We start from the raw sequence: 115,343 nt of genomic DNA on the forward strand, positions 1-115,343 counted from the left end.
CCTTAATCCAAGGCGGTATCGTCATTATCGGTGGTGGACAAGCAGGTGGTTGGGCGACAAAAACTTTACGCGATGAAGGTTACCAAGGCACAATCAGTGTGATCAGTGATGAAGACCATGATTTTTATGAGCGCCCACCTCTATCTAAAGCTGCACTCACCCAAGAGAGCTTTGCACTATCACGATTATTCAGTGAAGAAGCAACTCAGGCCTTAAATTTACAATGGTTTCGTCCAGTTCGCGCCACTAAAATTGATACGAAAACAAAATGGATTCACCTCAATGATGGCCGCATTGTGACATTTGAAAAACTGTTACTTGCCACTGGCGGGCGTCCCCGTTACCTCTCAAGTGATTGGCAGAAACACCCGCAAGTCTTTGCCTTGCGGTCATGGAACGATGCACAACAACTACGCTTGGCGCTGCTTGAGGCAAAAAAAGTGGCCATCATTGGCGGTGGGTGGATTGGCTTAGAAGTTGCCGCTTCTGCTCGAAAAATGGGGATTGATGTGGCCATTTTTGAGCGCCAAAGCCGTTTGTGCGAACGCAGCGTTCCACAAAATGTTTCTGAGGCATTAGCTCTACGCCATACGCAAGCTGGCGTACATGTCATTACAGATTGTGGCGATATCGAACTTGGTGCTTCTTCCATTAAGCTACAAATTGGCTGCCAAAAACAACCATTACAAACTTTCGACCTTGCCGTAATGGGCATTGGAGTAGAACTAAACCTAGAGCTCGCCAAACAAGCGGGGCTTGATGTCACTCATGGCATTGTCATCAATGACCAAGGACAAACTTCACACCCAGATATATACGCCGCTGGCGATGTCGCTTGCCATCCAACATTGTCTTTATGTTTACAATCATGGGCTTATGCACAGAACCAAGCGATCACGACCGCAAAAGCCATGCTTAATCCACATTCTGAAGGCTTCAATGAACTCGCTTGGTTATGGTCAGATCAATACAAAGACAATATCCAAATTTTAGGCGTCCCAACCTCACAAAAACTAAAACACATTCAACGTCATACTGCTAATTCTGAGGTGCATTTTTCATTAAGTGAAGCTAATGAATTAGTGCAAATGATTGCTTTTAATGATGCTCGGGCAATCAAGCTAGGTAAACGTTGGATGCAGAGCCACCGTAAATTGGATCCCTCACAACTTGCTGATCCCACATTTTCACTGATGTCACTGAAATAGTGGCCAGCAAGGAGAAATAACATGGCTAATCAGAGTATTACCCTAAAAAACTCAGAAAATACTCAAGCAGTGCAAGATGTGCCTGAGAAGATCAATTGGCTCATCCCAATCGGCTTATTTTCCTGTGTACTGCTGGCTTTCTTTGACAAAATTAGTATTGCCGCTCTGTTTTCTGATGAAAAGTTTCAACAAGCACTGGGGATCGACTTTGACCCAACCCGTTTAGGGCTACTGATGAGCGCCTTTTTATTCGCTTATGGCATTTCATCGATGCTATTAAGCGGTATTGGCGACAAATTTCATCCGACCAAAATGCTGTTATTTATGATCAGTAGCTGGTGTTTTCTCATGATTTTTATGGGCTTCACACACCACTACGGCACGATGATTTTTCTGCGAGTCTTATTGGGGATCGCTGAAGGGCCTTTGCTAGCAATCGCATACGCTATTGTGCGCCGTACTTTTCCGCCAAAAATGCAAGCTCGTGCCACTATGATGTGGTTATTAGGCACACCGTTAGGTGCAGCGCTAGGATTTCCTATCTCATTGTATTTACTTAATAACTTCGGTTGGCAAAGTACATTTTTTGTCATGGCGGCCTTTACCGTTCCCGTTTGGTGGTTAGTGGTCATAGGCATCCGTCACCCTAATTTAGTCAATCGCCAAGCACAAACGAAAAATACAACGGGTGAAACACTTCCAGCAGAGCAACTGGCCGCAATGAAAGCCCATAAAAAACGTTTATTCCAAAATAGCCATTTTTGGATTATCTGCATGTTTAATATCGCTTTTCTTGTTTATCTTTGGGGAATGAATGGCTGGTTACCAAGCTATTTAATTAAAGGGAAATCCATCCACTTAGAGCATGCAGGGATCTTATCTTCCCTTCCTTTTATCGCCATGTTATTTGGTGAAGCCATCGGTGCATGGCTATCTGATCGTTATGATCGTCGAGCTCTAGTGTGCTTCATCTCTCTGTTAGGTGCCGTACTGGGGCTAGCAATGGTGCTATTTCTTACCGAGACCTACAGCATCATTCTTATGATGGCATTTAGCATGTTTATGTGGGGAGCCGGTGCCCCGAATATCTTTGCCTTACTTGCCAAAGCCACACAAAAACAAGTGAGTGCATTAGCGGGAGGCATCTTCAACGGCCTCGGCAATCTCGCTGGCGCGGCCGCCCCTTTACTTATGGGCGTCCTGATCACTGTTACTCACACTATGGATAGCGGTCTGTTATTCATCGTAGTTATTGGTCTGGTTGGCAGCTTACTACTACTGCCTTTACTGAAGAAATATTAATCACTCTTTGTAGGAGATAATGCGATGTCACAACCTCAAATCAAACCACAAGATATGCCAATGGCACAATGGATTGAGTCACGAATTGCCCGCCTTGAAGGCCGTAAATACGACTGGAATGCCCTGAAATTCCAAGCAGATTACGACCCTAAATATCGTCGAGCCCAAATGCGTTATATCGGAACAGGAGCCACTGGCGTCTCTAACGATGTCAATACCGTTCCCGCAGAGAACTTCACCTTCTCCACCATGGTTCTTCCTGCCAAATGCGAAGGCCCATTACACCTACATCCCGATGTTGAAGAAGTGTTCTTTATGTTGAAAGGCACTATCACGTTGTTTGTAAAAGATGGCGATGAAGAATATGAAACCGTTCTTAAGGAACGTGACCTAATTTCAGTTCCAGCAGGGATTTATCGTGGCCTATTTAACCACGGGGAAGAAGAGGCCTTAATGTGCGTCATGATAGGCACACCAAAACCGGCGATCCCGACATATCCCGAAGATCACCCTTTATCAAAAGTTAAACGTAACTAACAGGAGTCGTCAGTGATGAATTTGCCAATCGAAAAACTCCCCGCACAGCAACTGGCTGATTTTGGCCAATATCGTCTCAATTGGCGCAGTTCTGGCCATGGAAATGCGGTGGTTTTACTGCATGGAATTAGCTCCGGCTCTGCCTCATGGGTAAGCCAATTGGCCTCTTCATCACTAACTGACCACTATCAGCTATTCAGTTGGGATGCCCCAGGTTATTCAGGTAGCTCAGCGCTAAATACACAAACCCCAACGGCTATTGACTATGCGAAGGCACTAAAAGCATTCATTGATGGGTTAGAACTACAACAGGTTGTTTTAGTTGGGCATTCACTCGGCGCATTGATGGCGAGTGCTTTCGCATCACAATATCCGCAACAAGTGAAAGGATTATTCTTAGCCAACCCAGCTCAAGGCTATGCCACTAAAAGCCCAGAACAACAAAATGCAGTGTATGAACAACGGCGTGACATTGTATTTAATTCAGGAATAGAGTCCTACGCCCAAAACCGAGCCGCTGCCCTGTTATCGCCAAGCGCAACCTCTGAAAAAATTGATTGGGTTAGACAGAATATGAAAAAACTCAATCCCCAAGGCTTTCTTGCCGCAGCTTGGATGTTAGCCCATGACGATATCTACTTGTATTTAAAGGATTATAACGGGCCAATCGAAATGCTGGTAGGGGCTGATGATACCATTACGCCACCTGCACAAGTAGAGCGACTCGCACAACAAAAAAATTGCCCTTATTTCCTAATTAACCAAGCGGGACACGCCAGTTATCTGGATGCACCAGACACCTTTAATCATCATTTACAACAATTTTTAGAGACGGTCTATTGCCAAGCTGAATAAAGGAAAACGCATGAATTTACAGTTAAATAACCGTGTTGCTGTCGTGACAGGAGGAAGCTCCGGTATAGGCTTTGCAACCGTCAAACTGCTACTCGAAGAAGGTTGTAAAGTCGCTTTTTGCGGCCGTGATAATGAAAAGCTGCAACAAACGCTTAAAACATTGCGCGAGCTTTACCCTCAAGGTGAATTTATCGCCCAGCAATGTAATGTCCTTGAAAAAGCACAGACAAAAGCCTTTGCTCAGCGGGTTTATCAACACTTTGGCCAAGTTGACTTACTGATTAACAACGCAGGGCAAGGGTATGTCGCCAGCTATAGCGATACTCCTGAAGAAGCGTGGTTACATGAGGCCCAACTCAAACTATTTGGAGTCATTAACCCGGTGAATGCGTTTTTACCATTCTTAGAGCAATCCAATATTGCATCAATTACCTGTGTTAACTCGCTATTAGCATTACAGCCTGAGCCGCATATGGTCGCCACCTCAGCAGCTCGGGCTGCATTACTAAACATGACGCTGAACTTGTCAAAAACACTGTTACCCAAAGGGATCCGCGTGAACTCTATTTTACTTGGCATGGTCGAATCTGACCAATGGCGACGCCGCTTCGAGAACCGGAGCGATAAAAGCTTAGATTGGCAGCAATGGATTGGCGATATCGCCAATAAACGAGGGATCCCGATGCAACGTTTGGGCAAACCGGAAGAACCCGCCCGTGCTTTAGTATTTTTAGCGTCGCCGATGGCTTCGTTTACCTCAGGTGCTGCTTTGGATGTTTCTGGCGGCTTTAGCCATCACATTTAAAGGATTGATAATGAAAACATTAATGTTGATTGGTTATGGAGCAATGGCACAAGAAGTGATTACTCGCTTACCTACTGAGATAGCACTGCGTTATATTGTTGCCCGGCCTCATCACCACCAAGCTATCTTGGAACGCTTTAAAGGAGCGGTCACACCTATAGATAGCCTCGATAATATTATCGAGCCGCCTGATTTAGTACTGGAGTGTGCAGGCCACCAAGCCGTTAAACAATATGCGCCAACGGTATTAGAAAGAGGCTGGACATTGGCGACTATCTCAACGGGAGCCCTTGCAGATACGGACTTTGAGCAATATTTGGTCACCTTAACCCAACGCCACCACAGCCAGTTGATCCCACTGACTGGCGCTGTTGCTGGCCTTGATGGCCTGCGAGCCGCAAAAGAAGCCAATATCACCCAAGTGACCTACCAGTCACGTAAAAGCCCAGCAAGTTGGCGCAATAGCGCGGCTGAACGTTATATCGATTTATCAAATGTCTCGGAAGCCACTGTATTTTTTAGTGGGAGCGCGCGTGAAGCGGCTCTGAATTTTCCCGCCAATGCCAATGTCGCTGCCACTGTCGCGCTGTATGGCATTGGGATGGATGCTACACAAGTTCAATTAGTTGTTGACCCAAACACCACACACAATTCACATCGCATTGATGTTACGGGTGATTTTGGCCATTTCCGTATTGAACTCAATGGAAACCCTCTGCCCTCAAACCCAAAAACATCGATGTTAGCGGCCTTAAGTGCTGTTGAAGTTTGTCGTCGTGTCGCTGGACATCAAGCTATTTAATAGGAGCCCAATAATGAACAAAATGGATATTTTTGTTGGCGGTAAATGGCAGCAAGGCCGCGGGCCTGAAATGCAGTCGCGTTTTCCGGGAGATAACCAAGTGATTGCCACCCTTAACAGTGCTAGCCTTGACGATGTTGAAGAGGCCGTTCTCGCAGCAGATAAAGCGTGGCGGGAGCCTACTTGGCGCAATATGCCTGCACATCAACGTGCCACTATCTTATATAAAGTTAGCACACTAATTGACGAACAGCGGGAAGCTTTAACGCAATTACAAACTTTGGATAACGGCAAACCGTGGGCAGAAGCGCGTGGTTTAGTCATGAGTGCAGCGGCCACCGCACGTTACTTTGCCGCTGTTTGTGAGATCTCCGGCGGGGAGCTTCCTCCTCGCCGCCAGCCCGACTTAATGACGATAAGTACTTACCAACCTATCGGGGTGATCGCTGCGATCACGCCATGGAACTCGCCCATCGCCAGTGATATGCAAAAAATTGCCCCGGCCCTTGCCGCAGGTAACGCAGTCATTTTAAAACCCGCTGAAGCCACTCCATTAATGTCATTAAAATTGGCTGAGCTCTTTGAGCAGGCGGGCTTGCCAAGCGGCTTACTTAGCGTACTACCAGGGAAAGGATCCATTGTAGGTGATGCACTGGTTCGCCACCCTCTGGTGAAAAAAATCTCCTTTACAGGTGGCACCAATACGGGACGACAACTGGCTCACATTGCGGCCGATAAACTGATCACCACATCATTGGAACTAGGTGGTAAATCCCCAACTATCGTGCTGTCAGACGCTGACCTTAATGTCGCCGCACATGGTGTTTGCTACGGTATTTTTAGCTCAATGGGGCAAGCCTGTATCGCGGGTTCACGCCTATTTGTGGCTAAAGATATCTACTCATCCTTTATGGAAAAATTAACCCAATTGACCCAAAACTTGATCATCGGCGACCCCAGACAAGAACGAGTCCACGTGGGGCCATTAATTTCCCCTTCGCACCGAGACAACGTCAAAAACTATGTCGAGCAAGCAGTCCAACAAGGGGGGCAGATCCGTATTGGTGGAACTGCACCTACTGACCCAGCGCTTCAAGATGGCAACTACTTTTTACCGACGATTATTGAAGGCTTAGATAACCAATCTGTTGTTTGCCAAGAGGAAATTTTCGGCCCAGTGCTCGTCGCCATGCCATTTGATGATGAAGAAGATTTAATTCAGCAAGCTAATGATTCTGTTTATGGACTGGCTGCGGGTATTTGGACTCGCGACTACACTCGAGCCTTTAAACTGGCGGATGCCCTTGATGTCGGAACCGTTTGGGTCAACACCTATAAAGTTTTTTCTATTTCAACGCCATTTGGCGGCTTTAAAGAAAGTGGCATTGGCCGCGAAAAAGGCCTTGAAAGCCTCAAAGCCTATATGCAACAAAAAAGCCTATTTCTGGCACTTAACCCACAACCAAACCGTTGGTGTGAATAGCAAATCCGTCACCGGATTATGGCTGCATTGAGGAAAACATAATGTCTGAAATGATTACAGTTGGCGAAGCTATCGCCAGAACACTCGAACAATACCAAGTCACAACGGTTTATGGGGTTATTTCAATTCATAATTTACCCATAGCAGATGCTATCGGGCGCCGAAAATTGATTGATTTTACGCCAAGTCGTGGAGAGGCAGGAGCCGTTACCATGGCGGATGCACATAGCCGTTTTAGTGGCTTAGGGGTAGCACTAACCAGTACAGGCGCAGGTGCTGGAAATGCTGTTGGCTCAATGATTGAAGCTATGAATGCATGCTCCCCCATGATCCATATTACTGGGCAAGTTGAAAAAGCGTATCTGGATATGGACGCAGGGTTTATTCATGAAACCCATGACCAACTCGGCTTTTTACGTTCGAGTTCTAAGCAAGCTTTTCGTGTTCATACACCCGAACAAGCCGTCGCCACTCTACATAAAGCCATTCAAGTTGCCCAAACAGTACCTTGCGGCCCTGTCTCTATCGAAATTCCAATTGATATTCAAAGTGCGCAAGTGCCATTATCTGTGCTCAGTGTGCCACTTCCCCCTTCTACGCTGCCTGACTGTTGTACATCGCTAGTCAATGCCATTTGGGATAAACTTCAACACGCTACACAGCCTCTATTATGGGTTGGCGCAGGTGCTCTACAAGCAAAAGATGCTGTGAAACGCCTTGCTGACCAAGGTATCGCCGTGATCAGCAGCACTCATGGTAGAGGCATTTTATCGGATGAGCATCCATTCAGTTTGCGCGCTTTTCATAACGCGGATTCGATTGATGCGTTAATGCGTGAGTGTGATTTAACTTTGGTCGCAGGTTCCCGCTTACGCAGTAATGAAACCAAAACCTGGTCATTACCATTACCTCAGCCAATTATTCAAATTGATATTAATCCGTTAGCGGCTAACCGTAATTACTTAGCTGACCTAAATATAACAGGAGATTGTAAAAGTTTACTTGAAGCGCTTGCCGATAAAATCGAACAGGCCAACCGCCCTATATCTGCTCAGTGGAAAAAACAGGTACAAGAAGCCGTAAGACTGGCTGAAGAACAACTCCGACAGCAATGTGGCCCTTATAGCCAACTCAGTGATGCCGTGGAGCAAGTCTTACCAAGTGACGGTATTTTTGTACGAGACATTACCGTATCAGGCAGTTTGTGGGGAAGTCGATTACTCAAAGCCACTCAGCCCATGCATAATATCCACTCATTAGCAGGAGCTATCGGGCTAGGTCTTGCTATGGCGATAGGTAGTGCCAAAGCCAACCCGAATACGCCAGTTATTGGCTTGGTGGGGGATGGCGGCTTAATGTTAGGCGTCGGTGAATTGGCCACTATGGCACAAGAGCAGCTGCCGATTGTACTGATTATTATGAATGACCAGGGCTATGGCGTAATGCGAGGTATTCAAGAAAAATATTTCTCAGGCCGCCAATACTATAATGAGTTACTCACCCCTTCATTTAGCCAACTAGCTCAATCTATGGGGATTCAGGCATTTACGATAGATAAAGCTACAGATTTCGAATCAACACTACGCCAAGCTGTCGATTTGAAGCAACCTGTTGTCATTGAAGTGTTAATGAATAGCATTGGCAAAATGAATTTCTCAGGCCCGCCACAGAAAAAATTATTTTAACTTTCAAACTAATACGGGTGGCACTAGCCACCCTACTTCATTGATAGATAATGATATAAATGATTAAAGCCATCTGCTTTTTAAATTATTATAGTTAGGGACTAGATCACCCGACTAAGGTTATAAATTTGGCTTAAAATATTGCGTATAAATAGAAATCGCTTGCTCTTTTAAGATGCCTTTAACCACTTCAGGTTTAAAGGGGCTTTTGGCAAAAATCTCATCACTCCCCAGCATGATATTAAAACCGGCAATCTCGGCAAGTTCATCATGAGAAAGGCTATAAACCATCCGACCTAATTGGCTCCATACCATTGCACCGGAACACATACAACACGGCTCACAACTGGTATACAGCGTATAATCGGATAAATCCATGACTTTATGTTCAGAACAATACTGGCGTATGAGGCCTAACTCCGCATGATAGGTTGGGTCACTTTCAGTATGAATATGATTTTCACCTGTCATAACGACTTGGTTGTTTTTAACTAATACCGCACCAAAGGGTTCATTGCCATTTTTCGCAGCATCCGTTGCTAAGGCTAAAGCCTGCGTCATAAACTGAATATCCAGCGCATTCTGTTGCTCATTGTTGTTAAGCTTATTTTCCATATACACCCCCTTATATGCATAAATTAATTTAATTTTAAAATAACCTAAATAGGTTATATCAAGCTTAGTGATGTATTAATACAAAATAACGAGATCCTGTTCAATTTTCTGGCACATTTGGGAGGTATAAAACATTTCACAATGTCTTGTTAACACTAGAGTTCTACAGACGTTATCAAGCTTAAAGATATAAAAATGATTTCAATTTTTAGGCCACAAAAGGATTACAACATCCCTCACATAATTTCAAAAAACCAGTAAATATGCGGATTAACAAGAAATCAGAAGCTGAGATGAATTACAAAAGTATTTTGGGGAGTCATTAGCGTGATATGTTTTAGAAAAACAAAAAAGCCACTTCGTTAAAAGTGGCTTAATGCGCTGATTTAACAGCTAAAATTTGGTGGCCCCTACTGGACTTGAACCAGTGACCAATCGATTATGAGTCGACTGCTCTAACCAACTGAGCTAAGGGGCCAAAGTGGAGAGGATTATACGTGTAGTTTTAGCTTAGGTCTAGTGTTTCGAAACCGTATGATGAAATTGTGTTCAACCTAGTTACCCTTCTTATAATTCAATGCGATAGCATGGGCAATTACTATCATTCGAGCGTCGTTTTTTGCAATTTTAATGAGCCCTACTATTTTTTATTTAAATCACGTTCTCGCACTTTATCTATATTTAACGCTTACCAATATCAAATTAACAATAAAAACAACATCATAATTGCAATCAATTTTATTAAAAATTCTTTATTCAAATAATTGATATAGAACAATATTTTTTACATTCAAATCTCACAATATGGTCTATAGATAATTCGCATATAGGACAATAATGATGAAAAAAGTACGTGCAGTTCAATATGGTTGCGGAAAAATGGGTAAATTTTTGATCCGTTACTTGCAAGAGCATGGTGCTGAAGTTGTGGCGGCTTTTGATATCAATGAAGCCGTTATTGGCAAAGATATAGGTGAAATTGCAGGAACGACGCCAACAGGGGTAAAAGTCCAGCCGCTACATGAAGCAGATAAAACTCTCGCGGCATTAAAACCTGATGTTGGCATCATCGCCACATTAAGTACCATGGCGGATTTAGAAGATGCATTCTCCCTATTTGCTCGTCATGGTGTAAACGCCATTTCAACCGGAGAAGAAGCCCTTTACCCATGGAATTCATCACCTGAAATTACACAAAAGCTTGATGCATTAGCCAAAGAAAATAACTGTACCCTGGCGGGCAGTGGTTACCCTGATATGTATTGGGGTGTCTTAATCGATACCTTAGCAGGCTCCATGCACAAATTGGTGAAAATTAAAGGTTCAAGCTGCTATAACGTTGAAGATTACGGTATTGCTTTAGCCATTGGCCATGGTGCAGGCTTAACCGTTGATGAATTCGATAAACAAATCGGCAACTATAATGATTTACCTTATGAAGTGATTTCACAAAAAATTGAAAGCGGTGAATATGCACCACCGTATATGTGGACCCAAAACGGCTGGCTATGTAGCCGCCTTGGGCTAACGATCACCAGCCAAACTCAGCGCTGTGTGCCACAAATTGCTCAGCAAGATATTTACTCCGAAACGCTCAAAATGACTGTTAAAAAAGGGGATGTCTTAGGCTTATCTGCAGTGGTGATCACCGAAACCGCAGAAGGGATTACCCTAGAAACAGAGTGTATTGGGAAAATCTTAACAGCGGATGAGTGTGATAAAAATAGCTGGCAGTTAATTGGCGAACCCGACACCTCAATTGAGGTGAATAACCCAGCAACCGTAGAATTAACTTGTGCAAATTTAGTGAACCGCATCCCTGCACTGATTAATAGCCCCGCAGGCTATATCACAACAGAGAAAATGCCTAATAATGTGTTTATGACCAAACCAATGCATGAGTATTTATAGCTAACATTGCCCACCTTTCGGTGGGCTTTTTGCCGACACCTAACTTTAGCGCGGCTTTACCATTTGCCATTCTAAATGGCGCTTAATCGCTGGCCATTCTGACTCGATGATACTGTAAATACAGCTATCACGCAGTTCACCCGTTTTAGTTTTCATATGATTGCGAAGGACACCATCGAGTTTTGCCCCTAAACGTTCAATGGCACGGCGACTTTGGCTATTTAAAAAATGCGTACGAAACTCCACTGCAACGCAGTCTAATTCCTCAAAGGCATGTTTTAACAGCAAATATTTAGCCTCTGTATTTAATGCGGTACGCTGCACCTCCACCCCATACCACGTGGCGCCAATTTCAACCCGTCTTACCGCATGGTCTACACGGTTATAAGACGTAATACCAACTGGTTTATCGCTTCGTTTATCGATCACAACAAAAGGTAAGCATTCCTTTTTCTGGAAATTTTCCAGGCGTTTTTCCACATCTTGTGAGAAATGTTCAGGCTCAGGCACTAAGGCATACCACAAATTATGCAGCCCATCTCGCCGAATAATATCTGCCAGTTCGACATCATATTGGTGAGATAGAGGTTCAAGGCGAACGTATTCACCTTCTAAAATAATAGGTTGGCAAATCTCTTTCATCATCGTTTCCCCATATCGTTCTTTATGCTGTATGCCTCTTTTTTAATCTCTTTTTATGACATAAAAACCAAAAAACACCTATTTTTTTATGACACTCAGCTATTTAACCGAAAACATATGATAAAAATCACAAAATTTTAACATCTTTACCAAATTATCCCTTCATTAGGCTACAGTTAACTCATCTGACCTGTTAATAAAATCCCGAATGGGAGTATAATAATGAGCAATTTCCCACACCTTTTTGCCCCACTTGATTTAGGCCATACCGTCCTAAAAAATCGCATATTGATGGGCTCAATGCATACTGGGCTTGAAGAGCACCCACAAGGCAGTGAGCGGCTAGCACATTTTTATCGCCTACGCGCTGAAAATGGTGTCAGCCTCATCATTACCGGTGGTATCGCCCCCAATCCAGAAGGGGCACTTACCGCTCATGGCGCGGTATTAAACGATAAAAACCAGCTTTCATTTCATCGACAAATCACAGATGCTGTCCATCAAGCAGATGGTAAAATCGCCTTACAAATCTTGCATGCAGGGCGTTATGGGCTGCACCCTAAATTAGTTGCGCCAAGCTCAATTCAAGCAGAAATTATTCCTTTCGCCCCCCGAGAGCTCTCAACTGGTGAAGTTGAAAAAACGATTGATGATTTCGTGACAACCGCCAAGCTAGCTCAGCAAGCTGGGTATGATGGTGTTGAAATTATGGGTTCCGAAGGTTATTTAATTAACCAATTCATTACCAAGCGCACCAACCATAGAACTGATGAATGGGGTGGGAGTTACATAAACCGAATTCGCTTTCCCATTGAAATCGTGCGACAAATACGGGAAGCCGTTGGGGAGAACTTTATCATTATTTATCGACTTTCCATGTTGGATTTAGTCGAAGAAGGCTCAACATGGGAAGAGGTTGAATTTCTTGCCAAACAAATTGAAAACGTAGGTGCCAGTATGATCAACACCGGTATTGGTTGGCACGAAGCTCGAGTACCGACGATAGCAACACAAGTTCCCCGTAGTGCATTTAGTTGGGTTACGCAAAAATTAATGGGAAAAGTGAATATTCCGCTGATAACCACAAATCGCATCAATGACCCCTTTGTTGCAGAACATATTATTGCCAATCATCAAGCAGATATGGTTTCAATGGCCCGGCCGTTTCTTGCCGATGAAGCGTTTGTTCGTAAAGCCGCAGAAAATCGAGCAGATGAAATCAACACCTGCATTGGCTGTAATCAAGCCTGTCTCGACCTTATCTTTAGTGGCAAGCTCGCCAGCTGTTTGGTTAACCCACAAGCCGTTAGGGAAATGGATTACCCCAATGAAAAAGCGCCACAGAGTAAATCTGTCGCAATTGTTGGCGCAGGGCCTGCTGGGTTATCTTGTGCAATTTACGCGGCAAAGCGTGGGCACCGAGTCACTTTGTTTGAAAAATCTAACCATATAGGTGGTCAATTTAACCTCGCTAAACAGATACCCGGCAAAGAAGAATTCCATGAAACCATCCGTTACTTTTGCCGCCAATTACAATTATTGAATGTTGATGTACGCCTTGAACAACAAGCTGATGTTGACTGTTTATCGGGATTTGATGAGGTCATTATTGCAACAGGCGTCGTCCCACGAAAAATCCAGCTCGAAGGGATTGACCATCATAAGGTCATTTCTTATATCGATGTCATCACCAAACAACGTTCAGTAGGGAAAAGTGCCGCCATTATTGGGGCTGGGGGGATTGGGTTTGATGTTGCTGAACTGCTAACCCAAGAAGGAAAAAGTAGCAGTTTAGATTCATCACTATTTAATAAAGAGTGGAATATTGATACCTCGATCCATTCAAAAGGTGGTGTATTTCCCCCACAAAAAACCCCGATAGCATCAGCTCGCCAATTGTATTTATTACAGCGGAAAAACAGTAAAGTGGGAGCAGGCCTCGGTAAAACAACCGGTTGGGTACATCGTTTATCACTAATGAAACGCGGTGTTCAAATGCTAAATGGCGTGGAATACATGCGAGTTGATGACGAAGGGCTCCATATTCGCTATCAAGATAAAACACAGTGCCTGCCCGTTGATAATGTCATTTTGTGTGCAGGGCAAGAGCCTTACTGCCCATTAAAAACACAACTAGCAGAACACGGGATCAACGCCCATGTGATTGGCGGTGCGGATGTTGCCGCAGAACTGGATGCACGCCGAGCAATTGAGCAAGGGATGAAAACCGCATATCAGATTTAGCCTCTTCATATCCCCCTAAGGTGAGCCTTTTATCTGAGGGGGAACTGCACTCCTTAACCTAACTGATATTTATACCTCTTTTTCTTCACCCTAAACAATTGTTATGTTATAACACAACCACTATTTGTAAATTAAGAATGGCTGAGGGGTTATGACAGTATCAACTGAATTACGTTGTTCATCTTTACCGGATGCGCAAAAGGAAAATGATATTTATAGCAATATCAAGCTAGACTGGGTCGGTATGACAGGGATTGCTTTACCTATTGAGATAGCGGGTCGTCCAATCAACGCACTTGTTGATGTCGGTACTGATTTACAAGGACAGAAAGGAATACACATGTCCCGGCTGTATCAGACCTTAGATGGACTCACACAGCATGAACTAACCCCCAATTTGATTCAACAGGCTCTAGAGCAGATTTTAATATCCCATAGCCATGTATCATCGAAGTCATCTCTTCGACTTTATGGCGATATTTTATTATCTCGCCCTTCTTTAGTTTCTCACCAGCATGGATGGAAAGCATATCCATTTGAAATAAATGCAAATTTCAACAAATCATTTATTATCTGTTTAAAAGTTGGGGTTCCTTATTCATCGACATGTCCTAGTGCCACGGCACTCAGTACCCAAGTGATTCAACAACAATTTGCTATTGAATTTGAGGACGAGACACAACCATTATATCCCACTCAAGTTTTCAACTGGCTAGCTAAAAATGGGTTACCCGCTACACCACATAGCCAACGCAGCTGGGCATGGGTAACCATAGCGTTGAAAGCTAATCATAAAATATTTCCCATCATTGAATTAATTAATCAAATTGAAAACGTGCTTTCAACACCTGTACAAACTGTTGTTAAACGTAATGATGAACAAGCTTTCGCTATCGCAAATGCCCAAAACCTGATGTTTTGTGAAGATGCAGCGAGAAAACTAGTCATGGCTTTTCGTCATCAATGTCACTATGACGAAGTGAACATTAATATAGAGCATCAAGAAAGTTTACATGCACATAATGCAGTTGTTCACACGCACTGGAAACGGAGTACTCATGCTGCGTAAAAATCCATCAGGACACTCCCCTGTTATTTCAGAAAAAGCCTATATCGACCCTACCGCAATTATTTGTGGCAAAGTCATTGTTGAAGATTACGTGTATATCGGCCCATATGCAGTCATCCGAGCTGATGAGCTCAATGAAGAGGGGGATATGTCACCGATAGTAATAGGCCCACATTCAAATATTCAAGATGGTGTTGTTATCCATTCTAAAAGTGGGGCTGGAGTACAAATTGGCTCACATACTTCAATAGCACATCGTGCCATTGTCCATGGCCCTTGTAATATTGCTACACGAGTATTTATTGGTTTTAATAGCGTTCTATTTAATTGCAAAATTGGGGAAAACTGTGTTGTTCGCTATAACGCTGTTGTTGATGGTTTAACGCTACCCCCTGCTTTATATATTCCATCCTGCGTACATGTAAATGCCCACAGTGATTTATCTCAGTTTAAGCAAGTTGACCGCGCCTCTTTGCAATTTTCAGAAGAAGTTGCCGCAACTAATGTGCAGTTAGTCGAAGGTTATCGCCGCTTACGTAATGAGTTTTAACTCAATAACCCACTAAAATAAGGGCAGAGTTCACTTTCGCTGTCTCTGCCCTTTCAAAATATATTTAATTAACAATTAATCACGATGAGATAGCCGCGCTTCCGCGTTAGCCAGTTTTTCGTCTTCCGCTAAGCACACAGCCGCAGTAAATAACACATCGGTTGAAGAGTTAAGCGCTGTCTCAGCTGAATCTTGTAATACGCCAATCATCACCCCAACCGCGACCACTTGCATCGCAATTTCATTTGAAATACCAAACATATTACAAGCCAATGGGATCAGCAACAGTGAGCCACCTGCAACCCCAGATGCCCCACAAGCGCATACTGCAGCAACCACGCTTAATAATAGTGCCGTTGGGATATCCACTGGTACACCTAAAGTGTGCACAGCGGCTAGCGTCAATACCGTAATTGTTACCGCAGCGCCTGCCATATTGATGGTTGCACCTAATGGAATAGAAACAGAATAGGTATCTTCGTGTAAATTCATACGACGACACATCCCCATATTTACAGGGATATTCGCTGCTGAACTACGTGTAAAGAATGCAGTTACCCCGCTTTCACGTAAGCAAGCTAAAACTAATGGATATGGGTTGCGTTTCATTTTCCAATAAACAATCAGTGGGTTAACAATAAAAGCAACGACTAACATACAGCCAATTAAAACAGCGAGAACGTGGATATAACCTTTTAAGGTTGAAAAACCTGTCGTTGCGATAGTAGAAGCAACTAAGCCAAAAATCCCTAAAGGCGCTAAACGGATCACAACACGTACCAGTTGTGTTACTGCATTAGAAAAATCATGAACTAAATTTTTTGTGGTTTCATTTGCATGGCGCAATGCAATACCCAACCCAATCGCCCACGCTAAAATACCAATATAATTGCCCTTAATCAGTGCATCGATAGGGTTCGAAAATATATTGATTAGCAAACCTTTTAACACTTCAGCAATATTTCCCGGTGGATTTAGCTGTGTATCACCGACCACTAACACTAAATTTGATGGAAATAGAAAAGAACCAATAACGGCGACAACCGCGGCAAAAAATGTTCCCAAAATATACAAGACCAGTATAGGTTTGATATTGGTTTTTTGCCCTTGACGGTGGTTAGCAATAGATGACATCACTAACACCCATACTAATACAGGCGCAACAGCCTTTAATGCACTAACGAATAAATCCCCTAACAACCCGACATTTTTTGCAGCAGATGGCCATAACCATGCAAGCAAAATACCTGCTATCAAGCCAACCAGTATCTGCTTGACTAGACTACCTTGGCTAATAACTCGCCATAACCCTGTTTTATTTGTATCCATAATAGACCTATATTATTTATCTTTATTAGGAATTAAATGTGTTTGCACAGCAAGTATAAGGAATAATAGTCGCCTGAAAAGGCAATTATTCAAAATATACACAATGATTGACTTTGTTTAACAAACATTTTACATAACTGTGATCTCAATAGAGTTTTGTTTCTTATAGTAGAATGGTATGACTAAAATGGTTGAGTGTTTTCAGAGGGTTAAAAAAAATCCCCTGCTTCACAGCAGAGGATTTAAAAAATGAAAAAGGTAAATTAATTTTTTGCTTCATTACGTTTATTAACAATGGCATTAATAACCAGCGTTATAACTAAGATTGACGCAATCACGCCCAATGAAATTGGTGTTGGGATGTGGAAAATATCAATCAATAGCATTTTTATACCGATAAAGCTTAAAATCACCGCTAAACCGTATTTTAACATTGAGAATTTCTCAGCAACTCCAGACAACAAGAAATACATGGCACGTAGGCCTAAAATAGCAAATAAATTCGATGTTAAAACAATGAATGGGTCAGTTGTTACCGCAAAAATAGCGGGTATGCTGTCCACTGCAAATATCACATCACTAATTTCAACTAAGATCAGGACTAAAATAAGTGGGGTCGCAAATAAAACGCCATTACGTTTAATGAAGAATTTTTCACCATGCAATTCATCTGTCATACGTAAATGAGAACGAACCCATTTGACTAACGGTTTATCGGTAATTGGCGAATCATCTTCTTTAGCAAAAGCCATTTTCAAACCCGTAAATAGCAAGAACAAGCCAAATACATATAAAATCCAGCTAAATTGCGTGACTAACCAACTACCTGCAAAAATCATAATCGTACGAAGTACGATAGCGCCTAATACTCCATAGACCAACACTCGACGTTGTAAATTGGCTGGGATCGCGAAATAACTAAATAACATTAACCAAACGAATACGTTATCAACAGCTAATGCTTTTTCCAATAAATAACCCGTTAAGAACGCCATGGTTTGGCTGTCGGCAAACTCACGCCCCACGTTCTCATTAAGATACCACCAAAAGCCTGCTGCAAAGAGCAGTGAAAGAGTTACCCACACAATACTCCAAGCCGCAGCTTGTTTCATCGACATTGCTTGGCCCTTGTGTTTCCCTTGCCAGAACAAATCAATGAGCAACATAAGTAAAATAATAACGGCAAAACTACCCCATAAAATCGGGTTACCAACTGAGTGCATTTTCCTTTCCCTTAAAAAACAAAAAACGGCTGATATCCAGAAGACATCAGCCGCTTAAAATTCGTTAACCACAAGTGATTTCTTTAGGTTGTAAATTATGAGCAAACCTCGCCTTCTGGCAAGGTCTCACTTACAACACAAACACCCAGAAAATAGGGAACTGTGGTGCTCGGCTACCGGGTGTAATGTGTACACCGTAATGACGATAAACCGACAAGAAGAAGTTACTCCCCTTTGCTATGGCGATAAGATACGGTAAATAGTCTTAAAATGCAATAATTAGCCGTTATTGTTTTATCGTTATTTTCTTACATTAAAAGATAAATTAACCAGTATATTTAGTATACCTTACGTAAAAAAACAGGTTAAATGCCGTTTTTAAGCACTTTACATCGTTACATACCACACGATAAATTGTAAAAATAAGCCAAAACTTAAATGAATTCTAAAAATAAGCTTAAAATTTGCTGTTTAGTTATTTTCTGTTTTGTTAAAGTGAGCGTGCTTTACACTAACAGCCTGAGGAAACACTACTTTCACTTTGGCATTCACTTAATCCATTTCTCCCTGCCCAACAACAAGTTTGTTGTTGTTATTGCCGTTTAGGAAACATTAATGGAATTAGTTAGAGAACTTTTTTTCGCCCTTTGGCACCAAGATTATGTCACCCTATCTAACCCTGCGTTAGTGTGGTCGATTTACTTCATGCTGTTTGCTATCTTGTTTCTTGAAAACGGGGTATTGCCTGCAGCGTTTTTACCTGGCGATAGCTTATTGATTTTAGTTGGTGTACTCATTGCTAAAGGCACATTAAGTTATCCGCTCACTATCGTAATTTTAACCGCTGGTGCTAGTTTAGGCTGCTGGGTAGGTTATATACAAGGCCGATGGCTGGGGAACACACGAATTGTTAAAGGCTGGCTTGAGCACCTACCTGAACACTACCACCAACGCGCTTATGGTTTATTCCACCGTCATGGCCTCGCTGCACTACTCATTGGCCGTTTTTTAGCGTTTGTCAGAACCCTACTTCCAACTATTGCAGGGCTTGCAGGCTTGCAAAATGGTCGTTTCCAAGTATTTAATTGGTTAAGTGGCTTACTGTGGGTGTTAATTTTGACTGCGATTGGTTATGGCTTTGGTAAAAGCCCGATTTTCCTACAATATGAACATCATATTATGAATATATTGATGTTGATCCCTGTAGGGCTACTGATCCTTGGCCTAATTGGTAGCATTGCCGTTGTCGTCAAGAAAAAGTTTTCAAGTAAAAAAGCAAATTAATCCTCCATGCGAGAACGCCCTGTTCTCGCATTTTCATTTTTACTTAATTTTACCTCTCAATGTTTCGGTTCATCACGATAAAGCTAATTCACTGAAAATAAAAATATTTACCTTAATACTATTTTTTACATTTTTTCTGAACCCACCATTTATTATTGAATAAGTCATTGCACTTAATGTAAAAACGGTTATTGTTAATACAGTAAAGTTTCTTTTCTATTGATAGGAGGTTCTATATGTCATCAAGTCATTCATCAGAAGACCTACGCGCAGAACTCAAAGCGTTAGCTGACTCTCTTGAAGCCGTATTGAATGATACGGGCGAGAAATCGAAAGAAGAGATTGAAAGCTTGAAATCCAAAGCGAAAGATGCACTTTGCTCATCTCGCGCTAAACTCGGTCAAACGACTGAAAGGATCACTGAACAAACAAAAGAAATTGCGGGTCGTGCAGACAACTATGTCAAAGAAAACCCATGGACTGGTATCGGTATCGGTGCTGCGGTTGGTGTGGTTCTTGGCGTACTTCTCGCGAAACGTTAATTGCTTATGGAACAAAATCAACAACGTCAGGGCCCCGGTAAAGGGGTCCTTGAAATACTGCAACGCATTGCCAGTATCACCGTTAATATCGTTGAAACTCGCCTTCAGCTCATTGCCGTTGAGCTCGAAGAAGAAAAAGTTAATTTTATCCAGTTGCTGTTGTTAGTTGGGCTAGCGCTTCTTTTTACTGCTTTTGGCCTAATGTGTCTAATTGGACTCATTTTTTGGTCTGTAGACCCTGTTTACCGCTATCAAGCACTGGCTATTACAACAGGGTGCTTGGTTCTACTCGCCATTGCCTTCGCCATTTGGGCTCTCAAAAAAGCGAAACAATCTACCTTATTGAGCTCCACGCGGGAGCAACTAAGCCAAGATGCAAGTGCATTAGCAGGTAAGGATAATGACCAAAAATAGACGCCAATTACTTGCCGCAAAAAAACAGCGATTACTCAACAGAATTGAGCAGCAACGGAACGACCTTGCTGCAAGTTCTGAAGATTGGCTTCATGTGACGGCCCCTTATGACCGTACATGGAAAACCTTGGTTACCTTCCGCCCTTTATTTATTGCGGCAACAGGCCTGCTTTCAATTTATTCACTGAAAAGACCACAGCGCATACTCCAATTAGGGAAAAAAGCCTTCACGATGTGGGGCATAGCAAGAACAATTCAAAGTACGATCAATGCAGGAAAGAAATAGTTTCAATTAAAATCAATATGTTAAATTAAACCTCTTCACTTTAGCTAGTTCCCTCTCCATCTACATTCAATTTTTTTGACCATCATTGTTAATAAGCTTTGCTTTTTATTGAATAAGCAAATGACTACTATAAGCCCATCAAATGTTTTCTTACCTATTTGTGCTGAAAACAACACTACAAATCGATATATATCACAAAAAAATTATATTTAATGGCTTATTAGTCTGGAGAATTTCAATGAAAAATTTAGAAAATGGTGCGATATTGTTAGCTCGCATTATGATGCCGGTTCTGTTCATTGTCGCTGGGTATGGAAAATTGGGAGATGCATACGCAGGAACACAACAATACATGCAAGCGATGGGTGTTCCAGGCTTTTTATTACCTTTAACCATTTTATTAGAATTTGGTGGCGGCTTAGCCATTCTATTTGGTTTCTTAACACGAACTGTAGCCCTATTTACTGCAGGCTTTACCGTATTAACGGCGCTACTGTTCCATATCGACTTTAGCGTTGCACCAAATAGTTTAATGTTTATGAAGAACTTTACTATCGCAGGCGGTTTCTTACTATTAGCAGTAACCGGCCCAGGGAAATTTAGTATTGACCATTTATTAAATAAAAAATGGTAACTCCGATTTCATTATCACCCTTATTGATTTAGTTTCATTTATCCGTCCAATTTATACCTCCTTCGGGAGGTATTTTTTTGTCTAAAATAAAGGTATTGAATCAGTTGAAGAGAAAATCACTTAGATGGGGCATTTTCAGTTATTGTTTTAGGAGCTGCATAATCAAACACACTCGTAAACTCTAAATAGTTTGAGTTGTAGGTAGGTGGCAAATTGAGTCATCCCGTGAGCATACATAAGTATGTGACTCGGGTGACTCAATGAAGCCAACACCCCTACCGCTCAAAATATAACGAGTTTACACTCTAAATAATTTTGGGATCTCTCGGAGACACCACGACTTAGCCTCCCCCATACTATCTCTACGCCACGCCATAATAATATTCGTCTCATGGCTATACTCTGCACCAACCACCTTCAAACGCCCTTCACGAATATCTTGTTCAACTATGGGGTACGGCATTGTCGCAACACCCAGGCCTGCCAATAACGCATTGTGTTTATCTTCAATCGTCGACACCGTTAATCGTTGCTGCTTATCCAACAACTGCACCGTTATCACGGGTCGCTCACGTGCGGTATCAGCCACGGCGATCCCACGGTACTTCACTCGAGTCGCATCAGATAACGGTTCAGGCTCTTGATGGATGGGATGATCTGGACTCGCTACGTAAATATGGTTAATGGTATATAACGATTTAGAGTTAATCTCTGAAGATGACCGGAAATGCATATCAGGGGCAATCACGATATCCGCTTTACCGCTTTCAAGTCGCTCCCATGCCCCCGCTAAGACCTCAGTAATCAAAGATAACTGGGTTTCTGACTTTTCCGCCAATCGTTCCACCAGCGGAAAAAGAGAATGAGCAGGAACTAGCGCTTCGCACACGATGGTTAAATGCGTTTCCCATCCTTTGGCAAGGGCCTCTGCGTCAGATGTTAGCTTATCAGCGGCTTCAAGTAGGATCCGACCTCTATCAAGTAGCATCCTACCGACATTAGTAAACTTAGTTCTATGCCCTGAACGGTCAAATAAAATGACATCAAGCTCTTCTTCTAATTTTTGCATGGTATAGCTCAGCGCAGAAGGGACTCTCCCCAACTCTTCAGCGGCTGCAGCAAAACTACCACGGCGATCGATTGCATCCATAACTCTTAATGATTCAAGCGTTAATGCTCTCTCTTTACTCATGAAGCTTCTCTTTCAGGAAATTTGAACAAGGGAAACAGATTAACTGGCTAACAATTCAACGTCCAGCTATTTATTATAACAATAGATTATTAACTTATTTATTTTTGATGGGGGGTAACCATTATGATGATACTGAGACCCGCTAATCATTGCGGCAAAGCTGATTATGGTTGGCTACAAGCGCGTTATTCCTTTTCATTTGGCCATTATTTTGACCCAGACTTTATGGGTTTTAAAACACTCAGAGTGCTAAATCAAGAAGTTATCGCGCCACAAAATGCATTACAGCCAAGAACCTACCCACATGTCGATATCTTAAATATCATATTAAAAGGGCATGCGGAGTATCGTGATAGCTCAGGTAATACTATCCAAGCGAATGAAGGGGAATGTGTGCGTTTTTCACCGCGCCCAGATCTCAGTTACAGTGAACAAAATGTGTGCCCAAAAACACCGCTAACACGTTTACAGCTCTGGCTCAATGCTTGCCCACAGCTAGAATCGTTACCTTTGCAAAAAATAACCATTAATGAAAATGAGAACAGACTGATCGCATCTCCTGACGGGGAGCAACAAAGTATTCAATTACGTCAACAAATTTGGATCACCCAAATTCATTTGGCAGCCAATGAATCATTAGTGATAACGCTAAAAGGAAGAAACTCATTCCTTCAATCTATACATGGTGGAGCTACATTGCGTACACCAAAAGGCGAGCAGTTAGGAATGAATTGCAATGACGGGGCGTTTATCCAAGACGATAATCAAGTCATTATTAGTGCAGATAAACCGTTTAGAGGTCTATTAATCGACCTTGGGGAATAAAAACCAGTCCCTTCCAGCTATAACAGCATGAAATTTGCGAACAGATCCGCAAATTTCATGATTTACATATCCTACATATTGACATGCTTGTGTTAGAGTCCTGCCATTAGCGAGCAAAAAATACGTGATTTTCTTGCTCAAATGCTTTTTTGTTTTGATTTTAAAGGTGTTTCCGTGGCTCTATTCACTCAACAGCGACATAATCAAATTTTTGCTCAAATTCTCAATGAGGTTGTACCTCAAGACGAATTAGCAAAAAACTTTTCGGTTTCTACTCGAACGATTCGTTCTGATATCAATGAAATCAATGAATTGATACAGCCATATAGTGCACATATTGTGTATGAGCGAGGTCGTGGTTACCGGTTGAAAATTGAAGATGAAGCCCTATTTGCCACTTTTACGCAACAAAATGATGAAGACAGCCATATTCCTCGCACGAGCAAAGAGCGCATTGATGCCCTGCTATTAAAACTCTTAATGCTATCACTCCCCGTAAAACTTGATGATATCGCTGAAGAGTGGTTTATCAGCCGCGGTACATTACAGCAAGATATGGGCGCGGTACGAGAACAGCTCCAAAAATACCAAATTGCGTTAGAAAGCATTCCTCATCAAGGCATTCGTTTAAACGGTAGCGAGTGGGCGGTTCGCGCTTGTATGACCGAAACTTTATGGCGTCGTTATTCCGCACAGATAACGCCTGATTTATCCACTTTCCGTCCAGATTGCCTTGATAATTTAGACCTGACATACATCGATAAAGTTTTGCATAACAGTATGAATCGCTTTGATATTCGCATTAGTAATGAAGGGCATTTGTACTTGGTTTTTAATTGTGCAGTCACTATTTTACGCATCACTCGCGGACATGAACTCACCACCGCTGTCAAAGATGATGACAGTGAAGAAGCGATCCGCAAAGCCTGTGGTGAAATATCTAAAGGGTTAATCTACTTCCTTGGCAATGACTTGTCAGGCGCAGAGCTTAGCTATTTACATGACCAAATTATCGCCCAACGCATTAGTCACCAAGACTCAAGCACGCAAAAAAATGGAACGCATAATGAGCTATGCGAATATATTTTAAGTTATATTAATGAATTATATAATTATGATTTGCGTAACGATGAAAAGCTCAAAAAAGATCTCAATACGCATCTCGCTGCGTTGATCACTCGCTTGCAATACCATATTTCCACACCAAACCCATTACTTTCTGATATTAAACAATATTATCCTTTTGCTTATGATGTCACACTGAGCGCGTTGACCAGTGCCAGCAAACAGTTACTCCCTCATCCTATTAGCGAGGACGAGTTAGGTTATTTAGCGGTGCATATCGGTGTCAGTCTTGAAAGAAATTATGGCGCTGGCTCTATTCGCCAAACGGAAGTACTGGTGGTAACGGATGCTGGAAACTCCACGTTTCGCGTGGTTGAATCTAAAATCATGCGTGAATTTCCACAACTCAAATTTAGCCGAGGGTTAACGCTACAAGAGTATGAGTCTTTGGATGAAGTCTCTGAAGATTTCGTCATTACCACGGTGCGAATTTCAGAGAAAAACAAACCTGTCATTAAAATCGCACCTTTTCCAACCCCCTATCAGCTAGAGCAAGTTGGCCGCCTAGCGATGGTTGACCAAACTCGCCCTTATATTATCGAGCGTTTTTTTGATGAACGGTTCTTCATGGTCATCAATGAAAAAATTAGCCAAGAAGAACTCTTTCAAATGGTTTGCCACAAATTACAGCAAGAAGGTTATGTCACACCCGATTTTTACCCTTCACTGCAAGAGCGTGAATCAATTGTGTCCACTTTGCTTGGGGAAGGCATTGCATTGCCCCACTCTTTAGGACTACTCGCCAATAAAACGGTAGTTGCAACCGTTGTCGCCCCCAAAGGCATTGAGTGGAATAAAGAAACCAAAGAGAACGCTTATGTCATTTTCTTACTGGCAATTAGCAAAACAGACTATGAAGAAGCAATGGCTATTTATGATTTATTCGTTACCTTTGTAAAAGAAAAAACGACTCGTCGCTTAGTCAGCGTCAAAAATTTCAATGAATTCCAAGTGATAGCTAAAGATAGCTTAGCGCGTATTCTTTAATTTGATAGCAACTTCCACTTTGTAGTGGAAAAGAGGGAGTTGCTAATTTTTACGTGATCCTAGCCACAACTCTCGCAAATATTTCCCTATCCTAAACGATCTGTTTTACACACAAAACGACTAAGTGGAAGCAATTACAACTAATATAAAATAATTTCCATTTATAATTTCCACTTTCTTTTCCAGTTCATTTTTTTGTTTCCATTTTGTAGTTAAAAAAATAATCAATTGATAAATAACATATTTTATTCACGCCATTGTTATTTTTATCCTTTTTAGAGAGTTGATTGATGTCAATTTTTCCACTTAACTTCCAAATAGAACAAAAAATACACCAAATATACACTCTTTAGCTTCCAAACAATTTCCACTTACAAGTGGAAATTCCCTGCCTGCAAAAAATACGAATAAGCGTCTAATGTATAAGACATGAAGGAACAGAGTAGTCTAACTTGCAATATTACTTTGGATTTTAAATAGTTATGAGTGAATCAGTTGTCGTTTTTAAAATGTTAGAACATAACCTTGATATTGATGAGGTGACACAAAAACTGCTAGCAGTGATTACTGACTGGCTCAAGCAGGAGGGCTGCTACACCACAGATGTACAACAACAAATGTTGGAGTCTCATTTACGTGCCATGGTTGGTAGAGCAAAAACGGGTGAAGCCTTACCAGAGGTCGATATCAGCTTATTCGATGAAATTTCTGAACATTCGATAGCGCTCGCACAACGGGTTGTTGACACACTTCCCGGTTTAGCACCTGAAGAGACCTATTTACTCTCTGTTCACTTTGAAGTCGCACGTTCAAATGATTAATTACTAATTTTGTAGGATTTGGAGAATATTTTATGAAACAGATCGTTGTTGTTATCGGTGACCGTTTAGGTAAAGGCCAAAAAGTAGCTGCAGGTGTTGAAGCTGCGGGTGGTAAAGCGGTTGTTGTTCCGGGTGTCGCTGCTGACATGAAACTCGGTGATGTGATGAACGCAGAGCAAGCCGATTTGGGTATCTCATTTTGTGGTAGTGGTGGCGCTGGCGCAATCACAGCACAAACTAAATATGGCTATAAAGCTCGCTATGGGATGCGCTCTATTGAAGAGGGAGAAACCGCGATTGCAGATGGTTGCAACGTACTAGGTTTCGGTTTTATGGACAAGGAAGAGTTAGGCGAGCGCTTGGTAAAAGCATTCAATAAAAAATACGGCAACGCTTAATGAAAAAATCTATCGAAACGGTTGTGCGGGTTACAGGGCAAGGCGACACTAAGCAAAAAGCGATAGCTGACGCCTTAAATTCAATTCAAAAAACCGTACTGAAAAACAGCACAGACATCATCCTACGGATAGAACCAAAGGATGTTGAAGTGATTAGTGCTCACTCTCATTCGCGGACAGAAAAATTTCTCTTTCTCTTTTTGCCACGCAAACGTGAACATTTTCGTGTTGTACTCGACGTTTCGCTGGATGTCACTTTACTTTCTGTCAACGAAATACCATTTACAGAACAATAATAGCAATCAGGTCTGGAGTTAATTCCATGAGTGAAACTGCATCTTTTTTAGAAATATTGGGTATGTCCCTGATTATCGGTGGGCTTTGCGGCTTTGGCTTAGGCGCAGGGGCTGCGCGTATGTTCCACGCACCAACCGTACAAGGTATGGGGGCATTCCGTACATTGGGTGAGCTGAACGCGTGCGAAGGCGACCCAGCTTCTCACTTTTCTTTCGGCTTAGGGTTCTTCTTTAACGCATGGGCGTCGTCAGTTGCCGCAGGGGCATTTACACAAGACGTTGACCACCGCATCATCCCAAACTGGGGGGCCGCAGCGCTACTAACCAAAAACCGTAGCGTTGCTGACACACTGCATAACCCGAAAAAAATGGCTATCGCTTGTGCCATCATCGGGGCATTAGTAGTCGCCTTCTTAAACACCACCGCTTCTGCTGTTCCGGCTGCTCTGCAAACAACAGCCATTAATGTACTAGTGCCTGCCGCAAACTTGCTCGTTAACACAGTGATGCCTGTTATCTTCTGGTTAGCCGCGATGGATGCAGGCCGTCGTTCAGGTTTCTGGGCAACGCTATTTGGTGGTTGCGCCCAATTAATCATGGGGAATGCCATCCCTGGTTTAGTTTTAGGTATCTTGATTGGTAAAGGCGTTGATGACAACGGCTGGAACCGTATCACTCGCACAATGATGGTAACCGTCGTTCTACTGTTCGTTCTTAGCGGCTTCTTCCGTGAATTCGATCTGAAGATGATCACCTCTTTCAACCTAGATAAACCATTGTGGCTTGAATACGTCCACGGTCTGCTGAGCGGGAAATAATCATGACAACTGAAATTAACAAACAAGATTTTTGGTATGCAGAGTGGTCCTTCCCGATTTTTGTCGGGCTGTTATCCGCAGGGATCTTCGCAGGTACCCACATGTATGTCGTCTACGGCTTTGGGGCATTTAACGAAGTGGCGTTCGTTGCCATGTTACGTGCAGGGCTAGATACCGGCGTATATGGTGCGGTTGCCGCATTTGGTGCGAGTTTCCTATTTGCTCGGATTATCGAAGGCTCACTGGTGGGTATTTTAGATATTGGTGGCGCACTACAAACTGGTATTGGCCTCGGTGTTCCTGCCTTATTTTTAGCCGCGGGTTGGGATTTTTTAGTCACTAACTTTTGGATGTCGTTACTAACTGGCTTATTCCTTGGCGTATTAATCGGCTTACTGATTGTATTTGCACGTAAATTCACCATTGCTCAGGCTAACTCAACCTTTGGTGCTGACGTCATGATGGGCGCGGGTAATACCTCCGGCCGTTTCTTAGGTCCATTGATTATTTTAGCTGCGATGGCCGCATCCATTCCAATCGGAATTGGCTCTTTAATTGGCGCATTGATTTTCTATGTATGGCAAAAACCCGTTGCCGGCGGGGCAATTTTAGGGGCGATGTTGTTCGGTTATTTCTTCCCAATCGTCGCCTAACTCGTATCCTCCCGGAGCATCAGCTCCGGGTTACTGAATAACATCATTAAAAGCAGGCTCGAAATAGTTCAAAGAGTAGCGTAAGAGTAACCAATAACGCTGCGGTTGACATCATTTAGAATACGCACTTAAGCATACTCTAAATAATTCAAATCGCAGCTAGGCGGCAAACGACGATATCCCTAGGAGCATACACTAGTATGTGACTAGGGTAGCGGAAGTGCTGCCAACAACGCTGCGGTTTGAAGTATGACGAGTATGACGAGCACCGAATATAAAGAGGGCAACTATGTACTATTCTCTAATCATCAAGCAAGCTAAGCGTATCGATGGCACCATTATCGATATTCTCATCAAAGATGGAAAAATCGAAGCGGCAGGTCCTGAATTAGCCTCCAACCAACAAGCTGACAAGATCATTGATCTCCAAGGCAAAACCTATGTCAGCGCCGGATGGATTGATTCTCACGCACACTGTTTTGTTGAGTCGCCTATCTACTTCGATGACCCTGATTTAGCAGGAGCCGCTGGCGGAGTTACCTCACTGGTTGATGCAGGTAGTGTCGGTGCTGATGATATAGATAAATTTTATCAGCTCACCCAGAAATCAAAAACGAATGTCTTTTCTCTACTGAATATTTCGCGTATTGGCATCATTGCACAAAATGAACTGTCCGATATGAACAACATCAATGAAACCTGCTTTCAAGACGCTATCGAACGCCACTCAGGCTTTGTCGTTGGTATGAAAGCCCGTATGAGTAAAAGCGTGGTGGGTGAAAATGGCATTGCCCCACTGGTTAAAGCCAAAGAAATGCAAAAAAAACATCACCTTCCACTCATGGTACACATTGGTAATAACCCACCTAATATCGATGAAGTCGCTGATTTACTGACACGCGGCGATATCATCACTCACTGCTTTAACGGTAAGCCCAATAAAATTTTAGGTGAAGATGGCTACCTAAAACCATCAATTGCTCGCGCCTTAGCACGCGGTGTCATATTAGATGTTGGCCACGGCGGTGAAAGTTTCAGCTTTAAAGTTGCCGAACAAGCCATGCGTATCGGCACTTATCCTGACATTATCAGTTCAGATATTTACCAGCGCAACCGCGTTAATGGCCCAGTTTATAGTCTCGCTTTTGTAATGACTAAATTCCTGTGTATGGGTTTTAGTGCGGAACAAGTGCTTCGCTGTGTGACCGAAAAAGCGGCCGATTTCTTATCTTTGCCAGCGAAAGGGTATTTAAGACCAGGCTTTGACGCCGATATTACCCTTTTTGACCTCAAAGAAGAGCAAACTGAGCTCACTGATGCAGAAGGCGAACAGCGTATAGGCACACACCGCTTCGTACCGTTGGCCGCTATCGTTGGTGGAAAACACATTATTCATGCACAAGGTGAATCCGAACATGCAATCGATTTATGATAAGTATCAGTTAAAACACGTTATTAATGCTTCTGGCCGCATGACAATTCTGGGTGTTTCAACACCAACGCCAGAAGTTGTCGAACGTGTTGCTTACGGTCTAAATAATTACTTTGAAATTAAAGATTTAGTTAACAAAACTGGCGAATATATTGCGAGTTTATTAAACGTTGAAGCGGCAGTTGTTGTTTCCTGTGCATCTGCCGGTATTGCACAAGCTGTTGCAGCAGTGATTATAAAAGATGATGATGATTTACTGCTCAATTTGCATTCATCCGACAAAGTTGTTCCACGTGAAATTATTTTACCTAAAGGCCATAACGTTAACTTTGGAGCCCCTGTCGACACAATGGTGAGCTTAGGTGGTGGTAAAGTGGTAGAAGCGGGTTTTGCTAATGAGTGCAACGCTGCTCAATTAGCGGCAAAAATCACCCCCAATACCGCTGCTATTCTGTATATCAAATCGCACCATACCGTACAAAAAAGCATGCTAACGGTTGAACAAGCCGCCAAAGTGGCTCATGACCACCAGCTCCCCCTGATTGTTGATGCGGCCGCTGAAGAAGAACTCACGGCTTACTACCAAGCTGGTGGCGATATTGTGATTTACAGTGGCGCAAAAGCGATTGAAGGCCCAACAAGCGGCCTTGTTATCGGTAAAAAGCAGTATGTTGAATGGGTCAAACGCCAAAGCCAAGGTATTGGCCGTGCGATGAAAGTGGGTAAAGAAGGTATTTTAGGTCTGACACTCGCTATCGAACAGTACCTGACTGCAACAAAAGAAACTGGCGCAGAGATGGTCAATCGAATGAGTAAATTCATCAGCGATTTGAATGCAATTAAAGGTATCTCCGCACAAGTTGTCTGGGATGCTGCAGGTCGTGATATCGCCCGCACCGAAATTAGCTTTGATGAAAAAACAATAGGCAAAACCACTTACCAAATTATGGCTGAATTAAAGCAAGGTGATACCGCGATTTACTTCCGCGAATACAAAGCCAACGAAGGAAAAGTGGAAGCTGACATTCGCAGTGTTAGCACTGAGCAACTTGATGTTATTTCACAGAATATTCGTTTGTTAGTAGAAGGAATTTAAAATGAAATTGTCACCAAATTTTTATCGTGACCGTGTGTGTTTAAACGTTCTGGCGGGCAGCCATCAAAATGCAAAAGATATCTATGCCGCCGCAGAAACCTTTGTTGTTGTTGGTGTTTTATCTAAAAATTACCCTGACTTAGAAAGCGCGATTGCGGATATGCGTATTTATGCCCAAGAAACGGATAATGCTTTATCGGTTGGTCTGGGTGCTGGCGATCCAAACCAATCCACGATGGTATCGTTGATTTCAAAAGAAGTTCAGCCACAGCACGTAAACCAAGTCTTTACTGGTGCACCAATTAGCCGTGCACTATTAGGCCAAAATGAAACCTTTGTGAATGCACTCATATCACCGACAGGCACAGTGGGTATGGTAAAAATTTCCACAGGCCCATTAAGTTCTCAAGCGCCAGAGGGCATTGTGCCGATTGAAACTGCCATTATGATGCTTAAAGACATGGGAGCTGATTCTGTTAAATTCTTTAATATGAAAGGGTTAACTTATATTGAAGAATATAAAGCCATTGCCAAAGCGTGTGCTGAATTTGATTTTTCTTTAGAGCCTACAGGCGGTATTGATTTAGATAACTTTGCCGAAATATTGCAAATTGCCCTCGATGCTGGTGTGAAGAAAATCATTCCTCATATTTATAGTTCAATCATTGATAAAGAATCGGGCAATACTCGCCCAGAAGATGTGCGTCAATTATTGCAGATGGTTAAGCAAGCGGTTAATTGATGCAGTAGTAAGTCGTAAATAAGAAAATAAATATAAGCGAAACGTTATAATATAAGTCATTGTCACAATGACGAAACAACAAATCCCCCACTCATCAAGTGTGAGTGGGGGATTTTTTATTGTAAGTTAATGACCTATCATTCTTGCATTCGGTATAATATGAAACCAATAATTATCAGGCACTGGACTCCCCCAAACGCCAAAATACATAGCAATTCCAATCGTTATAAATAAAATTGCCAAAGTTAAAATGGCCATCATCATGCCCGATAACCGAAATTGACGTTTTTTTGTTGGCACTTGCAATGAAAAATCTAACGTTGATACAACAGGGCAAGATTCAACGCACGTCATACATCCCGTACATTCCACCGTTCTTACCGTAATTAACTTATCGACAGGTATCCGTGATGGGCAATTTTTGGCACATTTTCCGCAATCAATACAACTTTCCACATTTCGCCGAATTTTAAATGGCGAAAATAACGAAAATAGCCCTAACAATGCACCATAAGGACATAAATAACGGCACCAAGCGTTACGAATAAACAAACTTGCTATCACTAAAATGACCACAGTAATAAGCGCAAACAAGCTAATATAACGAAAAAAATCCAACATTTTTACGTCAATAATGATCCCATAAGGGGACATCATAAAATATTGGATCATCTGCGCAGACATGGAAAATGCAATATAAAGAAAGAAACCTAATAACAAATATTTTAGGCCTCTTAAAGGGATATCGAGCCATTTAGGTAAACTGATTTGGTTTTGATAACGAAAGAGTTTTTTCCCTAACTTACCTGTGTACTCTGATATTGTGCCAATCGGGCACATCCATGAACAAAATGCTTTTTTGAACAGCAAGCTAATCATGATAAAAGAAACTAAAAGAAACATTGATGCCGCATGAATGACAGGAAAGCTGCCCGTTTCCAACGTATATTTTAAATTCATTAACCCAGCAATCGGCAGCCAGCCTTCAATCCCTCCGGGGCGTGGAAAGTAAAACGTTGCTCCACCCGTTTCATAGTAACGAACCCAGTAATAGAAGGTCACACCTATATAAAGGTTAATTGCCAATAATATTACCTGTACAATTTTCCGCCAGGTTGATGCATTTCGCCAATCATTCCAAGGAAGCTTTCCTCCTGTTGTACCGGGGCGGCGTTGGTACCTTATACGTGGTTTTTCTATCATGTCCGCACATCTCTTTAACATGCATTATAAATACCACTATTGTAATTACATATTCACATAGCATATTGATTTGCATCAGAGGGTTGTGATCTTGATGATTTGATACTTTGATGCAGCGAATGGTGAAGACAAACAAGATAAGTATTTTGATATTAAATAAAAAGATTATGATTTTTTCTAAATAATTCGAGTTGTGCCACGGCGGCAAAATGAGGAAATCCCTAGGAGCATACACCAGTATGTGACTAGGGTTGACGAATGAAGCCAACACAGGCACAGCTTGAAGTATGACGAAAAAATGGGAGTTGGCCGATAAGCCGGGTTCTGTCATGGACAACCATTCATCTAGGCCAGCACTTGCGCACTGGCTCCAGCAACCTACCCGAGTTCAATGCGGGCCGCACCATATGAACCCCTATTTGGTCTTGCTCCGGGTGGAGTTTACCGTGCCACGAACTGTTACCAGTCGCGCGGTGCGCTCTTACCGCACCCTTTCACCCTTACCTGATCCTGTAAACAGGCCATCGGCGGTTTGCTCTCTGTTGCACTAGTCGTAGGCTCGCGCCTCCCAGACGTTATCTGGCACCCTGCCCTATGGAGCCCGGACTTTCCTCCCCTCTACCCGTCTCCCGAAGGGACTACGATAAAGCAGCGGTTGTCTGGCCAACTCCGCGGCGAATTATAGGCACTTTACTGAGTCTTGTACAGACTCTAACGACTTTCATTTACCACTTATATAAATGAACTCGTCTATTTGCTCAATAATCATTCATCAGCTTGATTATCAAGCATCAATTTATACAACATATTTTTCTTGAGACCATAAATTTCAGCCGTGATTGCAGCCGCTTTTTTCGGTGGTAACTCTTTTTGCAACAAATTCAAGGTGCGAACTACGTCCGGTGAAATTGCAGAATCATCTTCAGGCTTCTTATACCCTTCAACAATTAACACCATTTCGCCGCGGTGACGATTCTCATCTTCTTTTACCCAAGCGAGCAACTCCCCTACGGGGCGGCCTTCAATGGACTCCCATGTTTTAGTGATTTCTCGCGCTAAAACAACATGGCGCTCCGGTCCCCAGACTTCCACCATATCTGCTAAACTGTCTAACAAACGGTGGGTTGATTCATAGAAAATCAGCGTGCGAGTTTCTTGTTCGAGTGATTGTAAAACATCTTTGCGACCTTTTGTTTTTGCGGGTAAAAATCCTTCATAACAAAAACGGTCTGAGGGCAAACCTGCGGCAGATAGCGCAGTAATAGCAGCACAAGGCCCCGGTAAAGGTACAACTCGAATACCCGCTTCGCGGCAACGATTGACGAGATGATAACCCGGATCATTAATTAAAGGTGTACCCGCATCGGAGACTAATGCGATACTATCGCCTTGTTGAAGTCGACTAATTAATTGATCTGCCTTTTGCTGTTCATTATGATCATGCAGAGCAAACAATCGTGCATTTATCGCAAAATTCTGTAATAGAATGCCTGAATGCCGAGTGTCCTCTGCAGCAATAAGGTCAACATGTTTAAGAACATCCAACGCGCGTTGCGTGATATCCCTCATATTACCAATTGGGGTAGGAACGATATACAGCGTGGATGCCATAACCACAGCTTGATTAGGTTGGTTCATTGTTTCATCCAAATAGCCGGTTTAAAATTAAGCAATTGAAAAATACACCATTGGATACAGTATGCGTCCTTCAATTTTTTTGCATTTGAAAAAAGGGTTAATGTGCACAGCGATGCTGTCCACATTTGCACTGTCAGGGTGCCAAATTGTCTCGGAATATTTTCCGTCAACCCAAAAAACACCTGAGCAAAGCACATCTGATAATGCTAGCCATTACCAAGCAATCATCGATGCTGCACAAGGTAAGCCTTCAATGGAGGCGATACGCGCCTACATTAGCCAGGAACCTTTATTAAAAACAGCCGCTGAGCGCCAAGCGAATATTGATGGGTTATGGCAGATGTTAACACAGTTAACGCCAGAACAAATTCATGGCGTTGGCGCCGATGAAAATATTCTCCAAGGCTGGATCGATCTTTTAGATATTTATCAAAACAACCGTGATGACGCCGATGCCTTACTCGCAGGCTATAACGACTGGAAAATGCGTTACTCCAATAACCCTGCGGTGACGACAACGCCGACTCTTTTGCAGCAAGCCATGATACCTCAAGTGGGTAAAACCCCTAAGATTGCTTTATTTTTACCCATGAGTGGCCAAGGGCAAGTATTTGGCCAAGCGATTATGCAAGGCTTTATGGATGCACAAAAAGGCCTGCCTGAAGGATCAACGCCTCAACCTACCGTAACACCACCCAGTAGTGGAAATGATGTCCTCGACCAAATTTATGAACAAGTCGCGGCAACAACAGGTAATGCCCCTACTGCTAGCGATAGCGATGTAGTAGCATCCGCTTTGCGTATCGATGCAGCCCCTGTGAACACCCAAAGCGTCAAGGTGTTTGATACGACAAACAAGCAAATGCCTGCGCTTATTGAGCAAGCAAAAAATGAAGGCTTTAATCTTATTGTTGGGCCATTACTAAAAAGTGATGTTCAAACCATTACCCAAATGGGCGCCCCTATTAGTGTACTCGCGCTCAATGAACTTGATGCGAACCAATTACAGCCTCGCCCAAATCTTTGCTATTTTTCATTATCACCAGAAGATGAAGCACAAAATGCAGCGGCTTACATGAAAGCTGAAGGCAAGCAAATGCCATTAGTATTAGTTCCCGCGAATGCTTTTGGTGATAGAATAGCCAAAGCCTTTGCCCAAGGGTGGCAAGAAAATGGGGGGGGAACCGTTTTAATGCAAACCTTTGGCTCCGTTCCTTCGTTAAAAGAATCAATTAATCGTGGGGCCGGTATCCGTATGACTGGAACGCCAGTGAATAACGGTACACTGCCGATAGATACACAATCAGTAGATACGCAATCGATAGAGCCACAATATATCGATTCAACCGGTGCGATTGACGGCGTTTATATTGTCGCTACTCGTGATGAGCTCACCTTAATCAAACCAATGATTGAAATGGCAATTAGCTCTCGTTCCCGCCCAGCCCTTTATACAAGTTCCCGTAGCAACCAAGCTGGTTCTGGTGCTGACTACCGATTTGAAATGGATGGCGTTAAATTTAGCGAAATCCCTTTACTCGCGGGTGCAAACAATAACTTACGTAAACAGGCCCAACAAACGCTGAATAATGATTACTCTTTATTTCGTTTATATGCCATGGGTATTGATGCATGGTCTTTAGCCAACAATTATGACAAGCTGCAACAATCTGGGCAATTTCGTATCAATGGTGCATCCGGGACCTTAAGCACAACACCAAACTGTGTGGTGTACCGTGAATTACCTTGGCTACAATTTAAACAAGGTCAAGTGGTTTCGGCGCAATAGGGCCATTCAATATTTCATTTTTTTTCAGACAAGGACGTCATGAAAATTATGCCAAAAGCCATACAATGGTTAACAGGCCGGTACTATGAGAACCGAGTGCTCGCTTTCTTGAAACAACAAGGATTAACATTTGTCGAACGTAATGCAAGGAACCGAGGTGGAGAAATCGACCTCATTATGCGAGATAATACAGGTTGGGTATTTGTTGAAGTTCGTTTTCGCAAAAATTGTGACTATGGCGATGCACTTTTATCAGTAAACTGGCACAAACGTCGAAAACTATTAGCGGCTGCCAAATTTTGGCTCGCACAAAGACAAGAAAGCTTTGAAACCAGCTCATGCCGTTTTGATATCTGTGCCATCACGGGAGACCAATTTGACTGGTTACAAAATGCATTCAACGAAAATGATGTTTATTAACAGATAAGATAGTCAGCTTTATACTCTGATCATGCAGTCAACAACGCTATAGTTCAAATATAATGGCAATGCACAAAATGATTTGAATTATATCGAGGCGACAAAGGAAAAACTCGTGCTAGACCGAATAAAAGTTTGCTTTACTGAAAGCATCCAAACTCAAATAGCAGCCGCTGAAGCGCTGCCTGATGCCATTTCTAGAGCCGCCATGATGATGGTTCAGTCTTTACTCAATGGCAACAAAATTTTATGTTGTGGTAATGGCGCTTCCGCTGCTACGGCACAACGCTTTGCGGCGAGTATGATCCATCGCTTTGAAACCGAGCGCCCTAGCTTACCCGCTTTAGCACTTAATACCGATAATGCCGTGTTAACTGCCATTTCGGGTAGTAAGCAACCTTCTGAAATTTATGCGAAACAAGTTAGAGCACTAGGTCAACATGGCGATGTTTTGATGGCAATTTCAACTCATGGTAATAGCAGTGATATTATTAAAGCTGTTGAAGCTGCAGTCACTAGAGACATGACAATTGTCGCCTTAACAGGCTATGACGGAGGGGAACTCGCGGGTTTACTTGGCCCCCAAGATGTTGAAATTCGCATTCCATCCCAACGAAGTGTTCGAATTCAAGAAGTTCATCTTCTTACTGTAAACTGTCTGTGTGACCTCATAGATAATACTCTTTTCCCACATCAGGACGATTAAGGAGACAAAATGCGATTAATACCAATTTTTGCCATAGTCATCAGTACTGTTCTATTACAAGGCTGTATAGGCGCTGCCGTCGTAGGTTCTGCGGCTGTTGCAACGAAAAGTGCCACGGACCCTCGTACTGTTGGCCAACAGGTTGACGATGGGACCTTAGAAGCTAGGGTTAGTGGACAACTAAACAAAGATAAGGATATTTCAGGTAAAGCCCGTATCATTGCAACCGCTTATAAAGGTAATGTGCTGTTAACTGGCCAAAGCCCTGATATGGCTTGGGCTGAACGAGCAAAACAAATAGCCTCTAATGTTGATGGCACCATCGCAGTTTATAATGAAGTCCGTAGTGGAGAACCCGTTGATTTGGGTACCGCGTCGAAAGACACTTGGTTAACAACCAAAGTTAAATCTAAAATCCTTGCTAGTGATAGCGTTAAGTCAGGTAGTGTAAAAGTCATTACTGAAAATGGTGAGGTTTTCTTACTAGGTGTACTAACAAGACAAGAAGGCGATGCAGCGGCCAAAATTGCAAGTGAAACAGATGGTGTTCGTCGAGTTACGACCGCTTTCACTTATCTTAATTAATCATAAACAATAATATATCGTTATAAAAACAAAAGCCGTGAGTGAAAAACCATGGCTTTTTTCTTATTCATCCATTAACTTATTTATTTTCAGATAATTCTTACCCCCCAGTAAGTGCATTTGATTCAAGATCCAAGCTTGCCTTTTGAGGACGTAAGAGGATGGGCTTTTTACGCTATATCTATGAGGATTAGGAAGAACCGCAGCTAATAGTGCAGCTTCACTCATCGAAAGCTTACTAGCAGGCTTATTAAAGAATTTATTTGCAGCCTCTTCAACCCCAAAAACCCCATCACCAAACTCAACTATATTGAGATAAACAGTCAAAACCCTTTTCTTTGACCACATCAACTCCATAATAGGAGTCATTACTGCCTCTAACCCTTTTCTTAACCAACTTCTTCCATCCCATAACCATAGGTTTTTTACTGTTTGTTGTGAGATCGTTGAAGCCCCTCTGATTGTTTGTTTATTGCTCAAATTATGCTTGTAAGCTCGCTCGATTGCATCAAGGTCAAAACCCCAGTGATGAGGAAAATTTTGATCTTCTGCTGCAATTACAGCTAAATAAATATACGGAGAAATGTGATTTTCATCTACCCATTCCGAATGAGACACATAAGAAAAATTTAAGTTTATCCATGCAGTAATTTGCCGCTCAATCATCACTGCGGAAAAAGGCACTGGTATATATTTAAATAAGACGACTGAACAAATCCACACCACAAGTAATGAAAATGTGATCTTCTTTAACCAGTGCCATAATCTAGAAACAATAGTTCGCATTCAAATAATCACGCCATTTCCAATACTTTCTTAACGAGTTTATTAATACCTGTATTTGCCTCAGAAATTGATTGAGCAAGCATATAAGCAGGTGTTGTAACAACTCGGTTAACTTTATCAATTACAATGTCATCAACAGCACATTTAATATGTTTCCCGCCCATCATTTCTATTTGAGCAATCGTTTCACTATCATTGCCAATAGTTAGTACGACTGATGTATTTAACATTTTAGGGAGCATCACAGGTGCAATGCACATCAGCCCTAACGGCTTTTTTTGTTGGTGCATTTGGCGAACTAAACTTAATAGTTCTTTATTAATTACACACTCACTTCCTTTAACAGCGAAATCACATAAATTTTTTGCAGCACCAAAACCACCAGGAATTATGAGGGCATCTAGCTTTGAAGCATCAGCTGACGACAAAGGCGATATTTTACCACGTGTAATACGTGAAGACTCCTCCATTTGATTGCGTTTTTCTGCTTTAGATTCACCATTCATATGATTAATAACAGTAGGTTGCAGCTCATCAGGTGCGAAAAATTGAACTTCAGCATTATTTTGGCTCAAAGCCAGCATTGTTAACACTGACTCATGGATCTCACTTCCATCAAAAACACCACAGCCACTTAAAATAACCGCAATTGATTTCATATCTTCCTCCATTTGTAGTAAATTATCTCTCAAGCACTAAGGCGCATAAACATCAATCTTCATCACAGATTTTAATGAATCTTGTAACAGATTCGCTAAATTTTGGTATCTTGATGTTGTTCCTTACAGTGATATACCGAATTTAATGATTTGCAAAAAACAAAAAGCACATGCAGATCAATGATTTCCCTGGTGTTGGCGCAGTATTCGCGCACCCCAACTTCGGTTGGGGTTATTTTTTTGTACGTTCATCAACCCAGTTTCTCAAAGTTTCTATATCTGCTTTCCAATCTTGTTTTAGTTCATCCACCCATTCCTGTACATTGTCCCACCATGCTGGTAAATCAGGAGACTGAATTTGTTGTGCTATTTTCTGTAAATTCTTTAAACCAACAGAGCCTGCTGCCCCTTTGATTTTATGGGCTTCCTCAACAATGCCTTTTTGGTCTTTAGCCACCATGTTCGAGTCAAGAATAGCCAAATAGCCTGGAAGCATTTTTTCAAAGACATCTAGCCCATCATAAATAAGCTTAGGGCCAACTAATTCAATATACTGCTCTAGCATGTCGCAATCTAATATTGACTCATCAACACTTGAAGCATCACGGTCATTCGATACTTTTTCAAGTTGAGTCGATTGTTCCCCCCAAAATTGCTCAATAACTTGAGTCAATGCAGGGACGGATAATGGTTTACTCAATACACCATCCATACCTGCATCAAAGTATTCTTTTTTATCTTTGAGAACATTTGCAGTTAATGCAATTAATGGTGGTAAGTCTTGCTTATCATACTGCTGTTTTAGTTGCCTAGAGATATCTAAACCTGTCATATCAGGTAATTGAATATCCAATAAAACTAAATCATATTCACCAGGGGCAAACATTTCGAGAGCATCTTTACCATTCATTGCCACATCAACCGTATTGCCTAAATTTTCTAATACAGAGCAAGCAACAACGACATTCAGTTCAATATCTTCTACGAGTAGAATATGCAATGCTGGCAATGGGTAATCGTCTTCACTATCTTGCTGTTCAATAACATCATTTTCAACAACAGGCGCGGTAATGGATAACGTAAAAGTGGAACCTTGGCCTATTTCACTTTCAACTTGTATATCGCCTCCCATATTTTGTGCTAAACGACGAGATACAGAAAGCCCAATCCCCGTTCCCGTAGCCGGTTTACCACCAGCAGAATCTGTTACTTGATAATACATTGCAAAAATTTTATCTAGCTCGTCTTTCGGTATGCCTATGCCGCTATCCTGAACTTTAAAAAACAATTTATTTTCAGCTTCTTGCCAAATACTAAGCTTCACTTCACCTTTCTGCGTGAACTTAACTGCATTGCCAATTAAATTCCATAAGACTTGCCGTAAACGAGTCCCATCGGTTAAAACCGTTTTGGGTAATGCAGGCGCAACATCCATGACAAATTTTAGCCCTTTTGGCTGCACCAATAACCCACTTAAATTCTCTAAGTCATTCACAAATTCAGATAATGTGATTGGCTGGTTATCTAACTGAACTTTACGGCGTTCAATTTTATCCATCTCAATAATATCATTGAATATATTACCCAAAGTTACGGCACTGACATGGATCGTTTTTAAATAGCTAGATTGTTCCGAAGTTAAATCGGTGTCTAATAAAATTCGGCTCAAACCAACGATGCCGTTAAGGGGTGTACGAAGCTCGTGGCTGATTGTAGAGATAAAGGTGGTTTTCTCCCTACTCGCGTTCTCTAACGCCTCCTGATAGCGTTTACGCTCTGTTATATCGCGACCAAAGCCCATTAGACCATGTCGTTTGCCAACTCGGTCATAAAAAGGCACTTTACGGAGCTCAAAACAGGCTTTACGGCCATCTGGATATACCAGCCACTGTTCATATGTGAGAGAAACATTATGCCGAAAAACTTTTTCATCGGTTTCCATAACCTTGGAGGCAATTTCAACATCATAAATATCTAATGGCGTTAGCCCAACTAAGTGTTTTTCACTTTTCCCAGTCAACAGTTCCATTGCTCGGTTACATCCCGAAAACTCATTATTTTCGTTGCGATAATAGACTAGGTCAGGTGAGGCATCTAAGAATGAACGAAGTAATACAGATTGCTGCTCAAGTTCAATTTGTGTCTGCTCACGGTATTTCATTTCTTGTTTTAATTGCTCAAGAAGCTCTAAGTGAGCGCGCTCAGCCTTTTCTCGTTCTAGGATTTCAAGGTTAAGTTGTTCAATATTTCCCTGAAGTTGAATGTTTAAATCCGCATCACGCTTTCGCATAACTTCAAGTTTATCAACCATTCGCGATAAACGCTGCCGAGATTCTTCAAGTTGCTCAACCACCACCGACAAAAAGTAGACGGCTAATGGAGTGATGATTAACCCAAAGAAAATTGACCCCACCATGTCGAGGCTATCTACATGCCCCCTTAAAAAAATTGTCACTGCCATTTGCATTATCATGGCAAGAACAACCAGTGCAGCTGCGAGTAACAGAGAAAAACGCACTAGACCGAGCTTCATCATTAAATCGACATAGTATTGCGCAAGGCCGCGAAGTACTTTCATAACCACCCCTTAGTTAAATTCTCTTTGAATCATATATCAAACAAGGCAGTTTCGGATGATTATTCACTCGAAATGTCGATCCCGCTCATTCAATAGCCATTTTTTACGATTAATGATAAAAAACAATCAGGTATTTTCTTTCTATTAGATAAAGTAAAAGTTCATTTTGGATAACTTTTAATCACAATTACATAAAAATCAAAATAATAGCACTATTGTTCCTTGAGTAAGGCCGCTAAAATCACAGTAAAATCCCAAGCTATCTCAAGTAAAATCAGACAAAATCCAGTAAGGAATACCATGAATTCAAATATTTTCGGTCACCAACGTCGCGAACCGCTCAAAAAAGCGTTGGAAATCCGCAAAATAGCGTTTACTGAAATCTATGAGCCCGATAATGCCGTTGATGTACAACAGCAAGCGAGCCGTTGTCTATCTTGTGGTAGCCCTTTTTGTGAATGGAAGTGCCCGTTACATAACCCAATATCAAAGTGGCTCAAGCTTGCTGCCGAAGGCAAAATACTTGAAGCGGCAGAATTATCCCACCATACCAATAGCTTACCTGAAATCTGTGGGCGTGTTTGCCCACAAGAAAAACTCTGCGAATTAGCCTGTGTACTTCATGATACAACAGGTTCCGTCACTATCGGTCATATTGAACGATATGTTAATGATACCGCCTTTGAGATGGGATGGCGCCCAACGCCTTCCCCTATTCGTGCAGTGAACAAGCGTGTCGCCATTGTTGGTGCAGGTCCTGCAGGTCTTTCTTGCGCGGATGTACTTATTCGAAATGGTGTAAATGTCGTCGTTTATGATAAACACCCTGAAATAGGGGGATTACTCACCTTTGGTATTCCCTCATTTAAGTTAGAAAAGAAGCTGATGATCCAACGACGAGAAATATTTACAGAAATGGGCATTCAGTTTCAATTGAACACCGAGGTAGGTACAGATATCTCTCTAGATGAGCTTCTTTGCAATTATGACGCTATTTTTATTGGCACTGGTACTTACCAAGCTATTCGAGGTAACTTGCCTAAAAAATCGATTCAGGGCGTTTTTGAATCACTCCCCTATCTAATCGCAAATACGCGTTATTTAATGCAGCTTCCTATTCCTAATGACGAGCCCTATATCAATTTACACTCAAAAAGCGTTATCGTATTAGGAGGTGGAGATACTGCGATGGATTGTGTCCGTAGCGCCATTCGCCAAGGAGCGAAACAAGTTAGTTGTCTCTATCGTAGAGATGAACAAAGCCTACCAGCCTCACGAAAAGAAGTTGCCAATGCATTAGATGAAGGCGCTCAGTTCCATTTTAATTTGCAAGTCACCCAGTTTGCCGTTAATGAGCAACAGCAGCTTACAGGGGTTTACGCCACTCGCACACAGAATGGCAAATTAGAAAATGGTCGACATCAATTAGAACTCGTTGATGATTCAACCTTTTTTATAGAAGCCGATGCCGTAATTGTGGCTTATGGATTTACACCTCACCACCAAGCTTGGCTAGATAACGCATTAGTCAGGCGTGATAAGTATGGCCATATTTTGGCAAACCGTAATAGTTCCATACCTTTTCAAACTTCCCATGAAAAAGTGTTTGCCGGTGGGGATATAATAAGAGGTTCAGATCTTGTTGTGACTGCGATTGCTGATGGACGTAATGCTGCTGAAGGTATTTTGTTATTTCTAGGGGTTTAGTTAGCTATTTATATGAAATAGAAGGTATATAAAAACAGAGGGGGTCCCCCCTGTTTTTAATTTGCGACTAACCCGCCTAATGAGCTATTTTACAACTCTTAAAGAAGGCCTACCCTTTGGTGGTCGTGGTGGTTCATCCTCTGACGGCTCATGTGAATTTTCATCCACAAATTCAGCTTCATGAACTAAAGTAATGTTGTCTTCAGGTTCTTCAACGTTCTCAAAACCTGTAGATAATTCTGCATCATAGGCAGCTTCAGGCTCAAACATCATTCCAGCACCATTTTCACGTGCATATACCGCCATAATTGCGGCCATAGGGACATAAACTTGACGCGGTATCCCACCAAAACGAGCATTAAAACGCACTTCATCATTGGTTATTTCAAAATTACCAACAGCTCTTGGCGCAACATTCAACACAATTTGCCCATCACGGGCAAACTCCATAGGAACGTTAACAGCAGGAACGGTGACATCAACCACCAAATGCGGAGTCATATCGTTATCAAGTAACCACTCGTAGTGGGCACGTAACAAATAAGGGCGACGTGGTGACATTGCTGTCATTTCCATCATTCTTTTAGCCTCTTGTAGACAAACGCATTTCGCGCTCAGATTCAGTCAACGATGCTAAGAATGCGTCACGAGCAAACACACGCTGCATATATAACTGCAAGTATTTGCTGCTAGATGGGTTCAATTCAATACCAAGTACGGGTAAACGCCATAATAGCGGCGCTAAATAGCAATCAACTAAACTGAATTCATCACTCATGAAGAATTCCATTTCAGCAAAAACAGGAGAAACAGCGATCAGTTCTTCAGACAGCTGACGACGGGCATTTGCGGCTTCTTGCGCACTACCATTCTCTATTTTACCCATTAATGAATACCAATCATTTTGAATACGGTGCATCAATTGGCGGCTAGTACCACGTGCAACAGGGTAAACTGGCATTAATGGTGGATGAGGAAAACGCTCATCAAGGTATTCCATGATAATGTGTGGGTCATAGAGAGTCAGATCACGGTCAACTAATGTTGGAACGCTCTGATATGGGTTGAGATCAATCAGATCCTGAGGCAGATGACCGGGTTCGACATGTTCAATTTCAACACTTACCCCTTTTTCAGCCAAAACGATACGTACCTGATGGCTAAAAATGTCAGTAGGGCCAGAGAACAATGTCATTACCGAACGTTTATTAGGAGCGACAGCCATTAAAACCTCCAAAATACAAAATGGACGAAATGTAATTAATTTTTAATTACCCATTACCCATTTTAAAATCCCCTGTGTTTAACTTTCATTTATCCATATTGAAAGTCAACACAACCCTCCCGCACAGTAAAGGCGAGAAATGTGAAATAAAAAAACAGGGACATATTCTAACAGATTTTGTACAACTTAGGGGGGCTACCTAGAGAAAATCATCGATTTATTTCATAAAAAATAAAGAAAAAGAAGAAACCCAGAATTTAACCAACACAAAAACAAAAATAAAAGAACAAAAACCTTAAAGTTGACTCTATAGTTTGAGCTATATTCATAAAAAATATACGAATACTGTTAACTCATAATTACGTTTAATTTTAGATTATTATTTTCTCTTTAAATTATATATTCGTTCTTATATAAAGCATCATGATTCAACGCCGTTATTCTATCATTTAGAATAAAAATGTAAGTAAAACAATAGACAATAAAAAACCCGCCACTAAGACGGGTTTTTTCATCAATTTTATACCCAAAGGGTAATAAATTAACGTTTGGAGAACTGTGGACGACGACGTGCTTTGCGCAGACCCACTTTTTTACGTTCAACAGAACGCGCATCACGGGTAACGAAACCAGCTTTACGCAGATCAGAACGAAGAGTCTCATCATAAGCCATCAGTGCACGAGTAATACCGTGACGGATTGCGCCTGCCTGACCTGAAATACCACCACCTTTAACAGTGATGTACAGATCCAATTTTTCCAACATTTCAACCAATTCTAACGGCTGACGAACGACCATGCGCGCAGTTTCGCGACCAAAGTATTGTTCCAGTGTACGTTGATTGATTGTGATGTTACCGCTACCCGGCTTAATAAAGACACGAGCAGATGAGCTTTTGCGGCGACCAGTGCCGTAGTATTGATTTTCAGCCATTGCTATAATCCCGATTAAATGTCAAGAACTTGCGGTTGTTGAGCCGCGTGGTTGTGCTCATTACCTGCGTAAACTTTCAGTTTACGGTACATTGCACGACCCAGAGGTCCTTTTGGCAACATGCCTTTAACCGCGATTTCAAGCACACGCTCAGGACTGCGAGCAATCATTTCTTCGAAAGTTGCTTGCTTGATTCCACCTACATGGCCAGTGTGGCGATAGTAGATTTTGTCTTCGCGTTTATTGCCGGTAACAGCAATTTTTTCTGCATTCAGAACGATGATGTAATCACCAGTATCCACGTGCGGAGTGTATTCCGCTTTATGCTTACCGCGCAGACGGCTAGCAATTTCAGTTGCAAGACGGCCTAAAGTTTTGCCATCTGCATCAACAACGTACCAGTCGCGTTTTACGGTCTCTGGTTTAGCTGTAAAAGTTTTCATTAAAACTTACCCAATATTGAAGTTACACGTTGGTGAACACTCATGTTCATAAGCTTTCTGAGGTTCACACGACTCTTTGTCCAGTAAACCTACCCCTTCGAGCAGCCTAACTGGCATTTATGCGTTATTTTTTGGGAAATAAAAAACAACGCTGTAACGTGGGGTCGCAAGATTATAGAGAAGTCAGAAACAAAAATCGACCCCAAATGCATTTTTTTTACGTTTGTTCGAATAAACATCGCACTTTGTACTTAAATCATGCAATCCAGGTGACTTTTTGCTAACAACCCTGTTTGATTACTCACTTTAAGTTAGATGCGGTATTTTCAAGTACTCTTCACTTTGCATTTCTTGCAATCGAGACAAGCAACGCTGGTACTCAAAAGCCAAAAGTTGCCCTTGATAAAGCGACTCCATTGGCACTTCCGCGTTAATAACTAATTTAACTTTTCGTTCGTAAAACTCATCAATTAATGCCAAAAAACGACGTGCTGGGTTTTCATCTATTGTTCCCATCACGGGGACATTGTACAACAACACGGTGTGGTAGCAATTTGATAGATAAATATAATCATTTTGGCTACGAGGCTCTTCACACAACACTTTAAACTCGATGGCTAATACCCCTTCCGCTGCATGAATGGCTTGCATCTTACGATGATTAACCTCTAAAACGGGATGTTGCTCTCCTTTCTTACCAGCCAATTTAATGAAAATTTCATCCAAATGCTGGCGATTTTGAGAATTAATCGGAGATAAAAAAAGATGTGCTTGAGTTAAGGTCCTTAAGCGGTAATCAATGCCTGCATCGACATTCATCACATCACAGTATTTTTTAATTTGCTCAATAGCAGGTAAGAAACGCGCTCGCTGCAAACCGTTACGGTAGAGATTATCAGGGGGGATATTTGAAGTTGCGACCAGTGTGATCCCGCGAGCAAAGAGCCCTTCGAGCAAAGTGCCAAGGATCATAGCGTCGGTAATATCCGACACAAAAAACTCATCAAAACACAACACATCCGTTTGTTTTTTAAACTCATCTGCAATAATATCTAGCGGGTTCTCTTGGCCTTGCAACGCCATCAAATCTTCTTGTACTTTTTTCATAAACCGATGAAAATGCAAGCGAAGTTTACGAGTACCTGGCAAACTTTCGTAAAACATATCCATTAGCCAAGTCTTCCCACGACCAACGCCGCCCCACATATATAGTCCTTGTACGGGAATAATCGGCGCTGTTGACGTTTTGCCTAAAAGACGACTAAAGCGTTGCTTTAAACCTGAAGGCTTATCTTGTAAAGTGGAAAAATTGGCATCAACAAGCTGCTGATATATTTTATCCAAGCGTTCCACAGCAAGCTTTTGTACGTCATCTGGCTGATAGTTGCCATCAGCAAGCGCTTGTTGATAACGCATTGTAGGGGTCATCGGCGACATTAACTGAATAATCCTTAAAAATTTTTCGGTTTTTTTACCGTTATTTGATATACACTGCCTTTATTATAACCAGATTCAGTTATCATTTAACTTTCGGTTAACGAGCGCTATATAGAGTAAGGAAATTCGATTTAAGATTCCACTCTTAATAAGTTGTTGGCTAATTAAACCTATCGACTTCAAGGCTTGTAGATTTTTTCATCACTTAACTCGTCAGATGGCAATATGTTAAGACGCTTTACTTGACGCTTACATGCAACTTGAATTATTTAAGGTATAGTAACGGTAACAACACTAATTTCTGCGAACATTGAATCTGTGAACATTGAAGTAATGAAGGAGTCAGCATGACCTGGGAGTATGCATTAATCGGATTGATTGTGGGTTTTATCATCGGTGCATTAGTTGTGCGCTATGGCAACCCAAAGCTTCGCCAACAAAAAACAGCGCAAGCTGAGCTAGACAAAAAAAGTACTGAACTCGAAGAGTACCGTAAAGAACTTGTTAGCCATTTTGCCCGTAGCGCAGAATTATTGGATAAAATGGCACGCGATTACCGCCAGCTTTACCAACACATGGCACAAAGTTCGTCTGAATTAATGCCTGATATGCCAGAGCAAGACAACCCATTTAACTATCGTTTAACCGAATCTGAAGCAGATAACGACCAAGCGCCGGTTAAGATGCCACCAAGAGATTACTCAGATGGTGCTTCGGGTCTTTTCCGCCCTATCGAAGAGAAAGAAAAGTAAATTTTTATCTTTTATCACCAGTAAGCACCTTTTACTGGTGATTCACTATAAAACACACTAAATTTAATCACTTTCTGTGTGTCTTTCATTATTAAATTTTTATTTAATAATTCTGAACAAGATTTCCATCCAAATACAATTTAACAATTCATTTATCTACTGTATAGAAATTAAAGTTTCACTTAAAGCACGTGTAAATAGATGTAAAAGAGTAGATATTCGCTACCCGTCATGGGAACTTTTGCGCATAATCGGTAGTCATAGTCATCAGTAAAATTGAATCTGATACCAACCAATATTATATCAACGCATTGTGTTTCTTCTAAGTTGCATTCACAGTGAGTTAATAATTTATTCTTGAGAGAATCGACTGAATTATGAAAAGAAAAAACTTTTTTCTTACCGCAGTAGCAATGAGTTTAGGGTTATCTTTAGCGGCTATTCCTGCGGTTAGCAGTGCAGCATTGCCCGCCACTTTACCTGCTACAGCCCAAAGCCAGAACATGCCTAGCTTGGCCCCTATGCTTGAAAAAGTATTGCCTGCTGTAGTGAATATTCATGTGTCTGGTACCCGCGTACAGAGCCAACAAATTCCAGAAGAACTTAAATTCTTTTTTGGCCCAAATATACCACAGCAACAACAAAGCGTGCGTCCATTTGAAGGCTTAGGTTCTGGTGTCATTATTGACGCCCAGCAAGGTTATATTTTAACTAACAACCATGTCATTGATGGCGCTGACAAAATTCAAATTCAATTAAATGATGGTCGAGAAATTACAGTTAACTTAATTGGTAAAGACCCACAAACAGATATCGCCTTATTGAAAATAAGCAATGCAAAAGATATCAAAAATTTAACGGCTGTTAGTATTGCAGACTCTGACAAATTACGCGTTGGCGACTTCGCTGTCGCGGTGGGTAACCCATTTGGCCTAGGTCAAACAGCCACATCAGGAATTATCTCAGCATTAGGCCGTAGCGGCTTAAACCTTGAAGGGTTAGAAAACTTTATCCAAACCGATGCTTCCATTAACCGTGGTAACTCTGGTGGTGCACTCGTTAACTTAAATGGTGAATTAATCGGTATTAATACCGCTATTTTGGCACCAGGTGGCGGCAATATCGGTATCGGTTTTGCGATCCCAAGTAATATGGCTAAAAACCTGAGCGAGCAGTTAATTAAGCATGGTGAAGTCAAACGCGGGATCTTAGGTATAAAAGGTACTGAAATGAGCTCCGATATCGCTAAAGCATTTAATATTGATGCACAGCGCGGTGCTTTCGTGAGTGAAGTTTTACCTAAATCATCGGCGGCTAAAGCGGGTATTAAATCCGGTGATGTTTTAGTTTCTGTTGATGGTAAACGCATTAATAGCTTTGCAGAGCTAAGAGCCAAAATCGGTACCAGCCAAATCGGTAAAGAGATCACGATTGGTTTAATTCGCTCAGGCAAACCGATGGAAGTCAAAGTGGTTCTGGAGAACGACGAAGGCTCAACAACAAAAGCAGAAAAACTGAGTGAATCGTTATTAGGTGCAACAATTTCTAATGCAACCGTTAGCAACACTAAAGGTGTACAAGTAGACAGCGTAGCGCCAAAATCGCCAGCCGCAGCCATTGGCCTCGTAAAAGGTGATTTAATCTTTGGTGTCAATGACGCTCGTGTTGAGACTATTGAACAATTCCGTAAGATTATCGACGCTAAACCTCCGGTGTTAGCAATGAAAGTATTACGTGATGGCGAAACTTTATATTTACTGATGAGAAATTAATTCATCAAAAACCCTCTGAAAATCAATAAACGGGTACAGTATCACTCTGCTGTGCCCGTTTTTTTGTGTTATGCTCAGAACATGTTTAAGCGATAACTCAATATTTTATATCCTATGGTGAAAAAGCTAACTTTATCTGTCATGCTTGGCCTGTTGACTGCATTGATTATTATCGTTGCGGTTCCTTCTTTGCGCCCTCAAGGTTTAGCCGATTTACTATATGGTAAAACAAACAGTGAACCCGTCAGTTATAACAAAGCTGTACGCCGTGCTGCACCTGCAGTAGTCTATGTTTACAGCAGCTCAAAAGGGAGTTTTTCCCAGTCAGGACGTGAATTAAAATCCCTCGGTTCAGGTGTGATCATGAGCCAAAATGGCTACATTATCACCAATAAACATGTTGTTGATAACCCAGACCAAATCTTAGTGGCTTTACAAGATGGTGCTATTTTTGATGCCCTACTGGTTGGTTCTGATCCATTAACAGATCTCGCTGTACTGAGAATTGACGCTGATAACCTACCTGTCATTCCAATTAATACACAACGCGTCACTCATGTTGGTGATGTCGTACTTGCAATCGGTAACCCTTACAATATAGGTCAAACCGTTACTCAAGGGATTATCAGTGCAACTGGTCGCGTAGGGCTAAGCTCGACTCGCCGGCAAAATTTCCTGCAAACAGATGCCTCAATCAACTCGGGTAACTCTGGCGGGGCATTAATTAATACCGAAGGCGAGTTAGTTGGTATCAACACACTTTCTTTCACTGCAGGTCAAGGCATTAGCTCTGAAGGTTTAAGCTTTGCCATTCCCACCGCCCTTGCCACTAAGATCATGGATAAACTGATTCGTGATGGTCGAGTTATCCGTGGTTATATTGGTATTACAGCACGCGAATTGCCTCAAATAAGATCAAATCATAATAATATTAATCAAATACAAGGATTACGCGTTTTCCAGGTTGCCCCGGGCGGGCCAGCAGCCAAAGCGGGGATATTGCAAGGGGATATCATTTTATCCGTTGATGGCAAACCGGCCATTTCAGCCGCAGAAACCATGGACTTAGTCGCAGAAATCCGCCCTGGAAGCAAAACCGCAGTACAGATTTTACGAGATGGCGAAATTAAAAATATTGATGTGATTATCGAAGAAATTCCTGATGAGCAGGCAGGATAATCATTTTTAAACGGTCTTTCGTAAAAAAGGTTGTTCAATATCGAACAACCTTTTTTGATTTACCAAAAATGGATGAATGAAGCCAGCGCCTATTCACCTCATCAAAGCATTAATCATCTGAATGCACGCGCTGAATGTCTGCACCTAAGCCACGTAGTTTATCTTCGATATGCTCATAACCACGGTCAATATGATAAATACGGTCAACGGTTGTTGTCCCTTCAGCAATACAGCCAGCAATAACTAAACTTGCAGAAGCACGTAAATCTGTTGCCATCACTTGTGCACTGGTTAATTTTTCAACGCCGTGACATAACACAGTATTACTTTCAATTTCAGCGTGAGCGCCCATACGGATTAGCTCAGGGATATGCATAAAACGGTTTTCAAAAATCGTTTCGGTGATCATACCAGCCCCATCAGCAACAAGATTAAGTAAACTAAACTGTGCTTGCATATCCGTTGGGAACCCTGGATGTGGTGCTGTACGTAATGTCACTGCTTTTGGACGCTGACCTTCCATATCTAAGCTAATCCAGTCATCACCGATTTCAATCTTAGCCCCTGCTTCACGTAGTTTAGCTAACACTGCATCGAGTGTATCTGGACGTGCATTGCGGCAGATGACTTTGCCGCGTGAAACCGCTGCAGCAATTAAAAATGTTCCCGTTTCAATACGGTCAGGCAGTACTTTATAAACTCCCCCACCTAAACGTTCAACACCATCTATAACAATACGGTCAGTACCTGCGCCTGTAATTTTTGCGCCAAGAGTATTTAAGAAGTTGGCGGTGTCTTCAATTTCAGGTTCACGTGCTGCATTCTCAATCGTTGTTGTGCCTTCAGCTAGCGTTGCAGCTGTCATAATAGAGACAGTCGCACCCACACTGACTTTATCCATTACGATATCCGCACCTTTCAAACGCCCATCGACTGTCGCTTTCACATAACCATCTTCCAGAACAATGTTGGCGCCTAATTGTTCTAAACCAGAGATATGTAAATCAACAGGACGAGCACCAATAGCACAGCCGCCAGGTAAAGAAACTTCACCATGACCAAAACGAGCAACCAATGGCGCCAAAGCCCAAATAGATGCACGCATAGTTTTAACGAGGTCATAAGGCGCACAGTATGTCGTTACAGTGCTTGCATCGACGTAAACTGAGCCATTGCGTTTTACTTTTGTACCTAGTTGATTCAATAATTTAATTGTTGTGTCAATGTCCCTCAAGTGAGGGACATTCTGTATTTCTACCGGCTCTTCAGCCAACAGAGCAGCGAACAGGATTGGTAATGCCGCATTTTTTGCGCCAGATATAGTGACCTCACCCTGTAATCGGGTTGGTCCTTTAACTAAAAACTTATCCATTAAAGTATTCTCGTATGTCGAATTTTACAGTCTGTTCGCTTAGGTTTTGAAATCAAAAGCCACTAAGTTTACGATCGCGCTCCCATTGCGCAGGGGTGTACGCTTTAATAGACAGAGCATGAATGCGGTTATCCGCAATATACTCCATTAAAGGCGCATAAATTGCTTGCTGTTGCTTAACACGGCTCATACCGTCAAACATGTCACCGACAGCAATAACCTGAAAGTGGCTACCATCACCAGTAACAATAGCCTCATTCAGAGACAGTTTTTCCATCAATACTTGCTTAATTTCGTTGGTATCCATAATGACTCAATTTATTAATTATTTGTGATTTATAATTTTACTCTAAATAGTGAAAATTGCATGCATAGCGTACAGAAGCATCCCAATAAGAATACTTAGAGCTTAATCCTCTATCCTAAAGGATTAGGCCCAACACTTAAACCAAAGAAAACGCCTCTTGTGCCGAAAAGCACATAGAGGCGCTTATTTTTACATAACTTGACCCAATTTCGGATGTTTAACCTAATTGAGGATAATCGCTTGAACCCCATACAGTTCAATCAATGTATTTAAGTTATCGCTAACACCGGTAATATTCAGTGAACGGTTTTTAGCTTGGAATTCACTTTTTAAGCGAACTAGCATCGCTAACCCAGTTGAGTCCACGTGCTTAAGACCAGAAACATCTATATTTTCAACCTGTTCCAGTGATGAATTTTTTTTATCCCAAAACGACATTAACGAATCACGGTCTAATGTCCCAGTGAGATACAGTGTTGTTTCATTGACTTCCCATGCTAACAACTGACTCATATTACTTTGTCTCTTCTAAAGTAATTGGCGCTTTTGCACTGATTTCTAACTGTTTTGTTAAGCCATCGACACCCTGTTTACGTAGAATATCACCCCATTCATTTTGCTTAGTTGTGATCATGCTTACACCTTCTGCAATCATGTCGTAAGCTTGCCAATAACCTGTTTTGCTATTTTTGCGCCATTGAAAATCTAAACGTACAGGAGGACGGCCGTTAGTATCAATAATCGTTACACGGATAGCCACAATGTTTTTATCACCCAGAGGTTGCTCTGGAGCAATTTGATACGTTTGGCCATGATACATAGCCAATGCTTGGCCATAAACTTGCTCAAGGTAATCTTCAAACGCTTTGAAGTAAGCCTCGCGCTGGGCAGGGGTAGCCCCTTTATAATAGGTTCCTAGCACCAAAGCCCCTGCATATTTAACTTGTACATAAGGTAGTAATTCCTCACGAACAATTGTTCTGAGATACTCGGGGTCTTGCTTAATTTTGGGTTGCTCTGATTTCAAGCGGTTAAACGTTTTCGCCGCCGCTTCATCCATTAACTTATAAGGGTTGGTTTGGTCTACTGCCATGGCAAATGGCGCAATGGCCAACATAGCAACCATCATTAAACGTTTAAACATAATTCATTCCTTTATTCTTCAAAGGGAGCATCAAATTACTGTGCAGTTGACTCTGGCTCTGCACCTTGGCTATCACCACTTTTATATAAAAACTGGCCAATTAAGTCTTCTAATACCATCGCGGGCTTTGTATCTTCAAGGCGTCCGCCATTTTTTAAGATTGCGATACCTAATTCTTCGTCATCTGGGCCGATATTCATCGCAATATACTGTTCACCCAACAAACCTGATGTGCGAATTGACAGTGAACTTGAATCAGGGATATTGTCGTATTCACTCAATAAATCAATTTTCACTTCAGGAACATAATTTTTTTTATCTAATGTGATACTGGCAACTCGACCAATCACCACACCGCCCACTTTGATTGGAGAGCCTTCTTTTAAGCCACCAATATTTTCAAAAGATGCTGATATTTGATAGGTGGATTGGCTTCCTATCGATTTTAAATCAGCGACTTTTAAACACAAAAAGATAATTGCGGCAATCGCCAACAACATAAAACAACCAACCCATATTTCACTTTTTTTACTTTGCATGACTTAGTTCCCAAACATCAGTGCGGTAAGTACGAAATCCAGTCCTAAAACAGACAATGACGCATGCACAACGGTTCTTGTTGTAGCTTGGCTTATCCCTTCCGAAGTTGGGATGGCATCATAGCCATTAAATAATGCGATCCAAGTAACCGTGATGGCAAAGACTAAGCTTTTAATCACACAGTTGACTAAATCTAACCGCCAATCAATGGAAGATTGCATTGAAGCCCAGAAAAAGCCTTCATCAATACCCTTCCAGTCAACCCCAACTAATGCACCGCCTAAAATACCGACAGCAACAAAAATCAGAGATAACAATGGCATACTAATAAAACCGGCCCAAAAACGTGGGGCAATGACTCGCCTGAGAGGGTCAACGGCCATCATTTCAAGGCTAGAAATCTGTTCAGTGGCTTTCATTAAGCCAATTTCCGCGGTTAACGCAGAACCCGCTCGTCCGGCAAACAACAACGCAGTCACAACGGGGCCGAGTTCACGCAATAGTGAAAGCGCCACCATCATACCTAAGCTAGCTTCAGCACTAAACGTCGTGAGAACCAAGTAACCTTGTAACCCTAAAACCATCCCAATAAATAACCCTGAGACGGCAACGATCAGCAATGACTGCACACCAATGGCGTACAATTGCTTCATCAATAATGGCCATTGTTTACGAAACTCTGGTTTGCCAAGTAAGGCGCGAAACAGCATGTAGCCTGCTCGACCAAACGCGGAAAATATATCAATCCATCGGCGTCCGAAGGCTGCAATCGCCTTTATTATCATCTTATTTTACCCTAATAAATCAGCTAGATAATCATTGGCGGGAAAACGGAATGGAACAGGCCCATCCGCAATACCATCAAGGAATTGTCGCACACGAGGGTCTTGGTTTTCACGCAATTCTTCACCCGTTCCCTGAGCAATGACATGCTGCTGCGCAACAATATAAGCATTATCTGCGATGCTCAATACCTCTGGAACATCATGGGAAACCACGACACAGGTGACACCCAGCGCCTGATTAAGCTCATCAATCAATTTAACCAAAACACCCATAGTAATCGGATCTTGACCAACAAAAGGCTCATCAAACATGATTAAATTTGGGTCTAGAGCGATAGCTCGCGCTAAAGCGGCCCGCCTAGCCATACCACCCGATAATTCAGATGGCATTAATTTGGCAGCGCCTCGCAAGCCAACCGCCTCTAATTTCATCATCACCGTCGTATGGATCAGCGATTCAGGCAGGTTAGTGTGCTCACGCAGCGGGAAAGCCACATTATTGAATACGTCCATGTCTGTGAATAGTGCTCCAGACTGGAACAGCATGCTCATCTTTTTACGAGACTGATACAGTTTTGAGCGTGATAGAGCCGGAATATTGTCACCATCAAACCAAATTTCACCTTCATTTGGCCGTAATTGCCCACCAATCAAGCGCAGTAATGTGGTTTTACCGATCCCTGACGGCCCCATAATTGCCGTAATTTTCCCACGAGGAACAGTCAGATTAATATTTTCAAATATTTTCCGATCTCCTCGAGTAAAGGACATGTTCCGTACTTCAATTAAGTTGTCTGTCTGTGCTTGCATTGTTAAATAACTCGTTATACACCACGCGTAAACATTTTTATCCCTTCAGATGTTACCGAAAGATAAACTGAAAATCGTCAAATATCACAACAAAATAGAATTTATAGTATTATAGCGTCGAAAATATGACTTTTAGTATTACAACTTTGTTTTTACCTAAATAATACAGAGAAAAAACAATATAATTTCTTTATAGTCAGCAAAAGCTTTCGCGATTAACAGCAGATAGCTCTTAGAATGCTATAATTTACCTAGCTGAGGATACGCGAATTTGCATATCTATTTTTGGTTCAAGGTGCTAATGAAACCCTCTAATACAGATTAAATTCTACACCGAAGTGCCAAAAATACTTATAAAGTCTAAAGCTAACATTAAAAATAGCTTAACTGACAAAATACTTACTGATACCAAGTATTCGTTATACAATTTGATTTCGCTAATCCCATTAACTTGAAAGCTACGCATGGAACTAGAAATGTCAAACTTCGATTTTCAGAAAGTAGGTAAAGAAGTTCTCCATATCGAACACGAAGGTCTAAAAAACCTCGAACAATATATCAATACTGATTTTGACCGCGCTTGCCAGCTTATTTTTAACTGTGAAGGCAAAGTCGTCGTAATGGGAATGGGGAAATCGGGGCATATTGGTCGTAAAATTGCAGCCACACTAGCGAGCACAGGTACGCCATCATTTTTTGTTCACCCAGGAGAAGCTAGCCACGGTGACCTTGGGATGATTACGCATAAAGATGTTGTGTTAGCCATTTCGAATTCAGGGGAGTCAGGGGAAATTTTGGCCCTGCTTCCTGTTTTAAAAAGAATTAAGGTTCCCTTAATCTGCATGACTAATAACCCTGATAGTAATATGGGGAAATATGCTGATGTGCATTTGTGCATCAAGGTGCCTCAAGAAGCCTGCCCTTTAGGGCTTGCACCTACCACAAGTACAACTGCGACGCTTGTGATGGGGGATGCATTAGCGATTGCCTTATTAACTGCACGCGGTTTCACGGCGAATGATTTTGCGCTTTCGCATCCAGGTGGCGCACTTGGGCGCAAACTTTTACTCCTCGTTCGTGATTTAATGAATACGGGTGATGATATCCCCCATATTCCTAAAAGCGCGTCTTTACGTGAGGCTCTCGTGGAGATTACCCGCAAAAAACTGGGGATGACGGTCATTTGTGATGATGACATGAATATTGAAGGTATTTTCACTGATGGGGATTTACGCCGTATCTTTGATATGGGTATCGACCTGAATAACGCTAAAATTGCTGATTTAATGACACCCGGTGGAATACGAGTATCGCCAACCATGTTAGCAGTCGAAGCGCTCAACTTAATGCAATCTCGACACGTGACTTCGTTACTGGTCGCAAATGATAACAAATTAGTTGGTGTATTACATATGCATGACCTGCTACAAGCAGGTGTTGTATAACATAAGGAAATACCATGACGTCTACCTTTTTGGAAACCTGCTATGGCCCTGTCGCCGATACTGTTTTAATCAAAGCAGAAAAAATCAAATTACTGATCTGCGATGTTGATGGTGTCATGTCCGATGGTTTGGTCTATATGGGAAATAATGGCGAAGAACTCAAAGCCTTTAATGTCCGTGACGGCTATGGAATACGTTGCTTATTAACGTCCGGTATTGAAGTCGCCATCATTACAGGAAGAAAAGCGAAGCTTCTTGAAGATAGAGCCCAAACATTAGGGATTACATATCTTTACCAAGGGCAAAGCGATAAGCTTTTGGCGTATCACGAACTGTTAGATACACTACAATTATCAGATGAAGAAATAGCTTATATTGGGGACGACCTGATTGACTGGCCTGTTATGGCCAAAGTCGGCTTATCCGTCGCCGTTGCTGATGCCCACCCTTTGCTATTACCGAAAGCGGATTATGTGACCCGTATTGGCGGCGGAAAAGGGGCAGTCCGCGAACTTTGTGACCTTATTTTGCTTTCTCAAGACAAACTAGAAGAAGCAAAAGGTTTATCAATATAACGAATAGATTGAATTCATGAGCAATGCGAAGAAGTGGTTAATCATTATTTTATCCTTAGTGGTATTAGGGCTTATCGGTTGGAATTTAGCAGGTAATGATTCCGACAGCGCAGAGGATAAAGTAATTAATGATGGGCAACCTAATTATCAAACTGATGATTCAGTGACTTTTGTCTATAATCCAACGGGTAATTTAGCGTATAAACTCGTTTCAGATAAAATAGATAACTACACTGAAGGAAAAATCACGTGGTTTTCGAAACCGGTTCTTACCACTTATAACGAAGCAGGTGAACCTACCTGGACGGTTAAGGCTTTCAAAGCAAGGTTAACGAACGATAGAATTCTCTATTTATACAGCGATGTTCAAGTTGATAGTTTAACTAAAGACTCGCAGATCCAACGAATTACAACTGAGAGTGCAGTTGTCAATTTGACAACACAAGACGTTTCATCTGATGATAAAGTGACCATTATTGGACAAGGTCTCAATTCTACTGGTATGAAAATGAAGGGAAACCTTCGTACAAGAACGGCTGAATTAATCGAAGATGTAAAAACTCATTATGTGTTACAACCAGAAGAGCATTAAAATGAATCAAGTAACTAAGAAACGTTTTATTCAAGGAGCTGTTGCCAGTGCAATTTTTGCTCTTAGCCTACCTGCGATGGCATTAAAAAGTGATACGCAGCAGCCAATGACGATTAATTCGGTCAAACAATCTCTTGATTTAGAAAAAAACGTCACCACCTTTACTGATGATGTTGTTATAAAACAAGGTTCTATTGATATCAGAGCCAATAAAGTGGTTGTAACACGTCCAAGTAGTGACTCGGATAAAATTGTGATTGAGGCCTTTGGTACCCCAGTTACTTTTTACCAATTACAGGATGATGGCAAGCCAATTAAAGGCCATGCCAGCAAAGCCCGTTATGAGGTCGATAAACAGCTCGTCACCTTAACAGGCAATGCCTATCTTGAGCAATTAGACAGCAATATTCAGGGTGACAAAATTACCTATATTGTGCCAACGCAACAAATGGAAGCATTTAGTGATAAAGGCAAACGCGTCACTACCGTAATACTGCCAGCGCAATTGCAAGAAAAAGGCCCTGCAGCAAATAAAAATTCATCAGCAAGTAAGAGTAAATAACTGTTATGGCGACACTAACCGCTGAAAATCTAGCTAAAGCCTATAAAAAACGTAAGGTCGTTGAAGATGTCAGCCTGGAAGTTAAATCAGGTGAAATCGTTGGCTTGTTGGGACCAAACGGGGCCGGTAAAACAACGACTTTTTATATGGTTGTGGGTATTGTTCAGCGGGATGCTGGCAAAATTATGATTGATGGTGAAGATATCAGCCTTCTACCGTTGCATGAGCGTGCACGCCGTGGAATAGGCTATCTTCCTCAAGAAGCCTCCATTTTCCGTCGTCTCAGTGTTTATGATAACCTAATGGCTGTATTAGAAATTCGTGAAGATTTAAATTCTCAGCAACGTAAAGATCGTGCTGAGGAACTGATGGAAGAATTTAGTATTACCCATCTTCGAGACAGCATGGGGCAATCTCTATCCGGTGGAGAACGTCGCCGTGTTGAAATTGCTAGAGCACTTGCCGCTAACCCAAAATTTATTTTATTAGACGAACCTTTTGCGGGTGTTGACCCTATTTCCGTCTTAGATATCAAAAAAATCATTCAGCACTTAAGGGATTATGGCCTCGGCGTTTTAATCACCGACCATAACGTGCGGGAAACCTTAGATGTGTGCGAAAGAGCCTATATTGTTAGCCAAGGACACTTAATTGCTCATGGGTCACCAACCATGATCTTAGAGAACGAACAAGTGAAACGTGTATACTTGGGTGAAGGTTTCCGGTTATAAACTTAGTATGTCGTTATTTTTTAGGGAGAATAAAACAGATTCATGAAGCAAAGTTTGCAGCTTAGAGTCAGTCAACAACTTGCAATGACCCCTCAATTGCAGCAAGCCATCCGCTTGTTGCAGCTGTCTACGCTTGAGCTTCAGCAAGAAATTCAACTTGCCTTGGAAACTAACCCACTTCTTGAGCAAGAAGAGTTAAATTCCGAGTCCGAATCTCTTGATTCACTAAATGAAAGTGCCGATACCAGTGAGCTCGATACCAAAGATGCTCTCGAAAACCAAGATATGCCAGATGAGCTCCCTTTAGATGCGGATTGGGATGAAATATATACGGCAGGCACGCCGTCAGGGACCAGTAACGATTATAGTTTTGATGAACTCCCTGTTTATCAAGGTGAGACAACGCAAACATTGCAAGATTACCTGACGTGGCAAGCTGAGCTGACCCCTTTTACTGATACGGACAAGGCAATTGCCACCGCTATTATTGATTCAATAGATGATTCCGGTTATCTGACAACCGCAATTTCTGATATACATGAAGGGATTGATAACCCAGAGATTAGTATTGAGGAAGTCATTGCTGTTCTCAAACGTATTCAGCATTTCGACCCACTGGGTGTCGCAGCACAAGACTTAAAAGAGTGTCTATTAATTCAATTGTCACTCTACCCTGCGCAAACTGATGGGCTACAAGATGCAAAGCTCATTATTAGTAACCATATTGATTTACTGGCTAACCGTGATTTTCGCCAGTTAGCTAAATTAACTCGCTTAAAAGAAGATGCACTCAAAACCGCGATAGACCTGATTTTAACGTTAAATCCAAAGCCAGGCCAATCTATCAATACCGGGGAATCGGAATACGTCATTCCTGATGTTTTAGTGAAAAAAATCGCAGGGCACTGGCAAGTTGAGTTAAATACAGATAGCATCCCTAAACTAAGTATTAATAACCATTATGCTTCGATGTTACATAATTCAGCAAATGAAGATGATTCTCAATATATTCGGAGTCATCTGCAAGATGCAAAATGGTTGATTAAAAGCCTTGAGAGCCGCCACGAAACGCTATTAAAAGTTGCGACTTGTATTGTAGAACAGCAACAAGAATTCTTTGAGCTGGGAGAGGAGTACATGAAGCCAATGATATTGGCCGATATCGCCTATCAAGTGGACATGCATGAATCAACTATCTCACGAGTGACAACTCAAAAGTTTCTCCATAGCCCACGAGGCATTTTTGAGTTGAAATATTTTTTCTCCAGCCATGTTAATACGGACACAGGTGGCGAAGCCTCCTCAACCGCAATTCGAGCATTGGTGAAAAAACTGGTTGCCGCTGAAAACCCAGCAAAACCATTGAGTGACAGTAAATTGACGAGTATGCTGGCTGAACAAGGCATTCAAGTCGCTCGCAGAACTGTTGCTAAGTATCGAGAATCGTTATCCATTCCGCCCTCTAATCAGCGTAAACAGCTGGTTTAATTGATAAAATAAGGAAGATTGTATGGAATTTCAGATTACTGGACACAATATTGAACTTACTCCTGCATTGCGCGAGACTGTTGAGAAAAAACTCAAAAAATTGGAACAATTGTTTGATCGCATTAATGGTATCCAAGTTGTCTTGAAAGTTGAAAAAGTTCAACAAATTGCGGAAGCAACCGTGCAAGTCAATGGAGCGGATCTCCACGCCTCAGCGGAAGAAAACGATATGTACGCTGCTATAGATATACTCGTAGACAAGCTGTCGCGCCAATTAACCAAACATAAAGAAAAACTGAGACAACATTAATACATTGATGCGGCTTATTAATTAGCCGGATAATGTTTCAAACCAGATGGTGGGTACACCATCTGGTTTTGTAGTCCTAAGTGAACAATAAAATGAATAGTGATATAGAAATCCAGTTAAACGTTGTTTTATCATCAGCCTGTACACGTAATAATATTGTGTGCACCAGTAAAAAAAGAGCTTTAGAAATTATTAGTGAGCTGGCTGCCGTTGAATTGGAATTACCTGAAAATACGGTATTTGAAGCGTTATTAACCAGAGAAAAAGTTGGTACAACAGGCATTGGCGGTGGTATTGCTATTCCTCATGGAAAGCTGAACGAAGGTGAAAGCAGCCGTGCTGTCGGTGTCTTTTTACATTTAGAGGAGCCAATTGCGTTCGATGCAATTGATAATCAGCCAGTTGACTTGCTATTCGCGCTACTTGTGCCATCAGACCAATGTAAAACGCACTTGCATACATTGTCGCTTATCGCCAAAAAACTAGCCGATAAAACGCTCTGTAAACGCCTACGCAGTGCACAAAGTGACGAAGAGCTATACCGCATAATTATAGAATAGATAAATTATGTATCTTGCCATATGCAAATGATATTGTTATGGTTTCTAAGTAATATTATTTGGCAAATACTGCTTTTCAAGAAGCATATTATTAGGAAACAAAAGGGAGCAAGCTCATGGTGCTGATGATAGTCAGCGGCCGTTCCGGTTCGGGGAAATCCGTTGCCTTACGTGCGCTGGAAGATATGGGTTTCTATTGCGTAGATAACCTACCGGTTGTATTACTACCGGAGTTAGCGAATTCACTGGCTGATCGTAATATTTCAGCAGCAGTAAGCATCGACGTGCGTAATATGCCCGACAATCCAGAGATTTTCGAAGAAGCGATTGATAAATTACCTTCAGCCTTCTCTCCTCAGTTATTGTTTCTAGATGCCGATCGTAACACGCTTATTCGCCGTTACAGTGATACTCGTCGACTGCACCCACTTTCAAGTAAAAATCTTTCACTTGAGAGCGCGATAGATGAAGAAAATGAGCTACTTGAGCCTTTACGCTCTCGAGCTGATTTAGTTATCGATACTTCTGAAATGTCCGTTCACGAATTAGCTGAGATGCTAAGAACACGTTTGATGGGCAAACGTGAGCGTGAACTGACAATGGTGTTTGAATCCTTTGGCTTCAAACATGGTATTCCTATTGATGCAGATTATGTATTCGATGTGCGCTTTTTACCAAACCCGCACTGGGATCCAAAATTGCGCCCAATGACAGGCCTTGATAGACCCGTGGCTGCATTCTTAGATAGGCATACTGAAGTCCATAACTTCATTTACCAAACTCGTAGCTATTTAGAATTATGGTTACCGATGTTAGAAACCAATAACCGTAGCTACTTGACTGTCGCAATTGGCTGTACAGGGGGTAAACATCGTTCCGTGTATGTTGCTGAACAACTTGCCGACTATTTCCGTTCTCGTGGTAAAAATGTGCAATCACGCCACAGAACGCTGGAAAAACGCAAGTAACCCGTAAATGACAGTAAAAACAACTATAACGCTCAAAAATCGGCTTGGGATGCATGCACGACCGGCGATGTTACTCTATGATTTAGTTCAACAATTTAACTCAAGAGTTATTTTGCGGAATAATAACCAAATTGAGGCTGAGGCCGATAGCGTTATTGCGATGTTGATGTTAGACTCAGAACAAGGTAGTAATATTGATATTGAGGTTAGCGGCCCAGATGAAAATCAGGCATTATCCGCAATTATTAACCTGTTCGAAAGTGGGTTTGACGAAGAGTAGTCAATTCAAACCTAGCGATAAAAATATCAATCTGTATTTTTTACAAAGGTAGGCTTAGAGATCGTGATCCTGATCTCTTCCCTTTAAAGCGTATAGCGCCTAATATTTTAAACAAACTTATTTCTAGCGACACCCCCTACCTTATGGGTGGGGGGTGTTTGCTTTGTATGTCTCTATTGGAGTGTGGTATGAAAAAGCCAACAATTATTATCAATGATTTAGATGCTGAACGTTTAGATACACTGATGGAACAGCCGGCTTATGCGGGCACACCGGTTGCCGAAGCGCTCAATGATGAACTGGACCGTGCGGATATTCTGACCCCACAAGAAATGCCTGCTGATGTGGTCACGATGAACAGTACCGTTCGCTTTTTGGATTTAATCAGCAACGAAGAACGCACACGTACCTTAGTTTACCCTGCGTCACTGAAAGATAGCGCAGAGCAGCTGTCTGTTATGGCACCGATTGGTGCAGCCTTGTTGGGCTTGCATGTAAACGATGAAATCAGCTGGGAATTGCCAAACGGTGTTCAAACACGTGTTCGTGTACTGGAAATCGTTTATCAGCCAGAAGCGGCTGGTGAGTTCCACCGTTAATTTCGACAACGACTGGATTAAGGAAGGCTTAGCGAAAAAAGTTTTATTTAAAAAACTCAGGTAAGTCCTCTGACATATTCAGGCACTCAATTGAGTGCCTTTTTTGTTGCCTTTAAATGGGCAGAGTAGAAACCTACTCCCCGGCAATACTCATTTCTGGGATCAATACCGAACCACACTGAATATTACTACGAGTTTCAATATCATCAGCGATAGTGACCATATTCGCCCACATATCTTTTAAGTTACCCGCAATAGTAATTTCACTCACTGGGTACTGAATTTCACCGTTTTCCACCCAAAAGCCTGAAGCACCACGTGAGTAATCCCCCGTAATACCGCTAACCCCTTGGCCCATTAACTCTGTAACGATTAGCCCTGTCCCCATTTGTTTCAGCAATGCATCGAAAGAAAGGCCTTGGCCTGCAATACGCCAATTATGGATGCCACCCGCGTGGCCTGTACTTTGCAAACCGAGCTTTCTTGCGGAATAACTGGTCATTAGCCACGTTTGTAGCACACCATTTTCAACAATATTGCGTTCACAGGTGCGGACACCTTCGCTATCAAAAGGAGATGACGCCAACCCGCCCATTAGATGGGGTTGCTCGTTGATGGTCAGCCAGCTTGGTAAAATTTGCTTTCCTAAGCTATCTAATAAGAAAGACGATTTGCGGTAAATACTGCTACCACTAATGGCACCGACTAAGTGACCGAATAGACCCGTAGCTACTTCTGCCGCAAAAATCACTGGGGCTTTCATCGTTGGCAATTTACGAGGTGACAAACGAGATAAGGTGCGACGAGCACACTCCTGCCCAACCCACTCAGGGGACTGCAATGCCTCTATGCTCCGGCCAATCGTATAAGCGTAATCACGCTCCATTTCACCATTTTGCTCAGCAATCACACAGCTCGACATCGAATAGCGGCTTGAACAGTAGCTTTGCAACATACCATGGGAGTTTCCAAACACACGCACACCGTAGTGCCCATTAAAGCTACCGCCTTCCGTATTCACAATGCGGGAGTCTGCATTTAGTGCCGACATTTCCGCAACCGACGCTAAACGGATCGCGGCTTCAGGAGAAAGTTCGCTCGCTTGGAACAAATTGAGGTCAGGTGCTTCAAAAGCCAGCAACGATTTGTCTGCCGGCCCTGCAAACGGGTCTTCTGAGGTGTAGTTAGCAATATCAATTGCCGCCTGAACTGTGCGCTCAATAGCTTCAGGACTTAAATCTGTAGAAGACGCACTGCCTTTACGTTGTTGATGATAAACGGTGATCCCTAGCGCTCCATCACTGTTAAACTCAACATTTTCAACTTCCCCTTGGCGGGTACTCACACTAATTCCAGTGCTTTTGTTTACTGCGACTTCCGCAGCATCACAACGTGTCTTGGCGAATTCTAATGCGTGCGCGACGGCTTCTTCGAGTTTTTTGCGTTGTTCGGTGACTTGTTCAGTTACACTCATGCTTTAGTCCAATCAAAAATGTGGGGGAAACGTGATTTTCTGCCCTAGCAAGCAAATGCTAGGTAGTCATAGAGGGGTTTTCCCAGTTACAATATATAATAGATGAATGTTAACACTCACAACACAGTAAATCATATTAATTACGCGTAATTAAACGACTGTGTTCGGTAAAAAGGAAAATCGATATGGCCAAACAGCCTGATGACTGGCTGGATGATATCCCAGCGCCGCAAGACGAAGAAGACGAGGAAATCATTTGGGTCAGTAAAAGCGAAATTAAACGCGATGCTGAGATCCTCAAAAAATTAGGGGCTGAGCTCGTAGATTTAAGTAAAAGTGAGTTAGAGCGTATCCCGTTAGATACTCAATTACTTGAAGCCATTGAACTTGCCCAAAAAATCAAACGTGAAGGCCGTCGTCGCCAATTGCAACTGATCGGTAAGTTATTACGTTCACGTGAAGTTGAGCCGATTACAGAGGCGTTGGATAAGCTTAAAAACCGTCACAACCAGCAAGTGGTCATTTTACATAAACTGGAAGACTTACGTACTCGTTTATTAGATGGCGGTGATGAAGTCATTGAAGACGTGGTTGCCCTGTTCCCACAAACAGACAGGCAACAACTGCGTGCATTAGTCCGTAATGCTAAAAAAGAGCGTGAAGGTAACAAACCACCAAAAGCCTATCGACAAATCTTTCAATACTTGAAAGATCTCTCTGAAATGGCTTAATGAATTACCCCCTATGCTGCGGCTAGGGGATTTTTCTTTGTAAATTAAGCAATAATCTGAAAAACCTAACAGCGTGTTGATAGCGCTGCCGAAACGACCTATCATGCCATTGTTAGTCATACTCTGACCCGTATTATCGCGGCTGCTGAACCCCGATAAATAATGAGGAAGATATGGATAACACCCGAAATAGAGCATGGCGCAGAGCCAAAGCTCGGATCAATAAATCCCGCGATCAACTAAATTCACGCCTAGTTGACTGCTATACACCTGAGAAAAACTGGAAACAGATGTACGGTCGCAGTGAAAAAATGATCCGTGCAGCCCAATTAGGTATGGCATACCCGCAAGTGAGTAATATACAGCTTGCCCGTATTAGCCTTGAAGAGACACACAATAACTCGTGAATATTTTATTCATTTGCAGTAAAAACCAATGGCGTAGTCCAACCGCTGAACAGATCTGGCGCAACCATGAAAGTTGGGTCACCCGTTCAGCGGGTACAAGCCGCAATGCACGACGCCCCGTCAATGCAGACGTAATTCGTTGGGCTGATGTCATCTTTGTGATGGAGCAAAAACATAAAAACCGCTTAAGAGCTGATTTCCCCCGCCTTTTGGAATACAAACCGCTTCATGTTCTGGATATCCCTGATGATTATCAATACATGGACCCAGAGTTGATTGAAATATTCAAAGCCAGCGTACCTAGTATTCTTACCAACCATAACTAACTAAAATGCGTTTTGATTGTATCAAGGAGTGTTTTAAATTCAGTGTAGCCTTCTCTATCAAGGAAGTGCCCTGCCGCATTCTCAATAATAACCTGCGTTTTTAAGGCGTAAGCCAATGCTTTCGAAGACTCTGGTGATACAATCCCATCATTGGTTGATATAATCGATATTCGATTATTTGCTATCTGTATGAGCTCGTCATAATTCAATGGTTCAACTGTGTGGTGCTGTAATTCAGGCAATGTTTGCTGTTTTTCATCAAACCCTGATACCAATACATAACCCGCTACCGGCTGCCCTGCATTTTGAAGAAATCGTAATACGGTGACGCAACCTAAGCTATGGCCAATCAAAACCGTATTTTCATCAATATCAAAAGGCAAGTGTTGTAAGCGCTGCTGCCACCTTTTAGGGTCTGGGGCTAATGAGTCAGGCATGGTGGGCACGTTAACAAAAGCGCCTAAAGCTTCGAGCTCTGATTTCAACCATGGAAACCAGTTTTTTTCAGGGGATGCAGTATAGCCGTGAACAATCAGGAATTTTTTTTCTTTTAGCGGAAAAGCAGTACAGGTAACGTTATTCATCCTAAAGACCCCTATCAGCTCAGTTATCTTATTTAGACTTTACCATGAGTGATAGGAATATTAGTTAGAGCTTTTTGTTATATCTAAAGCAAAAATGAACTCTTCTTCCCACATATCTTGTGCGTCATTCATCACATCAATAACATCTGCGAATTGGATACGTTGTTCCGCAGTCATGTGTGAAAACGTGATAGTGATAGGTAACTCAATGCCTGCGGAAACCATGTCCCACAGGGCATCAAGATTGCGACCAAACCAGTCAGGAAGGGAAAATTGCCGAGCAAATTGGTCATAAAAATCATTCAATGAGTTTATCTGCCTGAAATCAAAGATCACCTGTTTGCTCATCACGGTTTTCCTTTAGTTGACTTGCGTAAAGCTCTTATAATGGTCATGCGTCACAAAAATCATCCCGTCCGATGAGTATAACAAGCGATCGGCTCCTCGGTGGCCACAACGATAATTAATGTCTGCTTCAAACCATTGGCGCCCTTGTGCAATGGGTAACCCTTTCTCACGGTTAGAAAAACGGTCGCCACCAATCGCTCTTCCTGGTAATACATCGCAAAGATTGCCTTTTTTCGCATCCCATCCTGCTTCGCGGGCTTGTTTTTTCGTCATATAGAAAGCGGGAAGTTTTTGGTATTTCTCCATAAAGCTGACCACATTATCTTGTGCGGTCAGTTTATCGATGGTTTGTGAGGTTTCTTTTGGCGCGACTGCTTCACGAGCCGGAGGGTTGTTCTGCGTGGCTGGGGCTTCTGGTGCCGTTTTATCGCCACCATTAAAATAAAGGCTAATGACAATCAAAATAGCCATCAACACGACGGGTAAAATACGTTTATTCATAACACCTCAGTTTTTTGTGCTTTGCAGGCACACAAACGCCCTAGTCACAACATCTCCAAGAGTTTGTCACAAGGGCGAGCAAAGCCTAATTTATCTCAATCGCCGTGAAAATTACGCGGTACCACCAACGGTCAGTTTGTCCAATTTTAATGTAGGCTGCCCCACACCAACCGGCACACTTTGGCCTTCTTTACCACAAACACCAACGCCTTTATCAAGAGCCAAATCATTACCAACCATTGAAATCTGCTGCATAGCTTCAACACCGGAGCCGATTAACGTTGCCCCTTTCACAGGAGAAGTAATCTTACCTTTTTCAATCAGGTAAGCTTCTGATGTCGAAAATACAAATTTACCTGAGGTGATATCGACTTGACCACCACCAAAGTTTGGTGCATATATGCCTTTATCCACACTCGCGATAATTTCTTCTGGCGTTGATGTCCCTGCTAACATGTAGGTGTTGGTCATACGCGGCATAGGTAAGTGTGCATAAGATTCACGGCGTGCATTACCTGTTGGAGCAACTCCCATCAGGCGTGCATTCAGTTTATCTTGAATATAATTACGTAAAACACCATTTTCTATTAGGACGTTATACTGCCCAGGCACCCCTTCGTCATCAATAGCGAGAGAACCTCGACGGCCTGTAATCGTACCATCATCCACGACCGTACACAGTGGCGATGCCACTTGCTCACCAATTTGGCCTGAAAAAACAGAGGTACCGCGACGGTTAAAGTCACCTTCTAAACCATGGCCTACTGCTTCATGTAATAGAACCCCCGGCCAACCAGCGCCTAGCACAACTGGCATCATTCCAGCAGGCGCTGCGATCGCAGACAAGTTCACCAGCGCCATACGCACCGCTTCACGTGCATATTGCTCAGCAACCACTTGCCCTTGGTGAATTTCCAGGAAATATTCGTAACCATAACGGCCACCGCCACCACTCGCACCACGCTCGCGCTTGCCATCATGTTCCACCAGCACGCTGACCGATAAACGCACTAATGGGCGAATATCTGCCGCTAAAGTGCCGTCTGTTGCAGCGACTAACACTTGCTCATAAACACCGGTTAAGCTGGCATTGACTTCAATGACACGCGGGTCTTCTGCACGAGCAACTTGGTCAACACGATGCAGTAAATCAATCTTTTGTTCCCGCGATAAACTTTGCAGTGGGTCTGCTGCTGAATACAATTTTTTATATTCAACGTTAGTTAAAATTTGTGATTTACCAGTGCCTTGCTCATTCACAATACTGCGTGCAGCGGTTGCACTTTGTGTCAGCGCATGAAGTGAAATTTGGTCAGCATAAGCAAACCCGGTTTTTTCACCACTGATAGCTCTTACGCCAACACCTTGGTCGATATTATAAGAGCCATCTTTGATGATCCTATCTTCAAGTACCCACGACTCATGGAAACTCGATTGAAAGAACAGATCCGCGTAATCCAGATGGCGCTCAGATAACAAACCTAAAATGTCATACAGATTTTCTTGCCCAAGGCGGTTGGCGGCCAGCAAGTGTTCGCTGACAGAAACTAAACTCATATTCGTTACTCTTTGGTTTCTTTTTTAATCAATGATGTCAATTGCGGTCTAAAGCGGTTGTGTTTGACCACTTTGATTTGCTCACGCATGACACTTAAGCTGTCTGTTTTAATATTCAGTACCGTAGAAGCGACTGCATCCACGTTCTTTTTCATCACTTTACCCCAACCGTCAACGGCAAGGCTATGCCCCCACGTGCGACGCGTACCATGCACACCAACTTGAGCAGGCGCTAAAATATAGCATTGGTTTTCTATCGCACGAGCACGTAATAACGGTTCCCAATGCGCTTGGCCGGTGTAACGGGTAAATGCAGCAGGTACAGAGATAATTTCTGCGCCTTGCTCGCGTAATGCTTGGAATAAACCTGGAAAACGTAAATCATAGCAAATTGTCATGCCAAGGCGACCAACGGGTGTATCAACGACGGTAATATGTTCACCGCGTTGATAAATTACAGACTCGTTATAAGTGCCTTGCTCGTCTTCGATATTGACATCAAACATGTGAATTTTGTCGTAGCGCGCTTTAATATTTCCTTCAGAATCAAACAATAAGCTACTACTTGTAATACGCTCAGGATCTTCACGGCTAACCATTGGCATTGAACCAATTAAAATCCAAACATGATAACGTTTAGCCATTGCGCTAATCGCATTTTGCAAAGGGCCTTTTCCTTGCTCTTCTGCTTGTTTGCGATACGTTGCAGCATCCGCGAATAACAATGCGTTTTCAGGTGTCAGTACTAACTCAACGGTTTCGGGTAACTGTTTGATCTGCTGTTCGATTTGCGCCAAATTGTGTTTAGTATTATTTCCGCTACATAACTGCAAAAGTGCAACGTTGCCATTTTTCATTACTCTTGAGTCTCCTTAAGTTGACGTAATACTTCATCAATTTTCGGCTCGTCCAAACTACCTGTTACTCGGTAACGAATAACGGAAACTTTACTCCATAATGGACCGAGCACTTTTGTTGCTGCAAATACGGCAGCCCCAGCAAATGGATTTACCACAAACGCGGTTGCTACTCCTACTGTAGCAGATATTTCTGGTGTGATAACGGCTTCGACGTTAATTTGACGTTTAACAAGGTCAATTTGACCATCAAATGAGATGTCTGCAACTAAGCCATCAACATAGGTATTTTTCGAAACCAACACACCATTTTTAATCGTCGCATCACCTTTAATCGAGTCAAAATCGAAGTCATTACTAAACGTGTCGCTAAAATCAAATCGTAGCTTACGTAACAAGGCATCAAAGCTGACTAGGCGCAATATTTGCCCTGCGCGGCCACCGCCCATTTGGGCAATCGCACCTTTACCCAATTTTGCAGACATTTTACCATTTAAAGAGGCAATATCGGGTGACCAAGGCAAGTTAGCCCAATTTAAATCAAATTCAATAGTATAAGGTGATTGGATAATCGGAACTAATATACCAAAATAGGCTGCTGTTTCGTCAAAAGCATCACCGGTTAATGAGCCTGCAACTTGAGTTTTATTGCCTTTTTCACTGTCCCAAATCGCATCTAACTTTAATTTCGTAACACTGTTATCTAACGTGCCATCAGTCAATTGCAATAATGTCCCTTTAGGTTTGATATTCGCGCTAATCTCACCCAATTTCTGCCCAGCAACCCAGCACTCTTTACAGTGCAACTGTAATTGCGGCCATTGGCTAAAATCAAATTGGCTTGTGGCGAGGTTATTAATTTCGGCGCTCGTGGAAGCGCTGGGATTGTAATACAAATAATCAATAGCGACCTGCCAAGGCTGTGAAGCAAATATTTGTAACGAACCTTTTAGGTTTTCACTATTGATACTGACTAATTGCTCAGCCTGTTGTAAGTCATAGGAAAAATTGACTGCATTCCATTGCTGCCCAGCGAGATAAATAGATGGAATATTGACCTCAAGCATGTCAGGTAAGCGAATATTCATACCGCCTTCACGGCTATGGGAAGACACTAGCAACCCAGCTAATTTCTCCCAGTTCATGTCGGTAATAGCAGGTAAATCAACGACAAAAGACGAGCCTTTAGGTAATTCAGGAATGCCATTACGCCATTGGGCAATATGGGCTTTTAATAAACTTAAAGGCTTATCACTCAGCCCCCACTGCGAATTAAAACCAATGCGCTTGCCAATATCACCACCAACTTCCAACTGCTCTGTCGTCCCTTTCGCCTGAACGTTAATTTGCCCAAGTTCCGCTAATAGAGTGTTATCAATAGCGGGTAACTGACTTTTCAGTTGTTTTAACCCTGCGGTGACGCCTATTTGTAAGCCTACTGGCTCTTTTGCCGTATTTGGAATCGTGATAGCAACTTGGCTTTTCCAGTCAGTGGTTCCTGACACTTTTTGCTTAATCTCAGTAGGCAACATGGCCAATTTATTCACGGCCCAGTTTCCGTTAATATTCACATCCACTAAATAATTTTTTGCTTGGTCTGTGGTGGTGAAATCGACAGTAATCGGCTGTTCGAACCAATGGCCCCGCAGATTTTCCCCTCGTAGATCACCATTGTTAAACTCAAAACTGCCCGTTAACGCAGAAATAGTGCTATCAATCGGCTGAATGTATAAATCATTTTTATTGAGATTGACCTTCCCTTTAGCAACAACGTCCTTACCCGCTACCAGTGGAATAGACAATCCCAACTGCCCATTAACGGCTCCCCCAATTTGTAACTCTTCAAGCGTATCGCCAATTGAGTGTTTCATCGGGGTATGCACAAAATATTGTTGGATTTGTTTTCCTGTTCCATGGATATCCGCATTGATATACAGCATTTCTTTCGTGTAATCAGGAATATTGGCATCAAGGTTAGTTGCGGTGGCATCAGCCAATTTCACGGCGGGTGCATGCATATATAGCCCTGCACGCCTGAAGTCTAAATCCATATCCAAGTTCAACAACGCAGGCCATTCACTGTCATATTCAAATGTGGCATCACGCAGAGGAACGTAAACTTGGAATTGCCCATCATTGTTATCATAAGGAAAATGAGCGGGGTCGCCTTTATAGACTAAAGTGGCGTTATCTACACTACCGGCGATAATCGCTTTCGTCAGGTAATCCGCCACATCTTGGCCCATTAGCTTTTGGGGAAAATAACGCCATGCATCTCCCGCATCATCTAAACGAATTCCGGCAAGAATAGCGAGATCGGCATAATTTCCTTTTTTCGCTTTTGCGTAACGAAACTCACCATTGGCCCATAATGACTTTGCTTGTACCTCTAATGATGGGCTCCACAATTTAAATTCACTGTCATTATTGACCCAATGGAATTGGCCCGTTGCCGTCTTTATCGAAAAAGGGGCTTTAAATTCATCACGATAGTCCACTTCACTATCTTGTAAGCGGACCGTTGCACCACCACTTTGCATTCCACCAATTAAAGCCCCCGAAAAATGGTTAACCGAAGGTAATTCTTTCCATTTTTTCCAGCTAACATTTTGCCAGTCCATGTTGAATTGTACGTTTTCAGGCAGATTTGGCGTGATATCAAGTGCAAATTCACTCACCAGCCCCGTTGGTTGGCGATGTTGCCAATCCTGTACCATTTCAGGGGTTAAAAAGGAAAATGTGGGTAACACTTCACTTAAACGTTCAAGTTCAATATCTTTTGCACGGATGCGCCAATGGTCATTATCCTGATATTTTTTGCTAGCAGGCAAATACAAGACCGAGACGCTCCCTTGTGGCCAAATAAATTCATTGGTTTTTAAGGTATCAAGCTCGGGAATATTAAATAACCACCCACTCCCCTGCCTTTTCATTCGCAAAAGCAAATCATTAACTTGTAAGTTTTGTGCTAATTTGCCCTCTCCCCAGTTAGCTTCCCCCTGCCGCAATTGAATAAGGCCGCTATCAATGCGGTGATTTCTCAGGGTTACCCAAGAAGACAGGCTAAAGTTGGCATCCCGTAATGACGTGTTATCCCGTAACCAGCGGCTAAGCCATGGCTGCATATCAATATTATCCGCTTGCAGATAAAAAATACCGTCGCTTAACACGCCATTTTTATCTGACACATCAAGCTTTACTTGCAGATAACCATGCTGTTTATTAATGGTTTCGAGGCTAACAAAGCCTTGAGCACGATGCCGTTCATTATCATTAAGCCACGAGAGTTCGGGCAAAATCAGCGTCGTTTTTTGTTCAGAAGGTGTGAGAAAGGTTAATCGGCTTTCTTTTAATACAAAATGGTCAAATTGCCGTAAAAATAGATCTTCAATGCCATCTAAAGACTCGCCTTTTGTTGAGTCTCCAAAACTAAAAGGGATTTTATAATCCACATTTAATTGATAAAAGGTTAAATCACGAAAACGCCAGCGTAGAGAAAACAACGAGCTCCAGATATCTAATTCAACCCTAATAGTATTCGCTGTGATATCGGTGGTTTGATTCTGTAAAACTACATCAGATAACGTCAGTACGGGGCCAAAAGATTGCCAAGCCCCTTTGATTTTACCAATTTGTACGGATACATCGGTCTTTCTTTCAACGTAATCAATCAGATCTTGCCGATAATTATCGATATTTGGCAGAAGAAAACGCAGCCCAGACAACACTAATGCGCACAGCAATAATATAACCGCAGTCGTCACCAGTGCTACACGTGGCAGTCGTCTCACTCATATCTCCTTTATTACATCATCACGACATCAAAACGTTCCTGACTGTAAAGTGGCTCAGTCTGAACTTTAACTTGCTTCCCAACAAAAATTTCAACTTCTGCAAGAGCGTGTGACTCATCCCCTTTAAGGACATCCACCACAGCTTGAGAGGCATAAACGAGGAACCTATCGGCATCTATCGTGCGGTGCACACGAACTATTTCACGTAAGATTTCATAACATACTGTTTCGACTGATTTAACAGTTCCACGTCCTTGGCAAGTTGGGCAGTCATCGCATAACACATGTTCTAAGCTTTCTCTTGTGCGCTTGCGCGTCATTTCGACTAAGCCTAGCTGCGAAAAACCATTAATGGTTGTTTTGACTTTATCTTTACTCAATGCCTGCTCTAATGATGCTAGCACACGACGACGATGTTCTGAGTCAGCCATGTCAATAAAATCAATAATAATAATACCGCCTAAGTTGCGCAAACGCAGCTGCCTTGCTATCGCTTGAGTGGCTTCGATATTGGTATTAAAGATGGTTTCTTCAAGGTTACGATGCCCAACAAATGCCCCTGTATTGATATCAATAGTCGTCATGGCTTCAGTTTGATCGATAATCAAGTAACCACCTGATTTCAACTCCACTTTGCGATCCATTGCTCGCTGAATTTCGTTTTCAACGTCAAACAAATCAAATATCGGCTGGTTTCCCTGATAGAGCTCGAGCTTAGCGGTCATTTCTGGCACATACTCTTCGATAAACTCTTGTAATTGAGTATAGGTCAAACGAGAGTCAACACGAATGCGGTCAAGGTGAGCGCCAGCAAAATCACGGATAATGCGGAAGGCAAGCGCTAATTCACCATAAATTTTTGTGCGAGTCACATTACGCTTTTTTCGTTCAATCACTTTCGCCCACAGGCGCTTTAAGAAAGCAGCATCCTGTTTAACTTCCTCTTCCCCGACCCCTTCTGCTGCCGTACGGATAATAAAGCCGCCATTTTCATCACAATACTGTGAAACACAGGCTTTTAAGCGTTCTCTTTCATCTTCACTTTCGATACGTTGTGAGACGCCAACATGGGAAGCCCCTGGCATAAAGACCAAATAGCGAGAAGGAAGAGTAATGTCCGTAGTCAGGCGAGCGCCTTTAGTACCAAGAGGGTCCTTAACAACTTGGACGATTAAATCTTGTCCTTGTTTAACCAGTTCTGCAATATCCCTGACATGAAAGTTTTTCTGCTCATCTCCTGCAATACATTCCGTATGAGGCATAATGTCAGAAGCATGCAAAAAAGCCGCTTTATCTAGACCAATATCAACAAAGGCCGCCTGCATTCCCGGTAAGACACGGCTCACACGGCCTTTGTAAATATTCCCTACTAACCCTCTTTTTGCTTCTCGTTCGACATGTATTTCTTGTAATATCCCACCATCAATATAAGCAACACGCGTTTCAGATGGTGTAATGTTCACTAATAGTTCCGCTGTCATGACTTCCCCTTACCATCACTTAACGCTAAAAATCGCTGAATTAGCTCGTCTGTTTCAACCAGTGGTAAACCAACAACCCCATGATAGCTGCCATTAATCTTACGTATAAAACGCCCACCAATTCCTTGTATTCCATAAGCGCCTGCCTTATCCATTGGCTCACCTGACTGTATATAATCCTGTATTTCGAGCAAAGATAACTCGCGGAATGTCACATCTGTCACAATTAGTGACTGTATCATCTGTTGACGGTTGGATAAGGCAATCGCCGTCATGACTTGATGGGTTCTTCCCGATAATGCACTTAGCATCGCTTCTGCGTGCTGGCTATCTTGCGGCTTTTCCAATATTTTGTCTGCAAGAACAACGATAGTATCAGCGCCCAAAACAGGCTGATTATTGGGTGCTATCGCAACACCAGCTAAAGATTTATCTCTTGCAAGACGCTGAACATAGTCTTGAGGCGTCTCCCCCTCCTGCCACTGTTCTTCTACCTCAGGACGTAAAATTTCAAAGGTATAATTAAGTTGCTGAACAAGTTCACGTCGACGGGGTGAGCCGGACGCAAGATAAATTAAACACATAAACTGAATTCCCAGTCAGACCGACAACTAGCACTCTAACATACTGAAAATTGCCGACGAATTTTACGTAAAAGCAAAAATAGCCATGGCCATAGAATACCATTCACTACGCTATTCCAAAATACTTGCGGGTGGAATAATACTTGTGATGATAGAAATTCAGCCCAAAAAACAGCAAGATCTTGAATGATAGTGAGTAACATAATCACCAACGCTTGCTGCCACAACGCCATATTGCGCAACAGCTGGTGTTTATAAGAGACGAGATAGCAAATAATACTAAAAGAGAGAGCATGCACTCCTAGCGCGGAGCCCTGAATGGAATCAACAATAATCCCTAAGATAAAGCTTGTGCCAACACTCACTCGGTGTGGTAATGCCATCACCCAATAAGTGAGGATCAACAGAAGCCATGATGGCCGGTAAAAGCTGAGTTGCTCCGGCCAAGGCATGACTTGTAAAATCAACGCAATAAAAAATGATAACCAAATGATGGCTCGGCCATTTCCACGATACTCATCCATGCTAATTTACTCCTTTGCCCATAACCATACTGTGTTTCCTCTACTTATGGTTGTGACGTCGGAGCCATTGATGGTGGCAATGGAGGCCCCTGAATTTCATTCGGGTTAGGTAATACTTGCGGCAACACTTTCATCAAGCGTTCATTTGCTGCACGATAAACTTCCGAAGGCTGTAGTGGCGTTTTAGGGTCGTTATCATTTCCCCATAATAACAGAAGATAACGCAAACGTTGTAATTCCGCACTCGGCTTCGCGCTAATGATAGTATAAGCGCGTTGTGTGTCATGTTTTACGGCTGATACCACCCCGACTGGATACCCTTCAGGGAAACGCCCCCCTAGTCCTGATGTGACAAGGACATCACCAACACGAATATCGGTATTTTCAGGTAACGGTTCTAATTGAATATCATCAGAACAGCCAGAACCCGCAGCAATAACACGAACATCATTACGTAATACCTGTACAGGCAAGGCATGAGCAGTATCACAAATTAACAAGACACGGCTATTAAAGTTACTCACCCCGACAACTTGACCAACAACGCCTTTATCACTAATAACGGGCTGCCCTTCATACACACCTTCGTTACTGCCCTTGTCTATAACAACTTGGTCGCGATAAGGTGTATTCGCCCCCGAAATCACTTGCGTGACCATCATATGTTCATCTTGGCGAAGTGGCGAGCCAAGCAACTCCCTTAAGCGTGCATTTTCCTGCTTAAGTTGCTCTAAAAGTAAGTTGTCCGCTTTTTTCAGTAACAATTCTTGGCGTAATGCTTTGTTTTCAAATTGCAGTTGGTTTCTTGAAGAGAAACTTTCAGAGATATTATCGAGAAATTGCCGTGGGCCATTCGCTAAAAAATAGAATGGGCTAACCGCCGTGTCTAAATAGTTACGGACTTTATTGAAAGGCTCGAAACGATGGTCAATCACCACCAGTACAAGTGCAATGATTACCGCAAAAAAAATGCGTAACTGTAGGGATGGACCTCGCCTAAAAATTGGCTTCATGTGTGGCTAAGTTTCGCTAATGTCAGAGGAACAAAAAATAGTCAAAACAGTTGGAGAACTGTCCCCAACTGTTTCTAAAAGGCCATTTAGTCTTCGCTAAACAGGTCACCACCGTGCATATCAATCATTTCTAACGCTTTACCGCCACCACGAGCGACACACGTTAGCGGATCTTCAGCAACGATAACAGGGATACCCGTTTCTTCCATCAATAGGCGATCTAAATTACGAAGAAGCGCGCCACCACCGGTTAAGACCATACCGCGTTCTGAGATATCTGAAGCCAATTCAGGAGGGCACTGTTCAAGTGCTAGCATGACTGCGCTAACAATTCCTGTAAGCGGTTCTTGCAATGCTTCTAAAATTTCATTGGAGTTCATCTTAAATCCGCGAGGCACACCTTCTGCAAGGTTGCGACCGCGAACTTCGATCTCGTAAACTTCATCTGTTGGGAATGCAGAGCCAATCCCATGTTTAATGCGTTCGGCTGTCGCTTCACCGATGAGTGAGCCATAATTACGGCGTACATAGTTAATGATAGACTCATCGAAACGGTCACCACCAATACGCACAGATGAAGAGTAAACAACGCCATTCAGAGAAATAACAGCAACTTCTGTTGTACCACCACCGATATCAACAACCATTGAGCCCGTTGCTTCTGATACAGGTAGCCCAGCGCCAATCGCCGCTGCCATCGGTTCTTCAATTAAGAAGACTTCACGCGCGCCCGCACTTAATGCGGACTCGCGAATGGCTTTACGCTCAACTTGTGTTGCCCCAACAGGGACACAAACAAGCACTCGCGGGCTTGGGCGTAAAAAACTGTTACTGTGAACTTGTTTGATGAAGTGCTGTAACATTTTTTCAGTCAAGAAGAAGTCAGCGATAACACCGTCTTTCATTGGCCTAATTGCCGAAATATTACCAGGTGTACGTCCCAGCATCTGCTTCGCTTCACCACCGACAGCAGCAACGCTTTTTGGCGATCCAGAGCGGTCTTGACGAATAGCAACTACAGAGGGTTCATTTAATTTTACGCCTTGTCCTTTGACATAAATAAGGGTATTGGCCGTACCCAAGTCAATAGACAGGTCATTAGAAAACATGCCACGAAATTTTTTAAACATAACGAAAGAGTTATCCTGCAAGCTGGGGACGAATTTAAACCCGTCTACTCTACCAACCACTTGAAGCGGCCTCAAGGCGTTAATGAGCGGCTTCTACAAATATGGTTAATTCATCTACTTTTCACGTACCGTACTGTACATGCTTCTTATATAAACGAAGCAGATAAAAACCCCAAAAATAGAGATTAATTGTATTTTTACCGACAGGATAAAATGATACAAAAAAATTTCTACTCTTTGGTTGTTATATACTCCATCTTTTTCTTCCCAGTGTGACAAGCTATTGGGGCAACAAGTTCAAATATTATTTAGTTCTTTTTATTATTGCTACACACTGGCTATTTCCAATACAAATTGGGTGAATTCGCTGAGTGTTCGCTCTATTATCTACCAGAAACGCGGCAAATTTATGTCGATATACAAAATGAATCCGTCAGGATGCGATATTTTGCATGATAAAAGCCTATTTATGCCAGAAAAAAATAAATTTTTACAAATTAATTACAATATTAATAGCTTAAATACTGTTACTACGTCAATGAAATGCACTCAAATTTTAGTAATTTTCAAAATACATATTTAATCATTATATAGGAGTGAAAGATGAAAGCTCTCGTCCTACAACAAACTGACGAAAAAATCGTCTCTAGCATTCAACCATTAACTACAGAAATGCTTCCAGCCGGAGATATTATAGTCGATATTCATTGGTCCACACTCAATTATAAAGATGGGTTAGCCATTTGTGGAAAAGCAGGTGTTGTTCGCCAATATCCGATGGTACCTGGTATCGATTTTTCAGGTGTGATCCACCACAGTGAAGACCCGCGTTTTCAAATCGGCCAACATGTCCTATTGACTGGATGGGGAGTTGGTGAAACGCATTGGGGAGGCTTAGCCTCTCAAGCTAGAGTCCCAGCCAAATACTTAACGCCTCTTCCAGAAAATTTAACGTTAAAACAAGCGATGATAATTGGCACTGCTGGCTTTACCGCTATGCTCTGTGTAAATGCTCTAGAAGACGCGGGGGTGACACCAGATAAAGGTGAAATCATTGTGAGTGGAGCAAGTGGTGGTGTTGGCAGCACCGCGGTACAATTACTTACGTTATTAGGCTATGACGTTGTCGCGATTTCAGGTCGAGCAGAAAACAGCGGTTACCTACAAAGTTTAGGTGCCAAGAGAGTGTTACCTCGCAGTGATTTCACTCATCCCGCGAAACCACTAGACAAACAGCTGTGGGCGGGTGCAATTGATACGGTAGGCGGTGAGCTACTCGCCAATCTTCTTGCACAAACACATTATAATGGTGCGGTTGCTGCTTGCGGCTTAGCCGGTGGCTTCGATTTACCGACCAGTGTCATGCCATTTATTTTACGTAATGTCCGGTTACAAGGTGTCGATTCGGTTTACTACCCTGCTGCAAACCGTCCTAAAGTATGGCAACGGCTCGCGGAACTTCTCCCATCGTCTTTCTATGAGCAAGTCAGCAATGAAATCACGTTAGAAGATTCTGTCGAATATGCAAAAAAAATCTTAAAAAATGAAGTCACTGGGCGTACGCTAGTCAACCTGCGCGCTTAACAATGAATATGTTGCGGTACCTTGCCAAAAATAGGGATTACCGCACAATTCCTAAAATAATTTCGGGTAATTTCTCTGATAAGACCAGTATTTTGCTGCTATATGTCACGAAATAATTATAATGGCGAACCTTGTCAGTAGAAAATCCATTTATTTTTATGATAAAAGATGACAAACGCTTAGCATCGCGTTATGTTGTCGGGCTATTGATAATATCGTCGGAGTTAGCAGCATAATGACAGAAGATATTCACATTTTACTCTTGAATGGGCCAAACCTAAACCTGCTAGGTACACGGGAACCCGATAAATACGGCAACCAAACTCTTGCTGATATCGTATCCAACCTTGAGGCAGAGGCGAGTCAACTAGGCGTAAAATTGAGTCATTTTCAGTCAAACGCAGAATTTGAACTCATCGATAAAATTCATGCTGCACGTCATGATGCTGATTTTATTCTCATCAATCCGGCTGCATTCACACATACCAGTGTTGCACTACGTGATGCATTACTCGCGGTGAGTATCCCGTTTATCGAGATCCACCTGTCTAATGTGCACGCTAGGGAGCCATTTCGCCAACATTCTTATTTCTCCGATAAAGCTATCGGTGTAATTTGTGGTCTAGGTGCTGGTGGTTATAGTTTTGCTTTACAGGCAGCGGTTAACCACCTGCGCCTAATTAATTCAATCCAAATATAAGAGTACGGAATCATATCCATGGATATTCGTAAAATTAAAAAGCTGATCGAGCTGGTCGAAGAGTCTGGCATTTCTGAACTGGAAATTTCTGAAGGTGAAGAGTCAGTACGTATCAGCCGCGTTTCACCTGCTTCTCAGGTTATGGCTGCACCACAACAATATTACTCAGCACCGGTTGCACAACAACCAGCTCTGGCTAATGCGGTTGCACCATCTGAAGCAATGGTAGCGCCAGCTGCACCAGCTGCAGTTGCAGGTCACCAGGTTCGCTCACCAATGGTCGGTACTTTCTACCGCGCGCCAAGCCCAGAAGCTAAGCCGTTCGTTGAAGTTGGTCAAACGGTCAGCGTAGGTGATCCTCTTTGCATCGTTGAAGCGATGAAAATGATGAACCAAATCGAAGCAGATAAAGCAGGCGTTGTTAAAGCCATTCTGTTGCAAAACGGTGATGCAGTAGAATTTGACGAGCCATTAGTTGTCATCGAATAACGAGGCGTTTCCATGCTGGAAAAAATTGTTATTGCTAACCGTGGAGAAATCGCATTACGTATTTTGCGTGCCTGTAAAGAACTTGGCATCAAAACAGTAGCGGTTCACTCTACGGCAGATAGCGATCTAAAACACGTGTTACTGGCTGATGAAACAATTTGTATCGGCCCAGCAGCATCAGCAAAAAGTTACTTAAATATCCCTGCGATTATCTCCGCAGCGGAAATTTCAGGTGCACAAGCGATTCACCCAGGATATGGTTTCTTGGCTGAAAACGCAGATTTTGCAGAACAAGTTGAAAACTCTGGTTTTGTTTTTATCGGTCCAAAAGCTGAAACCATCCGCCTAATGGGTGATAAAGTTTCTGCGATTAACGCGATGAAAAAAGCCGGTGTACCTTGTGTTCCGGGTTCTGATGGCCCATTAGGGAACGACACTGAAAAAAATAAAGCCATCGCGAAACGTATCGGCTTCCCTGTCATCATCAAAGCATCTGGTGGTGGTGGTGGTCGTGGTATGCGTGTAGTGCGTAATGAAAAAGATTTAGAATCTTCTATCAACCTAACGCGCGCTGAAGCGAAATCCGCTTTTAATAATGATATGGTTTACATGGAAAAATTCCTTGAAAACCCACGTCATATTGAAATTCAAGTCATGGCTGATGGCCAAGGTCACGCAGTTTACTTAGCTGAGCGTGACTGTTCAATGCAGCGTCGCCACCAAAAAGTGGTTGAAGAAGCACCAGCGCCAGGCATTACGCCAGAAATTCGCCGTAATATCGGTGAACGCTGTGCTAATGCATGTATTGAAATCGGTTATCGCGGCGCAGGTACCTTCGAATTTTTATTCGAAAACGGTGAGTTCTACTTCATTGAAATGAATACCCGTATTCAAGTTGAACACCCAGTCACTGAGATGATCACTGGTGTCGACTTGATTAAAGAACAGCTGCGTGTTGCATCTGGGCTACCATTATCAGTGAAACAAGAAGATATCGTGGTACATGGTCATGCTGTTGAGTGCCGTATCAATGCTGAAGACCCGAATACTTTCATCCCAAGCCCGGGGAAAATTACCCGCTTCCACTCACCAGGTGGTTTTGGTGTGCGTTGGGAATCTCATATTTACGCAGGTTACACTGTACCTCCGTACTATGACTCAATGATTGGCAAATTAATTACTTATGGTGAAACTCGTGAAATCGCTATTTCTCGTATGAAAAATGCGTTAAACGAATTAATCGTTGATGGTATTAAAACCAATCTTGAATTGCACCAAATGATTATGAACGATGAAAATTTCCAAAAAGGTGGTACTAACATCCACTATTTAGAGAAAAAACTGGGTATTGCTGAATAAGTCAGCGATAACTTGTTTTACCCATCGTCAATAAATACCGCATAGCTGAGCTTTGCGGTATTTTTTTGAGTGAAAATCAACGAATATGCTGAATTGGGATCGTATTTTCGATAGGTGCGGCGCGCTGGAATAAATGTAGATTATCCATCACAGAGGCTGGAGGACGATGTAAGCGTAGCTCATTCGCCATATATTGCATATAGGGGTCAATATGGCTAAAAATGGCTTTATAGCCTTCACACAAATGATTGTGCCATTTATTTTCAACTTTTGTTGTCCTATGTTTAGGACATCCCCCATGACAAGCAAACTTAAATTCACACTGTTGGCACAAAGAGGATAGGTTGAGTTTTTGCTGACCAAAACGTTGTTGCTGTTTGCTAGAAACCAGTTTATTCAGAGGCTTAGTTAATAGGTTACCCAACTTAAATTCAGGGTAAACAAAGTGGTCACAACTATAAATATCCCCATTTTGCTCTGCCACCAGCCCGTATCCACAAGAAGGTTGCATCACGCAAAAACTTGGCATGTCCCCAGACCATGCAGCAAGTGAGTTATCAAATAGCTGGATAAACACATTGCCAACATCTTTTCTTACCCAAAGGTCAAAGACTTTATTGATAAAATTGCCGTATTGCTTTCCTGTAATTGACCATGATGTTAAGTGCTTTTCGCCCTGTTCTTGCGGATAGCTCAAATGTTGAAATTCATTATTTGTTATCTCATATTCAACCACAGGGATAAATTGTAAATAACGCGCTTGCAGTTCTTCAGTAATAAAACGGTAAATTTCTTCAGGATATTTTGCCGTTTCATTATTAATCACTGTCAAAATATTAAAATCGATTTGATATTCTTTAAGTAAATTAACTGCATTGATGACTTTATCAAAGACGGAGTTACCTGAGTTAGATTTGCGGTAAATATCATGAAGCCATTGAGGGCCATCAAGAGATATTCCGACTAAGAAATTATGTGTTTTTAGAAAATTAGCCCAGTCAGAGTTTAATAATACGCCGTTTGTTTGGATACTATTGTAGATTTGCTTCCCTTTCCCATAGCGTTGTTGATACTGGATAACTTTTTTGAAAAAATCTAAGCCAGCCATTAGCGGCTCGCCGCCTTGCCAAGTAAAATCAATCTCATGGCTAGGTGATAATTCAATATACTGACGAATATATTCTCTCAATGTATTGTCATCCATACACTTGAGTTTTTTATCACTGAACCCAGTTTGATGTTCTTTTTCTAAATAAAAGCAATAATCACACTTTAAATTGCACTGGTAACTTGTTGGCTTTGCCATAATGTGAAATGCTTTTTTCATAAAAACCTCTTTTGTGATGGCTTAAACTAACTACCATTCACTTTATATTCGTAATAATCACTCAAATAGCTCCCTTCCATATACAAAATAGCCTCATTATTTTTGTTATAGTCCACACGGCGGCGAGATAACACCGGTGTTTTCTCATCAATATTCAATAATGCCATTTCTTGTGGGGAGGGAATAACAGCAGACAATTTCTCTGTATAACGGTTAGAGTTTAGCCCTTGAGTCTCTAAAAATAGATAAATAGAATCTTCTAAATCGTTTTCACTGACACTTTCAATGCAAGGTGGAAAGTAGAAGCAGTTATATTGAATGGGTAACTTCCCCTTCGTAATCACACGCTCTACACGAGTCAACATAGTGCCTTTTGGCAGTTTCATGATCTCACAAATTTCATCTCTAGGAACCATTTTTGTAATTGAAATGATTTTCCTTTTTACGCGTTCTGTTGACGCCCCTAATACTTGAGTATGAATGGTCGCATAGGCTTTTTTAGAATTACGAATAACTAACGTACCCACACCACGAGAGCGTTTCACGTACCCTTCTTTCTCTAATTCTGATAACGCACGTCTTGCTGTAATACGGCTAATACCAAACATTTCCTGAAACTCAGCCTCGGTCGGAAATGTGTCATTTTTCCGATATTCACCTTTGTTGAGCTTCTCCACTAATATGTCATAAACTTGTGCATATAACGGTTTTGAATGCGTGCTGTAATCTAATTGTTTTTTCATATAACCATAATCACCATTACCCGGTTGTACTTCCTTCACCGGGTAATGGCTCTTGTTTATTTTAATCTCATTTCCAGAGCCACCCGGTACATAAGCTCATTATGGTTTTCAACAGGGAAATTATCAATAATGAAAGTCATCAGCTGTTCTGGCGTCATTCCATGAGATAATTGATTGATAAAACGTGTTTTTATCTCATCTAATTGACGTGTTTCAATATATTGTAATAATGACATCGCACCATATTTAACATCTAAAGAAAGCGGGTATTGATCAAATTGCGTTTTTGCCGCTCCCGCCTGCTGATGCGCATTTTCTATTTGTTCAATAGTAACGGATTGATCTTTAGATAAGCCATAACGTGCATACAGTTCAGCAGGTGCATCACTTTCAATCATCATTAAACGCAGATTTTCTAGCATCCGTAATTCCGTTGCCATATCGACAACCGGTGATGTTTGTGATGGATCTTGTTTTACATTGTATAAACGATGACCAAATCTATCTGAATCTGTGGTCATTACACTGGTCGCAGGTATTTTTAAAACCGCACACCCTTGAGTAAAGTCAAACCCATCATGCAATTGGGTGCCTTGCAGCTCTTTAGGCGTGAAACGACGATTAATACGAGTTGGCATTAATGTGTAGTCATACAACCCTTGGGTTCCCTGTACCACTGGAGAGCGCATATAAACATACTCACCATCCGTAATGTTAATTTGGCAACCATGATAACCAAATAAGGCATACTCACGAATAGGCTCATCTGTGGCTAACCCGGCTAATAAGCTCTTACCCTGCATATTTTTAGGGATTGGCGCATTAAAGTAATCAAGTAATGTCGCTGGTATATCTATGGTTTGAGCCAACATTTGGCGTGACTCATTTGCAGCATTAATTTGAGGATGGCAAATAAAGAATGGTGTGTTCGCTATCTCATTATACAACGGCATAATGTTTTTCCCCCACCAATCGTGTTCACCGAGTAAGAAGCCATGGTCTGTATTCACAATCAACAGAGTGTCTTCCCACAAGTTATATTTATCAAATATATCTAAAACTTGACCAACATAAGCATCGACCATTGTCACTAGTGCTTGATAAAATCCACGGATGACTTTTTGCTGAGCTTCACTTTCTGTCACCATATAATATGGAGGCCAGCCGTCAAAATCCGTATTTGATAACCCATACAGTTTTAAATATTTCTCAGGAACATAAAACGGCTCATGAGGATCGAAACACTCTAGCTGCAAAAACCAATTGTCATCTTTCTGATTGGTCTCTATAAACTCAATCCCATGATTTATGGTTTTGACCAAAGGATGATCTTTCTCATCTTGCATATACTGCTGATTGATCAAGTGCTGTGTACGACTGGCAATTTTGCGTTGTTTATTTTCTTCGGGCTCACCAGATTCATAGTGAACAACGGGCTTATTGACTACGCCTTTCCAATTATCCCCCTCTTGCCCACGAATAAATTCGTAGGTTGAAAAACGAGAGTGATAAGTTGCCCCGCCATCACGCCAATAATGCTTGTGATCCGTCACTAAGTGGGTATGAATGCCTTGTTTTTTTAGTATTTCAGGCATCGACTCGTCAAAAGGTTCAACAGGCCCCCAGCTACGATGAAGAAAGTTGTATCTCCCTGTATGTAATTCTCTTCTCGCTGGCATGCAAGGCATACTACCAACATAAAAGTTATCAAACTTCAGTGAGCGTTTACGCAAACGCTCAAAGTTAGGTGTAATTGTTGTTTTACAGCCATAAGCCGACAACATATGTTTATTCAATGAATCAAACATTAACATTACAGCTTTCATCATTAATTCCTTTTTACTGGTATTTTCTAATTCGTCCAACAAAATAAGTCAGTATAAATGCGATACTTGCTCCCACTAACCAACTAAAAATGTATTGAAGATATTTTCCATCCGCAATCAGCGGTAATGCCGATAACCCTGCTGCACCGACACCATTTGCCGTGACATCTAATAAGACGATCATCATCCCCCCAAATCCTGCACCTATTGAACCGGTAATAAATGCAAAGCCTGCTGGGATGTTTACACCGAAGATAGTTGGCTCCCCTACCGCTAAAATACTCGTTGGAATAGCCCCTTTCGCAACCCGTTTCATCACCGGATCTTTGGTTAGCAATAAAACAGCAATTGCAGCTCCCACCATGCCAGAGTTACTCATTATTTGGATCGCAAATAATTGTGAGCTTCCTGTTGCTTGGATTAATTCAAGATGGATAGGTATGAGTCCTTGGTGTAAACCAAGTGAAATTAAGAACGGGAACAAAGACGATAGAATGAAGCCAGCCGCTAAACCGCCATGCTCTAAAATACCCGATAAAGAGCCTAAAATACCATTAGAAACAACCCCTGCCACAGGCATAATGCCGAATAACAAAAATGCAGCCATAATGATGATAGTTAAAGTTGGTGTTGCAATCACATCGATCATACTTGGAATATAGCGACGTAATCTCTTTTCTAGCCAGCAACTTACCCAAACCGCAAAAATAACCCCGATTAACCCGCCCTGTCCCGGCGTTAATCCTAAAATAGCAACTTGAGGTGCAATCGTTATTGCCCCTAAAATCCCCCCAAGAATTTCGGTTCCTTTAAACTCTTTAGCGGCAAAAATCCCCGTAAACACTGCCAATAAGCTGAATAAACCGTTAGCGATAACCCCCATAATGGTACTAATTTCTAACAACCCTTTTTGTTGCAAAATAACTTGGGCTGCCGACATATTTGCAGTCGCTTGAATTCCCTGAGTCAGCGCCTCTGCATGTGCAGAGTTAACAATAATATTGTTGATCCCCATTAATGTACCTGCGGCAATTAAACCGGGTAATAACGGGACAAAAATATTCGCAATACTTCTTAGCACCGCTTTAACGGGTGTCTTTTTCTTCGCCTTATTTCTGGCGATTTCTGCTTTAGCGAGGACATCACTTTCTGGTTGTTTATCCGTTAAGCCTGAACCTTCAATTTCGTGATTTGCAAGTAATTGATTAATCGCGTCAGCAATATTGTTACATTTGCCAGGGCCTACAATCACTTGTAATGTTTCATCACTCACAACGCCCAGTACACCGGGTAGTGCTTTTAAACTCGCAACATCAGCCTTTTCTTCATCTTTTAATGTCATTCTCACGCGTGTCATACAGTTTGTGACATGAATAAAATTTTCAGAACCGCCTGATAATTCTATAATTTTTTTTGATATTTTATCGAGATCCATAGAGCCTCTCTTAGGGCATAATTAGGTAAAATGCTTTGTTATATTGTTATAACATTTAGATTAATATATCATCAAAAATAGAAAACCCACACTTACATTATTGTTTTGTGATTTTCTTCTCACTTTTTATTTTGTCGAAATATGAGTAAAGGTTGAAAACGCCGATGACTATACAAAAAGAAAACTGGAAAACACTTGGAAATACACCGGATTATCGATTTTCTCTTGCTAACGAGAGAACATTCTTAGCGTGGATTCGAACAGCTTTGGCATTTTTAGCGGGAGCAATTGCTATTGAGCAATTGTTTCAGTCTATTGAATTTCCATGGATCAAATTGACCTTAACACTTCTACTCGCTTCATCCAGTGGGGTTATTGCAATCATGGCATTGTATCGTTGGAAGCAAAATGAAATTGCTATGCGCCAAGATAAACCGCTTCAGTACACATCGTTTTTGATCTTAATATCCTTACTTGTCACAGCTGCTACTGCTATCGCACTTCTACATCTTTTACTGTAAAAACACCATGCGAGATCCCGGATTACAGCCAGAGAGAACACAACAAGCTTGGAGCCGAACACTACTCGTTTTAGCTCTAAATATATTGCTGTTCCTTCGTTCAGGTTTACTTAATCACTCATTGCCAATGTTGATAGGGACTTTGGCGGGAGCGTTATTATTTTTAATGATTTGCTATAAAAGGCATACGAGCCCTAATTACCCCCAAAAAGGGTTAAAAATAAACAATTATTTCTTTCTGATTTTTACCTCTCTAATACTCTTTTTCATGTCTCTTATGCTAATTTTTAAGATTTTATCAACTTAATTATGAATTTTAACGCCAAGTTATCTTTGTATAGGTTGCTCATATTTTCGAGTTTCCCTGAATTTTTTACACTACACACTCGGATTATCGTACAATCCCTGATTATTTTTATAGGAATGAAGGGGAATAACGGGTGGATAAACGTTTTCTTCAATCAAATAAAGAAGCACGCTGGTCATTTTATTTGACTATCGCCTATCTCATTGGCTGGGTTATTAGTGCCTACCTCCCAGACAATACACGTGGAATTACAGGGCTACCATTGTGGTTTGAATGGTCTTGTCTCGTCTTACCCATCATTTTTATTTTGCTCTGCATTATGATGGTTAAACTGATTTTTAAAGACATCTCTCTGGAGGAGAATGATGCAGATTGAAGTTCTCCTGCCACTCGTCGGCTACCTAGCTCTCGTCTTTTTGCTATCCATTTATGCATATAAAAAACGAACAAAAGGCGAATTCTTAAATGAATACTTTTTAGGTAATCGTTCAATGGGTGGCTTTGTCCTTGCGATGACCATCACGGCGACTTATATCAGTGCGAGTTCATTTATTGGTGGGCCAGGTGCCGCCTATAAATATGGCCTAGGTTGGGTGCTATTGGCGATGATCCAGCTACCTGCGATTTGGCTTTCCCTTGGCGTGCTCGGTAAAAAATTTGCTATTTTGGCACGTCGCTATAATGCCGTTACACTTAACGATATGCTGTATGCGCGCTACCAAAGCCGGTTTTTAGTGTGGTTCGCCAGTGTAAGCCTGCTCATTGCCTTTTTTGGCGCCATGACGGTGCAATTTATTGGTGGGGCGCGCCTATTAGAAACCGCAGCAGGTATTCCATATACTTATGGGTTAATAATTTTTGGGGTATCCATCGCACTCTACACCGCAATTGGCGGGTTTAGAGCCAGTGTCCTAAATGATGCGCTGCAAGGGCTTGTAATGCTTTTAGGTACGGTGATCCTATTAGTCGCGATAATTTATCATGCAGGTGGTTTACCTGCCGCGATAGAAAAAATGCATAGCATAGACCCCAAATTGGTATCGCCTGAAGGTGCAGATGACATTTTAAGCGGGCCATTTTTAGCTTCGTTTTGGGTTTTGGTCTGTTTTGGGGTGATTGGTTTACCTCACACCGCGGTACGTTGTATCTCATATAAAGACAGTAAAGCGGTTCACCGCGGAATTATCTTAGGAACGATTGTCATGGCCATGCTGATGTTTGGCATGCACTTTGCGGGGGCACTCGGTCGCGCAATTTTACCTGACCTGACGATCCCAGACCAAGTGATCCCAACGTTGATGGTTCAAGTGCTACCACCTTTCGCAGCAGGGATTTTCCTAGCAGCACCAATGGCTGCGATCATGTCGACGATCAACGCACAACTACTGCAATCTTCGGCAACCATCGTAAAAGATATCTATCTGAATACCGTGCCAACACAAATCAAAAATGAAAAGCGTCTTGCGCGGATCTCTAGCCTTTCCACTTTGGTCTTAGGTGCATTGCTTTTAGTTGCAGCATGGAACCCGCCTCAGATGATTATCTGGCTCAATTTACTGGCTTTTGGGGGGTTAGAAGCTGTTTTCTTGTGGCCATTAGTCCTCGGGCTATATTGGGAAAAAGCCAATGGAACAGGCGCTATCAGTGGGATGGTCGTCGGAGGCGTCAGTTATGCCATACTGGCTAGCTTTAAAATTGAGATCATGGGCTTCCATGCCATCGTCCCCTCACTATTTTTTAGCCTTGTGGCTTTCTTAGTGGGTAACCTTTTCGGTAAAAATCCCGTACAATCGACGCCAATTGAGCAGGTAACTAGAACGCACTAACGCCTATTATAGGCAAGTGATTTTGCTTTACCTGATATAAACGAATAAATAGAGAAAAAATAATGCCTTGGATCCAAATTAAAATTAACTCCACTGCTCAACAGGCAGAAGCGCTTGGCGATGAACTGATAGAAACAGGGGCGGTATCCGTCACTTTTCAAGACAGCCACGACACGCCCGTTTTTGAGCCGCTCCCGGGGGAAACCCGCCTTTGGGGTGATACCGACGTCATTGGCCTATATGACGCAGAAACCGACATGAAACTTGTCGTTGCTCAACTGGAAAATAGCCCTCTATTGAGTGCAGGTTTTATCCATAAAATCGAACAATTAGAAGACAAAGATTGGGAAAGAGAATGGATGGATAATTTTCATCCAATGCGCTTTGGGGAACGTTTGTGGATCTGCCCAAGTTGGCGCGATGTGCCTGACCCGACCGCAGTCAATGTCATGTTAGATCCTGGCCTCGCTTTTGGTACTGGTACGCATCCAACGACGTCATTATGTCTTCAATGGTTAGACGGTCTTGATCTCGAAGGTAAAACCGTGATCGACTTTGGCTGTGGATCTGGAATTTTAGCGATCGCAGCCTTAAAATTAGGTGCCGCTCACGCGATTGGCATTGACATCGATCCTCAAGCTATCACGGCAAGCCGCGATAATGCGCAGCGTAACGGTGTTTCAGAGCGCTTATCCCTATACCTACCGCAAGACCAGCCTAATGACTTACAAGCTGATGTCGTGGTTGCTAACATCCTTGCTGGCCCATTGCGTGAGCTCTCTCCTATGATTAGCGTGCTACCCCGTCCGGGTGGGCTATTAGGACTTTCTGGCGTACTCGCCACTCAAGCAGAAGGAGTCGCTGATGCTTATCGTTCCACTTTTGAAATCGACCCTGTTGCTGAAAAAGAAGAGTGGTGCCGGATTACGGGTGTCAAGCATTTTTAGTGAGATTTTTATTAAAATTAGAGAATAATTTCTTTGAAAACAACGCCAGAATAGATTATCTTATAGCTCAAATATTGCTCAATAGCTGGTGATAATCTGTTCTGCACGAGATTTGAACAGCACAACAGTTATTTTAATAAATCGTTATAAGACTTACTTAACCATTTGTTAAATATAGCTAATTTCATAATTGCAAAGATGCAAGATAAAAAAATTAGTGATAAATAACCGTTTGCTCAAAGTTTGTCCTTTCATATCTCGTAAAAAATGCGTAATATACGCGCCCTTGCAGTCACAGTATGGCCCCCATTTAGTTATGCGAATCGGACAATATCAGCTGAGAAACTGTCTTATTGCTGCCCCCATGGCAGGCATTACAGATAAGCCCTTTAGGTCGCTCTGTTATGACATGGGTGCTGGGATGACAGTATCAGAGATGCTTTCTTCTAATCCTCAAGTTTGGAAGACCGACAAATCTAGACTCAGAATGGTTCATCGCGATGAACTTGGGGTTCGTTCCGTGCAAATAGCTGGCAATGATCCCGATGAAATGGCTGCCGCGGCTCAAATTAACGTTGAGAGTGGCGCTCAAATCATCGATATCAACATGGGCTGTCCAGCTAAAAAAGTGAATCGTAAGCTTGCAGGCTCTGCACTGCTACGCTACCCAGAAATCGTGAAATCGATTCTTGAAGGTGTCGTCAAAGCAGTGGATGTGCCTGTTACCCTTAAGATCCGCACAGGTTGGTCACCCGAAGAGCGAAACTGCATAGAGATTGCCAAATTGGCCGAAGATTGCGGCATTCAAGCTCTCACCATTCACGGCAGAACTAGAGCCTGTCTATTTAATGGGGAAGCTGAATACGACAACATTCGGGCAGTTAAGCAGACTGTTACCATTCCGGTTATTGCCAATGGCGACATTACTGACCCGCGAAAAGCCAGAGCTGTTTTAGACTACACAGGGGCGGATGCCTTGATGGTAGGCAGAGCGGCTCAGGGAAGACCCTGGATCTTCCGGGAAATCCAGCATTATCTGGACACAGGTGAAATATTACCACCAATGCCAATGGCAGAGGTTCAACGTATTATGCTAGCGCATGTACAGGAATTGCATGACTTTTATGGTCAAGGCAAAGGAGCCCGTATAGCGCGCAAACATGTTTCTTGGTACTTAAAAGAACATGCACCTGATGACCAGTTTCGGCGCTCATTCAACACCATTGAGGATGCCAGCGAACAGCTGGAGGTGTTGGAGGCATTTTTTGAAAATTTTTGCGTAAATAAAGATAAGAGCTGACAGAACTATGTTCGAACAACGCGTAAATTCTGACGTACTAACCGTTGCTACTGTAAATTCACAAGATCAAGTAACTCAAAAACCGTTACGTGACTCAGTTAAGCAAGCACTGAAGAACTATTTTGCTCAATTAAATAACCAAGATGTTAATGATTTATATGAGCTGGTATTGGCTGAAGTAGAACAGCCTTTGTTGGACATGGTTATGCAATATACCCGTGGAAACCAGACCCGTGCAGCCCTGATGATGGGTATCAACCGCGGTACTCTGCGTAAGAAACTGAAAAAATACGGCATGAACTAATCCTAGTCGGTTAATGCAGTGTTTTTGTGGGCCCTCACTGTGATGCAGTGAGGGCTTTTTGTTTGTAAAAATAATGGTGGGTTGCCAAGATAATGTGTTAAACCGTTTGTGGCGATAAATTAAACTGCTGGACCGCTTGCTGTAATTCTTGCGTTTGCTCCGCTAATGAACTGGCCGCTGTAGCTACTTGCTCAACTAAAGCTGCATTTTGCTGCGTAACACCGTCCATTTGTGTAATTGCGACCCCAACTTGGGCTATCCCTTTGCTCTGCTCTTCTGATGCTACCGTGATTTGTGCCATAATTGCAGTCACTTCATTAACTCCCTGTAAAATATGCTCCATTGTTTTCCCCATCTCATTCACCAGACCCGTTCCTTTTTGTACGCAAGTCCCTGAATCTGCGATAAGCCGTTCAATTTCCATCGCCGCTTCCGCACTGTGACTTGCTAACTTACGAACTTCCGCAGCAACCACCATAAAGCCGCGTCCATGCACACCCGCACGAGCGGCTTCGATGGAAGCATTGAGCGCCAAGATATTAGTTTGAAAACTAATATCGTTAATCATGTTGATGATATCAGCGATTTTCTGTGAGCTTTGGGAGATTTCAGTCATCGTAACGACAACAGAATCAACAATACGATTCCCTTTATTAGCCGCCACAAACGCTTCGCTGACAAGCTGATTGGCTTGAAGTGTATTTTCCATATTCAACTGAACTGCAGCTGTAATTTCTTCCATACTCGCCGCAGTCTCTTCTAAAGCAGCCGCCTGTTCTTCTGTTCGTGATGAAAGATCGCTATTACCATTTGAAATCTCATTCGCGCCTAAATAAATGTTTTCACTTCCTTGCCGGATTGAATTGACCGATTCACTTAAGTCTTTTCTCATCCCTTCAAGTATTGGAAACAATTTTCCTACACAACTATTTCCAAATGGCTGTACAGGATGGCTTAAATCGCCTTTGGCGATATCGACAAAATGCTGCCTTAATAAGCCTAGTGGTTTTTGCATCATCTCTGCCATATAGCGATCCGTAAAAATGAGCATGAAGATCCCTAATATTGCCGTGATGATCATGACCACTCGTGTAATATCCATCACATCATCAACATGATTTCGAGCTTGGCTAATCAACCCTTCTGCAGTTTGGTTGAATTTTTGAATGGATGCACCAAACGTTCGGCTCAATACGGGAGTGACATTATGAGCGTGAGATAAATATTTATTGATATCACTTTCCATACTCAGGGCTAATTGCGGTTTTACCCCATCATCAAGTAGTGCTTGCCAGCTATTAATGACCTGCTCTGCTATTTCAGGCGTCATTGGCCCAGGGGAAATCAATTTCATCTGCTCTAAATATTTTTCCATATTGGACATCGCCTCATGGACTGGACCATAGTCCACCGTTTTCCCTTCACTTTGGCTTTCCATTACTCGGGTTAACCGAGTGACAAAACGAAAATATTGATCATTTCCCTGACTGATCACCGTCATTTGCTGCACTAATTGTCTATCGATGTCATTTCCATCTGCGATACGTGATAGTGACCAACCACTGTATACATTCGTTCCCCCTAAGATCAGACACAAAATACTTAATAATATGAAGACCACAGTGCGGATTGAGTAATTTCGAAGTTTCTGCATAGAATTTCTCTTTCGGTGGGATAATATGAGGATATTTAACTTTATCGGCACTATAGAGAAATATTTTAACCACTGTATTTGCTTGGTTTTCACTCAAAATAAGTAAAAACACTTACATTTCAAAAGGGTTACTATTTGATCCTGGAAATCAGAGAATAGTAAAAATTTGAAATTAATATGAGGAATTTGAAGTAGATCGCTAAATGCAAACATCCAACCTGTAATGAAAAACATTTTTCCCGTTGGAAACAGTATGGTTAATGTACAAATATGGTCAAAGTACAAACATGGTTAAAGTGCAAATTTGGCTATTCGTTGGATAGGAAAAAAGGTACAGCGGATCCTCACTGTACCTTTGCAGTTACTTTACAGCCTATGTTTTGAAAAATTAACGGTATATCGGTAACAAATTAAACTGCGCTAACAATTGGCAAATAATGCCGACGACGCCAAAGGCGATAACGGCATAAATTAACCCTTTTCCGCCCCACACTTTAAATCTAGAATCAGGAAAGCGCTCTCTTACTTTTAATGCCATAACGGCAGGGCAAATAATCGCCCAGATACATGCAGCCATACCTGCATAAGCAATCGCAATAAGAAAACCATTTGGGAATAACATGCAAAGAATAAGAGGAGGTAAAAAACATAATAATGCCGATTTCATTCTTCCTGATGGGTTATCTTTAAAATTCAGTGAAGCAAGAATGTAATCAAATAACCCAATTGCGACACCTAAGAACGAACAAAATACAGCACTAATAGAGAACCACAGTAAGAATGTCGCAATATTTTTACTATTCAATACTGCATATAGTGATTCAATAAATGCATCTAAATTACCGCCTTTATTGATAATGGTTAAAAACTCTGCCCGCGGTAAATTTCCCATTGTTCCCATGATCCAAAGAAAATAAAGAACCAATGCCAATACACAACCGATAACACAGCTCTTAACAACCTTTCTTTCATTCTCATGATAAAGCTTATACAAGCTACAAACATTTCCATGATAACCAAAAGAAGTAATTGCATAAGGGATAATAATAAAGACAAAAGGTAGCAATGCTGTTTGTCCACCTTCAACGGGTGAAGTTAATAACAAATCTGTTTTTACAATAAAAAACAAACCGGAGAAAGCCAAAATAAATAACACTATTTTAATAAATAAAAATAATGATGTTAAACGACTGGCTCCAACACCGCTCCACCAGATACTTGCACCTAGAATTAATGTAAAGATAATAAAAATCAATCTTAAGTTAATATTGTATCCATAAATAGCAGCAGCTTCTTTAATAACTGAACCTGCTGCTGATATATAGGCATATATTAATATATAAAGGACAAATATTAATGCTATATTGGCAATGTAGCATGCCCATTTTGGTAATAATTCTTTAGAGATAAAAAAGTAATTCGTTCCTGCTCCATATTTTGATATACATTCTAAAATATAGATCCCCGAATGAAACATAAAAAAGCAAACAACTAACAAGATAACTACAGAGTTAATAAACCAAGCTCCAGCCATAATAGTAGGCAAGCTAAACATTCCCGCCCCGATCATAGCACCGCCTAGCACAAAACCCCCTACCATTATGGAGGGTTCTTTCTTGGCTGCCGAATTATTCATGGTGTTTACCCTAAGAATAAGGATGGGGTTCCCGCATTGCACGGGAACCATAAGAGCGACCTATTATTTAATTGGTTTTAATCTCGCAGTAAAGTGTCTTAATACTGGCGGCTCATATTCGAAATCCAGTCCTTTTAAGGTTGCAAATTTATCTTTTAAGCCAATCAGAGCATCTGCAATGTAATCCATATGGTCATTAGTATAAACCCGTCTCGCAATAGTTAACCGCATGAACTCCATATCTGCATGTTTTTGTTTACCCGTTTCAGGATCACGCCCTAATAAGAATGAACCAATTTCAACTGCACGAACACCTGATTCTAGATAAAGTGCGTTAATCACCGCTTGGGCAGGGAATTGATCCCCTGGGATATGTGGAACAAGTTTCTTACAGTCAACAAATACCGCATGCCCGCCTGTAGGATACTGAATTGAAATACCACCTTCACGTAAACGGTCACCTAAATATTTAACTTGGCCAATACGATAATGCAGATATTCTTCTCCAGCCCCTTCTTCAAGCCCCTGTACCATTGCTGCCATATCACGCCCCGCAAGACCACCATAAGTCACGAAACCTTCCATTGGTACGCAACGCTGTCTTGCTAAGGTAAAGATTTTTTCGTCATTTTTAATACTGACTAACCCGCCAATATTTAATAATGGGTCTTTCTTCGCTGACATGGTTAACGCATCAGCATATTTATACATATCAAGAATAATTTCTTTGATAGTAGAATTTTTATATTTAGGATCACGTTCTTTAATAAAATATGCATTTTCACAAAAACGAGCCGAGTCCATGACAACAAAGATATTATGTTGTTTAGCAATTTCATAAACTTCTTTTAGATTAGCCATAGATACTGGCTGGCCGCCCGCACTATTACAAGTCACTGTAGAAACGATAGCCACAACGTTTTCTGCACCATACTTTGCAATATTATCTTTTAATTTTTGGATATCAAAATTGCCTTTCCAATCATCATAAGTATCCGAGTCATAGGCTTTTTCGGTAACAATATTAATTGCCTTACAACCGTTTAATTCAACGTGTGCTGCGGTTGTATCAAAGTGGAAATTAGAAATAAATACCGGTTTTTTAGCACCGCCTTGTTCCTGTTTAACTTTCAACAATACAGGGAACAACATATTTTCAGCACCGCGACCTTGGTGAGCTGGAATGATATAATCATAGTCAAACATCTCTTTCACTTTATCTTTTAAATCATAATAGTTACGAGATCCTGCATATGCTTCATCACCAGTGATCATTGCTGCCCACTGGTGGTCACTCATCGCATTGGTGCCTGAGTCCGTTAATAAATCAATATAAACCGCACTACTTGGTAGTAAAAATGGGTTATATCCCGCTTCTTTTAGCGCTGCTTCGCGTTCTTCTCTTGATGGAATACGGATATTTTCTACCATTTTAATACGGAATGGTTCTACAATTCTTTTAGCCATGATAATACCTTTAATTTTTCATTAAATAATAAACATTAGAGATTTAACCTATAATTAAATAAGTTAAAAAAACTTTAAGGAAAGAAAAAAGAAAGGTTATTTATTTGGAAAGAAGAAGGCTAAGGAAATATCAATATTGAACCATTTCTTCATATAGAAGAAACACCTTAATATAAGTGATTCGTTTAACAAGAACATACTATGACTCCTATCAACGAGGAATTAGTACAACCGACTGCTATTATATATATAACAGTTGTATTACCAAAGTAATCACCATTGTCATAATATTGTACCTATATCACACTATTCTTGACATAGGCCAGAACAACTTGACTCAAATCACAGTATTAATCTCCATATTAAATTAAAAACTTAATATGATGAATTTTCGTTTAATCACGCAAATCAAGATACGCATAAATAACGTAATAAGATAATTAGACAGGTTAATTTCACTTAAATTAATTATAACTTAAGTGAGATGGGTAAAATATTTTTTATTTTACCCATTATTCAAACAATTAATAATTACTGAGCATCTTTACCATATTTAGGTGATCTAGGCCCATATAAGATACCATTAGGCTTACCTGCAGATAATAACCTGACACTTGTTATACCCGCAATTGCATAGCTTTTGTCTGTCATTGTATCTACGATTTGGTTAACAACCGCTGAGACTAATGCGCCAATAATACCATTTGAGGAAGAATTATTTTCAGCACTCGATGCCGTCGCGGAGCCGCTCCATAATAATGTCCCTGTTCTGGCATCAACCAATTTCGCATCCGCAGTGACACGAGTGTCACTAGAAATGACCTGATAACTTGTACCATATTCAGTAATATTCAAATAAAGGATTGCATCATTACCAAAAATTTCGCGCAACTTTGCAGGTGGAACAGCCTGAATATCGCCCGCATTTGTTATCCCATTTTGTTTAAATGTTTCTTCAACAACGGCAACAGGGAAGACATAGTAACCCGCCTCAGCTAAAGGAAGCATTGTCTGTGATAATAAGCCATGGCTGGCCTGTACTTCTGGTGAGCTATTTTGTGGTAACAACACCAGAATACTTTTGGGCTTACTTTGATTAAATGCCGTGTAATCAACTTTCGTTGGCTGAGCACACCCCGTTAATAACCATGTCATTATCAATCCACAGACTATAAGTAAATGTTTCATTTTACTCTTCCTTTATTCTTCATGAGAAAATCCATGTAAGCCGCAGACTCTGGATACAATGCTTTTTCTGCAGTAAATTCTTGCATTGCAAGATCAACCGCTCCAGTTGTTGAATACAATAACCCTAAATGCGCATGCAGCCCCGGTGGCGTTGCCAAACCATTTGCTTTACTCATTTCCAAATTCTTTTTCAAAGCTTGAATTTGTTCTTGAGGGCTAGTTTCTGTTTGTTGGTAATATTGGTAAACCGTTGTTTGATAACCGTCCCAGTGATATAGCGGTTTTGGTTCATTAGCACAGCCATTTAATAAAATGGTACCTGCTAAAATAGCCAATAATTTAATTTTCATCTTATTCCCTTATTTAGCTGGCTGCCATGCACCACTTTCAATGCCAGAAACTAAGTTATTTACAGCTTCCCTAATTGCTAAATCTAATACTTTGCCATTTAACGTCGAGTCATAACTGGCTGTGCCACCAAAACCAATCACTTCTCTATTTGATAATTCATATTCACCAGCACCTTGTGAAGAAAATACCACTTCAGATGTTTGAACATTAACAACGTTTAAATTAACTTTGGCATAAGCGACTTGTGATTTACCGCGACCTAAAATGCCAAATAACTGGCGATCTCCAACTTCTTTTCGCCCAAATTCAGTCACATCACCAGTAATCACATAAGTTGCACCTTTTAACTGTTGTGACTGACCTTTAATTCCAGCTTCTTCTTTAAGTTCTTGCATATTTGCACGGTCTAATACATTAAAACGCCCCGTTTGCTGCAAATGTGTCATCAAAATAGTTTTAGATTGATTACCTAAGCGATCAACACCATCAGAGAAAATGCCATTCATATAACTAGAACGATTATCAAATTTCCCTATTGATATTGGGCTTTTAGGACCTGAATATTGAGTGTTATATGTTGCAACTTTTTCTACGGCTAAGGAGCGAGAGGATTCTTTAGCACAACCAGTTAATAATGCACTTGCAATAAAGATTGATGCAATGCTGATTTTAGATATATTCATTTAGCTATCTCAATTAAAAGAAAATTAGAATTAGAATTAATTTTTGCATTGTTATTTTGCATTAAATGAAAAACCGAATCTAGTCAATATTACTTATTTTTTATCTTATATTTAGTTTTACTTTCAATTACTATAGTATTCATAAAGTAACTAAGGTTTACTAAAGTGGTTTTCCAAAACAAAATCAACCGTTTGATTAATATTGATAGATTTAGAGTGAATAATTTAATTAGTAATCTTTAGTGATGATATCTAATATGGCCACGTATAATTAGTAATATATAGTATTAACTGTATTTCTTGGATTCTAATTATAATTTCCTAATTAGCGGTTATATTTCCATATAATAAGTTAAAGTTGTCTATTTTTTAACTGTTTTTCAATGTGACATTAGAAATAGGCCTTTCTCACCTTACATATGCAGATTTACTGCAAACTATATCCATTTCCTGCATTAATTTAACCTTTACTTAACATTAAGCATTGTACTTTACCTTAGAAACGTTGAGTGTAACTAAGTCACCTTGGACTCAAGAAATAGGCTTGTAATTAAAAAAAACAAACCCTCACCATAAGAGAGTTAACCATGACAATGCAAACAATCGCAGTGAAATCATTTGGTTCTACAAAAACAACATCAAAAGTTTTACTCATTTGTTGGATGAGTATTTTATTTGAAGGTTATGATGTCGGTGTTATGGGGGCCGTTTTACCTACACTTGCTGAATATAAACAGTGGAATTTATCCCCTCTAGAGCTAGGTGCTTTAAGTAGCTATGCGCTTGTTGGGATGTTCTTCGGCGCGTTTATCATCGGTACTTTGAGTGAATTGTATGGTCGTCGCCGCATGTTACTCACTTGTGTTACCTTATTTTCATTGACCATGTTAGGCGCAGCATTCGCACCAACGCCTTGGCTTTTTGGTTTAATGCGTTTTATTGGCGGTATTGGTTTAGGAGGTGTTATTCCTGTTGCAGCGGCACTCACAATTGAATATTCCCCAACAGAAAAACGCTCTTTTAACTATGGGATTATGTATTCAGGATATTCATTAGGTATATTAAGTGCCGCGCTCGTCGCAATGTGGTTATTAGAACACTTTGGTTGGCGTAGTGTGATTGCATTTGGAGCATTACCTCTATTACTTATTTGGCCAATGGCGCGTATTCTGCCTGAGTCATTAGAATATTTGACACACAAGGGCTTACACTCTGAAGCTCAAGCTCTCGCTAAAAAACTCGACATTGATTACCAATCATCTTCAGAATATGTGCAACATAAATCACAAAGTATTAAAGAGATTGTAGCAGTCGTATTTGCTTGGCGTCATTTGCGTGCCACCGCTTGCTTCTGGGTTGCATTATTCTGTGGGATGCTATTAGTTTATGGTCTAAATACTTGGCTGCCATCTATTATGCGAAAAGAAGGTTATAACCTTGGTTCTAGCTTAACATTTTTAATTGTGTTCAGTTTGGCTTCCGCATTAGGCGGATTATTTCTCGGAAAAATTGCAGATAAATATGGTGTACGTAATTCTGTCGCATTTTTCTTTTTACTGGGCGCAATCGGTGTGGGTTGCTTGATATTCAAGCAAAATATCTATATGAATTACGTTCTCGTAGCTTTTGCAGGTGTTGGAAGTATTTCCGCCGCGCTCATATTAACGGGTTATATTGCCAATTATTATCCATCAAATGCACGTGCTTCCGCAACAGGTTGGGCCCTCAGTTTTTCTCGAATCGGCGCAATGACAGGCCCTATGTTTGGTGCTTATATTGCTAGCCTAGGGATTGCTACTAGCTGGAATTTTATTGCTTTTGCTATCGTTGCCGTCATCGCAGCTACGGCTGTTATTTTGTTACCTAAACAACGCGCACTATAATGACAAAAAAGGATAGGGTTTTCCCTATCCTTCTTGAATGAGAATGTGCTAAATCACCATTACCTATCAATGCAAAGATTGATAAGAAACTTGCGCTCCCTTAGTCAGTTTACTTTCATTCGAATATGTGCTTTCTATTTCAATTAAGGATTGGTCCGCCATATTGTATATTTTGTTATACAAAGGAAACTGAGGACGATAACGGATCTCTTTCGTGGCAAAATCCATCATTAAATATTGTTGCGAACCTCTAACTATATTAGAAACAATTAAACCTTGATTGCCGACTTCTAAGCTGTTCATGTGGTTATAACCGCTTTCTGCCATCACCTCAAAATTACCATTAGTATGAAATTGCATCAAAGAAAATAAGCGACGTGAGGGCTCTTGAGCAACTACAAAAATATCACCATTACGATTTTGTGCTGATTCATTGATCCTGACAGGCAGCCATTTACTGCTAATAACCTGTTTTGTTGGGATATCCATAATAACTTCTAGAGATCCCATTTGGTTGCCATAGCTATACCACATCACTATTTTATCTCGATATGTTGCATACGAAAAATTTGAATTTCCTTCAATTTCTTCAGGATATAATGACTTGGCTAAATCTCGAACATTGATAAAATGTTCCCATGTCATTCCTTTATCAGCACTGATAAAAATATTTTCATTATCCGCAACAACATAGAAAGGAGAGCTTTTAGATAAGTAGATTTTTCCCATAATCAACGTTGAAAATAGCTTGCCAGTTTTTTTACTCCAAGGTGTAAATTCACTCACTGAAAAATCAGTTAAGTTAATTTTTTGATAGCCATCACTGAACATCATTAAACATTGTTTTCTTTCACAAACCGCATTATAGAAACTTTGATCGCTATGAGTAATAAAATGCACGCCATTATTATCTGCAAATAAAATCTGGTTATCATATTCGCTTGAAGGCATATAAGTATTATAAGAAGAGTAATAATAATTAGAACGGCCACTTTTTTTAGCTACAACTAACATCCCATTTTCTGCTGGAAATGTTGTTGCAAAATCATAACTACCAATCGGGAAGCTATTTTCATTGTGGTTTTTCCACTGCCAATCAACTGTACCAGTACGAATAAAAATAATAAAAGTGAAAGCGAGACTTAGTGCAAACACCAAAGCCAAAAAGAGAAAACGTTTACTCAAAAATGGGTTCATGAGCGCACCTCCGTCACATAATCCGTTTGGCCATTTTTACGGCGTAGATGCTTCAAAATATATTGCGCTTGATAATACCCATTGCCACGCTGAGATAGTTTAAAATATATCGCCACGCACAAAGCAATAAGAAAGCTGATACCGAATAAAATCGTGACTGCGAAACTGGTAAATAGCACACCTGTATCCACAATATTAACCCAGTCCCAATAATCCCAATATCCGCCTTTCTCCAGGGTTTCGGAAATTGATAACCCTCCGGCCATAAAGACAAAGAACATTAAAAGTAAGCAAGTGAACCCCCACAGCCCGAAATAAAAGCCTCTTTCTTGAGGAGCCCCCTTACCAATCAAGCTATAGGCAAGCCCGTCTTGATGATTGTAAATACCAAAAATTACCTGCTCTTTTGAATGCGCTTGGATATTTTTATGAAAAACCTCAAGTTCGTCACCTTGAGCAATAAAGAGATTATGGTTGTTAAATAACGGCTCATTGGCTGAAACCAGAACATCCATATGGCTTTTATTAATCTGCAAGCCAATATGATTGAGCTTTTGTTCTGTATCCCCTCTTGCAACGGTTAAGCTAAGGGTTGAGGTAATATTAACCGTCCCACGAGTGACGAATAAAGACGTTTTATCACAGTAATTATCGACTGATTGACGTAATTTATGGGCTTTAGCTTTCGAGTTTTTAATTCCTGGAATGTTAATTATCTGCTCTTGTTCGCTTTTTTGGTATTGCCCATCAATAACCAAATCCAATGCCTTTAAAATTTGCTTTCGTTTTGGACTTAAAATATATTTGGTTTCGGCCAATGCAAGGCCAAACAGAACGATCCCGCCGAAAGCTGCTAAACCTAGAATTGCCACTAGGATGATCATTAAAAAACTATCTTCTGCATTAATAAAGCAATAGTACACCGCAGGAATTAGCATCATTAACAACAATGAAACTAAATATTGTATTCCTAATTTTCGAGTAAAACTGACTGTTCTGTCGGGCTCTAAACGACCATGTTTTTCATGACAAACCCATTGCACCCAATAGCTTCCATCATTCATCTCTTCTGCACAAATTACCAAGGGGTCTCCTTGCTGTATGCGCTCTAAAAAAATTTGGCTATTTGAAAAATCATCCTGATTAAAGAAAAATACTTTTTCGGAGGCGATCAATCTTACCATTCCCATTGGGCTGACATTTTGATAATCACATTGAGTAAGACTGACATGGAAATATTGAACTCGCATGAGTAAATGCCTATTTCACTAAGAAAATTTAACATTATGATAATAAATAAAGGTATATAGCCCTAGTAAAACTTACCTTATAATAAAATAATTCAGATAATGATTAACACCATTGAACAGTTATCTAATGATAGTTTAATTGTTAGAAATAGGTGTCTCCTACTAGCAAAGACAGTAATTACTGATAAACTTGCACCTAATACAAAAGTTTGTGAGTGAAACGTGGCAATAAAACAATTTTACCACTCCTTCCTTTAACAATAATTTTGAATAACAGCGATGACATCACAACCTGCATATAAGCAAATTCAGTCTTACATTTTACGCAGTATTGATTTAGGAATTTTTAAGCCTGGAACTCAAATACCCACAGAACTTGAGCTGTGCGCTCAGTTTAATGTAAGCCGTATGACGGTGAATAAGGCCATTTCCGAGTTAAGCCAAAAAGGGATCTTGAATCGTATTGCAGGAAAAGGCACATTTGTTGCCACGCTAAAACATGAACTCCCTGTTACAAAAGCATTTGATATTTTTGATGAAATTTCAACAAGCGGTAATAAATATAGCGGTCACCAATTACAACTGAAAATTATTTCGGCATCAGCAGAAATCGCACTACAGCTAGGAATTAGTGAAGGAAGTGATGTGGGTTACTGTAAAGTTCTACATTTTGAAAATGATATTCCTTTAATGTTAGAAGAACGCTATGTTAATCATGCCATTGTGCCTGATTTTGTTAAGCAAAAATATGGTGACACTGAAACGCCGAGCGGTTATCTACAACGCCATTTTCCTGTCAGTGAAATGGAGCATACAATAGAAGCAGCGCTAGCCACAAAATCCATAGCTCAGTCCTTATCAATTAAAGAAAACTCACCTTGTCTACAACTTAGCCGCCGTACTTGGACAGGCAGTATTCTAATTAGCTACGTTAATATGATCACTGCTGGATCTCGTTACAAATTAAAATTACATTCGCGAATTGAGAGTTAATGCAAAAATAAAAAAATGGGGCAAAATTGCCCCAAAGCGACTGATAAAACAAAAAATATCAAGCACAACTACATCACAACAAATTCGTTTTACATTCCCTGATAAATAGGGCCTTCGCCTCCTTGAGGGGCTGTCCAAGTGATATTCTGTAACGGGTCTTTAATATCACAAGCCTTACAGTGCAGGCAGTTTTGCGCATTAATTTGCAGTTTTTCTTCGCTTTTGTCCCCTACAATTTCATACACTCCTGCAGGGCAATAACGCGTTTCGGGCGCAGCATATTTAATTAAATTAACTTGGATAGGGACATTAATATCCGCCAGTTTTAAATGGCAGGGTTGTTCCTCTTCATGATTCGTATTCGATAAAAATACGGAAGAAGGCTTATCAAAAATTAATTTACCATCAGGTTTTGGGTAATTTATTGGCGAAAAATTTCGTGCTTCTTTTATTCCTTCATGGTCTGCGTGTTTTAACTTTAAAGTCCACGGACTACGGCCTTTTAATAACAGTTGTTCTGCACCAAATAACATCGATCCAATCACTAACCCTTTTTTCATATAGGGTTTAAAATTGCGTGTTTGATAAAGTTCTTGATATAGCCAGCTCTCTTCAAATAGCTGGCGAAATTGCTTTTTAAATTGTAAATAATCAATCATTCCATTCTGGTTAGCATTGAACCAGGCTTCTGCTGCTAATAACCCACTTTTCACAGCACAGTGTGTACCTTTAATTCGAGCCGCATTAAGAAAACCGGCATCATCACCGATTAATGCGCCACCGGGAAAGCTCAATTCAGGTAATGCGGCCAGTCCACCAGCAACCATCGTTCTAGCGCCATAGCTAATACGCTCCCCCCCTGATAAAAAAGCACTAAACTCAGGGTGGGTCTTTAAACGCTGAAACTCATCAAATGGTGATAAATAAGGGTTTTCATAATTTAATCCGACCACCAAACCCACTGCGACTAAGTTATCTCCATAGTGATAAGCAAAACCGCCACCGTAGGTGTGATTATCTAAGGGCCAACCAACAGAATGTACAACAAGCCCAGCTTGATGCTGCTCTTTTGGAATTTGCCAAATCTCTTTGATGCCCAAACCATAGGTTTGTTTACCGCTCTCTGCGGCTAAATTAAAATGGTTTATTAATTGTTTACCGAGCTGACCACGGCACCCTTCCGCAAAAAAGGTCATTTTTGCCAGTAAATTCATACCCGGTTGGTACATCGCTGTTGGGTTGCCTGATTTATCCAGCCCCATGTCTCCAGTGGTGATACCTATTACTTGGTTTTTATCATCAAACAGCACGTCAGTGGCAGCAAATCCGGCAAAAACATCAACACCTAATCTTTCAGCCTCAAGGGCAAGTGCGGCACTTATCTGTCCTAAGCTGCCAATGAGATTGCCATTATTTTTCAAACAGCTTGGCAATAAGGATAGGGGTAAATGGCTCGCTTTATTTTCTTTTAACCATAAAAAACGATCCTGGTTTACAGGGGTTAAAGAAGCTGACACCTTTTGTTGCCAATCTGGCAGCAATTCATCAAGCGCCCGAGGGTCTATTACCGCGCCAGATAAAATGTGAGCACCTATCTGCGCACCTTTATCAATTAAACAAACTGATATCTCTGTGCCTTTTTCTGCGGCTAGCTGTTTTAAGCGTATTGCTGCAGATAACCCAGCAGGCCCGCCACCGACAATCAGGACATCGAACTCCATCGATTCCCGCTCGGGGGCCTCGTTTATCTTATCAATATTGTCGATAGCCATTTGTCCACCTCTTACGCTAATGCTTTGTCAAATTCAGGTAAGATCTCAAATAGATCACCAACAATGCCATAATCTGCGACTTGGAAAATCGGTGCCTCAGGATCACTATTAATAGCAACGATCACTTTACTTTCCTTCATACCAGCAACATGTTGAATTGCTCCGGAAATCCCTACTGCGATATATAAATCTGGGGCGACAATTTTCCCTGTTTGCCCTACTTGGTAGTCATTTGGAACAAAACCGGCATCTACCGCAGCACGAGAAGCCCCCACCGCAGCACCAAGTTTGTCAGCTATCGTTTCCAATAACGCAAAATTGTCACCTGAACTCAAACCTCTTCCCCCTGAAATAACCACTTTTGCAGAACTCAATTCCGCACGGCTTACTTGAGTTAGAGATTGGCTTTTTAACTGCGTAGGTTGAGGTAAATCCGCTACCGTTAATGTGTCAATTTCAGCAGGAGCTTGCGTTTCATATCCCCCCGAAAATGCCGAACTACGCACTGTAATGACCACCTGCTGGCCATTATTTTGTACTGTTGCTAACGCATTTCCTGCATAAATAGGCCTAATAAAGGTTTGAGGATCAATAATTTGGGTAATATCTGAAATTTGGGCAACCCCTAACGTTGCAGCTACTCGTGGAGCAATGTTTTTACCAAATGTCGTCGCTGGAAACAGTAAATGGGTATACTCTTTTGCGATACTTGCCACTGCATGGCCCATCGGCTCTGCAAGTTGGTTTTTAAGGTTATCTGATTGTATTTCTAGGACTTTACTCACGCCCTGTATACTTGCAGCTGACTGAGAGACCTGTTCAGTCTCACTTCCTGCAACTAATAAGTGCAAATGACCACCAGCTGTGAGAAGTTGCTTTGCAGCGTTAATACTATGATAAGTAGGTGTTTTTATTGTTTGATTATCATGCTCGACAACCACTAATACCGATATTTGGCTCATAGATATTTTCCTCGATTAGATCACTTCTTTCGCTTGTAATGCACTAACTAGCTCTGTCGCGCTGCTTAACAATGTGCATTGCCCCGCTCGTTTTTTAGGTTCTGAGACACTCAGCGTTTTAATTTGCCCTAATGGCGTAAAATCCATCTCAGCAATATCGATAATATCTAACGTTTTTTTCTTAGCTTTCATGATATTAGGCAAAGTAGCATAACGAGGTTCATTGAGTCGCAAGTCCGTTGTGATAACCGCAGGTAATGGCATCTCTAACGTTTCTAAGCCACCATCAATTTCCCTAGTCACTTGCAGTAATTGGCCTTCAAGCTTCACTTGTGAGGCAAATGTTGCCTGCGGATAATCCAATAATGCACTAAGCATTTGGCCGATTTGATTACAGTCATCATCAATCGCTTGTTTGCCTAATAAAATAAGATCCGGCTGTTCCTTTTCCACGATTTGTTGAAGTAAACGGGCAATATCCAGTGGTTCTAAAGTTAACTCTTCCGGCTTTTGGACTAAAACCCCGCGATCTGCCCCAATCGCCATCGCACTGCGTAATGTATCTTGATAACCAATATCACCAACGGAAACCGCAATAACTTCTGTCGCTTTTCCCGCCTCTTTTAAACGCACAGCTTCTTCGACGGCGATTTCATCAAAGGGGTTGATGGCCATTTTGACATTTGCCAGCTCAACGCCTGAGCCATCGGATTTCACTCTTATTTTGACGTTATGGTCTATCACTCGCTTCACTGCGACTATAATTTTCATAGCAACTCCTATCCCAATTCTTCCGCGATTGGTGGGTATGGTAATGTTCTAAAATCGTTTTTTAGATTGAGAGAAACCGTAACAGTGATATTCACACTGCTACTGGTTATCTCAATTTTTACTATTTTGAATGCTAATTTTTTATGAAATGGTTATTTACTCGTAGGTAATATCAATCTGTCTGCCACTGACATAGGCCATTGTTTTATCGCAACATAATAAATAACACTGGTTGCCACTAAGCCCACAATCCATGAGATATCAACCCCACCCAGTTTTTCAACTAGAGGCCCGGTATAGAAGCCCGTGGAAATAAATGGCAATTGAATCAATACCCCAACGATATAAGTGATAATCCCAACTTTATTCCAACGTCCATAACGGCCATTTGGATTGGCGAGCTCAGGTACATCGTAACGCCCTTTAGTGACCCAATAGTAATCAACAAGATTGATTGCACTCCAAGGGGTAAAAAATGCTAGCAAAAACAGTAAGAAAGCAGAGAATAACTTTAAGAATGAGTGCTGCCCCGCTAACCCTAAAGCTGTCGAGAAGCTCACCATCAGAATGATGAAAAATAACCTTTGTCCGCGAGAAATTTGGCTTTTCCCACGGAAGCCACACCAAATAGCCGCCATAGACATAAAGCTACCGTAAGCATTCAGTGCAGTTATGGTCACTTTCCCATAAAAAATACTGATGTACAGCAACGCAGCAATTAAACCTGTGCTACCTAAGCCTACGATATAAGAGACTTCATTACCTGCAAATTGATTGCCAGCAAGCGCTGCGGCAAAAACGCCTAAAATCATCGAGGCTTGCGTACCGATCACAGTACCTGAACCGACGGCCAAGAAGGCTTTAATGGTTGGGGTTTTAGTCGGCAAATAGCGAGAGTAGTCAGCAACATAAGGCCCAAATGCAATTTGCCAAGAAGCTGACAATGACATCGCTAATAGAAAGTTCGTCCAGCTAAAATGACGGTTTTCGAGTAGTATTGAAACATCATTCATATAAAACAGACGGAAAAATAAATAGAAGAATGTAATCACACCCACTACACTCGCCACTTTTCCGAGAATATGGATAATCCGGTATCCACAAATAGTGATGCCGATAATCACCGCACCAAAAATTAAGATACCAACCCAGTCAGTCACATGCAGTAATTGGCCAACTGCCTGACCCGCTAATACCGTACCACTGGCAGAAAACCCAACATACATCATACAAACCAGTAAGATAGGGATAACTGCACCGTATACGCCAAACTGTACACGGCTCGAAATCATTTGTGGTAACCCCAATTTAGGTCCTTGCACCGCATGCAAGGCCATCACTGCACCACCTAACAGCTGGCCAATAAATAAACCAATTAGTGACCAGAATACATCTCCCCCCAGTACCACAGCTAAGGCACCGGTGACAATTGCGGTTATTTGCAAATTAGAACCAAACCAAAGTGTGAATTGGCTTGATAAGGTGCCGTGGCGCTCGGACTCTGGTATGTAGTCGATGGAACGCGCTTCGATTAAAGGTACATTCTCCTGCCGAGCTTTTTGCCCTGTTGCGATGTCGTTTGAAACTGTCATGGTAACTCCTCTTTAAGCAAGGCTGGCTTAAAGAATGAACCAATTAATCGTAATGAAACCGTAATAACTACAGTTGTAAGGTCCAGTTATTAAGCATTACGCTGGATGATGTTTTATCTATTATTCACCCTAAATAACTAATTGAAATACATTCTTAAACCTGATTGTTGTTGTGTTTTTAATTCCATGATCCTGTTGTCAGGTAGTGCTTCCTATGGTGCTCCATAAACCAGTAAACGCCTGTCCCGCTTACTCGCTTAATATGTAAAATAAGTTAGTGGGCGTCTAAAACAGCACGTGAAATAATAATTTTCTGTATTTCAGACGTTCCTTCAAAAATTCGTAAAATTCGTGCGTCACGCACATAACGCTCAAGGGGAAGGTCACGAATATAACCGTAGCCTCCGTGAAGCTGTAATGCGGCATCCGTAACAAACCCCGCGCACTCCGCAGCAAATAATTTCGCCGTAGCGGATTGCAAACTAAAACGTTCCCCTGAATCACGTAATTCGGCAGCTTGCCATGTCAACATACGAGCAGCTTCCAATTGCGTATGCATATCCGCAATACGCCATTGGGTTCCTTGGTAAGCCGCTAATGGTTTTTTACCAATTTGGCGTTCTTTTACCCAACCTAAAGCACTCTCCATCGCGGCTCGAGCGATACCGAGTGAAGTTGCTGCAACTTCGACGCGCCCCTTATCTAAAACCTCCATAGCGGTATGGAACCCTTTATTTTCCTCTCCCAGTAATGCAGATTCAGGTAGCCAACAATTCAGTGCTAATTCATAAATCGTGCTACCCCGTAACCCCATGGTTTTTTCAGGTTGAGAAAATGCCACACCTTCAGTCCCTTTAGGGATCACAAATGCGCTGATCCCGCGAGCCCCTGCTTCTACATCCGTTTTCGCATATAACACGATGAAATCAGCTTCTTTGGCGTTAGTAATATAGTGTTTATTACCCCGAATGCGCCAGCCACCATTTTCACGAGTTGCCACGGTGCGCATATCTGCAGGGTTAGAGCCAGCTGCTGGCTCAGTTAAGCCAAATGCACCTAATAATTCCCCAGCTGCGGCCTTGGGTAACCAATGCTGTTTTTGCGCTTCTGTACCACCAATTAAAATTGAATCTGTCGCCAAAAAATGTGCTGTCAGCGCCGATGACGTCGAAGCACAAGCCGCTGCAACCGCTTCCACGACCTTACTCATCGCGACACTGCCAATACCAAAGCCACCATATTGTTCAGGTAAATTAATTCCCCAACACCCCATTTCCCCTAATGCTTGTAAACTTTCAGCGCAAAAGGTTTCGGTTTCATCGTATCTTTGTGCATTTGGCTGTAAAATGTCGTGACAAACTTTTTCTATCGCATCCACAACCGCTTGTTCTGTTTCATTAATTTTAAAACTCATTGCATCGTCTCCGCATTTTTAATTGTTGTTTTCTCTGGCTTATAAACTGCATTTGCCTCACCTAATTTCGGGGCCCGACGAGTCGAGTGAGGTTTATTTCCATTAAAAAAAACTGGTTGCGAAACCAATGGTGTTCCTCCGTCATTCAGGTGTGTGAGCACTTGCCTCACTTGGGCATGCTCACTTTGTGTGGCTTGCTGTAAATTATGGATCGGTGAGGCAGGCACACCCGCGTTTAATAATATGTCGCATACCTCTTCAACGGTTTTTTGGCACGTCCAACTTTCGATTTCTTTTCGAAGCTCAGCTTGGTGCTGTGTTCGACCCGGGTCATTAAGGTAGCGTGGATCGTGGCATAACTGCGGTTTTTCCATACATTCGCAAAAACGTTGAAATAGCTTTTCACTGGCAATCGCGATCACCACTAAACCATCTTTTGCCTGATAAGTATCAAAAGGCGTAGAGACTGGATGGCGGTTACCCACTAAGCTCGGGGCCTTGCCATGAGCAAATAGGTTTGAAAGCCCTGTTAATTGCATGCTGAGTAAGACATCCACCATCGCCACATCAATATACTGTGCCGCTTCACCATGACGCTCTCGCGCAAATAACGCACTGCTTATCGCCCAAGATGCAAACATCCCAGCACACACATCCCCAATTGACTCACCACTGCGTGTCGGCCCTGTTTCTGGAAAACCCGTGACACTCATTAGTCCCGACATCGCTTGTGCCACGATGTCATAAGCGGGATAACTGGCTAATGGGCTATTTTGTCCAAAACCAGAAATACTGGCGTAGATTAACTGGGGGTTGTGCTGCTTTAAGCTATCAAAATCGATGCCAAGCCGTTGAGTCACACCAGGGCGAAAGTTTTCAACCACCACATCACTCTCTTTGACTAGTTGGAACAAAATAGCCCTGTCTTCATCTGCTTTGAGATCCAATTCAATACTGCGTTTACCTCGGTTAATCAAACCGTAATAAACACTTTCGCCATCAATGAATGGTCCTAAATGGCGGCTGTCATCACCGTGGTTGGGCACTTCGATTTTGATCACTTCAGCACCGAGATCGGCCATCATACCGGTGCAATACGGGCCGGCTAACACACGGCTTAAATCGATCACTTTGATCCCCGCCAGTGGCCCTTGTCTTTTCTGAGTTAACGCAGCATTCATACTGAATTCCTTCTATTCCAGAAAGATGCCAGCTCAACGTCAGCTGGCACACGGCATTACTTCACCATAGGCAAATTAAGCCCTTGCTCTTTCGCACAGTTAATGGCGATGTCATAACCTGCATCCGCATGGCGCATAACGCCTGTTGCTGGGTCATTATGTAAAACGCGAGCTAAACGTTTATCAGCTGCATCCGTACCATCACAGACAATAACGACCCCTGAGTGCTGTGAGAAGCCCATTCCAACACCACCGCCGTGGTGTAAACTAACCCACGTTGCACCACCTGCGGTATTTAACAATGCGTTCAATAACGGCCAGTCTGATACCGCATCAGAGCCATCTTTCATAGATTCCGTTTCGCGGTGTGGGCTAGCAACAGAGCCTGAATCTAAGTGGTCACGGCCGATCACAATTGGGCCTTTTAACTCGCCACTTTTCACCATTTCGTTGAAAGCACGACCCAATCTTTCTCTGTCTTTTAAGCCTACCCAACAAATTCGTGCAGGAAGCCCTTGGAATGCGATACGCTCACGAGCCATATCGAGCCAATTATGTAAGTGTTTGTCATCGGGTAATAATTCTTTTACTTTTTGGTCTGTTTTATAGATATCTTCTGGGTCGCCAGATAACGCAACCCAACGGAATGGGCCAATACCTTCACAAAACAGTGGTCGGATATAA

116 protein-coding genes, 1 tRNA gene and 1 other RNA gene (2 of these 118 running past the window's edge) are annotated in these 115,343 nt (G+C 41.7%); 62 read left to right on the forward strand and 56 right to left on the reverse strand.

All coding sequences use genetic code 11. The annotated features are described in order from the left end of the window. The 8 genes in view from PSF42_RS05790 to PSF42_RS05825 are tightly spaced (at most 41 nt apart) and all read left to right on the forward strand, a layout consistent with a single transcriptional unit that may run on beyond the window. Positions 1 to 1,208, forward strand: partial view of an NAD(P)/FAD-dependent oxidoreductase gene (locus PSF42_RS05790; protein ID WP_272679617.1) — the 3' portion only. It extends 7 nt beyond the left edge of the window; the window shows 1,208 of its 1,215 coding nt (coding positions 8-1,215); the start codon falls outside the window, past its left edge; it ends in the stop codon at positions 1,206 to 1,208. A 21-nt stretch (positions 1,209 to 1,229) separates the two neighbouring features. Next, entirely contained in the window at positions 1,230 to 2,510 is a 1,281-nt protein-coding gene (locus tag PSF42_RS05795) for an MFS transporter (protein WP_248467014.1), read from the forward strand. Between the two features lie 24 nt (positions 2,511 to 2,534). Continuing rightward, the gene (locus PSF42_RS05800) at positions 2,535 to 3,047 is read left to right on the forward strand and encodes a cupin domain-containing protein (RefSeq protein ID WP_233618402.1); all 513 of its coding nucleotides are present in this window, start codon (positions 2,535 to 2,537) and stop codon (positions 3,045 to 3,047) included. A gap of 15 nt (positions 3,048 to 3,062) precedes the next feature. Beyond that, positions 3,063 to 3,902, forward strand: a complete 840-nt coding sequence (locus PSF42_RS05805) for an alpha/beta fold hydrolase (RefSeq protein ID WP_272679650.1) — start codon at positions 3,063 to 3,065, stop codon at positions 3,900 to 3,902. Between the two features lie 10 nt (positions 3,903 to 3,912). After that, complete coding sequence (locus tag PSF42_RS05810) at positions 3,913 to 4,707, forward strand: SDR family oxidoreductase (RefSeq protein ID WP_272679618.1); 795 nt, start codon at positions 3,913 to 3,915, stop codon at positions 4,705 to 4,707. Between the two features lie 10 nt (positions 4,708 to 4,717). Next, positions 4,718 to 5,509 carry an aspartate dehydrogenase gene (locus PSF42_RS05815; RefSeq protein WP_272679619.1) on the forward strand — a complete coding sequence of 264 codons (792 nt, stop codon included), beginning with the start codon at positions 4,718 to 4,720 and terminating at the stop codon, positions 5,507 to 5,509. Positions 5,510 to 5,522: 13 nt separating this feature from the next. Beyond that, the gene (locus PSF42_RS05820) at positions 5,523 to 6,992 is read left to right on the forward strand and encodes an aldehyde dehydrogenase (RefSeq protein ID WP_272679620.1); all 1,470 of its coding nucleotides are present in this window, start codon (positions 5,523 to 5,525) and stop codon (positions 6,990 to 6,992) included. Between the two features lie 41 nt (positions 6,993 to 7,033). After that, a complete protein-coding gene (locus PSF42_RS05825) occupies positions 7,034 to 8,677 on the forward strand; it encodes a thiamine pyrophosphate-binding protein (protein WP_272679621.1) in 1,644 nt (547 codons plus the stop codon). Positions 8,678 to 8,797: 120 nt separating this feature from the next. Here PSF42_RS05825 and PSF42_RS05830 read toward each other — a convergent pair whose 3' ends face one another. Both PSF42_RS05830 and PSF42_RS05835 read right to left on the reverse strand, forming a co-directional pair. Beyond that, complete coding sequence (locus tag PSF42_RS05830; protein WP_272679622.1) at positions 8,798 to 9,292, reverse strand: nucleoside deaminase; 495 nt, start codon at positions 9,290 to 9,292, stop codon at positions 8,798 to 8,800. Positions 9,293 to 9,693: 401 nt separating this feature from the next. Next, positions 9,694 to 9,770, reverse strand: a tRNA-Ile gene (locus PSF42_RS05835). A 359-nt stretch (positions 9,771 to 10,129) separates the two neighbouring features. Between PSF42_RS05835 and PSF42_RS05840 the strand changes: the two genes are divergently transcribed. Next, a complete protein-coding gene (locus PSF42_RS05840) occupies positions 10,130 to 11,203 on the forward strand; it encodes an NAD(P)H-dependent amine dehydrogenase family protein (protein ID WP_125890387.1) in 1,074 nt (357 codons plus the stop codon). Between the two features lie 45 nt (positions 11,204 to 11,248). On the opposite strand, the gene PSF42_RS05845 is transcribed toward PSF42_RS05840, so the two are convergent. Then, positions 11,249 to 11,845 carry a GNAT family N-acetyltransferase gene (locus PSF42_RS05845; RefSeq protein ID WP_272679651.1) on the reverse strand — a complete coding sequence of 199 codons (597 nt, stop codon included), beginning with the start codon at positions 11,843 to 11,845 and terminating at the stop codon, positions 11,249 to 11,251. Between the two features lie 222 nt (positions 11,846 to 12,067). Between PSF42_RS05845 and PSF42_RS05850 the strand changes: the two genes are divergently transcribed. The 3 genes from PSF42_RS05850 to PSF42_RS05860 all read left to right on the forward strand — a co-directional run bounded on the left by PSF42_RS05850 (position 12,068) and on the right by PSF42_RS05860 (position 15,708). Continuing rightward, positions 12,068 to 14,089 (forward strand): NADPH-dependent 2,4-dienoyl-CoA reductase, encoded by a 2,022-nt coding sequence (locus tag PSF42_RS05850; RefSeq protein WP_272679623.1) that lies wholly within the window; start codon positions 12,068 to 12,070, stop codon positions 14,087 to 14,089. A gap of 151 nt (positions 14,090 to 14,240) precedes the next feature. Next, positions 14,241 to 15,158 (forward strand): GTP cyclohydrolase FolE2, encoded by a 918-nt coding sequence (folE2, locus tag PSF42_RS05855; RefSeq protein WP_004258092.1) that lies wholly within the window; start codon positions 14,241 to 14,243, stop codon positions 15,156 to 15,158. Then, complete coding sequence (locus PSF42_RS05860) at positions 15,148 to 15,708, forward strand: carbonate dehydratase (protein WP_004258097.1); 561 nt, start codon at positions 15,148 to 15,150, stop codon at positions 15,706 to 15,708. Before folE2 ends, PSF42_RS05860 begins: the two co-directional genes overlap by 11 nt. A gap of 75 nt (positions 15,709 to 15,783) precedes the next feature. On the opposite strand, the gene sstT is transcribed toward PSF42_RS05860, so the two are convergent. Then, positions 15,784 to 17,037 carry a serine/threonine transporter SstT gene (gene sstT / locus PSF42_RS05865; RefSeq protein WP_272679624.1) on the reverse strand — a complete coding sequence of 418 codons (1,254 nt, stop codon included), beginning with the start codon at positions 17,035 to 17,037 and terminating at the stop codon, positions 15,784 to 15,786. A 263-nt stretch (positions 17,038 to 17,300) separates the two neighbouring features. After that, complete coding sequence (locus PSF42_RS05870; protein WP_125890390.1) at positions 17,301 to 18,260, reverse strand: TerC family protein; 960 nt, start codon at positions 18,258 to 18,260, stop codon at positions 17,301 to 17,303. A gap of 615 nt (positions 18,261 to 18,875) precedes the next feature. Between PSF42_RS05870 and PSF42_RS05875 the strand changes: the two genes are divergently transcribed. The 5 genes from PSF42_RS05875 to PSF42_RS05895 all read left to right on the forward strand — a co-directional run bounded on the left by PSF42_RS05875 (position 18,876) and on the right by PSF42_RS05895 (position 21,420). Then, positions 18,876 to 19,544: a DedA family protein gene (locus PSF42_RS05875; RefSeq protein ID WP_125890392.1), complete on the forward strand. Its 669-nt coding sequence runs from the start codon at positions 18,876 to 18,878 to the stop codon at positions 19,542 to 19,544. A gap of 236 nt (positions 19,545 to 19,780) precedes the next feature. Further along, complete coding sequence (locus PSF42_RS05880) at positions 19,781 to 20,086, forward strand: DUF883 family protein (RefSeq protein WP_125890393.1); 306 nt, start codon at positions 19,781 to 19,783, stop codon at positions 20,084 to 20,086. Positions 20,087 to 20,092: 6 nt separating this feature from the next. Then, positions 20,093 to 20,500 carry a phage holin family protein gene (locus PSF42_RS05885; RefSeq protein WP_248467047.1) on the forward strand — a complete coding sequence of 136 codons (408 nt, stop codon included), beginning with the start codon at positions 20,093 to 20,095 and terminating at the stop codon, positions 20,498 to 20,500. After that, a complete protein-coding gene (locus tag PSF42_RS05890) occupies positions 20,487 to 20,786 on the forward strand; it encodes a YqjK-like family protein (protein WP_125890395.1) in 300 nt (99 codons plus the stop codon). Before PSF42_RS05885 ends, PSF42_RS05890 begins: the two co-directional genes overlap by 14 nt. A gap of 238 nt (positions 20,787 to 21,024) precedes the next feature. Beyond that, on the forward strand, positions 21,025 to 21,420 hold the full coding sequence (locus PSF42_RS05895) for a DoxX family protein (protein ID WP_272679625.1): 396 nt from the start codon (positions 21,025 to 21,027) through the stop codon (positions 21,418 to 21,420). A 298-nt stretch (positions 21,421 to 21,718) separates the two neighbouring features. On the opposite strand, the gene PSF42_RS05900 is transcribed toward PSF42_RS05895, so the two are convergent. Next, on the reverse strand, positions 21,719 to 22,612 hold the full coding sequence (locus PSF42_RS05900; protein ID WP_125890397.1) for a LysR family transcriptional regulator: 894 nt from the start codon (positions 22,610 to 22,612) through the stop codon (positions 21,719 to 21,721). Between the two features lie 123 nt (positions 22,613 to 22,735). On the opposite strand from PSF42_RS05900, the gene PSF42_RS05905 reads away from it, so the two are divergent. The 10 genes from PSF42_RS05905 to dagF all read left to right on the forward strand — a co-directional run bounded on the left by PSF42_RS05905 (position 22,736) and on the right by dagF (position 31,805). Next, positions 22,736 to 23,437: a pirin family protein gene (locus PSF42_RS05905; protein ID WP_125890398.1), complete on the forward strand. Its 702-nt coding sequence runs from the start codon at positions 22,736 to 22,738 to the stop codon at positions 23,435 to 23,437. Positions 23,438 to 23,578: 141 nt separating this feature from the next. Next, positions 23,579 to 25,549: a BglG family transcription antiterminator gene (locus PSF42_RS05910; RefSeq protein ID WP_125890399.1), complete on the forward strand. Its 1,971-nt coding sequence runs from the start codon at positions 23,579 to 23,581 to the stop codon at positions 25,547 to 25,549. Positions 25,550 to 26,031: 482 nt separating this feature from the next. Further along, positions 26,032 to 26,370, forward strand: coding sequence for a transcriptional antiterminator (locus PSF42_RS05915; RefSeq protein WP_125890400.1), 339 nt, complete (start codon positions 26,032 to 26,034; stop codon positions 26,368 to 26,370). A 32-nt stretch (positions 26,371 to 26,402) separates the two neighbouring features. Further along, on the forward strand, positions 26,403 to 26,768 hold the full coding sequence (locus PSF42_RS05920) for an SFCGS family glycine-rich protein (protein ID WP_004258177.1): 366 nt from the start codon (positions 26,403 to 26,405) through the stop codon (positions 26,766 to 26,768). After that, positions 26,768 to 27,064 carry a DUF4312 family protein gene (locus PSF42_RS05925; protein WP_004258180.1) on the forward strand — a complete coding sequence of 99 codons (297 nt, stop codon included), beginning with the start codon at positions 26,768 to 26,770 and terminating at the stop codon, positions 27,062 to 27,064. Before PSF42_RS05920 ends, PSF42_RS05925 begins: the two co-directional genes overlap by 1 nt. Positions 27,065 to 27,090: 26 nt before the next feature. Continuing rightward, the gene (locus PSF42_RS05930; RefSeq protein WP_125890401.1) at positions 27,091 to 27,882 is read left to right on the forward strand and encodes a DUF4311 domain-containing protein; all 792 of its coding nucleotides are present in this window, start codon (positions 27,091 to 27,093) and stop codon (positions 27,880 to 27,882) included. Positions 27,883 to 27,884: 2 nt separating this feature from the next. Continuing rightward, positions 27,885 to 28,535 carry a DUF4310 family protein gene (locus tag PSF42_RS05935; protein WP_004258187.1) on the forward strand — a complete coding sequence of 217 codons (651 nt, stop codon included), beginning with the start codon at positions 27,885 to 27,887 and terminating at the stop codon, positions 28,533 to 28,535. 289 nt (positions 28,536 to 28,824) lie between these two features. Continuing rightward, positions 28,825 to 29,967 (forward strand): amidohydrolase/deacetylase family metallohydrolase, encoded by a 1,143-nt coding sequence (locus PSF42_RS05940; protein ID WP_213913097.1) that lies wholly within the window; start codon positions 28,825 to 28,827, stop codon positions 29,965 to 29,967. Next, positions 29,951 to 31,063, forward strand: a complete 1,113-nt coding sequence (locus PSF42_RS05945; protein WP_125890403.1) for a DgaE family pyridoxal phosphate-dependent ammonia lyase — start codon at positions 29,951 to 29,953, stop codon at positions 31,061 to 31,063. The genes PSF42_RS05940 and PSF42_RS05945 overlap by 17 nt, the downstream gene beginning before the upstream one ends. Before the next feature lies 1 nt (position 31,064). After that, positions 31,065 to 31,805, forward strand: coding sequence for a 2-dehydro-3-deoxy-phosphogluconate aldolase (gene dagF / locus PSF42_RS05950; RefSeq protein WP_125890404.1), 741 nt, complete (start codon positions 31,065 to 31,067; stop codon positions 31,803 to 31,805). A 126-nt stretch (positions 31,806 to 31,931) separates the two neighbouring features. Here dagF and PSF42_RS05955 read toward each other — a convergent pair whose 3' ends face one another. From PSF42_RS05955 to rsmI, 3 genes are all read right to left on the reverse strand, one after another. Further along, entirely contained in the window at positions 31,932 to 33,008 is a 1,077-nt protein-coding gene (locus tag PSF42_RS05955; RefSeq protein WP_272679626.1) for a 4Fe-4S binding protein, read from the reverse strand. 297 nt (positions 33,009 to 33,305) lie between these two features. After that, positions 33,306 to 33,679: RNase P RNA component class A (rnpB, locus tag PSF42_RS05960), an RNA gene on the reverse strand. Between the two features lie 94 nt (positions 33,680 to 33,773). After that, on the reverse strand, positions 33,774 to 34,646 hold the full coding sequence (rsmI, locus tag PSF42_RS05965; RefSeq protein WP_125890406.1) for a 16S rRNA (cytidine(1402)-2'-O)-methyltransferase: 873 nt from the start codon (positions 34,644 to 34,646) through the stop codon (positions 33,774 to 33,776). 61 nt (positions 34,647 to 34,707) lie between these two features. Between rsmI and PSF42_RS05970 the strand changes: the two genes are divergently transcribed. From PSF42_RS05970 to dolP, 4 genes are all read left to right on the forward strand, one after another. Then, entirely contained in the window at positions 34,708 to 36,435 is a 1,728-nt protein-coding gene (locus PSF42_RS05970) for a penicillin-binding protein activator (protein WP_125890407.1), read from the forward strand. Positions 36,436 to 36,474: 39 nt separating this feature from the next. After that, positions 36,475 to 36,855: a YraN family protein gene (locus PSF42_RS05975; protein WP_125890408.1), complete on the forward strand. Its 381-nt coding sequence runs from the start codon at positions 36,475 to 36,477 to the stop codon at positions 36,853 to 36,855. A 115-nt stretch (positions 36,856 to 36,970) separates the two neighbouring features. After that, positions 36,971 to 37,561 (forward strand): DnaA initiator-associating protein DiaA, encoded by a 591-nt coding sequence (gene diaA / locus PSF42_RS05980; protein ID WP_004908326.1) that lies wholly within the window; start codon positions 36,971 to 36,973, stop codon positions 37,559 to 37,561. Between the two features lie 9 nt (positions 37,562 to 37,570). Continuing rightward, positions 37,571 to 38,146, forward strand: a complete 576-nt coding sequence (gene dolP / locus PSF42_RS05985; RefSeq protein WP_125890409.1) for a division/outer membrane stress-associated lipid-binding lipoprotein — start codon at positions 37,571 to 37,573, stop codon at positions 38,144 to 38,146. A 63-nt stretch (positions 38,147 to 38,209) separates the two neighbouring features. Here the strand turns inward: dolP and mtgA are convergent, their stop codons facing one another. The 3 genes from mtgA to arcB form a co-directional block, all read right to left on the reverse strand. Beyond that, positions 38,210 to 38,932, reverse strand: coding sequence for a monofunctional biosynthetic peptidoglycan transglycosylase (gene mtgA, locus PSF42_RS05990; RefSeq protein ID WP_125890410.1), 723 nt, complete (start codon positions 38,930 to 38,932; stop codon positions 38,210 to 38,212). A gap of 8 nt (positions 38,933 to 38,940) precedes the next feature. Continuing rightward, the gene (gene elbB / locus PSF42_RS05995) at positions 38,941 to 39,591 is read right to left on the reverse strand and encodes an isoprenoid biosynthesis glyoxalase ElbB (RefSeq protein ID WP_272679627.1); all 651 of its coding nucleotides are present in this window, start codon (positions 39,589 to 39,591) and stop codon (positions 38,941 to 38,943) included. A gap of 232 nt (positions 39,592 to 39,823) precedes the next feature. After that, a complete protein-coding gene (gene arcB / locus PSF42_RS06000; RefSeq protein WP_272679628.1) occupies positions 39,824 to 42,169 on the reverse strand; it encodes an aerobic respiration two-component sensor histidine kinase ArcB in 2,346 nt (781 codons plus the stop codon). Between the two features lie 300 nt (positions 42,170 to 42,469). Here arcB and PSF42_RS06005 point away from each other — a divergent pair, with 300 nt between their 5' ends. Beyond that, a complete protein-coding gene (locus PSF42_RS06005) occupies positions 42,470 to 43,876 on the forward strand; it encodes an FAD-dependent oxidoreductase (protein WP_272679629.1) in 1,407 nt (468 codons plus the stop codon). A gap of 84 nt (positions 43,877 to 43,960) precedes the next feature. On the opposite strand, the gene sspB is transcribed toward PSF42_RS06005, so the two are convergent. From sspB to zapE, 5 genes are all read right to left on the reverse strand, one after another. Further along, positions 43,961 to 44,452 (reverse strand): ClpXP protease specificity-enhancing factor, encoded by a 492-nt coding sequence (gene sspB / locus PSF42_RS06010; RefSeq protein WP_185746838.1) that lies wholly within the window; start codon positions 44,450 to 44,452, stop codon positions 43,961 to 43,963. Positions 44,453 to 44,459: 7 nt separating this feature from the next. Continuing rightward, complete coding sequence (gene sspA / locus PSF42_RS06015) at positions 44,460 to 45,101, reverse strand: stringent starvation protein SspA (protein ID WP_125890415.1); 642 nt, start codon at positions 45,099 to 45,101, stop codon at positions 44,460 to 44,462. A gap of 541 nt (positions 45,102 to 45,642) precedes the next feature. Beyond that, complete coding sequence (rpsI, locus tag PSF42_RS06020) at positions 45,643 to 46,035, reverse strand: 30S ribosomal protein S9 (protein WP_004258235.1); 393 nt, start codon at positions 46,033 to 46,035, stop codon at positions 45,643 to 45,645. Positions 46,036 to 46,049: 14 nt separating this feature from the next. Next, positions 46,050 to 46,478: a 50S ribosomal protein L13 gene (gene rplM, locus PSF42_RS06025; protein ID WP_004258237.1), complete on the reverse strand. Its 429-nt coding sequence runs from the start codon at positions 46,476 to 46,478 to the stop codon at positions 46,050 to 46,052. Between the two features lie 306 nt (positions 46,479 to 46,784). Continuing rightward, the gene (gene zapE / locus PSF42_RS06030) at positions 46,785 to 47,915 is read right to left on the reverse strand and encodes a cell division protein ZapE (protein ID WP_125890416.1); all 1,131 of its coding nucleotides are present in this window, start codon (positions 47,913 to 47,915) and stop codon (positions 46,785 to 46,787) included. Between the two features lie 347 nt (positions 47,916 to 48,262). Between zapE and zapG the strand changes: the two genes are divergently transcribed. From zapG to degS, 3 genes are all read left to right on the forward strand, one after another. Then, the gene (gene zapG / locus PSF42_RS06035; RefSeq protein WP_125890417.1) at positions 48,263 to 48,667 is read left to right on the forward strand and encodes a Z-ring associated protein ZapG; all 405 of its coding nucleotides are present in this window, start codon (positions 48,263 to 48,265) and stop codon (positions 48,665 to 48,667) included. Between the two features lie 377 nt (positions 48,668 to 49,044). Then, positions 49,045 to 50,439 carry a Do family serine endopeptidase gene (locus PSF42_RS06040; protein WP_125890418.1) on the forward strand — a complete coding sequence of 465 codons (1,395 nt, stop codon included), beginning with the start codon at positions 49,045 to 49,047 and terminating at the stop codon, positions 50,437 to 50,439. Between the two features lie 114 nt (positions 50,440 to 50,553). Then, positions 50,554 to 51,618: an outer membrane-stress sensor serine endopeptidase DegS gene (degS, locus tag PSF42_RS06045; RefSeq protein ID WP_125890419.1), complete on the forward strand. Its 1,065-nt coding sequence runs from the start codon at positions 50,554 to 50,556 to the stop codon at positions 51,616 to 51,618. 109 nt (positions 51,619 to 51,727) lie between these two features. Here degS and murA read toward each other — a convergent pair whose 3' ends face one another. The 7 genes from murA to mlaF all read right to left on the reverse strand — a co-directional run bounded on the left by murA (position 51,728) and on the right by mlaF (position 56,576). Then, positions 51,728 to 52,990, reverse strand: a complete 1,263-nt coding sequence (gene murA, locus PSF42_RS06050; RefSeq protein WP_125890420.1) for a UDP-N-acetylglucosamine 1-carboxyvinyltransferase — start codon at positions 52,988 to 52,990, stop codon at positions 51,728 to 51,730. A 52-nt stretch (positions 52,991 to 53,042) separates the two neighbouring features. Continuing rightward, complete coding sequence (gene ibaG, locus PSF42_RS06055) at positions 53,043 to 53,297, reverse strand: BolA family iron metabolism protein IbaG (RefSeq protein WP_125890421.1); 255 nt, start codon at positions 53,295 to 53,297, stop codon at positions 53,043 to 53,045. A 222-nt stretch (positions 53,298 to 53,519) separates the two neighbouring features. Beyond that, positions 53,520 to 53,810, reverse strand: coding sequence for a lipid asymmetry maintenance protein MlaB (mlaB, locus tag PSF42_RS06060; RefSeq protein WP_125890422.1), 291 nt, complete (start codon positions 53,808 to 53,810; stop codon positions 53,520 to 53,522). 1 nt (position 53,811) lies between these two features. Next, positions 53,812 to 54,441 (reverse strand): phospholipid-binding protein MlaC, encoded by a 630-nt coding sequence (gene mlaC / locus PSF42_RS06065; protein ID WP_125890423.1) that lies wholly within the window; start codon positions 54,439 to 54,441, stop codon positions 53,812 to 53,814. 35 nt (positions 54,442 to 54,476) lie between these two features. Next, positions 54,477 to 54,980, reverse strand: a complete 504-nt coding sequence (gene mlaD, locus PSF42_RS06070) for an outer membrane lipid asymmetry maintenance protein MlaD (RefSeq protein WP_102137924.1) — start codon at positions 54,978 to 54,980, stop codon at positions 54,477 to 54,479. Positions 54,981 to 54,983: 3 nt separating this feature from the next. After that, positions 54,984 to 55,766, reverse strand: a complete 783-nt coding sequence (mlaE, locus tag PSF42_RS06075) for a lipid asymmetry maintenance ABC transporter permease subunit MlaE (protein WP_102137925.1) — start codon at positions 55,764 to 55,766, stop codon at positions 54,984 to 54,986. Positions 55,767 to 55,772: 6 nt separating this feature from the next. After that, positions 55,773 to 56,576 (reverse strand): phospholipid ABC transporter ATP-binding protein MlaF, encoded by an 804-nt coding sequence (mlaF, locus tag PSF42_RS06080; protein ID WP_125890424.1) that lies wholly within the window; start codon positions 56,574 to 56,576, stop codon positions 55,773 to 55,775. A gap of 476 nt (positions 56,577 to 57,052) precedes the next feature. Here mlaF and kdsD point away from each other — a divergent pair, with 476 nt between their 5' ends. The 11 genes from kdsD to rnk all read left to right on the forward strand — a co-directional run bounded on the left by kdsD (position 57,053) and on the right by rnk (position 64,686). Next, positions 57,053 to 58,021 carry an arabinose-5-phosphate isomerase KdsD gene (gene kdsD / locus PSF42_RS06085; RefSeq protein WP_185746828.1) on the forward strand — a complete coding sequence of 323 codons (969 nt, stop codon included), beginning with the start codon at positions 57,053 to 57,055 and terminating at the stop codon, positions 58,019 to 58,021. A 14-nt stretch (positions 58,022 to 58,035) separates the two neighbouring features. Beyond that, the gene (gene kdsC, locus PSF42_RS06090; RefSeq protein ID WP_102137928.1) at positions 58,036 to 58,596 is read left to right on the forward strand and encodes a 3-deoxy-manno-octulosonate-8-phosphatase KdsC; all 561 of its coding nucleotides are present in this window, start codon (positions 58,036 to 58,038) and stop codon (positions 58,594 to 58,596) included. Between the two features lie 16 nt (positions 58,597 to 58,612). Beyond that, on the forward strand, positions 58,613 to 59,188 hold the full coding sequence (lptC, locus tag PSF42_RS06095) for an LPS export ABC transporter periplasmic protein LptC (protein ID WP_125890427.1): 576 nt from the start codon (positions 58,613 to 58,615) through the stop codon (positions 59,186 to 59,188). A 1-nt stretch (position 59,189) separates the two neighbouring features. Further along, complete coding sequence (gene lptA, locus PSF42_RS06100; RefSeq protein ID WP_125890428.1) at positions 59,190 to 59,750, forward strand: lipopolysaccharide ABC transporter substrate-binding protein LptA; 561 nt, start codon at positions 59,190 to 59,192, stop codon at positions 59,748 to 59,750. A 5-nt stretch (positions 59,751 to 59,755) separates the two neighbouring features. Further along, entirely contained in the window at positions 59,756 to 60,481 is a 726-nt protein-coding gene (lptB, locus tag PSF42_RS06105) for an LPS export ABC transporter ATP-binding protein (protein ID WP_125890429.1), read from the forward strand. 42 nt (positions 60,482 to 60,523) lie between these two features. Further along, positions 60,524 to 61,969 carry an RNA polymerase factor sigma-54 gene (gene rpoN, locus PSF42_RS06110; protein ID WP_125890430.1) on the forward strand — a complete coding sequence of 482 codons (1,446 nt, stop codon included), beginning with the start codon at positions 60,524 to 60,526 and terminating at the stop codon, positions 61,967 to 61,969. A 22-nt stretch (positions 61,970 to 61,991) separates the two neighbouring features. Then, positions 61,992 to 62,279: a ribosome hibernation promoting factor gene (hpf, locus tag PSF42_RS06115; RefSeq protein WP_125890431.1), complete on the forward strand. Its 288-nt coding sequence runs from the start codon at positions 61,992 to 61,994 to the stop codon at positions 62,277 to 62,279. A 92-nt stretch (positions 62,280 to 62,371) separates the two neighbouring features. Beyond that, positions 62,372 to 62,839: a PTS IIA-like nitrogen regulatory protein PtsN gene (ptsN, locus tag PSF42_RS06120; RefSeq protein WP_125890432.1), complete on the forward strand. Its 468-nt coding sequence runs from the start codon at positions 62,372 to 62,374 to the stop codon at positions 62,837 to 62,839. A gap of 116 nt (positions 62,840 to 62,955) precedes the next feature. Beyond that, positions 62,956 to 63,807 (forward strand): RNase adapter RapZ, encoded by an 852-nt coding sequence (gene rapZ, locus PSF42_RS06125; protein WP_125890433.1) that lies wholly within the window; start codon positions 62,956 to 62,958, stop codon positions 63,805 to 63,807. A gap of 7 nt (positions 63,808 to 63,814) precedes the next feature. Further along, positions 63,815 to 64,087, forward strand: coding sequence for a PTS phosphocarrier protein NPr (npr, locus tag PSF42_RS06130; protein ID WP_125890434.1), 273 nt, complete (start codon positions 63,815 to 63,817; stop codon positions 64,085 to 64,087). A 188-nt stretch (positions 64,088 to 64,275) separates the two neighbouring features. Further along, positions 64,276 to 64,686, forward strand: coding sequence for a nucleoside diphosphate kinase regulator (gene rnk, locus PSF42_RS06135; RefSeq protein ID WP_125890435.1), 411 nt, complete (start codon positions 64,276 to 64,278; stop codon positions 64,684 to 64,686). Positions 64,687 to 64,819: 133 nt separating this feature from the next. Here the strand turns inward: rnk and pmbA are convergent, their stop codons facing one another. Next, the gene (gene pmbA / locus PSF42_RS06140) at positions 64,820 to 66,160 is read right to left on the reverse strand and encodes a metalloprotease PmbA (protein WP_213913104.1); all 1,341 of its coding nucleotides are present in this window, start codon (positions 66,158 to 66,160) and stop codon (positions 64,820 to 64,822) included. A 185-nt stretch (positions 66,161 to 66,345) separates the two neighbouring features. Between pmbA and yjgA the strand changes: the two genes are divergently transcribed. The 3 genes from yjgA (at position 66,346) to PSF42_RS06155 (ending at position 67,624) form a co-directional block, all read left to right on the forward strand. Beyond that, positions 66,346 to 66,891 (forward strand): ribosome biogenesis factor YjgA, encoded by a 546-nt coding sequence (gene yjgA, locus PSF42_RS06145; RefSeq protein WP_004258329.1) that lies wholly within the window; start codon positions 66,346 to 66,348, stop codon positions 66,889 to 66,891. Positions 66,892 to 67,064: 173 nt separating this feature from the next. After that, positions 67,065 to 67,298 (forward strand): hypothetical protein, encoded by a 234-nt coding sequence (locus PSF42_RS06150; RefSeq protein WP_102137938.1) that lies wholly within the window; start codon positions 67,065 to 67,067, stop codon positions 67,296 to 67,298. Next, positions 67,295 to 67,624: a low molecular weight protein tyrosine phosphatase family protein gene (locus PSF42_RS06155; protein WP_272679630.1), complete on the forward strand. Its 330-nt coding sequence runs from the start codon at positions 67,295 to 67,297 to the stop codon at positions 67,622 to 67,624. The genes PSF42_RS06150 and PSF42_RS06155 overlap by 4 nt, the downstream gene beginning before the upstream one ends. On the opposite strand, the gene PSF42_RS06160 is transcribed toward PSF42_RS06155, so the two are convergent. The 11 genes from PSF42_RS06160 to PSF42_RS06210 form a co-directional block, all read right to left on the reverse strand. Next, positions 67,621 to 68,208: an RBBP9/YdeN family alpha/beta hydrolase gene (locus PSF42_RS06160; protein ID WP_272679631.1), complete on the reverse strand. Its 588-nt coding sequence runs from the start codon at positions 68,206 to 68,208 to the stop codon at positions 67,621 to 67,623. The genes PSF42_RS06155 and PSF42_RS06160 overlap by 4 nt on opposite strands. Positions 68,209 to 68,268: 60 nt before the next feature. After that, the gene (locus PSF42_RS06165) at positions 68,269 to 68,556 is read right to left on the reverse strand and encodes a barstar family protein (RefSeq protein WP_272679632.1); all 288 of its coding nucleotides are present in this window, start codon (positions 68,554 to 68,556) and stop codon (positions 68,269 to 68,271) included. A gap of 12 nt (positions 68,557 to 68,568) precedes the next feature. Continuing rightward, positions 68,569 to 69,057 carry a ribonuclease domain-containing protein gene (locus tag PSF42_RS06170; protein ID WP_125890439.1) on the reverse strand — a complete coding sequence of 163 codons (489 nt, stop codon included), beginning with the start codon at positions 69,055 to 69,057 and terminating at the stop codon, positions 68,569 to 68,571. Between the two features lie 111 nt (positions 69,058 to 69,168). After that, entirely contained in the window at positions 69,169 to 70,614 is a 1,446-nt protein-coding gene (gene tldD / locus PSF42_RS06175; RefSeq protein WP_125890440.1) for a metalloprotease TldD, read from the reverse strand. 5 nt (positions 70,615 to 70,619) lie between these two features. Continuing rightward, positions 70,620 to 71,471, reverse strand: coding sequence for a deaminated glutathione amidase (nit1, locus tag PSF42_RS06180; RefSeq protein ID WP_125890441.1), 852 nt, complete (start codon positions 71,469 to 71,471; stop codon positions 70,620 to 70,622). Further along, the gene (yhdP, locus tag PSF42_RS06185; protein WP_272679633.1) at positions 71,471 to 75,262 is read right to left on the reverse strand and encodes an AsmA2 domain-containing protein YhdP; all 3,792 of its coding nucleotides are present in this window, start codon (positions 75,260 to 75,262) and stop codon (positions 71,471 to 71,473) included. Before yhdP ends, nit1 begins: the two co-directional genes overlap by 1 nt. A gap of 14 nt (positions 75,263 to 75,276) precedes the next feature. Beyond that, positions 75,277 to 76,746 (reverse strand): ribonuclease G, encoded by a 1,470-nt coding sequence (gene rng / locus PSF42_RS06190; protein ID WP_125890443.1) that lies wholly within the window; start codon positions 76,744 to 76,746, stop codon positions 75,277 to 75,279. Further along, the gene (locus PSF42_RS06195) at positions 76,743 to 77,330 is read right to left on the reverse strand and encodes a Maf family protein (protein WP_272679634.1); all 588 of its coding nucleotides are present in this window, start codon (positions 77,328 to 77,330) and stop codon (positions 76,743 to 76,745) included. The genes rng and PSF42_RS06195 overlap by 4 nt, the downstream gene beginning before the upstream one ends. Positions 77,331 to 77,365: 35 nt before the next feature. Then, positions 77,366 to 77,854, reverse strand: a complete 489-nt coding sequence (mreD, locus tag PSF42_RS06200) for a rod shape-determining protein MreD (RefSeq protein WP_115167923.1) — start codon at positions 77,852 to 77,854, stop codon at positions 77,366 to 77,368. Between the two features lie 44 nt (positions 77,855 to 77,898). Beyond that, on the reverse strand, positions 77,899 to 78,867 hold the full coding sequence (gene mreC / locus PSF42_RS06205; protein WP_125890445.1) for a rod shape-determining protein MreC: 969 nt from the start codon (positions 78,865 to 78,867) through the stop codon (positions 77,899 to 77,901). A gap of 86 nt (positions 78,868 to 78,953) precedes the next feature. Next, positions 78,954 to 79,997 (reverse strand): rod shape-determining protein, encoded by a 1,044-nt coding sequence (locus PSF42_RS06210; RefSeq protein WP_004908213.1) that lies wholly within the window; start codon positions 79,995 to 79,997, stop codon positions 78,954 to 78,956. A 603-nt stretch (positions 79,998 to 80,600) separates the two neighbouring features. On the opposite strand from PSF42_RS06210, the gene acuI reads away from it, so the two are divergent. The 4 genes from acuI to accC all read left to right on the forward strand — a co-directional run bounded on the left by acuI (position 80,601) and on the right by accC (position 84,129). Beyond that, positions 80,601 to 81,581 carry an acrylyl-CoA reductase (NADPH) gene (acuI, locus tag PSF42_RS06215; RefSeq protein ID WP_272679635.1) on the forward strand — a complete coding sequence of 327 codons (981 nt, stop codon included), beginning with the start codon at positions 80,601 to 80,603 and terminating at the stop codon, positions 81,579 to 81,581. A gap of 235 nt (positions 81,582 to 81,816) precedes the next feature. Beyond that, complete coding sequence (aroQ, locus tag PSF42_RS06220; protein ID WP_125890447.1) at positions 81,817 to 82,281, forward strand: type II 3-dehydroquinate dehydratase; 465 nt, start codon at positions 81,817 to 81,819, stop codon at positions 82,279 to 82,281. Positions 82,282 to 82,299: 18 nt separating this feature from the next. Further along, entirely contained in the window at positions 82,300 to 82,770 is a 471-nt protein-coding gene (gene accB, locus PSF42_RS06225; protein WP_125890448.1) for an acetyl-CoA carboxylase biotin carboxyl carrier protein, read from the forward strand. 12 nt (positions 82,771 to 82,782) lie between these two features. Continuing rightward, on the forward strand, positions 82,783 to 84,129 hold the full coding sequence (gene accC, locus PSF42_RS06230; RefSeq protein ID WP_125890449.1) for an acetyl-CoA carboxylase biotin carboxylase subunit: 1,347 nt from the start codon (positions 82,783 to 82,785) through the stop codon (positions 84,127 to 84,129). Positions 84,130 to 84,205: 76 nt separating this feature from the next. Here accC and PSF42_RS06235 read toward each other — a convergent pair whose 3' ends face one another. Genes PSF42_RS06235 through PSF42_RS06250 form a run of 4 tightly spaced genes read right to left on the reverse strand, consistent with a single transcriptional unit; the run spans position 84,206 to position 89,460 of the window. Next, complete coding sequence (locus PSF42_RS06235) at positions 84,206 to 85,456, reverse strand: anaerobic sulfatase maturase (protein ID WP_125890450.1); 1,251 nt, start codon at positions 85,454 to 85,456, stop codon at positions 84,206 to 84,208. Between the two features lie 26 nt (positions 85,457 to 85,482). Beyond that, positions 85,483 to 86,199 carry a GntR family transcriptional regulator gene (locus PSF42_RS06240; RefSeq protein ID WP_125890451.1) on the reverse strand — a complete coding sequence of 239 codons (717 nt, stop codon included), beginning with the start codon at positions 86,197 to 86,199 and terminating at the stop codon, positions 85,483 to 85,485. Positions 86,200 to 86,255: 56 nt separating this feature from the next. Continuing rightward, the gene (locus PSF42_RS06245) at positions 86,256 to 88,025 is read right to left on the reverse strand and encodes a sulfatase (protein ID WP_442959220.1); all 1,770 of its coding nucleotides are present in this window, start codon (positions 88,023 to 88,025) and stop codon (positions 86,256 to 86,258) included. Positions 88,026 to 88,038: 13 nt separating this feature from the next. Next, positions 88,039 to 89,460 carry a PTS transporter subunit EIIC gene (locus tag PSF42_RS06250; RefSeq protein ID WP_248467072.1) on the reverse strand — a complete coding sequence of 474 codons (1,422 nt, stop codon included), beginning with the start codon at positions 89,458 to 89,460 and terminating at the stop codon, positions 88,039 to 88,041. Between the two features lie 164 nt (positions 89,461 to 89,624). On the opposite strand from PSF42_RS06250, the gene PSF42_RS06255 reads away from it, so the two are divergent. From PSF42_RS06255 to fis, 7 genes are all read left to right on the forward strand, one after another. Further along, on the forward strand, positions 89,625 to 89,981 hold the full coding sequence (locus PSF42_RS06255) for a YidH family protein (RefSeq protein ID WP_125890453.1): 357 nt from the start codon (positions 89,625 to 89,627) through the stop codon (positions 89,979 to 89,981). Between the two features lie 7 nt (positions 89,982 to 89,988). Then, positions 89,989 to 90,288, forward strand: a complete 300-nt coding sequence (locus PSF42_RS06260) for a DUF202 domain-containing protein (RefSeq protein WP_125890454.1) — start codon at positions 89,989 to 89,991, stop codon at positions 90,286 to 90,288. Positions 90,289 to 90,421: 133 nt separating this feature from the next. Next, the gene (locus PSF42_RS06265; RefSeq protein ID WP_125890455.1) at positions 90,422 to 90,664 is read left to right on the forward strand and encodes a YhdT family protein; all 243 of its coding nucleotides are present in this window, start codon (positions 90,422 to 90,424) and stop codon (positions 90,662 to 90,664) included. Next, positions 90,654 to 92,114, forward strand: a complete 1,461-nt coding sequence (panF, locus tag PSF42_RS06270) for a sodium/pantothenate symporter (protein WP_125890720.1) — start codon at positions 90,654 to 90,656, stop codon at positions 92,112 to 92,114. The genes PSF42_RS06265 and panF overlap by 11 nt, the downstream gene beginning before the upstream one ends. A gap of 62 nt (positions 92,115 to 92,176) precedes the next feature. Beyond that, entirely contained in the window at positions 92,177 to 93,061 is an 885-nt protein-coding gene (prmA, locus tag PSF42_RS06275; RefSeq protein ID WP_272679637.1) for a 50S ribosomal protein L11 methyltransferase, read from the forward strand. A gap of 316 nt (positions 93,062 to 93,377) precedes the next feature. Beyond that, positions 93,378 to 94,361, forward strand: a complete 984-nt coding sequence (gene dusB / locus PSF42_RS06280; RefSeq protein WP_125890457.1) for a tRNA dihydrouridine synthase DusB — start codon at positions 93,378 to 93,380, stop codon at positions 94,359 to 94,361. A gap of 7 nt (positions 94,362 to 94,368) precedes the next feature. After that, positions 94,369 to 94,665, forward strand: a complete 297-nt coding sequence (gene fis, locus PSF42_RS06285) for a DNA-binding transcriptional regulator Fis (RefSeq protein ID WP_004258438.1) — start codon at positions 94,369 to 94,371, stop codon at positions 94,663 to 94,665. A gap of 97 nt (positions 94,666 to 94,762) precedes the next feature. On the opposite strand, the gene PSF42_RS06290 is transcribed toward fis, so the two are convergent. The 7 genes from PSF42_RS06290 to PSF42_RS06315 form a co-directional block, all read right to left on the reverse strand. Then, positions 94,763 to 96,319: a methyl-accepting chemotaxis protein gene (locus tag PSF42_RS06290; protein WP_272679638.1), complete on the reverse strand. Its 1,557-nt coding sequence runs from the start codon at positions 96,317 to 96,319 to the stop codon at positions 94,763 to 94,765. A 388-nt stretch (positions 96,320 to 96,707) separates the two neighbouring features. Further along, complete coding sequence (locus PSF42_RS06295; RefSeq protein ID WP_125890459.1) at positions 96,708 to 97,955, reverse strand: aromatic amino acid transporter; 1,248 nt, start codon at positions 97,953 to 97,955, stop codon at positions 96,708 to 96,710. A gap of 63 nt (positions 97,956 to 98,018) precedes the next feature. Continuing rightward, positions 98,019 to 99,422, reverse strand: coding sequence for a tryptophanase (locus PSF42_RS06300; RefSeq protein WP_125890460.1), 1,404 nt, complete (start codon positions 99,420 to 99,422; stop codon positions 98,019 to 98,021). Positions 99,423 to 99,518: 96 nt separating this feature from the next. Next, positions 99,519 to 99,620 (reverse strand): tryptophanase leader peptide, encoded by a 102-nt coding sequence (tnaC, locus tag PSF42_RS20805; protein ID WP_125890461.1) that lies wholly within the window; start codon positions 99,618 to 99,620, stop codon positions 99,519 to 99,521. A gap of 333 nt (positions 99,621 to 99,953) precedes the next feature. Then, positions 99,954 to 100,610 (reverse strand): DUF799 domain-containing protein, encoded by a 657-nt coding sequence (locus tag PSF42_RS06305; protein ID WP_213914283.1) that lies wholly within the window; start codon positions 100,608 to 100,610, stop codon positions 99,954 to 99,956. Further along, positions 100,607 to 100,960 carry a DUF4810 domain-containing protein gene (locus PSF42_RS06310; protein WP_272679639.1) on the reverse strand — a complete coding sequence of 118 codons (354 nt, stop codon included), beginning with the start codon at positions 100,958 to 100,960 and terminating at the stop codon, positions 100,607 to 100,609. The genes PSF42_RS06305 and PSF42_RS06310 overlap by 4 nt, the downstream gene beginning before the upstream one ends. A gap of 9 nt (positions 100,961 to 100,969) precedes the next feature. Beyond that, the gene (locus PSF42_RS06315) at positions 100,970 to 101,644 is read right to left on the reverse strand and encodes a CsgG/HfaB family protein (protein WP_102137964.1); all 675 of its coding nucleotides are present in this window, start codon (positions 101,642 to 101,644) and stop codon (positions 100,970 to 100,972) included. 587 nt (positions 101,645 to 102,231) lie between these two features. On the opposite strand from PSF42_RS06315, the gene PSF42_RS06320 reads away from it, so the two are divergent. Continuing rightward, entirely contained in the window at positions 102,232 to 103,527 is a 1,296-nt protein-coding gene (locus tag PSF42_RS06320; protein WP_125890464.1) for an MFS transporter, read from the forward strand. Positions 103,528 to 103,593: 66 nt separating this feature from the next. Here the strand turns inward: PSF42_RS06320 and PSF42_RS06325 are convergent, their stop codons facing one another. Both PSF42_RS06325 and PSF42_RS06330 read right to left on the reverse strand, forming a co-directional pair. Continuing rightward, positions 103,594 to 104,724 carry a hypothetical protein gene (locus PSF42_RS06325; protein ID WP_213914281.1) on the reverse strand — a complete coding sequence of 377 codons (1,131 nt, stop codon included), beginning with the start codon at positions 104,722 to 104,724 and terminating at the stop codon, positions 103,594 to 103,596. Then, positions 104,721 to 105,974, reverse strand: a complete 1,254-nt coding sequence (locus PSF42_RS06330; RefSeq protein ID WP_272679640.1) for a hypothetical protein — start codon at positions 105,972 to 105,974, stop codon at positions 104,721 to 104,723. The genes PSF42_RS06325 and PSF42_RS06330 overlap by 4 nt, the downstream gene beginning before the upstream one ends. A 279-nt stretch (positions 105,975 to 106,253) precedes the next feature. Here PSF42_RS06330 and PSF42_RS06335 point away from each other — a divergent pair, with 279 nt between their 5' ends. Then, positions 106,254 to 106,967 (forward strand): UTRA domain-containing protein, encoded by a 714-nt coding sequence (locus PSF42_RS06335; RefSeq protein WP_125890466.1) that lies wholly within the window; start codon positions 106,254 to 106,256, stop codon positions 106,965 to 106,967. Between the two features lie 89 nt (positions 106,968 to 107,056). Here the strand turns inward: PSF42_RS06335 and PSF42_RS06340 are convergent, their stop codons facing one another. From PSF42_RS06340 to hutU, 7 genes are all read right to left on the reverse strand, one after another. Continuing rightward, entirely contained in the window at positions 107,057 to 108,739 is a 1,683-nt protein-coding gene (locus PSF42_RS06340; RefSeq protein WP_272679641.1) for an electron transfer flavoprotein-ubiquinone oxidoreductase, read from the reverse strand. A gap of 11 nt (positions 108,740 to 108,750) precedes the next feature. Continuing rightward, entirely contained in the window at positions 108,751 to 109,701 is a 951-nt protein-coding gene (locus tag PSF42_RS06345; RefSeq protein WP_272679642.1) for an electron transfer flavoprotein subunit alpha/FixB family protein, read from the reverse strand. A 15-nt stretch (positions 109,702 to 109,716) separates the two neighbouring features. Beyond that, positions 109,717 to 110,472 (reverse strand): electron transfer flavoprotein subunit beta/FixA family protein, encoded by a 756-nt coding sequence (locus PSF42_RS06350; RefSeq protein WP_213914278.1) that lies wholly within the window; start codon positions 110,470 to 110,472, stop codon positions 109,717 to 109,719. 152 nt (positions 110,473 to 110,624) lie between these two features. Beyond that, the gene (locus PSF42_RS06355; RefSeq protein WP_125890470.1) at positions 110,625 to 112,064 is read right to left on the reverse strand and encodes a purine-cytosine permease family protein; all 1,440 of its coding nucleotides are present in this window, start codon (positions 112,062 to 112,064) and stop codon (positions 110,625 to 110,627) included. 274 nt (positions 112,065 to 112,338) lie between these two features. Then, a complete protein-coding gene (locus tag PSF42_RS06360) occupies positions 112,339 to 113,478 on the reverse strand; it encodes an acyl-CoA dehydrogenase family protein (RefSeq protein WP_125890471.1) in 1,140 nt (379 codons plus the stop codon). After that, positions 113,475 to 114,659 carry a CaiB/BaiF CoA transferase family protein gene (locus PSF42_RS06365; RefSeq protein WP_272679643.1) on the reverse strand — a complete coding sequence of 395 codons (1,185 nt, stop codon included), beginning with the start codon at positions 114,657 to 114,659 and terminating at the stop codon, positions 113,475 to 113,477. Before PSF42_RS06365 ends, PSF42_RS06360 begins: the two co-directional genes overlap by 4 nt. Positions 114,660 to 114,715: 56 nt before the next feature. After that, a protein-coding gene (gene hutU, locus PSF42_RS06370; protein WP_125890473.1) for a urocanate hydratase crosses the window boundary here: on the reverse strand, positions 114,716 to 115,343 show its 3' end. The gene runs 1,040 nt beyond the window's last position; only the last 628 of its 1,668 coding nucleotides appear in the window; the start codon falls outside the window, past its right edge; the stop codon is at positions 114,716 to 114,718.

Origin of the sequence: Providencia sp. PROV032 (genome assembly GCF_028484875.1) — a bacterium.
GTDB lineage: Bacteria > Pseudomonadota > Gammaproteobacteria > Enterobacterales > Enterobacteriaceae > Providencia > Providencia rettgeri_E.

What these genes read in the sequence shown, in the direction of transcription:
- PSF42_RS05795 (WP_248467014.1), top strand. Translation starts at nt 1,230, where the DNA reads ATGGCTAATCAGAGTATTACCCTAAAAAACTCAGAAAATACTCAAGCA.
- PSF42_RS05800 (WP_233618402.1), top strand. Translation starts at nt 2,535, where the DNA reads ATGTCACAACCTCAAATCAAACCACAAGATATGCCAATGGCACAATGG.
- PSF42_RS05805 (WP_272679650.1), top strand. Translation starts at nt 3,063, where the DNA reads ATGAATTTGCCAATCGAAAAACTCCCCGCACAGCAACTGGCTGATTTT.
- PSF42_RS05810 (WP_272679618.1), top strand. Translation starts at nt 3,913, where the DNA reads ATGAATTTACAGTTAAATAACCGTGTTGCTGTCGTGACAGGAGGAAGC.
- PSF42_RS05815 (WP_272679619.1), top strand. Translation starts at nt 4,718, where the DNA reads ATGAAAACATTAATGTTGATTGGTTATGGAGCAATGGCACAAGAAGTG.
- PSF42_RS05820 (WP_272679620.1), top strand. Translation starts at nt 5,523, where the DNA reads ATGAACAAAATGGATATTTTTGTTGGCGGTAAATGGCAGCAAGGCCGC.
- PSF42_RS05825 (WP_272679621.1), top strand. Translation starts at nt 7,034, where the DNA reads ATGTCTGAAATGATTACAGTTGGCGAAGCTATCGCCAGAACACTCGAA.
- PSF42_RS05830 (WP_272679622.1), bottom strand. Translation starts at nt 9,292, where the DNA reads ATGGAAAATAAGCTTAACAACAATGAGCAACAGAATGCGCTGGATATT.
- PSF42_RS05840 (WP_125890387.1), top strand. Translation starts at nt 10,130, where the DNA reads ATGATGAAAAAAGTACGTGCAGTTCAATATGGTTGCGGAAAAATGGGT.
- PSF42_RS05845 (WP_272679651.1), bottom strand. Translation starts at nt 11,845, where the DNA reads ATGAAAGAGATTTGCCAACCTATTATTTTAGAAGGTGAATACGTTCGC.
- PSF42_RS05850 (WP_272679623.1), top strand. Translation starts at nt 12,068, where the DNA reads ATGAGCAATTTCCCACACCTTTTTGCCCCACTTGATTTAGGCCATACC.
- folE2 (WP_004258092.1), top strand. Translation starts at nt 14,241, where the DNA reads ATGACAGTATCAACTGAATTACGTTGTTCATCTTTACCGGATGCGCAA.
- PSF42_RS05860 (WP_004258097.1), top strand. Translation starts at nt 15,148, where the DNA reads ATGCTGCGTAAAAATCCATCAGGACACTCCCCTGTTATTTCAGAAAAA.
- sstT (WP_272679624.1), bottom strand. Translation starts at nt 17,037, where the DNA reads ATGGATACAAATAAAACAGGGTTATGGCGAGTTATTAGCCAAGGTAGT.
- PSF42_RS05870 (WP_125890390.1), bottom strand. Translation starts at nt 18,260, where the DNA reads ATGCACTCAGTTGGTAACCCGATTTTATGGGGTAGTTTTGCCGTTATT.
- PSF42_RS05875 (WP_125890392.1), top strand. Translation starts at nt 18,876, where the DNA reads ATGGAATTAGTTAGAGAACTTTTTTTCGCCCTTTGGCACCAAGATTAT.
- PSF42_RS05880 (WP_125890393.1), top strand. Translation starts at nt 19,781, where the DNA reads ATGTCATCAAGTCATTCATCAGAAGACCTACGCGCAGAACTCAAAGCG.
- PSF42_RS05885 (WP_248467047.1), top strand. Translation starts at nt 20,093, where the DNA reads ATGGAACAAAATCAACAACGTCAGGGCCCCGGTAAAGGGGTCCTTGAA.
- PSF42_RS05890 (WP_125890395.1), top strand. Translation starts at nt 20,487, where the DNA reads ATGACCAAAAATAGACGCCAATTACTTGCCGCAAAAAAACAGCGATTA.
- PSF42_RS05895 (WP_272679625.1), top strand. Translation starts at nt 21,025, where the DNA reads ATGAAAAATTTAGAAAATGGTGCGATATTGTTAGCTCGCATTATGATG.
- PSF42_RS05900 (WP_125890397.1), bottom strand. Translation starts at nt 22,612, where the DNA reads ATGAGTAAAGAGAGAGCATTAACGCTTGAATCATTAAGAGTTATGGAT.
- PSF42_RS05905 (WP_125890398.1), top strand. Translation starts at nt 22,736, where the DNA reads ATGATGATACTGAGACCCGCTAATCATTGCGGCAAAGCTGATTATGGT.
- PSF42_RS05910 (WP_125890399.1), top strand. Translation starts at nt 23,579, where the DNA reads ATGCTTTTTTGTTTTGATTTTAAAGGTGTTTCCGTGGCTCTATTCACT.
- PSF42_RS05915 (WP_125890400.1), top strand. Translation starts at nt 26,032, where the DNA reads ATGAGTGAATCAGTTGTCGTTTTTAAAATGTTAGAACATAACCTTGAT.
- PSF42_RS05920 (WP_004258177.1), top strand. Translation starts at nt 26,403, where the DNA reads ATGAAACAGATCGTTGTTGTTATCGGTGACCGTTTAGGTAAAGGCCAA.
- PSF42_RS05925 (WP_004258180.1), top strand. Translation starts at nt 26,768, where the DNA reads ATGAAAAAATCTATCGAAACGGTTGTGCGGGTTACAGGGCAAGGCGAC.
- PSF42_RS05930 (WP_125890401.1), top strand. Translation starts at nt 27,091, where the DNA reads ATGAGTGAAACTGCATCTTTTTTAGAAATATTGGGTATGTCCCTGATT.
- PSF42_RS05935 (WP_004258187.1), top strand. Translation starts at nt 27,885, where the DNA reads ATGACAACTGAAATTAACAAACAAGATTTTTGGTATGCAGAGTGGTCC.
- PSF42_RS05940 (WP_213913097.1), top strand. Translation starts at nt 28,825, where the DNA reads ATGTACTATTCTCTAATCATCAAGCAAGCTAAGCGTATCGATGGCACC.
- PSF42_RS05945 (WP_125890403.1), top strand. Translation starts at nt 29,951, where the DNA reads ATGCAATCGATTTATGATAAGTATCAGTTAAAACACGTTATTAATGCT.
- dagF (WP_125890404.1), top strand. Translation starts at nt 31,065, where the DNA reads ATGAAATTGTCACCAAATTTTTATCGTGACCGTGTGTGTTTAAACGTT.
- PSF42_RS05955 (WP_272679626.1), bottom strand. Translation starts at nt 33,008, where the DNA reads ATGATAGAAAAACCACGTATAAGGTACCAACGCCGCCCCGGTACAACA.
- rsmI (WP_125890406.1), bottom strand. Translation starts at nt 34,646, where the DNA reads ATGAACCAACCTAATCAAGCTGTGGTTATGGCATCCACGCTGTATATC.
- PSF42_RS05970 (WP_125890407.1), top strand. Translation starts at nt 34,708, where the DNA reads ATGCGTCCTTCAATTTTTTTGCATTTGAAAAAAGGGTTAATGTGCACA.
- PSF42_RS05975 (WP_125890408.1), top strand. Translation starts at nt 36,475, where the DNA reads ATGAAAATTATGCCAAAAGCCATACAATGGTTAACAGGCCGGTACTAT.
- dolP (WP_125890409.1), top strand. Translation starts at nt 37,571, where the DNA reads ATGCGATTAATACCAATTTTTGCCATAGTCATCAGTACTGTTCTATTA.
- mtgA (WP_125890410.1), bottom strand. Translation starts at nt 38,932, where the DNA reads ATGCGAACTATTGTTTCTAGATTATGGCACTGGTTAAAGAAGATCACA.
- elbB (WP_272679627.1), bottom strand. Translation starts at nt 39,591, where the DNA reads ATGAAATCAATTGCGGTTATTTTAAGTGGCTGTGGTGTTTTTGATGGA.
- arcB (WP_272679628.1), bottom strand. Translation starts at nt 42,169, where the DNA reads ATGAAAGTACTTCGCGGCCTTGCGCAATACTATGTCGATTTAATGATG.
- PSF42_RS06005 (WP_272679629.1), top strand. Translation starts at nt 42,470, where the DNA reads ATGAATTCAAATATTTTCGGTCACCAACGTCGCGAACCGCTCAAAAAA.
- sspB (WP_185746838.1), bottom strand. Translation starts at nt 44,452, where the DNA reads ATGGAAATGACAGCAATGTCACCACGTCGCCCTTATTTGTTACGTGCC.
- sspA (WP_125890415.1), bottom strand. Translation starts at nt 45,101, where the DNA reads ATGGCTGTCGCTCCTAATAAACGTTCGGTAATGACATTGTTCTCTGGC.
- rpsI (WP_004258235.1), bottom strand. Translation starts at nt 46,035, where the DNA reads ATGGCTGAAAATCAATACTACGGCACTGGTCGCCGCAAAAGCTCATCT.
- rplM (WP_004258237.1), bottom strand. Translation starts at nt 46,478, where the DNA reads ATGAAAACTTTTACAGCTAAACCAGAGACCGTAAAACGCGACTGGTAC.
- zapE (WP_125890416.1), bottom strand. Translation starts at nt 47,915, where the DNA reads ATGTCGCCGATGACCCCTACAATGCGTTATCAACAAGCGCTTGCTGAT.
- zapG (WP_125890417.1), top strand. Translation starts at nt 48,263, where the DNA reads ATGACCTGGGAGTATGCATTAATCGGATTGATTGTGGGTTTTATCATC.
- PSF42_RS06040 (WP_125890418.1), top strand. Translation starts at nt 49,045, where the DNA reads ATGAAAAGAAAAAACTTTTTTCTTACCGCAGTAGCAATGAGTTTAGGG.
- degS (WP_125890419.1), top strand. Translation starts at nt 50,554, where the DNA reads ATGGTGAAAAAGCTAACTTTATCTGTCATGCTTGGCCTGTTGACTGCA.
- murA (WP_125890420.1), bottom strand. Translation starts at nt 52,990, where the DNA reads ATGGATAAGTTTTTAGTTAAAGGACCAACCCGATTACAGGGTGAGGTC.
- ibaG (WP_125890421.1), bottom strand. Translation starts at nt 53,297, where the DNA reads ATGGATACCAACGAAATTAAGCAAGTATTGATGGAAAAACTGTCTCTG.
- mlaB (WP_125890422.1), bottom strand. Translation starts at nt 53,810, where the DNA reads ATGAGTCAGTTGTTAGCATGGGAAGTCAATGAAACAACACTGTATCTC.
- mlaC (WP_125890423.1), bottom strand. Translation starts at nt 54,441, where the DNA reads ATGTTTAAACGTTTAATGATGGTTGCTATGTTGGCCATTGCGCCATTT.
- mlaD (WP_102137924.1), bottom strand. Translation starts at nt 54,980, where the DNA reads ATGCAAAGTAAAAAAAGTGAAATATGGGTTGGTTGTTTTATGTTGTTG.
- mlaE (WP_102137925.1), bottom strand. Translation starts at nt 55,766, where the DNA reads ATGATAATAAAGGCGATTGCAGCCTTCGGACGCCGATGGATTGATATA.
- mlaF (WP_125890424.1), bottom strand. Translation starts at nt 56,576, where the DNA reads ATGCAAGCACAGACAGACAACTTAATTGAAGTACGGAACATGTCCTTT.
- kdsD (WP_185746828.1), top strand. Translation starts at nt 57,053, where the DNA reads ATGTCAAACTTCGATTTTCAGAAAGTAGGTAAAGAAGTTCTCCATATC.
- kdsC (WP_102137928.1), top strand. Translation starts at nt 58,036, where the DNA reads ATGACGTCTACCTTTTTGGAAACCTGCTATGGCCCTGTCGCCGATACT.
- lptC (WP_125890427.1), top strand. Translation starts at nt 58,613, where the DNA reads ATGAGCAATGCGAAGAAGTGGTTAATCATTATTTTATCCTTAGTGGTA.
- lptA (WP_125890428.1), top strand. Translation starts at nt 59,190, where the DNA reads ATGAATCAAGTAACTAAGAAACGTTTTATTCAAGGAGCTGTTGCCAGT.
- lptB (WP_125890429.1), top strand. Translation starts at nt 59,756, where the DNA reads ATGGCGACACTAACCGCTGAAAATCTAGCTAAAGCCTATAAAAAACGT.
- rpoN (WP_125890430.1), top strand. Translation starts at nt 60,524, where the DNA reads ATGAAGCAAAGTTTGCAGCTTAGAGTCAGTCAACAACTTGCAATGACC.
- hpf (WP_125890431.1), top strand. Translation starts at nt 61,992, where the DNA reads ATGGAATTTCAGATTACTGGACACAATATTGAACTTACTCCTGCATTG.
- ptsN (WP_125890432.1), top strand. Translation starts at nt 62,372, where the DNA reads ATGAATAGTGATATAGAAATCCAGTTAAACGTTGTTTTATCATCAGCC.
- rapZ (WP_125890433.1), top strand. Translation starts at nt 62,956, where the DNA reads ATGGTGCTGATGATAGTCAGCGGCCGTTCCGGTTCGGGGAAATCCGTT.
- npr (WP_125890434.1), top strand. Translation starts at nt 63,815, where the DNA reads ATGACAGTAAAAACAACTATAACGCTCAAAAATCGGCTTGGGATGCAT.
- rnk (WP_125890435.1), top strand. Translation starts at nt 64,276, where the DNA reads ATGAAAAAGCCAACAATTATTATCAATGATTTAGATGCTGAACGTTTA.
- pmbA (WP_213913104.1), bottom strand. Translation starts at nt 66,160, where the DNA reads ATGAGTGTAACTGAACAAGTCACCGAACAACGCAAAAAACTCGAAGAA.
- yjgA (WP_004258329.1), top strand. Translation starts at nt 66,346, where the DNA reads ATGGCCAAACAGCCTGATGACTGGCTGGATGATATCCCAGCGCCGCAA.
- PSF42_RS06150 (WP_102137938.1), top strand. Translation starts at nt 67,065, where the DNA reads ATGGATAACACCCGAAATAGAGCATGGCGCAGAGCCAAAGCTCGGATC.
- PSF42_RS06160 (WP_272679631.1), bottom strand. Translation starts at nt 68,208, where the DNA reads ATGAATAACGTTACCTGTACTGCTTTTCCGCTAAAAGAAAAAAAATTC.
- PSF42_RS06165 (WP_272679632.1), bottom strand. Translation starts at nt 68,556, where the DNA reads ATGAGCAAACAGGTGATCTTTGATTTCAGGCAGATAAACTCATTGAAT.
- PSF42_RS06170 (WP_125890439.1), bottom strand. Translation starts at nt 69,057, where the DNA reads ATGAATAAACGTATTTTACCCGTCGTGTTGATGGCTATTTTGATTGTC.
- tldD (WP_125890440.1), bottom strand. Translation starts at nt 70,614, where the DNA reads ATGAGTTTAGTTTCTGTCAGCGAACACTTGCTGGCCGCCAACCGCCTT.
- nit1 (WP_125890441.1), bottom strand. Translation starts at nt 71,471, where the DNA reads ATGAAAAATGGCAACGTTGCACTTTTGCAGTTATGTAGCGGAAATAAT.
- rng (WP_125890443.1), bottom strand. Translation starts at nt 76,746, where the DNA reads ATGACAGCGGAACTATTAGTGAACATTACACCATCTGAAACGCGTGTT.
- PSF42_RS06195 (WP_272679634.1), bottom strand. Translation starts at nt 77,330, where the DNA reads ATGTGTTTAATTTATCTTGCGTCCGGCTCACCCCGTCGACGTGAACTT.
- mreD (WP_115167923.1), bottom strand. Translation starts at nt 77,854, where the DNA reads ATGGATGAGTATCGTGGAAATGGCCGAGCCATCATTTGGTTATCATTT.
- mreC (WP_125890445.1), bottom strand. Translation starts at nt 78,867, where the DNA reads ATGAAGCCAATTTTTAGGCGAGGTCCATCCCTACAGTTACGCATTTTT.
- PSF42_RS06210 (WP_004908213.1), bottom strand. Translation starts at nt 79,997, where the DNA reads ATGTTTAAAAAATTTCGTGGCATGTTTTCTAATGACCTGTCTATTGAC.
- acuI (WP_272679635.1), top strand. Translation starts at nt 80,601, where the DNA reads ATGAAAGCTCTCGTCCTACAACAAACTGACGAAAAAATCGTCTCTAGC.
- aroQ (WP_125890447.1), top strand. Translation starts at nt 81,817, where the DNA reads ATGACAGAAGATATTCACATTTTACTCTTGAATGGGCCAAACCTAAAC.
- accB (WP_125890448.1), top strand. Translation starts at nt 82,300, where the DNA reads ATGGATATTCGTAAAATTAAAAAGCTGATCGAGCTGGTCGAAGAGTCT.
- accC (WP_125890449.1), top strand. Translation starts at nt 82,783, where the DNA reads ATGCTGGAAAAAATTGTTATTGCTAACCGTGGAGAAATCGCATTACGT.
- PSF42_RS06235 (WP_125890450.1), bottom strand. Translation starts at nt 85,456, where the DNA reads ATGAAAAAAGCATTTCACATTATGGCAAAGCCAACAAGTTACCAGTGC.
- PSF42_RS06240 (WP_125890451.1), bottom strand. Translation starts at nt 86,199, where the DNA reads ATGAAAAAACAATTAGATTACAGCACGCATTCAAAACCGTTATATGCA.
- PSF42_RS06245 (WP_442959220.1), bottom strand. Translation starts at nt 88,025, where the DNA reads ATGAAAGCTGTAATGTTAATGTTTGATTCATTGAATAAACATATGTTG.
- PSF42_RS06250 (WP_248467072.1), bottom strand. Translation starts at nt 89,460, where the DNA reads ATGGATCTCGATAAAATATCAAAAAAAATTATAGAATTATCAGGCGGT.
- PSF42_RS06255 (WP_125890453.1), top strand. Translation starts at nt 89,625, where the DNA reads ATGACTATACAAAAAGAAAACTGGAAAACACTTGGAAATACACCGGAT.
- PSF42_RS06260 (WP_125890454.1), top strand. Translation starts at nt 89,989, where the DNA reads ATGCGAGATCCCGGATTACAGCCAGAGAGAACACAACAAGCTTGGAGC.
- panF (WP_125890720.1), top strand. Translation starts at nt 90,654, where the DNA reads ATGCAGATTGAAGTTCTCCTGCCACTCGTCGGCTACCTAGCTCTCGTC.
- prmA (WP_272679637.1), top strand. Translation starts at nt 92,177, where the DNA reads ATGCCTTGGATCCAAATTAAAATTAACTCCACTGCTCAACAGGCAGAA.
- dusB (WP_125890457.1), top strand. Translation starts at nt 93,378, where the DNA reads ATGCGAATCGGACAATATCAGCTGAGAAACTGTCTTATTGCTGCCCCC.
- fis (WP_004258438.1), top strand. Translation starts at nt 94,369, where the DNA reads ATGTTCGAACAACGCGTAAATTCTGACGTACTAACCGTTGCTACTGTA.
- PSF42_RS06290 (WP_272679638.1), bottom strand. Translation starts at nt 96,319, where the DNA reads ATGCAGAAACTTCGAAATTACTCAATCCGCACTGTGGTCTTCATATTA.
- PSF42_RS06295 (WP_125890459.1), bottom strand. Translation starts at nt 97,955, where the DNA reads ATGAATAATTCGGCAGCCAAGAAAGAACCCTCCATAATGGTAGGGGGT.
- PSF42_RS06300 (WP_125890460.1), bottom strand. Translation starts at nt 99,422, where the DNA reads ATGGCTAAAAGAATTGTAGAACCATTCCGTATTAAAATGGTAGAAAAT.
- tnaC (WP_125890461.1), bottom strand. Translation starts at nt 99,620, where the DNA reads ATGTTCTTGTTAAACGAATCACTTATATTAAGGTGTTTCTTCTATATG.
- PSF42_RS06305 (WP_213914283.1), bottom strand. Translation starts at nt 100,610, where the DNA reads ATGAAACATTTACTTATAGTCTGTGGATTGATAATGACATGGTTATTA.
- PSF42_RS06310 (WP_272679639.1), bottom strand. Translation starts at nt 100,960, where the DNA reads ATGAAAATTAAATTATTGGCTATTTTAGCAGGTACCATTTTATTAAAT.
- PSF42_RS06315 (WP_102137964.1), bottom strand. Translation starts at nt 101,644, where the DNA reads ATGAATATATCTAAAATCAGCATTGCATCAATCTTTATTGCAAGTGCA.
- PSF42_RS06320 (WP_125890464.1), top strand. Translation starts at nt 102,232, where the DNA reads ATGACAATGCAAACAATCGCAGTGAAATCATTTGGTTCTACAAAAACA.
- PSF42_RS06325 (WP_213914281.1), bottom strand. Translation starts at nt 104,724, where the DNA reads ATGAACCCATTTTTGAGTAAACGTTTTCTCTTTTTGGCTTTGGTGTTT.
- PSF42_RS06330 (WP_272679640.1), bottom strand. Translation starts at nt 105,974, where the DNA reads ATGCGAGTTCAATATTTCCATGTCAGTCTTACTCAATGTGATTATCAA.
- PSF42_RS06335 (WP_125890466.1), top strand. Translation starts at nt 106,254, where the DNA reads ATGACATCACAACCTGCATATAAGCAAATTCAGTCTTACATTTTACGC.
- PSF42_RS06340 (WP_272679641.1), bottom strand. Translation starts at nt 108,739, where the DNA reads ATGGCTATCGACAATATTGATAAGATAAACGAGGCCCCCGAGCGGGAA.
- PSF42_RS06345 (WP_272679642.1), bottom strand. Translation starts at nt 109,701, where the DNA reads ATGAGCCAAATATCGGTATTAGTGGTTGTCGAGCATGATAATCAAACA.
- PSF42_RS06350 (WP_213914278.1), bottom strand. Translation starts at nt 110,472, where the DNA reads ATGAAAATTATAGTCGCAGTGAAGCGAGTGATAGACCATAACGTCAAA.
- PSF42_RS06355 (WP_125890470.1), bottom strand. Translation starts at nt 112,064, where the DNA reads ATGACAGTTTCAAACGACATCGCAACAGGGCAAAAAGCTCGGCAGGAG.
- PSF42_RS06360 (WP_125890471.1), bottom strand. Translation starts at nt 113,478, where the DNA reads ATGAGTTTTAAAATTAATGAAACAGAACAAGCGGTTGTGGATGCGATA.
- PSF42_RS06365 (WP_272679643.1), bottom strand. Translation starts at nt 114,659, where the DNA reads ATGAATGCTGCGTTAACTCAGAAAAGACAAGGGCCACTGGCGGGGATC.